The 111520-nt window shown below is 45.2% G+C and carries 132 protein-coding genes, 1 tRNA gene and 1 pseudogene (2 of these 134 only partly in view); 81 read left to right on the top strand and 53 right to left on the bottom strand.

Translation table 11 applies throughout. The features are described 5' to 3' along the window. Nucleotides 1–16, bottom strand: the beginning of a protein-coding gene (locus DWW77_RS01860; RefSeq protein ID WP_118607933.1) for a LacI family DNA-binding transcriptional regulator. 1049 nt of this gene lie to the left of the window's left edge; 16 of the gene's 1065 nt are visible here — the first part of the coding sequence; it begins with the start codon at nt 14–16; its stop codon lies beyond the left edge, outside the window. Nucleotides 17–260: 244 nt separating this feature from the next. Here DWW77_RS01860 and DWW77_RS01855 point away from each other — a divergent pair, with 244 nt between their 5' ends. The 6 genes from DWW77_RS01855 to nagB all read left to right on the top strand — a co-directional run bounded on the left by DWW77_RS01855 (nt 261) and on the right by nagB (nt 7110). Next, entirely contained in the window at nt 261–1625 is a 1365-nt protein-coding gene (locus tag DWW77_RS01855) for an alpha-L-fucosidase (RefSeq protein ID WP_227945571.1), read from the top strand. Between the two features lie 64 nt (nt 1626–1689). Beyond that, nucleotides 1690–3045, top strand: coding sequence for an ABC transporter substrate-binding protein (locus tag DWW77_RS01850; protein WP_059086268.1), 1356 nt, complete (start codon nt 1690–1692; stop codon nt 3043–3045). A gap of 90 nt (nt 3046–3135) precedes the next feature. Next, entirely contained in the window at nt 3136–4056 is a 921-nt protein-coding gene (locus DWW77_RS01845) for a carbohydrate ABC transporter permease (RefSeq protein ID WP_118607932.1), read from the top strand. Nucleotides 4057–4076: 20 nt separating this feature from the next. Beyond that, nucleotides 4077–4922, top strand: a complete 846-nt coding sequence (locus DWW77_RS01840) for a carbohydrate ABC transporter permease (protein WP_243004449.1) — start codon at nt 4077–4079, stop codon at nt 4920–4922. A 30-nt stretch (nt 4923–4952) separates the two neighbouring features. After that, on the top strand, nt 4953–6263 hold the full coding sequence (locus DWW77_RS01835) for an alpha-L-fucosidase (RefSeq protein WP_021653144.1): 1311 nt from the start codon (nt 4953–4955) through the stop codon (nt 6261–6263). Nucleotides 6264–6366: 103 nt separating this feature from the next. Further along, nucleotides 6367–7110 (top strand): glucosamine-6-phosphate deaminase, encoded by a 744-nt coding sequence (gene nagB, locus DWW77_RS01830; protein WP_015525385.1) that lies wholly within the window; start codon nt 6367–6369, stop codon nt 7108–7110. A gap of 237 nt (nt 7111–7347) precedes the next feature. On the opposite strand, the gene DWW77_RS01825 is transcribed toward nagB, so the two are convergent. From DWW77_RS01825 to DWW77_RS01780, 10 genes are all read right to left on the bottom strand, one after another. After that, the gene (locus tag DWW77_RS01825) at nt 7348–8679 is read right to left on the bottom strand and encodes an MATE family efflux transporter (protein WP_118607931.1); all 1332 of its coding nucleotides are present in this window, start codon (nt 8677–8679) and stop codon (nt 7348–7350) included. A gap of 830 nt (nt 8680–9509) precedes the next feature. After that, nucleotides 9510–10133, bottom strand: coding sequence for a V-type ATP synthase subunit D (locus DWW77_RS01820; protein WP_059086266.1), 624 nt, complete (start codon nt 10131–10133; stop codon nt 9510–9512). 12 nt (nt 10134–10145) lie between these two features. Then, nucleotides 10146–11528, bottom strand: coding sequence for a V-type ATP synthase subunit B (locus DWW77_RS01815; protein WP_015525388.1), 1383 nt, complete (start codon nt 11526–11528; stop codon nt 10146–10148). Between the two features lie 15 nt (nt 11529–11543). Then, nucleotides 11544–13313 (bottom strand): V-type ATP synthase subunit A, encoded by a 1770-nt coding sequence (locus tag DWW77_RS01810; protein ID WP_015525389.1) that lies wholly within the window; start codon nt 13311–13313, stop codon nt 11544–11546. Beyond that, nucleotides 13306–13893: a V-type ATP synthase subunit E gene (locus DWW77_RS01805; RefSeq protein WP_118607930.1), complete on the bottom strand. Its 588-nt coding sequence runs from the start codon at nt 13891–13893 to the stop codon at nt 13306–13308. The genes DWW77_RS01810 and DWW77_RS01805 overlap by 8 nt, the downstream gene beginning before the upstream one ends. A 12-nt stretch (nt 13894–13905) precedes the next feature. After that, nucleotides 13906–14214, bottom strand: a complete 309-nt coding sequence (locus DWW77_RS01800; RefSeq protein WP_021653137.1) for a V-type ATP synthase subunit F — start codon at nt 14212–14214, stop codon at nt 13906–13908. 1 nt (nt 14215) lies between these two features. Then, a complete protein-coding gene (locus tag DWW77_RS01795; RefSeq protein ID WP_118607929.1) occupies nt 14216–14647 on the bottom strand; it encodes an ATP synthase subunit C in 432 nt (143 codons plus the stop codon). Nucleotides 14648–14714: 67 nt separating this feature from the next. After that, entirely contained in the window at nt 14715–16655 is a 1941-nt protein-coding gene (locus tag DWW77_RS01790) for a V-type ATP synthase subunit I (protein WP_118607928.1), read from the bottom strand. 18 nt (nt 16656–16673) lie between these two features. Further along, nucleotides 16674–17717 (bottom strand): V0D/AC39 family V-type ATPase subunit, encoded by a 1044-nt coding sequence (locus DWW77_RS01785; RefSeq protein ID WP_021653135.1) that lies wholly within the window; start codon nt 17715–17717, stop codon nt 16674–16676. Between the two features lie 19 nt (nt 17718–17736). Further along, entirely contained in the window at nt 17737–18057 is a 321-nt protein-coding gene (locus DWW77_RS01780; RefSeq protein ID WP_021653134.1) for a hypothetical protein, read from the bottom strand. A gap of 695 nt (nt 18058–18752) precedes the next feature. Here DWW77_RS01780 and trmB point away from each other — a divergent pair. The 5 genes from trmB (at nt 18753) to guaA (ending at nt 24019) form a co-directional block, all read left to right on the top strand. Then, nucleotides 18753–19409, top strand: a complete 657-nt coding sequence (trmB, locus tag DWW77_RS01770) for a tRNA (guanosine(46)-N7)-methyltransferase TrmB (RefSeq protein ID WP_092072632.1) — start codon at nt 18753–18755, stop codon at nt 19407–19409. A 218-nt stretch (nt 19410–19627) separates the two neighbouring features. Continuing rightward, nucleotides 19628–19801 (top strand): hypothetical protein, encoded by a 174-nt coding sequence (locus DWW77_RS17895; RefSeq protein ID WP_173739392.1) that lies wholly within the window; start codon nt 19628–19630, stop codon nt 19799–19801. A gap of 94 nt (nt 19802–19895) precedes the next feature. Beyond that, nucleotides 19896–19968 (top strand) — tRNA-Lys (locus DWW77_RS01765). A gap of 811 nt (nt 19969–20779) precedes the next feature. Continuing rightward, a complete protein-coding gene (locus DWW77_RS01760) occupies nt 20780–22321 on the top strand; it encodes an alanine/glycine:cation symporter family protein (RefSeq protein WP_118607926.1) in 1542 nt (513 codons plus the stop codon). Nucleotides 22322–22441: 120 nt separating this feature from the next. Continuing rightward, complete coding sequence (gene guaA, locus DWW77_RS01755) at nt 22442–24019, top strand: glutamine-hydrolyzing GMP synthase (protein WP_118607925.1); 1578 nt, start codon at nt 22442–22444, stop codon at nt 24017–24019. Between the two features lie 77 nt (nt 24020–24096). On the opposite strand, the gene DWW77_RS01750 is transcribed toward guaA, so the two are convergent. From DWW77_RS01750 to DWW77_RS01740, 3 genes are all read right to left on the bottom strand, one after another. Beyond that, nucleotides 24097–25278, bottom strand: a complete 1182-nt coding sequence (locus DWW77_RS01750) for a site-specific integrase (RefSeq protein ID WP_005333347.1) — start codon at nt 25276–25278, stop codon at nt 24097–24099. 34 nt (nt 25279–25312) lie between these two features. Continuing rightward, nucleotides 25313–25507 carry a DUF3173 domain-containing protein gene (locus DWW77_RS01745; protein WP_005333349.1) on the bottom strand — a complete coding sequence of 65 codons (195 nt, stop codon included), beginning with the start codon at nt 25505–25507 and terminating at the stop codon, nt 25313–25315. Nucleotides 25508–25888: 381 nt separating this feature from the next. After that, nucleotides 25889–26206 (bottom strand): helix-turn-helix domain-containing protein, encoded by a 318-nt coding sequence (locus tag DWW77_RS01740; protein ID WP_005333350.1) that lies wholly within the window; start codon nt 26204–26206, stop codon nt 25889–25891. 191 nt (nt 26207–26397) lie between these two features. On the opposite strand from DWW77_RS01740, the gene DWW77_RS01735 reads away from it, so the two are divergent. The 8 genes from DWW77_RS01735 to DWW77_RS01700 all read left to right on the top strand — a co-directional run bounded on the left by DWW77_RS01735 (nt 26398) and on the right by DWW77_RS01700 (nt 34973). Next, nucleotides 26398–26586 carry a 2-ketoisovalerate ferredoxin oxidoreductase gene (locus tag DWW77_RS01735; protein ID WP_425458801.1) on the top strand — a complete coding sequence of 63 codons (189 nt, stop codon included), beginning with the start codon at nt 26398–26400 and terminating at the stop codon, nt 26584–26586. Between the two features lie 396 nt (nt 26587–26982). Beyond that, nucleotides 26983–28122 carry a transposase gene (locus DWW77_RS01730; RefSeq protein ID WP_117470437.1) on the top strand — a complete coding sequence of 380 codons (1140 nt, stop codon included), beginning with the start codon at nt 26983–26985 and terminating at the stop codon, nt 28120–28122. A gap of 11 nt (nt 28123–28133) precedes the next feature. Then, on the top strand, nt 28134–29174 hold the full coding sequence (locus DWW77_RS01725; RefSeq protein ID WP_330422490.1) for a YqaJ viral recombinase family nuclease: 1041 nt from the start codon (nt 28134–28136) through the stop codon (nt 29172–29174). A 51-nt stretch (nt 29175–29225) separates the two neighbouring features. Continuing rightward, complete coding sequence (recD2, locus tag DWW77_RS01720) at nt 29226–31463, top strand: SF1B family DNA helicase RecD2 (protein ID WP_117470435.1); 2238 nt, start codon at nt 29226–29228, stop codon at nt 31461–31463. An 83-nt stretch (nt 31464–31546) separates the two neighbouring features. Continuing rightward, nucleotides 31547–32494, top strand: coding sequence for a hypothetical protein (locus DWW77_RS01715; protein WP_117470434.1), 948 nt, complete (start codon nt 31547–31549; stop codon nt 32492–32494). A 54-nt stretch (nt 32495–32548) separates the two neighbouring features. Beyond that, complete coding sequence (locus DWW77_RS01710; protein WP_118367817.1) at nt 32549–33763, top strand: CHC2 zinc finger domain-containing protein; 1215 nt, start codon at nt 32549–32551, stop codon at nt 33761–33763. Nucleotides 33764–33765: 2 nt separating this feature from the next. Continuing rightward, the gene (srtB, locus tag DWW77_RS01705) at nt 33766–34548 is read left to right on the top strand and encodes a class B sortase (protein ID WP_117470432.1); all 783 of its coding nucleotides are present in this window, start codon (nt 33766–33768) and stop codon (nt 34546–34548) included. 62 nt (nt 34549–34610) lie between these two features. Then, nucleotides 34611–34973 (top strand): hypothetical protein, encoded by a 363-nt coding sequence (locus DWW77_RS01700; protein WP_243023830.1) that lies wholly within the window; start codon nt 34611–34613, stop codon nt 34971–34973. A 156-nt stretch (nt 34974–35129) separates the two neighbouring features. Here the strand turns inward: DWW77_RS01700 and DWW77_RS01695 are convergent, their stop codons facing one another. Together DWW77_RS01695 and DWW77_RS01690 are read right to left on the bottom strand one after the other, a co-directional pair. Beyond that, nucleotides 35130–35558, bottom strand: a complete 429-nt coding sequence (locus tag DWW77_RS01695; RefSeq protein WP_021865125.1) for a hypothetical protein — start codon at nt 35556–35558, stop codon at nt 35130–35132. Between the two features lie 63 nt (nt 35559–35621). Beyond that, nucleotides 35622–35966, bottom strand: a complete 345-nt coding sequence (locus tag DWW77_RS01690) for a MazG nucleotide pyrophosphohydrolase domain-containing protein (protein ID WP_008373991.1) — start codon at nt 35964–35966, stop codon at nt 35622–35624. A gap of 181 nt (nt 35967–36147) precedes the next feature. On the opposite strand from DWW77_RS01690, the gene DWW77_RS01685 reads away from it, so the two are divergent. Continuing rightward, nucleotides 36148–37086 carry a ParM/StbA family protein gene (locus DWW77_RS01685; RefSeq protein WP_173905322.1) on the top strand — a complete coding sequence of 313 codons (939 nt, stop codon included), beginning with the start codon at nt 36148–36150 and terminating at the stop codon, nt 37084–37086. A gap of 4 nt (nt 37087–37090) precedes the next feature. Further along, on the top strand, nt 37091–37462 hold the full coding sequence (locus tag DWW77_RS01680) for a hypothetical protein (protein ID WP_005333400.1): 372 nt from the start codon (nt 37091–37093) through the stop codon (nt 37460–37462). 150 nt (nt 37463–37612) lie between these two features. Here the strand turns inward: DWW77_RS01680 and DWW77_RS01675 are convergent, their stop codons facing one another. Continuing rightward, the gene (locus DWW77_RS01675; protein ID WP_117470429.1) at nt 37613–37942 is read right to left on the bottom strand and encodes a helix-turn-helix transcriptional regulator; all 330 of its coding nucleotides are present in this window, start codon (nt 37940–37942) and stop codon (nt 37613–37615) included. 413 nt (nt 37943–38355) lie between these two features. Between DWW77_RS01675 and DWW77_RS01670 the strand changes: the two genes are divergently transcribed. Together DWW77_RS01670 and DWW77_RS01665 are read left to right on the top strand one after the other, a co-directional pair. Beyond that, nucleotides 38356–38796, top strand: a complete 441-nt coding sequence (locus DWW77_RS01670; RefSeq protein ID WP_023921559.1) for a sigma factor-like helix-turn-helix DNA-binding protein — start codon at nt 38356–38358, stop codon at nt 38794–38796. Beyond that, complete coding sequence (locus DWW77_RS01665; protein WP_117470428.1) at nt 38796–38984, top strand: helix-turn-helix domain-containing protein; 189 nt, start codon at nt 38796–38798, stop codon at nt 38982–38984. The genes DWW77_RS01670 and DWW77_RS01665 overlap by 1 nt, the downstream gene beginning before the upstream one ends. Before the next feature lie 71 nt (nt 38985–39055). Here DWW77_RS01665 and DWW77_RS01660 read toward each other — a convergent pair whose 3' ends face one another. Continuing rightward, nucleotides 39056–39406, bottom strand: coding sequence for a winged helix-turn-helix transcriptional regulator (locus DWW77_RS01660; RefSeq protein WP_330414900.1), 351 nt, complete (start codon nt 39404–39406; stop codon nt 39056–39058). A 142-nt stretch (nt 39407–39548) separates the two neighbouring features. On the opposite strand from DWW77_RS01660, the gene DWW77_RS01655 reads away from it, so the two are divergent. The 6 genes from DWW77_RS01655 (at nt 39549) to DWW77_RS01630 (ending at nt 42206) form a co-directional block, all read left to right on the top strand. Next, complete coding sequence (locus tag DWW77_RS01655; RefSeq protein WP_117470426.1) at nt 39549–40067, top strand: nitroreductase family protein; 519 nt, start codon at nt 39549–39551, stop codon at nt 40065–40067. A 239-nt stretch (nt 40068–40306) separates the two neighbouring features. Beyond that, nucleotides 40307–40960 carry a recombinase family protein gene (locus DWW77_RS01650; RefSeq protein WP_117537011.1) on the top strand — a complete coding sequence of 218 codons (654 nt, stop codon included), beginning with the start codon at nt 40307–40309 and terminating at the stop codon, nt 40958–40960. Nucleotides 40961–41012: 52 nt separating this feature from the next. Next, entirely contained in the window at nt 41013–41234 is a 222-nt protein-coding gene (locus DWW77_RS01645; protein ID WP_117470424.1) for a DUF5348 domain-containing protein, read from the top strand. A gap of 9 nt (nt 41235–41243) precedes the next feature. Then, nucleotides 41244–41600 carry a hypothetical protein gene (locus DWW77_RS01640; protein ID WP_117470423.1) on the top strand — a complete coding sequence of 119 codons (357 nt, stop codon included), beginning with the start codon at nt 41244–41246 and terminating at the stop codon, nt 41598–41600. Between the two features lie 2 nt (nt 41601–41602). Continuing rightward, nucleotides 41603–41860: a type II toxin-antitoxin system HicA family toxin gene (locus tag DWW77_RS01635; protein WP_005333422.1), complete on the top strand. Its 258-nt coding sequence runs from the start codon at nt 41603–41605 to the stop codon at nt 41858–41860. Next, nucleotides 41844–42206, top strand: coding sequence for a type II toxin-antitoxin system HicB family antitoxin (locus DWW77_RS01630; RefSeq protein ID WP_005333424.1), 363 nt, complete (start codon nt 41844–41846; stop codon nt 42204–42206). The genes DWW77_RS01635 and DWW77_RS01630 overlap by 17 nt, the downstream gene beginning before the upstream one ends. Nucleotides 42207–42266: 60 nt before the next feature. Here the strand turns inward: DWW77_RS01630 and DWW77_RS01625 are convergent, their stop codons facing one another. The 4 genes from DWW77_RS01625 to ligA form a co-directional block, all read right to left on the bottom strand. Next, nucleotides 42267–43631, bottom strand: a complete 1365-nt coding sequence (locus tag DWW77_RS01625; RefSeq protein ID WP_117470422.1) for an ATP-binding protein — start codon at nt 43629–43631, stop codon at nt 42267–42269. A gap of 89 nt (nt 43632–43720) precedes the next feature. Continuing rightward, a complete protein-coding gene (locus DWW77_RS01620; protein ID WP_117874883.1) occupies nt 43721–44194 on the bottom strand; it encodes an LPD11 domain-containing protein in 474 nt (157 codons plus the stop codon). Nucleotides 44195–44215: 21 nt separating this feature from the next. Next, the gene (gene ybiA / locus DWW77_RS01615; RefSeq protein ID WP_023921566.1) at nt 44216–44719 is read right to left on the bottom strand and encodes a riboflavin biosynthesis intermediates N-glycosidase; all 504 of its coding nucleotides are present in this window, start codon (nt 44717–44719) and stop codon (nt 44216–44218) included. A gap of 77 nt (nt 44720–44796) precedes the next feature. Continuing rightward, nucleotides 44797–46791, bottom strand: a complete 1995-nt coding sequence (ligA, locus tag DWW77_RS01610) for an NAD-dependent DNA ligase LigA (RefSeq protein WP_040015507.1) — start codon at nt 46789–46791, stop codon at nt 44797–44799. Between the two features lie 277 nt (nt 46792–47068). Here ligA and DWW77_RS01605 point away from each other — a divergent pair, with 277 nt between their 5' ends. From DWW77_RS01605 to DWW77_RS01570, 8 genes are all read left to right on the top strand, one after another. Beyond that, nucleotides 47069–47323: a hypothetical protein gene (locus DWW77_RS01605; protein WP_005333435.1), complete on the top strand. Its 255-nt coding sequence runs from the start codon at nt 47069–47071 to the stop codon at nt 47321–47323. A gap of 73 nt (nt 47324–47396) precedes the next feature. Next, nucleotides 47397–47645 carry a winged helix-turn-helix domain-containing protein gene (locus DWW77_RS01600; protein WP_005333437.1) on the top strand — a complete coding sequence of 83 codons (249 nt, stop codon included), beginning with the start codon at nt 47397–47399 and terminating at the stop codon, nt 47643–47645. Between the two features lie 94 nt (nt 47646–47739). After that, entirely contained in the window at nt 47740–48414 is a 675-nt protein-coding gene (locus tag DWW77_RS01595; protein ID WP_023921570.1) for a response regulator transcription factor, read from the top strand. Then, nucleotides 48402–49604, top strand: a complete 1203-nt coding sequence (locus DWW77_RS01590) for a HAMP domain-containing sensor histidine kinase (protein ID WP_055155762.1) — start codon at nt 48402–48404, stop codon at nt 49602–49604. The genes DWW77_RS01595 and DWW77_RS01590 overlap by 13 nt, the downstream gene beginning before the upstream one ends. Nucleotides 49605–49674: 70 nt before the next feature. Continuing rightward, a complete protein-coding gene (locus DWW77_RS01585; RefSeq protein ID WP_005333443.1) occupies nt 49675–50739 on the top strand; it encodes an ABC transporter permease in 1065 nt (354 codons plus the stop codon). Beyond that, complete coding sequence (locus DWW77_RS01580) at nt 50736–51392, top strand: hypothetical protein (protein WP_022415113.1); 657 nt, start codon at nt 50736–50738, stop codon at nt 51390–51392. The genes DWW77_RS01585 and DWW77_RS01580 overlap by 4 nt, the downstream gene beginning before the upstream one ends. A gap of 4 nt (nt 51393–51396) precedes the next feature. Beyond that, the gene (locus DWW77_RS01575; protein ID WP_005333452.1) at nt 51397–52269 is read left to right on the top strand and encodes an ABC transporter ATP-binding protein; all 873 of its coding nucleotides are present in this window, start codon (nt 51397–51399) and stop codon (nt 52267–52269) included. A gap of 62 nt (nt 52270–52331) precedes the next feature. Continuing rightward, entirely contained in the window at nt 52332–52733 is a 402-nt protein-coding gene (locus tag DWW77_RS01570) for a winged helix-turn-helix domain-containing protein (protein WP_005333454.1), read from the top strand. 32 nt (nt 52734–52765) lie between these two features. Here the strand turns inward: DWW77_RS01570 and DWW77_RS01565 are convergent, their stop codons facing one another. The 12 genes from DWW77_RS01565 to DWW77_RS01510 form a co-directional block, all read right to left on the bottom strand. Continuing rightward, on the bottom strand, nt 52766–53050 hold the full coding sequence (locus DWW77_RS01565; RefSeq protein WP_005333456.1) for a hypothetical protein: 285 nt from the start codon (nt 53048–53050) through the stop codon (nt 52766–52768). Nucleotides 53051–53105: 55 nt separating this feature from the next. Further along, nucleotides 53106–53522, bottom strand: a complete 417-nt coding sequence (locus tag DWW77_RS01560) for a hypothetical protein (protein WP_243148935.1) — start codon at nt 53520–53522, stop codon at nt 53106–53108. A 191-nt stretch (nt 53523–53713) separates the two neighbouring features. Then, complete coding sequence (locus tag DWW77_RS01555; RefSeq protein ID WP_005333460.1) at nt 53714–54091, bottom strand: hypothetical protein; 378 nt, start codon at nt 54089–54091, stop codon at nt 53714–53716. Next, on the bottom strand, nt 54072–54659 hold the full coding sequence (locus DWW77_RS01550; protein WP_022415112.1) for a hypothetical protein: 588 nt from the start codon (nt 54657–54659) through the stop codon (nt 54072–54074). Before DWW77_RS01550 ends, DWW77_RS01555 begins: the two co-directional genes overlap by 20 nt. Further along, nucleotides 54656–54904, bottom strand: coding sequence for a hypothetical protein (locus tag DWW77_RS01545; RefSeq protein WP_005333464.1), 249 nt, complete (start codon nt 54902–54904; stop codon nt 54656–54658). Before DWW77_RS01545 ends, DWW77_RS01550 begins: the two co-directional genes overlap by 4 nt. Before the next feature lie 19 nt (nt 54905–54923). After that, complete coding sequence (locus tag DWW77_RS01540) at nt 54924–55442, bottom strand: AbrB/MazE/SpoVT family DNA-binding domain-containing protein (protein WP_005333466.1); 519 nt, start codon at nt 55440–55442, stop codon at nt 54924–54926. A gap of 62 nt (nt 55443–55504) precedes the next feature. Further along, a complete protein-coding gene (locus tag DWW77_RS01535; protein WP_005333468.1) occupies nt 55505–56191 on the bottom strand; it encodes a hypothetical protein in 687 nt (228 codons plus the stop codon). A 16-nt stretch (nt 56192–56207) separates the two neighbouring features. Beyond that, complete coding sequence (locus tag DWW77_RS01530; protein WP_005333469.1) at nt 56208–58325, bottom strand: vWA domain-containing protein; 2118 nt, start codon at nt 58323–58325, stop codon at nt 56208–56210. Beyond that, nucleotides 58322–58588, bottom strand: coding sequence for a helix-turn-helix domain-containing protein (locus DWW77_RS01525; protein WP_005333471.1), 267 nt, complete (start codon nt 58586–58588; stop codon nt 58322–58324). Before DWW77_RS01525 ends, DWW77_RS01530 begins: the two co-directional genes overlap by 4 nt. A gap of 9 nt (nt 58589–58597) precedes the next feature. After that, nucleotides 58598–60409 (bottom strand): AAA family ATPase, encoded by a 1812-nt coding sequence (locus tag DWW77_RS01520; protein WP_055155796.1) that lies wholly within the window; start codon nt 60407–60409, stop codon nt 58598–58600. Between the two features lie 16 nt (nt 60410–60425). After that, nucleotides 60426–61202, bottom strand: a complete 777-nt coding sequence (locus DWW77_RS01515; RefSeq protein WP_022415111.1) for a hypothetical protein — start codon at nt 61200–61202, stop codon at nt 60426–60428. A gap of 141 nt (nt 61203–61343) precedes the next feature. Beyond that, entirely contained in the window at nt 61344–62045 is a 702-nt protein-coding gene (locus DWW77_RS01510; protein WP_118607924.1) for a single-stranded DNA-binding protein, read from the bottom strand. A 334-nt stretch (nt 62046–62379) separates the two neighbouring features. Between DWW77_RS01510 and DWW77_RS01500 the strand changes: the two genes are divergently transcribed. The 10 genes from DWW77_RS01500 (at nt 62380) to DWW77_RS01455 (ending at nt 68716) form a co-directional block, all read left to right on the top strand. Beyond that, on the top strand, nt 62380–63069 hold the full coding sequence (locus tag DWW77_RS01500; protein ID WP_022415110.1) for a response regulator transcription factor: 690 nt from the start codon (nt 62380–62382) through the stop codon (nt 63067–63069). 86 nt (nt 63070–63155) lie between these two features. After that, a complete protein-coding gene (locus DWW77_RS01495; RefSeq protein WP_022415109.1) occupies nt 63156–64073 on the top strand; it encodes an ABC transporter ATP-binding protein in 918 nt (305 codons plus the stop codon). Then, on the top strand, nt 64066–64917 hold the full coding sequence (locus DWW77_RS01490) for a DUF2705 family protein (protein ID WP_005333484.1): 852 nt from the start codon (nt 64066–64068) through the stop codon (nt 64915–64917). The genes DWW77_RS01495 and DWW77_RS01490 overlap by 8 nt, the downstream gene beginning before the upstream one ends. Then, on the top strand, nt 64918–65814 hold the full coding sequence (locus DWW77_RS01485; protein WP_005333486.1) for a sensor histidine kinase: 897 nt from the start codon (nt 64918–64920) through the stop codon (nt 65812–65814). Nucleotides 65815–65935: 121 nt separating this feature from the next. After that, on the top strand, nt 65936–66226 hold the full coding sequence (locus DWW77_RS01480; protein WP_022415108.1) for a hypothetical protein: 291 nt from the start codon (nt 65936–65938) through the stop codon (nt 66224–66226). 3 nt (nt 66227–66229) lie between these two features. Beyond that, nucleotides 66230–66562, top strand: a complete 333-nt coding sequence (locus tag DWW77_RS01475) for a hypothetical protein (RefSeq protein WP_005333489.1) — start codon at nt 66230–66232, stop codon at nt 66560–66562. A 229-nt stretch (nt 66563–66791) separates the two neighbouring features. Further along, the gene (locus DWW77_RS01470; protein ID WP_005333491.1) at nt 66792–67226 is read left to right on the top strand and encodes a hypothetical protein; all 435 of its coding nucleotides are present in this window, start codon (nt 66792–66794) and stop codon (nt 67224–67226) included. Nucleotides 67227–67229: 3 nt separating this feature from the next. Continuing rightward, on the top strand, nt 67230–67589 hold the full coding sequence (locus tag DWW77_RS01465) for a YccF domain-containing protein (protein WP_005333494.1): 360 nt from the start codon (nt 67230–67232) through the stop codon (nt 67587–67589). 1 nt (nt 67590) lies between these two features. Beyond that, the gene (locus DWW77_RS01460) at nt 67591–68427 is read left to right on the top strand and encodes an EcsC family protein (protein ID WP_005333496.1); all 837 of its coding nucleotides are present in this window, start codon (nt 67591–67593) and stop codon (nt 68425–68427) included. Further along, nucleotides 68384–68716 (top strand): DUF5301 domain-containing protein, encoded by a 333-nt coding sequence (locus DWW77_RS01455; RefSeq protein ID WP_005333498.1) that lies wholly within the window; start codon nt 68384–68386, stop codon nt 68714–68716. The genes DWW77_RS01460 and DWW77_RS01455 overlap by 44 nt, the downstream gene beginning before the upstream one ends. A gap of 225 nt (nt 68717–68941) precedes the next feature. Here the strand turns inward: DWW77_RS01455 and tet(40) are convergent, their stop codons facing one another. Beyond that, entirely contained in the window at nt 68942–70162 is a 1221-nt protein-coding gene (gene tet(40), locus DWW77_RS01450; RefSeq protein WP_024407615.1) for a tetracycline efflux MFS transporter Tet(40), read from the bottom strand. Between the two features lie 286 nt (nt 70163–70448). Next, nucleotides 70449–72368 carry a tetracycline resistance ribosomal protection protein Tet(32) gene (gene tet(32), locus DWW77_RS01445; RefSeq protein ID WP_003505402.1) on the bottom strand — a complete coding sequence of 640 codons (1920 nt, stop codon included), beginning with the start codon at nt 72366–72368 and terminating at the stop codon, nt 70449–70451. A 508-nt stretch (nt 72369–72876) separates the two neighbouring features. Here tet(32) and DWW77_RS01435 point away from each other — a divergent pair. The 11 genes from DWW77_RS01435 to DWW77_RS01380 all read left to right on the top strand — a co-directional run bounded on the left by DWW77_RS01435 (nt 72877) and on the right by DWW77_RS01380 (nt 81669). Next, nucleotides 72877–73332 (top strand): XRE family transcriptional regulator, encoded by a 456-nt coding sequence (locus tag DWW77_RS01435; RefSeq protein WP_003505401.1) that lies wholly within the window; start codon nt 72877–72879, stop codon nt 73330–73332. 213 nt (nt 73333–73545) lie between these two features. Next, nucleotides 73546–74313 carry a class I SAM-dependent methyltransferase gene (locus tag DWW77_RS01430; RefSeq protein WP_003505400.1) on the top strand — a complete coding sequence of 256 codons (768 nt, stop codon included), beginning with the start codon at nt 73546–73548 and terminating at the stop codon, nt 74311–74313. Nucleotides 74314–74517: 204 nt separating this feature from the next. Then, entirely contained in the window at nt 74518–74964 is a 447-nt protein-coding gene (locus tag DWW77_RS01425) for an RNA polymerase sigma factor (protein ID WP_003505338.1), read from the top strand. Further along, nucleotides 74954–75157, top strand: a complete 204-nt coding sequence (locus DWW77_RS01420; RefSeq protein WP_003505336.1) for a helix-turn-helix domain-containing protein — start codon at nt 74954–74956, stop codon at nt 75155–75157. The genes DWW77_RS01425 and DWW77_RS01420 overlap by 11 nt, the downstream gene beginning before the upstream one ends. A 624-nt stretch (nt 75158–75781) precedes the next feature. Next, on the top strand, nt 75782–76180 hold the full coding sequence (locus tag DWW77_RS01415; protein WP_002569238.1) for a plasmid mobilization protein: 399 nt from the start codon (nt 75782–75784) through the stop codon (nt 76178–76180). After that, complete coding sequence (locus DWW77_RS01410; protein ID WP_002569237.1) at nt 76152–77774, top strand: relaxase/mobilization nuclease domain-containing protein; 1623 nt, start codon at nt 76152–76154, stop codon at nt 77772–77774. The genes DWW77_RS01415 and DWW77_RS01410 overlap by 29 nt, the downstream gene beginning before the upstream one ends. Before the next feature lie 185 nt (nt 77775–77959). After that, nucleotides 77960–78172, top strand: a complete 213-nt coding sequence (locus DWW77_RS01400; protein WP_002569236.1) for a hypothetical protein — start codon at nt 77960–77962, stop codon at nt 78170–78172. After that, entirely contained in the window at nt 78162–78911 is a 750-nt protein-coding gene (locus DWW77_RS01395; RefSeq protein WP_002569235.1) for a phage replisome organizer N-terminal domain-containing protein, read from the top strand. The genes DWW77_RS01400 and DWW77_RS01395 overlap by 11 nt, the downstream gene beginning before the upstream one ends. After that, the gene (locus DWW77_RS01390) at nt 78908–79762 is read left to right on the top strand and encodes an ATP-binding protein (protein WP_002569234.1); all 855 of its coding nucleotides are present in this window, start codon (nt 78908–78910) and stop codon (nt 79760–79762) included. The genes DWW77_RS01395 and DWW77_RS01390 overlap by 4 nt, the downstream gene beginning before the upstream one ends. After that, nucleotides 79759–79947 carry a transposon-encoded TnpW family protein gene (locus DWW77_RS01385; protein WP_002569233.1) on the top strand — a complete coding sequence of 63 codons (189 nt, stop codon included), beginning with the start codon at nt 79759–79761 and terminating at the stop codon, nt 79945–79947. The genes DWW77_RS01390 and DWW77_RS01385 overlap by 4 nt, the downstream gene beginning before the upstream one ends. Nucleotides 79948–80058: 111 nt before the next feature. Continuing rightward, on the top strand, nt 80059–81669 hold the full coding sequence (locus DWW77_RS01380) for a recombinase family protein (protein ID WP_002569232.1): 1611 nt from the start codon (nt 80059–80061) through the stop codon (nt 81667–81669). Nucleotides 81670–81882: 213 nt separating this feature from the next. Here DWW77_RS01380 and DWW77_RS01375 read toward each other — a convergent pair whose 3' ends face one another. The 14 genes from DWW77_RS01375 to DWW77_RS18600 all read right to left on the bottom strand — a co-directional run bounded on the left by DWW77_RS01375 (nt 81883) and on the right by DWW77_RS18600 (nt 96235). Beyond that, on the bottom strand, nt 81883–82329 hold the full coding sequence (locus tag DWW77_RS01375) for a hypothetical protein (protein ID WP_005333500.1): 447 nt from the start codon (nt 82327–82329) through the stop codon (nt 81883–81885). 13 nt (nt 82330–82342) lie between these two features. Continuing rightward, on the bottom strand, nt 82343–83029 hold the full coding sequence (locus DWW77_RS01370; RefSeq protein WP_005333502.1) for a hypothetical protein: 687 nt from the start codon (nt 83027–83029) through the stop codon (nt 82343–82345). 20 nt (nt 83030–83049) lie between these two features. After that, a complete protein-coding gene (locus DWW77_RS01365) occupies nt 83050–83637 on the bottom strand; it encodes a sigma-70 family RNA polymerase sigma factor (RefSeq protein ID WP_005333504.1) in 588 nt (195 codons plus the stop codon). 13 nt (nt 83638–83650) lie between these two features. Beyond that, entirely contained in the window at nt 83651–84070 is a 420-nt protein-coding gene (locus DWW77_RS01360) for a DUF3268 family zinc-finger domain-containing protein (protein WP_005333505.1), read from the bottom strand. 251 nt (nt 84071–84321) lie between these two features. Beyond that, nucleotides 84322–84579 carry a hypothetical protein gene (locus DWW77_RS01355; protein WP_005333506.1) on the bottom strand — a complete coding sequence of 86 codons (258 nt, stop codon included), beginning with the start codon at nt 84577–84579 and terminating at the stop codon, nt 84322–84324. After that, a complete protein-coding gene (locus tag DWW77_RS01350; protein WP_040015509.1) occupies nt 84569–84931 on the bottom strand; it encodes a hypothetical protein in 363 nt (120 codons plus the stop codon). The genes DWW77_RS01355 and DWW77_RS01350 overlap by 11 nt, the downstream gene beginning before the upstream one ends. 67 nt (nt 84932–84998) lie before the next feature. After that, nucleotides 84999–88631 carry a VaFE repeat-containing surface-anchored protein gene (locus DWW77_RS01345; RefSeq protein ID WP_226861981.1) on the bottom strand — a complete coding sequence of 1211 codons (3633 nt, stop codon included), beginning with the start codon at nt 88629–88631 and terminating at the stop codon, nt 84999–85001. Nucleotides 88632–88687: 56 nt separating this feature from the next. After that, a complete protein-coding gene (locus DWW77_RS01340; protein WP_118607923.1) occupies nt 88688–91885 on the bottom strand; it encodes a TraG/VirB4 family ATPase in 3198 nt (1065 codons plus the stop codon). Beyond that, complete coding sequence (locus tag DWW77_RS01335) at nt 91882–92502, bottom strand: DUF5038 domain-containing protein (protein ID WP_158576564.1); 621 nt, start codon at nt 92500–92502, stop codon at nt 91882–91884. The genes DWW77_RS01340 and DWW77_RS01335 overlap by 4 nt, the downstream gene beginning before the upstream one ends. A gap of 10 nt (nt 92503–92512) precedes the next feature. Then, complete coding sequence (locus DWW77_RS01330) at nt 92513–94204, bottom strand: lysozyme family protein (RefSeq protein ID WP_118316391.1); 1692 nt, start codon at nt 94202–94204, stop codon at nt 92513–92515. Between the two features lies 1 nt (nt 94205). Further along, nucleotides 94206–95114: a hypothetical protein gene (locus tag DWW77_RS01325; RefSeq protein ID WP_005333520.1), complete on the bottom strand. Its 909-nt coding sequence runs from the start codon at nt 95112–95114 to the stop codon at nt 94206–94208. 15 nt (nt 95115–95129) lie between these two features. Next, complete coding sequence (locus DWW77_RS01320) at nt 95130–95840, bottom strand: hypothetical protein (protein ID WP_117980463.1); 711 nt, start codon at nt 95838–95840, stop codon at nt 95130–95132. A gap of 18 nt (nt 95841–95858) precedes the next feature. Beyond that, on the bottom strand, nt 95859–96008 hold the full coding sequence (locus DWW77_RS18605) for a hypothetical protein (protein ID WP_502696220.1): 150 nt from the start codon (nt 96006–96008) through the stop codon (nt 95859–95861). 20 nt (nt 96009–96028) lie between these two features. Then, nucleotides 96029–96235 carry a hypothetical protein gene (locus DWW77_RS18600; RefSeq protein ID WP_502696219.1) on the bottom strand — a complete coding sequence of 69 codons (207 nt, stop codon included), beginning with the start codon at nt 96233–96235 and terminating at the stop codon, nt 96029–96031. Between the two features lie 448 nt (nt 96236–96683). Between DWW77_RS18600 and DWW77_RS01305 the strand changes: the two genes are divergently transcribed. From DWW77_RS01305 to DWW77_RS01270, 8 genes and pseudogenes are all read left to right on the top strand, one after another. After that, complete coding sequence (locus DWW77_RS01305; RefSeq protein ID WP_179960461.1) at nt 96684–96995, top strand: helix-turn-helix domain-containing protein; 312 nt, start codon at nt 96684–96686, stop codon at nt 96993–96995. A gap of 155 nt (nt 96996–97150) precedes the next feature. Further along, nucleotides 97151–97864 (top strand): hypothetical protein, encoded by a 714-nt coding sequence (locus DWW77_RS01300; RefSeq protein WP_005333529.1) that lies wholly within the window; start codon nt 97151–97153, stop codon nt 97862–97864. Between the two features lie 85 nt (nt 97865–97949). Further along, entirely contained in the window at nt 97950–98279 is a 330-nt protein-coding gene (locus DWW77_RS01295) for a DUF1648 domain-containing protein (RefSeq protein ID WP_022415592.1), read from the top strand. Nucleotides 98280–98340: 61 nt separating this feature from the next. After that, on the top strand, nt 98341–98574 hold the full coding sequence (locus tag DWW77_RS01290; protein WP_005333531.1) for an LPXTG cell wall anchor domain-containing protein: 234 nt from the start codon (nt 98341–98343) through the stop codon (nt 98572–98574). A gap of 64 nt (nt 98575–98638) precedes the next feature. Further along, nucleotides 98639–99013, top strand: a complete 375-nt coding sequence (locus DWW77_RS01285; protein ID WP_330383125.1) for a hypothetical protein — start codon at nt 98639–98641, stop codon at nt 99011–99013. 225 nt (nt 99014–99238) lie between these two features. Next, nucleotides 99239–99913: a response regulator transcription factor gene (locus DWW77_RS01280; RefSeq protein ID WP_005333533.1), complete on the top strand. Its 675-nt coding sequence runs from the start codon at nt 99239–99241 to the stop codon at nt 99911–99913. Beyond that, nucleotides 99886–101139 (top strand): sensor histidine kinase, encoded by a 1254-nt coding sequence (locus DWW77_RS01275; protein ID WP_118607922.1) that lies wholly within the window; start codon nt 99886–99888, stop codon nt 101137–101139. Before DWW77_RS01280 ends, DWW77_RS01275 begins: the two co-directional genes overlap by 28 nt. A gap of 95 nt (nt 101140–101234) precedes the next feature. Then, nucleotides 101235–101747, top strand: a pseudogene (locus tag DWW77_RS01270) (ABC transporter ATP-binding protein); the annotation flags it as partial. Between the two features lie 24 nt (nt 101748–101771). Here the strand turns inward: DWW77_RS01270 and DWW77_RS01265 are convergent. Together DWW77_RS01265 and DWW77_RS01260 are read right to left on the bottom strand one after the other, a co-directional pair. Continuing rightward, the gene (locus tag DWW77_RS01265; RefSeq protein WP_118594645.1) at nt 101772–103166 is read right to left on the bottom strand and encodes a recombinase family protein; all 1395 of its coding nucleotides are present in this window, start codon (nt 103164–103166) and stop codon (nt 101772–101774) included. A gap of 165 nt (nt 103167–103331) precedes the next feature. After that, nucleotides 103332–103742, bottom strand: a complete 411-nt coding sequence (locus DWW77_RS01260; protein ID WP_199669499.1) for an NINE protein — start codon at nt 103740–103742, stop codon at nt 103332–103334. Between the two features lie 83 nt (nt 103743–103825). Between DWW77_RS01260 and DWW77_RS01255 the strand changes: the two genes are divergently transcribed. Further along, nucleotides 103826–104023, top strand: a complete 198-nt coding sequence (locus DWW77_RS01255) for a helix-turn-helix domain-containing protein (protein ID WP_118594646.1) — start codon at nt 103826–103828, stop codon at nt 104021–104023. A 268-nt stretch (nt 104024–104291) separates the two neighbouring features. On the opposite strand, the gene DWW77_RS01250 is transcribed toward DWW77_RS01255, so the two are convergent. Next, on the bottom strand, nt 104292–104672 hold the full coding sequence (locus tag DWW77_RS01250) for a helix-turn-helix domain-containing protein (RefSeq protein WP_118594647.1): 381 nt from the start codon (nt 104670–104672) through the stop codon (nt 104292–104294). A gap of 174 nt (nt 104673–104846) precedes the next feature. Between DWW77_RS01250 and DWW77_RS01245 the strand changes: the two genes are divergently transcribed. The 14 genes from DWW77_RS01245 to DWW77_RS01190 form a co-directional block, all read left to right on the top strand. After that, nucleotides 104847–105083, top strand: coding sequence for a hypothetical protein (locus tag DWW77_RS01245; protein WP_004840176.1), 237 nt, complete (start codon nt 104847–104849; stop codon nt 105081–105083). Between the two features lie 17 nt (nt 105084–105100). Continuing rightward, nucleotides 105101–105268 carry a hypothetical protein gene (locus tag DWW77_RS17890; RefSeq protein ID WP_158578735.1) on the top strand — a complete coding sequence of 56 codons (168 nt, stop codon included), beginning with the start codon at nt 105101–105103 and terminating at the stop codon, nt 105266–105268. 48 nt (nt 105269–105316) lie between these two features. After that, entirely contained in the window at nt 105317–105634 is a 318-nt protein-coding gene (locus DWW77_RS01240; RefSeq protein WP_118594648.1) for a hypothetical protein, read from the top strand. Then, nucleotides 105627–105851: a hypothetical protein gene (locus tag DWW77_RS01235; RefSeq protein WP_118594649.1), complete on the top strand. Its 225-nt coding sequence runs from the start codon at nt 105627–105629 to the stop codon at nt 105849–105851. The genes DWW77_RS01240 and DWW77_RS01235 overlap by 8 nt, the downstream gene beginning before the upstream one ends. Before the next feature lie 11 nt (nt 105852–105862). Beyond that, nucleotides 105863–106411, top strand: coding sequence for a hypothetical protein (locus DWW77_RS01230; protein ID WP_118594650.1), 549 nt, complete (start codon nt 105863–105865; stop codon nt 106409–106411). After that, entirely contained in the window at nt 106408–106713 is a 306-nt protein-coding gene (locus DWW77_RS01225) for a DUF6874 family protein (RefSeq protein ID WP_118043588.1), read from the top strand. The genes DWW77_RS01230 and DWW77_RS01225 overlap by 4 nt, the downstream gene beginning before the upstream one ends. A 15-nt stretch (nt 106714–106728) precedes the next feature. Further along, nucleotides 106729–107079, top strand: a complete 351-nt coding sequence (locus tag DWW77_RS01220) for a hypothetical protein (protein WP_118594651.1) — start codon at nt 106729–106731, stop codon at nt 107077–107079. A 213-nt stretch (nt 107080–107292) separates the two neighbouring features. Next, on the top strand, nt 107293–108306 hold the full coding sequence (locus DWW77_RS01215; RefSeq protein WP_118594652.1) for a DNA cytosine methyltransferase: 1014 nt from the start codon (nt 107293–107295) through the stop codon (nt 108304–108306). Then, nucleotides 108303–109139 carry a hypothetical protein gene (locus DWW77_RS01210; RefSeq protein WP_118594653.1) on the top strand — a complete coding sequence of 279 codons (837 nt, stop codon included), beginning with the start codon at nt 108303–108305 and terminating at the stop codon, nt 109137–109139. The genes DWW77_RS01215 and DWW77_RS01210 overlap by 4 nt, the downstream gene beginning before the upstream one ends. Beyond that, a complete protein-coding gene (locus DWW77_RS18225) occupies nt 109121–109660 on the top strand; it encodes a hypothetical protein (RefSeq protein WP_243037940.1) in 540 nt (179 codons plus the stop codon). Before DWW77_RS01210 ends, DWW77_RS18225 begins: the two co-directional genes overlap by 19 nt. 10 nt (nt 109661–109670) lie before the next feature. Beyond that, nucleotides 109671–110111 carry a hypothetical protein gene (locus DWW77_RS01200; RefSeq protein WP_118043593.1) on the top strand — a complete coding sequence of 147 codons (441 nt, stop codon included), beginning with the start codon at nt 109671–109673 and terminating at the stop codon, nt 110109–110111. Next, a complete protein-coding gene (locus DWW77_RS17885) occupies nt 110102–110242 on the top strand; it encodes a hypothetical protein (RefSeq protein ID WP_158578737.1) in 141 nt (46 codons plus the stop codon). The genes DWW77_RS01200 and DWW77_RS17885 overlap by 10 nt, the downstream gene beginning before the upstream one ends. A gap of 196 nt (nt 110243–110438) precedes the next feature. Continuing rightward, the gene (locus DWW77_RS01195) at nt 110439–111437 is read left to right on the top strand and encodes a rolling circle replication-associated protein (RefSeq protein ID WP_118043594.1); all 999 of its coding nucleotides are present in this window, start codon (nt 110439–110441) and stop codon (nt 111435–111437) included. Next, nucleotides 111367–111520: the beginning of a lytic transglycosylase domain-containing protein gene (locus DWW77_RS01190; RefSeq protein WP_243037943.1), read on the top strand. It continues 638 nt past the right edge of the window; 154 of the gene's 792 nt are visible here — the first part of the coding sequence; its start codon is at nt 111367–111369; its stop codon lies beyond the right edge, outside the window. The genes DWW77_RS01195 and DWW77_RS01190 overlap by 71 nt, the downstream gene beginning before the upstream one ends.

Below are 111520 nucleotides of genomic sequence, written 5' to 3'. Positions count from 1 at the left end.
TGATCGTAACGTTCATGTAAAACCTCCGGTTCTGATGCATTTACAGATAATAGAGTATTTTCATATTATATCATGAAAAAGAAAACGCCTCAATACACATGACATTTTTTACACATAAAGTATCAGAAAAAAACGAGTGTATTGTACAGAAAATTGATAAAAATGAAACGTTTAACAAAACCTGATACGAAAAAATACACAAAAACAAGACGGAATAATTGTAAAAAATAGGAAAAATGATTTTTTCCCTATGATTTTACTTGAAAAGCTGCTTCGGATGCGGTAAGATAGTCTTAACAAAAAACGAAACGTTTTACGTAACAAGAAAATCAGCTATACGAAACAAGGAGAAGGTTATGGCAGACACAAAGCAGCAGTGGTATAAAGATGCCAAATACGGATTATTCATCCATTGGGGACTTTATTCCATCCTTGCAGGAGAGTGGAAAGATCCGAAGACCGGTGAGGTCACCAAGACAGACCGTATCGCAGAGTGGATCGAGAACAATCTCAACATTGACAAGGAAGATTACAGAAAGCTGAAAGATGAGTTCCATCCGGACAAATTTGACGCGGACATGTTTGTGAAAAGAGCGAAAGAGCAGTGGGGTGTTAAATATATCGTTCTTACTTCCAAGCATCACGAGGGATTCGCAATGTACGATTCCAAGGTCAGTGATTTTAATGTAGTGAAGGCTGCAGGAAGAGATATCTTAAGAGAGCTTTCCGATGCTTGTAAGAAATATGACATGACAATGGGTATCTATTATTCACAGGCTCAGGACTGGGATGATGACAATGCCTATAAGAAGGATTACGAAGACAAGAACGAATGGAAGCCGGAATTCCGTACATACTTCGATGAGAAATGCAAGCCGCAGTTAAAAGAGCTTCTTGAGAATTACGATAACATTTCCCTGATCTGGTTTGATACTCCGATGGGAATGACCGCAGACGAAGCTCAGGAATTAAGAGACTGGGTTAAGGGTATTAAGCCTGACTGCATCATCAGCGGACGTATCGGACACCAGAAGGGCGATTACATGACCACCGGTGATAACTTTATCCCACGTCTTCCATACGACGGTGACTGGGAAGTACCGGCAACTGTAAATGATACATGGGGTTATAATAAATACGATACAAACTGGAAGAATCCGGATGATATCCTGAACCTTCTTCTCAAGATCGTCGGCAGAGGCGGAAATTACCTGCTGAACGTAGGACCAATGGCAGACGGAACTGTTCCGGAAGCTTGTGTCGAGGTTATGAATGAGGTTGGTAAATACGTGACTGAGAATGCGGAAGCAATTTACGGAACCAAGAATGTTGGTATCTATCCGTATGAGATCCCGAGCATTGAATTTACAAAGAGACCACATAAGCTTTACGTACACGTCCTTGCACCGAGATATCGAGTTGAACTGCTGAACATCGGTAATCAGTTAAAGGGTGCATATGTGGTAAGCACAGGAGAAAAGCTTCCGTGCCGCGCATTAAAGTGCTGCGAAGGAAACTCGATGATAGAGGTAGAGCTTCCGGAGAAGCTTCAGGGGGCAAAGAACTACTGTGTATGCCTGGAGCTTGAGGAAGAAGAGCCGATCTTTGAGGCGATCATCGATTGATCAATTTATGAACATCAATGGGAAAACTATATAATAAAAAATCATATTAAGGGAGGATTTATTCATGAAGAAACGAATGAAAAAAGTTGCAACACTGTGTCTCGCCGGTGTAACAGCAATGTCAACAGTAGGCGTAACAGGAAGCGCCGTATTTGCAAAGGGTGACACAAACTACGATGTAGACAATATGGATTTTGAAAACGTTGAGCTTCGTGTAGCATTCAGATTTAACAACGGATCTGATACAGACGGACAGGCTAAATGGTATTACAAAGCACTTGAAGAGTTCAATAAAGAGAACGAAGGAAAGATCCATGTAACAGATGAGAGTATTTCTACAGAGTCTGATTACGAAGAGAAGCTTACAACAGATTTCGCTTCCGGTAATGTACCGAACGCATTCCTTCAGTATGGCGGAAGCCGTACAAGAGAGTATGTAGATGCAGGATATATACTGGATCTGACACCATACTTTGAACAGTATCCGGAATGGAAAGAGGGAGTTCAGGATTTTGCATGGGAGACAACACAGTTTGACGGCATTGAAGGAACCTATGGTATTCCGTGGTCCGCTTATCAGCTCTGTCTCTACTACAACAAAGATTACCTTGATCAGGTTGGCGTAGATGTTCCGGAGTCCTGGGATGATCTTGTTGATGCCTGCGCAAAATTAAAAGATGCAGGAATCCAGCCATTCAACTACTCTGACAAAGATAACTATCACTTCGAGCATCTGATGAGTGCTCTTGCTCTGAAAGCTTACGGAACAAGCATCGCAGATGATCTTGCAAGCGACAAAGAGGCTTACAACGGCGAGAAGATGGTTGCAATCTATCAGAAGATGAAAGATATGATCGATGCAGGATACTGGGGAGATGGAATCCTCAGCACAGACTTCAACACAGAGAGAAATATGTTCGAGGCAGGAAAAGCTGCATTCACAGTTGACGGAACATGGAACTGCGGTAACTTCCAGAATGACTCCGATACAACTCTCTTCGATGCTCAGAAGATCGGTGTTACAAGAATTCCTTATATCGACGAAGCAAACAAGACTGTAGAGATGGGCGGCGGTTCTGATACATACTACATCACTACATTAAACAAGAGCGATGAGGAAATCGCAGCAACTGTTAAATTCATCAAATACCTTACAAGTGTAGATTCCATCAACGAAATGTGCAAATCCAGCCCGACAACATATGCTGAGAAGGTTACGATCGATACAGGTAACTATCTGCTTGACGATGTAAATGCGATCATGGCTGAGAATACAGAGTCTAAACTTGAGATTCCTACATATGACAGCAACACAGCAGCTATGGATACAATCCGTAATTCTCTTCAGGCATTAGCGACAGGCGCAAGTGCACAGGAAGTTGGAGACGATATCGTTGACAAAATGTCTGCTTACGAATAAAGAGAATTTTGACTGAACGCATGATGTGTGGATAAGAGAAACAGGGGGAAGCATCATCTGCTTCCCCTTGTTTATTACGGAGGTATACATATGGCAGGTAAATCTGTACCAAAGGTAAAACAGAAGCTGGATAAAAAAGATCTTACGCTTTCTTTAGCGTTCCTTCTTCCGGCAATTTTAATAACTGTTATTTTTGTCATCTACCCTGTTTTTGATACCGTAGGCTTATCATTCCGTAAATGGAACGGTATGTTTGGTGCGGCAAAGCAATGGGTAGGACTTGAGAACTATCAGAAGATTTTTTCAGATAAGCTGTTCTGGAATGCAATGCTCAACAGTGTGTACTTTATGATCGGTGGTTTCGTTATCCTGATGCCGCTTTCATTTGGTCTCGCAATGCTGGTAACTGCAAAGATCAAGGGAACCGGATTCTTCAGAACCTGCTACTTCCTTCCGAATATGTTAGGAACAACAGCAGTAGCCCTGATGTGGACATTTATGTTAAATCCGAACTTTGGTATCTTTAATACCATTGAAAATATTTTCGGCCTTCATGGTACGATCCCTGATGTGCTGACGATAAAGACTGTAAACGTCTGGATCGTTGTTCTGGTAAACGAATGGATGTATGCCGGATATAACATGCTGATCTTTGCAGCTGGTCTGGTGGCGATCCCTGATGAGTTAAATGAGGCTGCAGCGCTGGATGGTGCTACAGGATGGCAGAGGATCCGCTATATCATCCTTCCTCTGATGAAAAACTCCTTCAAGGTATTCTCTATTTTGTGTATTACAGGATGTCTGAAAGTATTCGATATCATCTGGGCAATGACAAGAGGAGGCCCGAACGATATCAGCTCCACACCTTCAATCATGCTTTATACACAGGGATTCTCCTATAAGCTGTTCGGACGAAGCAGTGCATACGGCGTTATTCTGTTAGTGCTGGGTGTTGTGCTGAGTCTTATAACCAATCATTTGTTCCGTGAAGATAAAGATCTTGCAATGTAGGCGGAAGGAGAAGAGACGATATGGAAAAAACAGCTAATAAACAGAAAATGCATGGAGGAAAGATAGCGCTGTACGTTATTGCGATCCTGTGGACAGTTGTTACACTGTTTCCGGTAGTAGTGACCGTAATGGCTTCCTTCAAAACAAACTCAGAGATTTACCTGAACCTGTTAAGCTTCCCTAAGAAGATTATGTTCCAGAACTATATCAGCGCAAACAAAACAGCGGATGCATTGAATACCATCAAGAACTCCCTGGTTGTAGCAACTCTGACAACTGTATTTAATACTGTAGTCGGAATGATGGCAGCATACATCTTATCAAGAAAAGATTACAAATTCCTGAAATGGGTATATGTATTCTTCATGATTGGAGTAATGGTTCCGGTTCACTGTACACTGATCCCGATCAACAACATTGCAACAGCATTAAATGCAAAGAACAACCTGTTCTTCCTGATCCTGATCTATGTTGCGTTTGGTATGTCCCAGGCGATATTCCTTTATACAGGATTCATGGATGGAATCTCCAGGAACCTGGATGAGGCGGCGATCATTGATGGATGTAACAACTGGCAGCTGCTGTGGAAGATCCTTTTCCCTGTCTGCAAGCCGATCATCGCAACAGAGGCGATCTTCGTATTCATCTATGGATACAGTGAACTTGTATTCTCCATGATCCTGATGACAGATACCAAATATTTCACAGTTTCACGTGCGATGCTGAACTTCTCTTCTGCACATACACAGGAGATCGGAAGTCAGTTTGCATATGTAGTAATGTCCGTAATTCCGATGCTTATCATTTACATCGTGTTCCATAAACAGATTGAAAAAGGTATGCTTTCCGGAGCTATCAAAGGCTGATGCTTTTAATCTAAACAGGAGGAAAAAATCATGTATCAGTTTGACAGAAAAGAATATGAAAAACGTATGGAGTGGTACCAGGATGCCCGTTTTGGAATGTTTATCCACTGGGGATTATATTCTATCCCTGCAAGAGGCGAGTGGGTGCGAAGCGTAGAGGAAATACCTGAGGAAGAATATCTTCCATTTATGAAAGAGTTTGATGCAAGAGACTACAACCCGAAGCAGTGGGCAAAAGAGGCCAAGGCTGCAGGTATGAAATATGTAGTCCTGACAGCGAAGCATCACGACGGCTTCTGCTTATTTGACAGTAAATACACAGATTACAAGGTGACAAACACACCGGCAGGAAGAGACCTGATCAAGGAGTATGTAGAGGCACTTCGTGAGGAAGGCCTTAAGGTTGGAATCTATTTCACACTGCTTGACTGGCATCATCCGGATTATCCGCATTACGGAGATCGTATCCATCCGATGAGAAACCACAAAGAGTGCGGAAATGAGAACCGTGATTTCTCACGTTATACAGAATATCTGTATAATCAGGTAGAAGAGATCTGTACAAACTACGGACAGATCGATATCATCTGGTTTGATTTCTCCTACGACGATATGAGAGGGGAAAAATGGGGCGCAACCAAGCTGATCAACATGGTGCGCAGCTTACAGCCGCAGGTTATCATCGATAACCGTCTGGAAGCCAGCGGAGAGGGAAGAGGATCCCTGTATGAGTGTGATCCGACACCGTACCATGGCGATTTCGTAAGCCCTGAGCAGATCATCCCGCCGGAAGGAATCTGCGATAAGGAAGGCAACCCGATGGTCTGGGAAGCATGCTTCACCATGAACAACAACTGGGGATACTGTGCAAACGACCATTATTACAAACCGGCTTCCATGCTGATCAAGAAGTTGGTAGAGTGCGTTTCCAAGGGTGGAAATATGATCCTGAACGTAGGACCGGATGCCAAAGGTAAATTCCCGAAGGAATCATCTGCGATCCTGGCTGAGATCGGCCGCTGGATGGATAAGAATCATGACAGTATCTACGGCTGTGTACCGGCTGAAAACATTCCGAAGCCGGATTACGGACGTATCACCAGAAACGGAAACAAATACTATGTGCATATTTATGAGAATACACTGGGACCACTTCCGCTTCTGGGATTTGATAAGGATAAGATCGTGAAGGTGCGTGCACTGGATGACGGACATGAGGTGCCGATCTCCAACGCATGGATGCACAGCGATTACCCGGATATCGCATTCGTTGATCTGGGACCTGACCCGGTACTTCCGGACCCGGTAGACTATGTTCTCGAAGTAGAGATGGCTGAGTAAAAAAACGAATCAATAATAAAAAAGAACAACAGGAAAAGTAGGAGATATGTGAATCTCAGTTATCCGGTTGTTCTTTTTTACCATAAGGAGAAGGAAAAAGATTATGATCATTTATACAGGAAAAGATTACTATGACGTAAGCAGAAAAGCGGCAAACATCATGTCTGCACAGATCATCATGAAGCCAAATGCTGTTCTCGGACTTGCTACAGGCTCCACACCGGTGGGAATGTACAAGCAGCTGATCGAGTGGTACAAAAAAGGAGATCTGGACTTTTCGCAGATCACATCCGTAAATCTTGATGAATACAAAGGACTTTCCGGAGACAACGATCAGAGTTATCGTTATTTTATGAACACAAATCTGTTTGACCATGTAAATATCGATAAGGCAAGAACCTATGTGCCAAACGGACTGGAAGAGGACAGTGAGAAAGCCTGTGCGGATTACAATGAGATCATCCGCAGCGTGGGTGGTATCGATATGCAGCTGCTTGGAATCGGCGGAAACGGTCACATCGGATTCAACGAGCCGGGTGCAGCATTTGAGAAGGAGACTCACTGCGTAGACCTTACGGAGAGCACCATCAAGGCAAATGCAAGATTCTTTGAGACTATGGATGATGTGCCGAAGCAGGCATATACCATGGGTATCAAAAACATCATGACTGCAAAGAAAATCCTTCTGGTCGCTACCGGAGAGGCAAAGGCAGATGCTCTTTACAAATCTCTCTACGGACCGATCACGCCCAACGTGCCGGCATCTATCCTGCAGCTTCACCCGGATGTGACGGTAGTGGCCGATGAAGGCGCTTTAAAGCTGATCCGTGAGAAAGGACTGCTGTAAGAGATACAGAGGAAATTTCCGCGAATTAAATGAACGCAGATCACGGATATCCGTTTGAGTCAAGAGGATATCAGCGATCACTCATGGGATTTTCCTGGTTTGGTTAATAAAGAAAGCTTCGATCTAACTCTCATCGATGAGCGATGTGCTCAGAGAGTGGATCGAAGCTTTTTGTGCTTTCGGGACGTAAACCTGCAGGTGGCTGCAAACAGGCCGGTGGGCCGGACATTTGCATTCTCAGGCTTTTTTCAACGTTTTGTGATAAATCATGACAGAAACGATGGCTGTAAACACCTCTGTGATCCAGAATGCGTTCCACACGCCATCAGGACCCATAAAATGGGACAGAAGATATGCGGTGGGCATGATAACGACCACATAGCGGAAAAGGGAAATTACAAGGGACTGCGTACCTTTTCCAAGGCCTTCCATGGCACCGGAAGTGGTAACGGATACAGCAGAAACAAGAAAGCCGGCGCTGATGATCTTCAGTGCTCTGGAGCCAGCGGCAATGGTTTCCGGGGTAGTTGTGAAAAGTCCCATAAGCTGTCCGGATGCCAGGAGGCAGATAACGGTTCCAAAGAGCATGATCACACAGCTGGATTCCAGGGTGAGCCGGAAGATTTTTTTCACACGCTTCATCTCACGGGCACCGAAGTTATAACCGATCAGCGGGCGCATTCCCTGGATGATTCCGTTGGCCGGGAGATACAGGAAGGTCTGCAGTTTGTAATAAATGCCAAGGATCACCACATAGCTGTCCGAGTAAGCGGCTAGCACGGAGTTCAGAAAAGAGATCAGAAACGATGGCAGTGCAAGGTTCAGGATCGCGGGAACACCGATGGCATACAGGCTCAGATCCGTTACTTTGCTTGTTTTCAGGGCTTTGGGCGTTACACGTACAGGAATAGGCTTCAGGATATAAAAGACCATATAGACCGCAATGGTGAGCACCTGGCCGATGCCAGTAGCCAGAGCTGCGCCCCGGATACCCAGCTTCGGGAAAAAGCCGATTCCCCAGATCAGGAACGGGTCCAGGATGATGTTGCTGATACATCCCACAAGCAGGGCGAGCATGGATACTTTCATCCGTCCTACAGCCTGGAAAAGTTTTTCGAAGAAAAGGCTGATGGTAATTACTGTGGAAAACAGGAAAACGATGGTAGAATACTCCAGCCCCATCCGGATCACGGTTTCATCCTGGGTGTACATCTGAAGGAATACGGGCATAACAGCGATGCTGATCACAGTCATCAGGATCCCGTGGATCACAGACAGAAAAAATCCGTGGGTTGCAGCAGTGTCTGCCATTTTTTTGTCCCCTGCGCCAAGGTGATAGGAAACTCTGGCGTTGATTCCGATTCCGAAGCCAATGGCAACGGCGTTGATCATGTTCTGGATCGGATAGACAAGGGACAGGGCGGTCATGGCCTGCTCGCTGATCTGTGCCACGAAGAAGCTGTCCACAATGTTGTATAGTGAGTTTACAAGCATGGAAAAGACCATAGGCAGCGCCATGGATGCCAGCAGCGGGCCGACAGGCTTTTCCTTCATAAATGTGCTGTTCATGAAAAATCCCCCTTTATATCAGAATCGTAAGAATATCAGGTGCGGAAAATAGAGCGTGTTTTTTGTGCATAATAAAAGCCACACAATCTGTCTTCTCGAATCGGACAGATTGTGTGGCGAAAAAAGTTCAAAACTGAAAAATCCACACGTTGTTTTAGTGTTTTCACATTAACAAAAAACAGTGCTGATGTCAAGACCGCACGCAGGAGAAACACCATAAAAAGCTGCAAAAAGAAAGGCTTGATATAAAATCGGAGAGGATTGGCAACATTAGACAGGTGCGTGCGGATACGGGCAATATCAGCCCTGAAAAGGTCGTTCTGGCAATATGCACAAAACTTGTCGAACCATGGTGGATAAGTGAAAAACTTTCCAAAAAGTTTTCCACATGACAAAAATCCGCAAATCCGCCAATAATCAAGTTATGCACAAATTTATCCACATTATCCACAAGGATAACCATGTGGATGACCTGATTTACATAAATAAATTTAAACATATGTTTTGTGTAAAATGATAAAATTGTAAAAAATGGGAAAAAAGTTTTTAAAACTATTGACATTTTTAAATTCTAAATATCATAAAATTTATTGCAAAAAAGACATAATACAAAAGAATAAAAATAAATAATCAGATAATAATGAGTAAATTCTTGAAAAACTAATCTATTTAAAAGGGGGACTATCGGATGTATGGAAATGAGGATAAAAAAGAACAGTGCCCAGTTAAAACGATCACTGCAAGGTGTTGAAAAGTCATTTTCAGGTGTGGATAAATGTGGATAACCAAAAAATCCTCCGCAGAACCGGAAAGATCTGCGGAGGATTTTTTTAACTATTTTGTTTCATACGTTTGATCACCTTCAGACGTGTAAACTCTTCACGCTCTTTTTCTTCCAGAGCATTGGTGATATCTCGGGTGAGAGTTTCGTATCTGGGGATGGTGATGTTTTTCAGCGCATTGGCACGCTTCTGGGTTTTTTTGATGTTGGTGGCAAGACGGATGGCGGCGTTTTCGATCATGGAGAGCTGGATGGACAGCTCCTTTACACGCTCGAAGGCTGCCTTGGCCTCGTCCAGGGACAGCTTGGTGCTGTAGTAGGCGTAGGTCGGCGTGTTGCCTGCTTTTTTGTCATATTCCACAAGAGGGATCTCGGTTCCCATGACGCTCCTGGTTTTGATTCGGATGGAATCTTCCACAGGAACGGTATGAGAGATCTGGTCTACGAAAGCGATTCCAATTTCCATATTTGCCTTCTGAAGAGCCGCATAAGCGGTACGGAAGGTCTCATCGATCTGTGACTGGATATCCTTTGCCTGATCGATCAGCTCCATCATTTCACGGATCAGGATATTACGCTTTTTGTCCATAAGCTCATAGCCCTGTTTGGAAAGAGCCAGAGAGTTTTTTGCAAGTATGAGATTTCCCTTGGTGGGAAAGGTATTCGGATCCATAAAATCACCTCACTAACGGACGGTTTCTCTGTAATACTGATCCAGAACTTTGGTATCGATACGGTCGAGCTCTTCTCTTGGAAGAAGGCCAAGAAGCTCCCAGCCCTTATCCAGAGTTTCGATGATGCTTCGATTCTCTGTTTCTGACTGTCCTACAAACTCTGCCTCGAAGGCTTTTCCGAATACAAGGTACTGCTTATCCAGCGGAGAAAGCTCATCCTCACCGATAACGGATGCCAGAGCTCTTGCATCGCCTACCTTTGCGTAGCAGGAGAAGAGCTGGTTGGCAACATCCTGATGATCGGCACGTGTGAAGCCTTCACCGATACCGTCCTTCATCAGACGGGACAGGGATGGCAGAACATTGATCGGCGGATAGATCGCCTGACCGTGAAGCTGGCGGTCCAGTACGATCTGGCCTTCTGTGATATATCCGGTAAGGTCCGGGATCGGGTGTGTGATGTCGTCGTTTGGCATGGTCAGGATTGGGATCTGGGTTACAGACCCGGTGCCGCCACGGACGATTCCCGCACGCTCGTAAAGGGTTGCAAGCTCACTGTACAGATATCCGGGATAACCCTTTCGGGAAGGAATCTCACCCTTGGAGGAGGAAACCTCTCGCATGGCCTCACAGAAGGAGGTGATATCAGTCAGGATTACCAGGATATGCATGCCTTTTTCAAAAGCAAGATACTCAGCGGCAGTGAGGGCGATCTTCGGTGTCAGAAGACGCTCTACAACCGGATCGTTTGCAAGGTTCAAAAACATCACAACGTGGTCGGACGCACCGCTTTCTTCGAAGGTCCTGCGGAAGAATTCCGCTACGTCGTATTTCACACCCATTGCTGCAAAAACAATGGCGAATTTCTCATCGGAGTCTGCTCCCAGGGAAGCCTGCTGAACGATCTGTGCAGCCAGCTTATCATGTGGAAGACCGTTACCGGAAAAGATCGGCAGCTTCTGGCCGCGGATCAGTGTGGTCAGTCCGTCAATAGCGGAGATACCGGTGTTGATATAGTTTCGTGGATATTCACGGGTTACCGGATTCAGCGGAAGCCCGTTAATGTTCAGGCTGACCTCCGGTGTGATCTCGCCAAGCCCGTCAATGGGCTGGCCGATACCGTTAAAGGTACGTCCCAGGATCTCAGGAGAAAGCCCGATCTCCATAGGATGTCCGGTAAGACGTGTGTGTGTATTGCCGAGGGACATATTGTCAGTTCCCTCAAAAACCTGGATAACGGCCTTGTCCTCATAGATTTCCACGATACGGCCGATCTTTTGAGTGCCGTCCTCCATGTGGAATTCCACGATCTCCTCGTAAGATGCGTTTTTTACACCCTCAAGGACAACAAGAGGGCCGTTTATTTCACTCAGGCCAAGATATTCGATTGCCATAAACTGATCCCTCCTTTAACCGTTTCTTTCCAGTACATTGTCGTAGAAGCGGTCGATATCTTTATGATATTCATCAAAACGCTCCGGCTCTTTATTTGGAACCTCGTATTTGATGGCGATGATACGTTCAAAGATCTTATCCTCCTTCAGCACGGAAACCGGCATGCCACGGTTTACAAGGGCACGGCATTTTTCGTAGAGATAGAGGATGGTTTCCATCATCAGGAACTGCTTTTCCATAGGAACACTGGTGTCCTCCTGGTGAAAAGCGTTCTGCTGCAGGAAGCCCAGACGGATAACCCTGGCGATCTCCAGCGTCAGCTTCTGATCATCCGGAAGAACATCGCTTCCGATCAGCTTGACGATCTCCATAAGAGAGCTTTCCTGGTTGAGGATAGCCATGATCTGGTTTCTGTCATAAACGAATTTCGGGGAGACATGCTCTCTGTACCAGGGAGTCAGGTCCTCCAGATATTCGCTGTAGCTGGTCAGCCACTGGATGGCAGGGAAGTGACGGGCATAGGCAAGAGCCTTGTCCAGTCCCCAGAAACAGCGGACAAAACGTTTGGTATTCTGTGTGACCGGCTCGGAGAAATCACCACCCTGAGGGGAAACTGCACCGATAATGGATACGGAACCCTCTGTTCCGTTCAGGTTCTGCATCATTCCCGCGCGCTCATAGAAGGCGGAAAGCTTACTTGCCAGATATGCAGGGAAGCCTTCCTCTGCAGGCATCTCCTCCAGACGTCCGGAAAGCTCACGGAGAGCCTCGGCCCATCGGGATGTGGAGTCTGCCATGATCGCTACATCATAACCCATATCACGGTAATATTCCGCAAGTGTGACACCTGTATAGATAGAAGCCTCACGGGCTGCAACCGGCATGTTGGAGGTGTTGGCGATCAGTGTGGTACGGTCCATCATCAGGTTTCCGGATTTCGGGTCGATCAGCTTGCTGAAGTCCTCAAGAACCTGTGTCATCTCGTTTCCACGCTCGCCACAGCCGATGTAGATGATGATATCTGCGTCTGACCACTTGGCGATCTGGTGCTGTGTCATGGTTTTTCCTGTTCCGAATCCGCCGGGAACTGCGGCAGTGCCTCCCTTGGCAATAGGGAAAAGGGTATCCAGGATTCGCTGACCGGTAAGGAGCGGAACGCTGGCCGGGAAACGCTTGTAGGTCGGCCGTGGAACACGGATCGGCCATTTCTGGGCAAGTGCCAGTTCTTTTTCAGTTCCGTCATCAAGGCGGATGGTAACAATGGGCTCCAGAACGGTATAGGCACCGTCAGGAGCTGCATGGATAACGGTTCCGTGTGTGATCGTGGGCGGAACCATGGATTTGTGAAGGATGGAGGCGGTTTCCTGTGTCTCGGCAATAACCGTGCCTGCACCGATGACGTCACCTTCCTTTACGGTAATGTGGGTTTCCCATTTTTTTTCTGTGTCAAGAGAGTCAACGCTGACACCACGGGAAATATATTTTCCAGAGGCCTGGGCAATCTCTGCCAGAGGTCTCTGGATACCATCAAAAATATTGTGGATGATTCCCGGACCAAGGAGAACGGAAATAGCGTCTCCTGTTCCGATAACAGTTTCTCCGGGTTTCAGCCCTGTAGTTTCCTCAAAAACCTGTATGGTCGTCATATGTTTCTTAAGACCGATGACTTCTCCAACCAGTTTTTCGGGGCCTACATAGACCATCTCGGAGATCTTGAAGCCGGTGTCGCCCTTGAGGTAGATAACAGGACCGTTAACACCGTAGATAATACCTGTTTTACTCATGTGCTGGACCTCCGTCAAATTTGAATTCTCTGTAAGCTGCCTGATAGCCTTCCTCAAAGGAATTGTCGATGAGGATATTTTTTTCAGGGATTATCGCCTTGATCCCGCCGATAAAGGATTCATCGGAAACCTTCAGCGGGAAACCGGTCTTTACAGTGAGAGACTTCAGACGGGGTTCATCTTCTTTTGAAAGATAGATCTGGATCTCATCGTGTTCCGCGAAGTAGACAGCCTCCTCGATCTTTGTACAAAGATATTCTTCATAGCGGGGAGATTCCATGAATTTCAGGATCTGTACCCGGACATCTGCAAAAAGTTTTTCTTTTAAGCGGCTCTGTCTGGCAGTCCAGTTTCGCCGGATGTGAAGCTGCTCTGCGGAAAGTGCCTTGTTGATCTCACGCTTTGCGTTTGCGATCTCGGCTTTGCGGGAACTGGCAGCATTTCCCAGAGACATTTTTTTATGTTCCTCCAGTGCGGCATCCAGGGATTCCTTGTGTTCCCGGACATCTTTTTCCGCCTGACGGCGTGCTTCGTCCACGGAGGTGTCATAGAAGTGTTTAAGCTTCTCTTCAATTGTCATAATATCACCTGCCTATAATTTTAATCCGATGGCCTCATTTACATAAGATGTAATGAAATCAGGTCTGCGGCCGGTACCATGTCTGTCAGGAATTTCAATGATGAGAGGTGTTTTGTGATGAAGCTTGACATCATCAATGATCTCAGGAAACTCCCGGCCGAATTTTTCGGTCAGGAGTATGATTCCGATCTCTTTGTCTGCGATGGTGCGCTCCAGAGCTTCCTTCAGCTCGTCGTGCTCATGAACGATCACACCCTCTACACCGGCCAGTCTCATTCCTGTCAGAGTATCAATATTGTCACTGATCAGATACATTTTCATATCAAAGTTTACCCAGGATCATGAAGGAGATGATCAGTCCATAAAGAGCAACACCTTCGGCAAGACCTACGAAGATAAGAGATTTACCAAGGATGCTCTGATCCTCACTGATCGCTCCAAGTGCTGCGCTTGCCGCACTGGCAACGGCAATACCACCACCGATACAGGAAAGTCCGGTAACAAGTGCTGCTGCGATGTAACCCATACCTGTTGCAAGGTCTGCGTCAGCGCCTGTAGCAGCCTGTACGGAAGCTCCGCCTGCAAATGTTACTGCAATGGCAACAAGCATAATCCCGAAGAAGAAAAAGGCGTTGACACCAAGAGCTGTTTTATAGCGGCCGCGGCTTTTTTCGCCGAGAAGATAATAACCAAATGGAAGAATGATGCTGAGTACAAGTGCAACTGCGATTGTGATCTGTGTAATGACTGTCATGATGATGACCTCCTTAATATTCGTTTAATTGAATGCCCGGATCAGAATGCGTTCCGACTCTGGCATTTTATTTGTTTTTTGAGCAGAACGGCTCGAATTTCCGTCCGCTGCCCTTGTAAAAACGGCTGAACATTTCGTAATATTCCAGACGGAGTACCTGGATACCTACGATCAGGCCCTCCATAGCGCATACGAACAGGTTTCCGAGAATGATGACGATCCAGTTCGGACTGCCGTTCTCCGCGCCTGCAAGCATAAGTACAACCTCCATCATAGCTGCGTGGCTGACTGCAAAAGCACCGATACGCACGAAGGAGAGTGTATTGGAAAAGTAGCTCAGGATAACCTCGAACAGTTCAAAGATACCCTGTACGATAAACATGCCTTTTTCTTTTGGCATAACCTCGGCCTTTTTTTCTACCAGGTTTGTAAGAGGCTCCTTGAAGAAAATAAGAAGCAGCGGTAAACCAAACATAATGGCAAGGACTGCACCACCCGGAACTGCATGTCCGGATACAAAGAGTCCGATGCAGAGAACTGCGGAGCCATAAAATACAAGTCCTGCCACAGCGTTGGTGTCAAACCAGGTTTTTTCAACATCATGCGTCTTAAAGGAATTGATGATGTTGAAAACCATACACAGGAGGATGATTCCCATGCCGAAGCCGATGGCAACGATAAATACGGTATTCAGTTTTCCGATAAAAGGTATGGTCGTCATACTGTCCACAGGCCGCAGCCATAGAGCAGGTATGACATCCTCAAATCCAAAGATACTTCCGAACATCAGACCGAAAAATGTGGAAAAGACTCCGGCGCAGCTGATGATTCCGGCAAGATCGATATGCTTCAGCTTGTACAGGAGCAATCCTCCGATAAAGAGCAGGAGTCCCTGTCCTGCATCACCGAACATGGCTCCGAAAATAAAGGAGTAGGTGATGGCAACAAACCAGGTGGGGTCCATCTCGCCATAGGCGGGAAGTCCGTACATTTTTACATACATTTCAAAGGGTTTGAAAAGCTTCGGGTTTTTCAGCTTGGTCGGCGGCTGATGGTTCTGGTCGTGTTCCGGCGTATTGGTATCTTCTCCGTCTACCAGGCAGAAGATTTTTTCGTCGGATGAGATATCGGCTTGAAAAGCTCTGGTGTCGGCTTCTGTCATCCATCCGCAGAGAATATAGAAATTTTCATGCTTTCCGGTGCAGGCTGCCGCTTTCCGGACATCGAAATTTCTGGAAAACTGAAGAAGTGTGTTTCTGGCGGTAACGATGGTTTCTGCCTGATCTGCAAGAAATCTCTGGTATTTCTGTTTCTGTGTTTCCAGATGCTTCAGGGCATCCTCGTATTGTTTGCTTACGCTTGAAAATGCCTGCTGGGCAGTTCCGGTATAATTATCCGGCACAAAGATCTTTTCAAAGTGCATAGAAGAGTAGGCGGCATCAATTTTGTGCGCATCATGCTTCGGTACGAAGTAAACGCCCCAGACGTATTGGTCATCTTCATCGCATTTAAGGAAGATCGTGTTCAGATTGTCGTAAATATATTTCTTGAATTTCTCATAATACTGTTTCTCGATACGTCCGAAATGAAAATGGATATACTTCAGATGAAGTATGGATGAAATATCATAATCAATATTTCGGAAGGGACGTATGATCCGCAGTGATTCTTCCAGAGAGGAACATTTTTCTTCCAGTTCGGACTGTTCCTTCTGGAGCTGATCCGCCTGGGAGCGGATCTCCTTTACTGTGGAAAGTGCTGTTTCAATACCCGGGCTTCTGTTGGAAGTGGACGGAGGAGTTTTCAGCTCCTCATAAATGGTATTGATGGAATTTAAGGCATCTCTGTAGGGGTTGACATCCAGGAAAGGCGTCAGACTTTCTACTGTGGTCAGCTCTGAGAGAGCGTTTTCCAGATGGATCTCGTACTTGCACAGGTAGGTGTTTACAACCCGGTCGATATCTGCCTTGGGACCGGTGATGCTTAGAAAATTCATTTTTTCAATCACGTTGCTACCTCCTGGTTATTAACCGTTGCGTATATAACGCAGGGATTGTTCTGGGTCCACGCCATAGCGCACGCATTCAAGGGCAATGGTCAGACGGTTGACTTCATGTTCTTTGTGATATAAATAGGAATAGATGACTGCTACGGAATAGGGATCCTTGCGTGCTTCCTGTTCCAGTATGCTGCGAAGAATATAGTTATAAAATTCTTCCAGACTGGCAACGGTCAGCTGTTCGTATTTCTTACCATAATAAGTTCCATTGAAGATACGACGGAACTCTTCTGGTGTAGGGGCCTCCACAAGGGTGGTGATCTCCTCTTTGCGGAGCTTGTAGTTCATGGGGACCAGCAATGCGTAAATAGCAGCCGGTTCCATCTGAAAGCAGCGTTTGGAGCGCTGGATGAACTGCAGGTTCAGCATATCGAATTTTTCACCGTAAGCCTTGGTGATCTGTTTCAGATCGTTACCTTTGAAAAGCTTCTTCCGCACATTCCAAATCTGTGAAAAATACGAAAGGTCAAGTGCCATGCCGAAGTCAAAAAGCGTGGCATTTCCACGTTCGTTGACCTGAGACAGCGGAATAAAAAAATCATTTCCCTTCAGTGCCGCAATGAATTCATCCATATTGGTGCAGGCGGTAAGCCTGTCAATGTCCAGCTTGGAATGATGTCTGAAAAAATCGCGGTAGGGAGAAATATCCACGGGATCGGTGTCCCGGTGGTCAAAGAGATTCGTCATGATTTCTTTCAGAACGCGGATCTCATAACGCTTCGAGTAAAGCGACAGGAACGTTCGCTGTTCCTGATTTGCAAAGTGGTAAAGCCTTGAAAAATTCAGGAAGATGGATTTCTTCAGGAGTTTTTCTATCTGTCCGCGGTGAAGATCATTTTCATCGAGACCGGACCAGATATTCTGATATTCGGGAGTCCGTTTCAGGTAGGCTGTTACCTGGGGGACATTGGGAAGCTGAACGATTTCTTCCAGCTGCTCATCTGTCACAAGCCTGCTCTGCATGGCGCGGATCTTGGTGGAGAGTCCGCTGTATGAGAGGACAGAGCCCATTGAATCACTTCCTTTCCCTTCAGGTTTCGGTGATGCCTGTTATTTTCTGAAACAGCTCACTGCAAAGACTTTCGTGATGGGCTTCGTAATAGGCATCCAGCCTGGATAGCTGGTCTTCGGTTTCTGCACGAAGCTCATTGATCCGGGCGTCTTTCTCGCGGGCCAGATCTTCACGGATCTTCCGGATCTCGTCGCTGGTTTCTTTTTCAAGTGAAGCGTCGAATTCCTTCGTCTGTTTTTCTGCTTCTTCCGAGAGAGCCTGTTTCTGTCGCGCAGCGTCCTGCATGATGGCATTGGCTGTAGCTTCGATTTCCGAAAGCTTATTTAGGATTTGTTCCATAACGCCCTCCTTGTTTGTTTATTGTTTATAATTGATTTTTATATGATACACCTTTTTTATGGTAAAAACAACTAAAAATTTGTTAATTTTTCTGCAAACTTTTGAGGGAAATGTGGGTAAAAAGATATTTTTTGGGGTTTTTGTGGGAAAAGAGGAAAACCGCAAAGGGGCCATAAAGCCATGGCCCCTCTGCACACCCCTCGGGCTTTTTTTTAGGAGTTCTTGGTTGTGGTGGTGTGAGGTTGTTGACTTGTGTATGTATGCTGCTGTGTTGGATGTGTGAGGTTGAGCCGATGTGTGTGGATGCGGATGGTGCTGGATGTGGACGGCGAGGCGCGTTGCTGTCGCCTGTTTGAGGGGATGTGTATATGGATGCGGATGGTGTTGGGGGTGGACGGCGAGGCGCGTTGCTGTTGCTTGGTTGAGGATTTTTTTTATTTTTTGCTTGCGGCGGGGTGGGGGTTACATGTATAGTTGAATATTGGGATGCATTGTACAGGGTGTTTTATCGGATATTCTGGAAGAGGAATGATGATTTTTTTGGATTTGTGCAGGTATTCTGGTTTGTGTGGCTGGTGGCGGATGTATTATAGTGGTTTCATTGGTTTGGGGAATTGTTATAGACTGCTTTTGCTGGCTGTGCAAGATAGTTATTTGATTTGTATATTATAGGAAGATTAATTTGGAGGTTATTTATGAGATTACGTAATATTCCCGGGGCGAAGGATGCGATTTTGGAGTGTGACTGGGTGATTGATGAACCGGAGAAGTTTAAAGGGGAATGGGCGAGTGTTTTTGGGGAGAAGAGACCGCTTTTTCTTGAGGTTGGTATGGGAAAAGGGCGTTTTCTGATGGATATGGCGCGGCTGCATCCTGAGAGGAATTATGTTGGAATCGAGATGTATGACAGTGTGCTGCTTCGGGCACTTCAGAAGAGGGAGGAGCTTGAGGAGGCCGGGGAGAAGTTTTCAAATCTGGTGTTCATCCGTGTGGATGCAAGGCTTTTGCCGGAGATTTTTGAGAAGGATGAGGTTGACGGGATTTATCTGAATTTTTCCGATCCGTGGCCGAAGGCCCGTCATGCCAAGAGAAGATTGACTTCCAGGGAGTTTTTGAAGAGGTATGAGCAGGTCCTGAAAAAAGAGGGTACTGTGGAATTTAAGACAGATAACCGTGGATTGTTTGAATTTTCCCTGGAAGAGGTGAAGGAGTCTGACTGGAACCTGGAGGTTTGTACGTTTGATCTTCATCATGATGAGGAGCTGGTGAAGGGAAATGTGATGACGGAGTATGAGGAGAAGTTTTCTTCCATGGGCAATCCGATCTGTAAGATGGTGATCAGACAAAAATAGAAGAGGTAAGGTTAGGTGGTTTTCAGAAGGTATCTGATATCAAAGCTTATCTGGCGCATAGATATTCTGCATTAATATAGAAGGTTGTTTTATCGGGCTGATCTGTAAACAGATCGGCCTGTTTTCATATAATAAATAAGAGGGAGCGTCAGGCAGGAATATACGAATCTGCAGGAGAAGCTGCCTGATCTGTATAAAGAAAGAGGGGAAGATAAGGTTTGAAAAAAAGAAAATCCAACTCATTCCGTCGAAATCTCAACAGTGTAAAACGCGGCGTCAAAAGCCAGGCATTTCAGATCAGAAATTCGCTGTCAGAAATAGAAAAATCACTGAACAAAATTGCATCAAATGAAGATATAAAAAATAAAAAAGAAAAAAATAAAAAAAATTAAAAAAAGGTGTTGACTTTCTTCAAATCATAACGTATAATACAACATGTCTTGAGGAACGAACGAAACAAAAAACGAAAGACAAATAATTAAATAAGCGTTTTTAGCTCAGTTGGTAGAGCACCTGACTCTTAATCAGGGTGTCCAGGGTTCGAACCCCTGAAGACGCACTAAAGGCACTGTTTTTGCAGATATAGAGCTGCGGGGACGGTGTTTTTTTGTTGTGTTTATTCGGGTTTCAGGGGGGATAAGGATATCTGGGCGTGAAGTGATGCGGAGTAAATGGACCGAGATGAAAATGTCGATCATCAGATAGAATCAGAATGTCTAATATAGACACCATGATTATAGGTATAGATCCTTTTGAATAAAGAAAGGATGGTATACTATGGGAGTTTGTAAGAAGATAAAAAGGAGGGCCGGGTCTTGGAAGGGACCCGGCAGAGTATGAAAAGAAAAATAAGTAATGATCTATAAGATGAAAAAGCTTTGTGCTTTATTTGTTTACTAATATACCGTCAAAATGTGATGGAACTGTGAGAAGCATTTTAAAAATTTGTGAGGAAAGTCTAAATATCTTATAAAGTCTGATAAACTGTGAAGCAGTTATTTGGTGTAGAGCCGCGTAGCGAAGCGGATTGCGAATATCCGCTTGACTTGAATCAAGTAAGTCCCCTGCGGGGGGCGAAAAGCAATAGCAGTCGGTGGGGCTTGTAAGAATAGAAAATTCTGAAATTTGTACAAAAATAGTGAAAATAAATAAGACTTTTTTAAGCCGATACGGTATAATAAACCATAGCATAAAAATCCGGAGGGGAAATGAACGAGTATGGATGTGGTACACATGTTATATGAACAGGTGCGGAAATTTTTCTGAGGGGTATAAATGAATATATCTATATTTTATGTCCAGCGGAAAATGTGATATCCGGAAAGATGGTTCAATTCTGAGGTATTCAGATGAAAAGGGAGGAGATGGCTATGGAGAAAGTGTTTGAGGCGATCAATGGAGTGTTCAGCTTTATCGGTCCACTGTCTGATTTTCTGTGGGAGTTCCCCACGAATTTTGACTGGTACAGCAGTATCCCGATTCTGGGAAATATATCCTTTGCGATCATATTACTTCTTGGGTCCGGGATTTTTTTCAGTTTCAGGATCGGTTTTATGCAGGTGACTTACTTTAAAAAAGGAATCCGAACCATGACGGAGAAACGTGTTGTGGAAACAGGAATTTCGCCGCTTGCATCGTTTTTCCTGAGTTCAGCTATGCGTGTAGGACCGGGAAATATCCTGGGCGTAACAGGTGCTATTGCAGTGGGTGGACCGGGGGCCCTGTTCTGGATGTGGATATCTGCGTTTTTCGGGATGGCAGTTGCATACATGGAGGGTGTCCTTGCTCAGATTTTCAAGGAGAAGAAGGACGATGAGTTCGTAGGAGGTCTTCCTTTTTATGGGAGAAAGCTTCTTGGAAATAAGGTATGGATCGGTGTTTTTCTTTCGGTATTGTATATTCTGTATGCGCTTTGCTGTCTGCCGGCACAGGGCTTTAACGTTGTTTCATCAGTAGGACGCATGGCAGAGATCGTAACCGGAAAAACCATTCCAAGCGGATCAGCCTTCTATTATATAGTAGGTACGCTGATCGTAATCCTCACAGCAGCTATCGCATTTGGCGGAATCAAAAAAGTATCCAAATGGACAGATATGATGGTGCCGGTGATGGCAGTGCTCTATATGGTAGTAGTGTTACTTCTTATCATCTTGAATTTTACCCGTATTCCGTATTTCTTCGGAAGCGTGTTTGCAGGAGCCTTTAAGCCGGATGCATTTTTGGGAGGTGTTTTTGGAACGGTTCTTGCACAGGGCGTAAAACGAGGCCTGATGTCCAATGAGGCTGGTCAGGGAACGATCACCATGTCAGCGGCAGCAGCTGACGCAAAGCATCCATGTGAGCAGGGTGTGATCGCTTCTCTGGGAGTTTTTCTTGATACCATTGTGATCTGCACACTTACCGGATTTGTGGTAGTTATGGCACATTGCTGGACGGGAGCAGATGCGGAAAGCTGGCAGGCTCTTGATAAACTTCCAAAATATACGGAGTCCATTGCTGTGCTGACTCCGGGAACTGCAATGAACGGGATCGTTACATTTCTTGTAACCTTATGTTTCTGCCTGTTTGCATTTACCTGTCTGCTTGGAATGATCAGCTTTTCCGAGATCGCGGCAAACCGTATCCGCAAGGATAAGATATGTATTAATTTTGTACGCTGTATCGGTCTTTTTGTTGCCGCATTTGGTATCCTCTGTAATATCGCAGGACTGGAGCTTGGAAATCTCTGGGCATTTTCTGATCTTGGAAATATTCTGATCGTATTTTTCAACGTACCGATCGTTTATGTCGGTGCGAAATATGTTTTCCGGGCGACTAGACATTATAAGAAGAATGACGGTACTCCGTTTACATCGGAGGTAATTGGAAGAAATGACTGCGCTTACTGGGATGAGCAGGCAAAAAAGCAGTAAAAAATTTTTCCGGAAAATAAAAATTCCGGCGGGAGATAAAATTAGCATTGTAAAAGTGCATGTACTCATTTATAATGAGTAACAGATTCTAAAGATGTTATAAATAACAGGAGGAAAGCCTTGAAAAGAGAATTAGTTATTGTCATTGATTTTGGCGGTCAGTACAATCAGCTGGTTGCAAGACGTGTCAGAGAATGCAATGTATATTGCGAAATTTATTCTTACAAGACAGATCTTGAGAAGATTAAAGCGATGAATCCTAAGGGAATCATCCTTACCGGCGGACCAAACAGCTGCTATGAGGCAGATTCACCGACTTACCAGAAGGAATTATTTGAGCTTGGTATTCCGGTACTTGGACTTTGCTATGGAGCACAGCTTATGATGCATGTCCTTGGCGGAAAAGTTGAGAAGGCAGATGTCAGCGAATACGGTAAGACAGAGCTTCTCATCGATAAGAAAGATTCCAGGATCTTCAAAAATGTATCCGACAAAACAATCTGCTGGATGAGCCATACAGACTATATTTCCCAGACTGCACCGGGATTTGAGATCGCTGCACATACTGCAGACTGTCCGGTAGCAACTGCACAGAATGAAGAGAAGAAACTGTATGCGATCCAGTTCCATCCGGAAGTACTGCACACAGTAGAAGGAAAGACAATGCTGTCCAACTTCGTACTTGGTGTCTGCGAATGTGCCGGAGACTGGAAGATGGATGCCTTTGTTGAACATACGATCAAAGAGATCCGCGAGAAAGTCGGTGATGGAAAAGTTCTCCTTGCCCTGTCAGGTGGTGTAGATTCCTCCGTGGCAGCAGGACTTCTTTCCAGAGCGATCGGCAAGCAGCTTACCTGCGTATTTGTAGATCATGGCCTTCTTCGTAAGGATGAAGGTGATGAGGTTGAAGGTGTATTCGGACCGAATGGTCAGTTTGACCTGAACTTTATCCGCGTGAACGCACAGCAGAGATATTACGACAAGCTCGCCGGTGTTACAGAGCCTGAAGCGAAGCGTAAGATCATCGGTGAGGAATTTATCCGTATCTTCGAGGAGGAAGCCAAGAAGATCTGTGCTGTAGATTTCCTTGCACAGGGAACCATTTATCCGGACGTTGTAGAGAGCGGTCTCGGTGGAGAATCCGCAGTGATCAAATCCCATCACAACGTAGGAGGTCTTCCGGATTTCGTTGATTTCAAAGAAATCATTGAGCCGCTTCGTGATCTGTTCAAAGATGAGGTCCGTAAAGCTGGCCTTGAACTTGGAATTCCGGAAAGACTGGTATTCCGTCAGCCATTCCCGGGCCCGGGACTTGGAATCCGTATCATCGGTGAAGTCACCGAGGAAAAAGTACGCATCGTACAGGATGCAGACTACATCTACCGTGAAGAAGTCGACAATGCAGCCGCCGACTACAAAAAAGAACACGGAGAAGATCCGTCCTGGATGCCGAACCAGTACTTTGCAGCCCTTACAAATATGCGAAGCGTAGGTGTAATGGGAGACTTTAGAACATACGATTATGCAGTGGCGCTCCGCGCCGTTAAGACTATTGACTTCATGACTGCGGAGTCTGCTGAGATTCCTTATGCAGTACTTAATAAGGTGATGAACCGTATTATTAATGAAGTTAAGGGCGTAAACCGCGTATTCTATGATCTTACTAGTAAGCCGCCTGGAACGATTGAGTTCGAATAGTTCACGCTGGGCTACAAAGCCCGTAACCACGGGGCTTTGCGGCTTTGGGTGTTTGAAATTGCATTATCATTGCATTTTTATATTTCTTTGTGATACATTGCAGTATGCTGATTACTGGTATAATTAGCAATACTTTGAGAAGCTGACTGGTAGCTGAGAACCCCGGTCAGCTTCTTTGCAATCTCAATATTGGTGTTTGGATACAGATGACCATAAGTTCCTAGTGTCGTCTGTATTTTTTCATGTCCAAGACGCTCTTTAATCAGCAGTGGATTTTCGCCCATGCTGATAAGCAGGGAAGCATGCGAATGTCTCAGGGCATGAATTTTGATTCTGTGAACACCAGCTAAATTTGCCAATTTCTCCAATGCTCTTGGAAGTGTTGTTTTGCTGGTGGGTGTACTGTTATAACTCAGGACGAATCCACAATTTGGTAAAACCTTTGCCTGAACCGCCTTCCATTCTTGTAATTCCTTGATGGTATCAGCATCAATATAAATGGTACGGTTGCTTGCCTGCGTCTTAGGTTCAACGAATTTGTAGTCATTCATTGTTTTATAGTACAGTGTTTTACTAATAATCAGCATACCTGTTTCAAAATCAATATCATCCCACTGTAAGGCGGCAGCCTCTCCAATACGCATTCCAGTCATAAATAAAAGCCAGAACGAGATGAAGAGATAGTGCTCGTAGTAGTCACCTTTGTACAGCAGGGATATTACCTTCTGAAACTCCTCCAAAGTCCAGAAGTCGATCTTTACTTTTTTAGATTTGATATTGCCGATCATGCGGGCAGGATTCTTCTTTGCAAGTCCGAGGATAATCGCCCGGTCAAAAGCTAAACATAACATTCCCTGAACAATGCGTACATAGTTTGGACTGAATTGTTTTGCCAACTTGAGCTGCCAGGTCTGTACATTTATCGCTTCTATTTCGGACACTTTCTTCTTGTAGAAATAGGCAAAGTGTTTTTGAATGGTCGAGTAACGATTCTTGTAGGTACTTTCTTTCACCTGAGTTTTGTACCACGGAAGATAGATTTCTTCAATAAACTTTTTGAAGGTAATGTCTTCCTTCTTATCAGCTAATTCTTCCGTTGATGCAAGAATCAATTTGGAATACTCGGCACGGGCTTCTTTTTTTGTTGAGAATCCGCTGCGGTATTTTTGAATCTGTTTTCCGGTTACAGGATGATATCCGAGATTGGCTCGAAAATAATAAGTGCCGTTTTCTGCTTTTTTAATTGGATCTTTTGCCATGATTTCACTCCTTACTAAAATGCAAAAAGCACGATCATTCTTGCTTATCGGGCAAAGTAATCCCTAATAATTCTTCAACGGCTTCTTTTGGAACCCTGTCTAATTTTCTGGATTGATAATAGGTATGCCCCTTTTCTACCATAAGTTCCTTTGCTTTTTTTATAATATCAGCAGCAAAGGAAGGACCGTAGCCTAATTCAATCAAATCCCTTTTTGTTACAGTTATCATGAATCTCCTTTCCACAGACAGGGAATCAACTTGATACCTGTCTATTATTATATCAAATTTTGAGTAAAAGTTCTCTAATAAAAGCGCTATAAGCTAAAATCCCAAAAGTCTATGTTATTCTTTCAGAAGCCAGTTCCTATGCCCGTTCCGGCCACGTAAAACGGTGTTACTTTGTAACTATTAAGCTGCAGGCGTGCGAAGATGCAAACTATCTGCAGTCACCTATATCAATCTCCCGAAAGATTTCTTTTGTTTTCAAGGTACGGCGAATGGATATATTACCCATTCAATTAAGGAATAGGGGACTTTTCTTTAAGATTGAAAAATTTTGAGAAAAAATGATAAAAATAAAAGCTGCCTTGATTTGGCAGCTACGGAAATCTATTTGCGTTTTAGAGCCAGACGATTCAGCATGGAAATGAGCGCAAGCATATCCTCGTCATCGAGTTGTTTCATCAGATCAGTTGCTTTGTCAATCAGAGGAAGATTGTGCAGCTCTGAATCGAAGAACTGTTGAGGAGTGACTTCCAGATAGTCACAGATATCCAGAAAGCTCTGCATGGTAGGCAGAGAACGTCCGGAAGTGAGGGACTGGATGTAGCTTTTATTTTTGCCAAGATCCAGACTCATCTGATATTCAGATACATTTTTCTTTAAACGCAGTTCGCTGATGCGTTCTCCAATAAAGTTTTTATCCATACATTTACACCTCTCTTCCACATTTTAAACTATTTACTTACAGCAAATTACGGAATAGAATAGAGATATATTTGAAATATAGTGATTATTCCGTAATATAACCGTAATTTACTAAAATGATACAAAAAAGAAATTATGGATGATAGAAAATGGATTTTGGGGTATGATGATAGCAAAGGAAGTGGATGTCTGTGCGGATTATAGGAAATGAGCAGGAAATTGAATGGGCGAAGGAAGCACTGCGGAATCAATGTAACGATTGTCCCTACTTGGACTGCTGTAATGAAAAGGCGAAAGAGGAGTCAAAGCAGTGTGGAACGGTTCGGTTTGGCTGCCGGGAGTATCTGAAAGAGAAGATTGAATTCGTAGTAGAAAAATAGATGTAGTATTTTGAACAAATATAAACACCATATATAGTATAAGCCTGAATTGACATGAGGAATATCTTGTGCTAGTATACTGATATAGTTTATTTTATGCACACCCTTTTGGGGAGTTTCGGGATTCATAAGAATCTCCAAACTTACAGGAAACAGCAGGAGCTGATTCCTGGCATAAGTAGTTTATGTTTGTAGTGAGTGTCACGGTATGCCTTTTTTGGCTACGTGGCACTTTTGTTTTTTCAGGAAGAAACCAGACTTTTAAGAATGAACAGAGAAAAGACTCTCTTTTCATTCTTTTTTTGTGCTTACATTTAGGTTTCGGCATAGTTGCATGCCACAACCAGCTTTAGCTGTTGATGGATAAATATTATTTTAAGAAAGGTGGATAAGAACATGAATGAAGCAAGAGTGTATGCAGATGGATTTGAGAGATCCTTTGCAGAAGTAAAAGATCTGCTGGAGTTTCTGGCAGAGAGAGGAAGAAATGCCAAATGGATCAGAAAGCCAACAAATACGTTACGGCTGGCACCACTGGAAAAGGAGGCTCAAAATCTGGATGCGGCAGATGCATCCATGGAAGAAATTTTGGAGGATACAGAGAAGAATACGCAGCTTGTACTGAAAATGAGAGGAGAATCCTATCCGGTACGTGACTGTGCCATCCGCACCATTTTAAGCCGCGCAGGTGTCAATGGAGACGGGCTTCGCAAGCTGGATAAGGCAACATATGCGAAGGTAGTCAATTACTGCCTGCGGGTTGCAAAAGGGGATGCCCTGATTAAGATTGCGGACGGAAAGGTTTCCGCAGTACATGGCGGGGATAAACATGATTATTGCATCCTTGATATGAAAGCCATGTTTGAGACAACCTGCGAATATCTGAATCTGAATTTCAAAGGCAGTGTTTACATGGAGGGCTCTGGTATCTATGACCATTCCATTGTATCTGCCATGTGGAAGCTCGGAGGAAGTCAGGAACTTCTGGATACTTACCGAAAAGCACTGGATGCACACGGAATGGATGAGAAGATCCTGTCACCGGCACTTCGTTTTACCACATCTGACGTGGCAGCGAGCGGTGCAAATCTGTATCCGATGCTTTTGACAGACGGACCAAACGGCGTTATCAGTCTGGGAAGTCCAATCAAGCTGGCTCACGATAAAGGGGCAACGATTCTGGACTTCCGGAAAAATCTGGAGCAGGTATGCGCCCGCTATGTGGATGCGATGAAGAATCTTACTCAGCTTATGGACATTGAGATTCGTAATCCGGTGAACTGCCTGAAGCTGCTGATGAAGGAACTTGGCATTAAACAGAAGATCCGGAATGAGGTGGTGGAGCTATTTGTATCCCAGAACGGGGAAGGTGTCTGTACGGCACATGATCTTTATTATGCCATGAATGAAGCGTCCTTTTTTGCAGCCTGTGAAGGAATGTCCGGACAGGGCATCCTGAAGCTGGAGGAGGATATTACGAAGGCGCTTATAAAAGACTGGAAAAAATATGACGTTTATGGAGCAGTCAAATGTTAGGAGGAATTGGAATGAATAACAAAGCAGAGTATACACCGGAAAAGGTTGTGGATATCAGTAACCTGTCAAGAGAAGACTGGTTGGAATACCGCAAAAAAGGAATCGGCGGCAGTGATGTAGCGGCAATCATGGGGATCTCTCCATTTGCCACTATCCGGGATCTGTTTTACAACAAAACAGGTGTGCAGCCGGTCATTCAGGAGGAAGAGGAAAGCAACTGGGTTGCCAAGGAAGTTGGACACCGGCTGGAAGATCTGGTGGCAGAAATCTTTTCCAAAAAGACCGGGCTGGAAGTATTCCCGGTACGTATCATGTTCCGGCATCCGTTATATCCGTTCATGCTTGCAGACGTGGACTACTTTGTTCGTATGCCGGATGGGAAATTTGCGATTCTGGAATGTAAAACCTGCAATTATAATGCGAAAGATAAGTGGGCTGATGATGGTATTCCAGCTCATTATGTGCTGCAGGTAAGGCATTATCTGTCTGTGATGAATATGCAGAAAGCCTTTATCGCATGCCTGTATGGAAATAACGAGAATGAGTTTGTGTATCGCACCATTGAGCGTGATCTGATTGAGGAAGAAGACATCATTGATCAGGAAACGTATTTCTGGCAGGAACATGTATTGAAAAATGTAGTACCGCCGCATAACGGGAAGTCCGATCTGGTTCTGGCAAATATCCGTAATTATGGTGGTTTTGCAGACAAATCTATTCCGGAAATTGTGCTTTCCGGTCTGGAATCAAAAAATCTTGAGAAGTATCTTACCCTTTCGGAGGAAAAGTCACAGTTGGAAAAACGGAAAAAGGAAATCGAAGCAGAACAGCGGGCAATCAGTGTTCCTTTTGTGGAACAGCTGGGGCAGGGCTGCAAGGCAGTGCTGGAGGACGGTACGAACCGTTACCGTATTACCTATAATCCGACCAGACGTACTTCGGTTGGGAAAGACCAGATGGAGAAGCTGAAAAACCAGCATCCGGATATCTATGAGGAATATACAAAAACAACGGAGAGCCGTACTTTCCGAATTAAGAAGGAGGCGGCGTAATGAGAAAACCAAATGAACCGATGCGGATAAAAAGCTGGAGGGATATAAACAATGAGGTGCAGATTTAAACATAAGATTTTCCAGAATGAGGAGAATGGGTATACGATTGCCATATTCACCACACAGGATACGTCTGTCCCCCTGTCAGCCAGAGACAAATATCTGGCATCCCGGAATATCATCGGCTTCTCAGCGATTGGATTCGGTCTTCCGCTTACAGACGAGATTGAGCTTGAGATGGAAGGCAGATGGGAGAGCGGAGAGCATGGAACTCAGTATCAGGTGGAAAATTTCATGGAGGTTGTACCACGGACAAAGGAGGGTATCTTAGGATACCTTTCTTCCGGTGCAGTCAAAGGTATCGGTCTCAAGATGGCAGATACTATTTTCCGGAAGTTTGGACTTCAGACACTGGAAATCATGGAAAACAACCCGCAGGAACTCTTGAAGATCCGTGGAATTTCCGAGAAGAAGCTGGCTGCTATTGTGGAGTCCTATGGAAAAAACCAGGTGTTCCGGGAACTGATGACGTTTCTGGCGCCTTTTAAGGTAACACCCAAAAAAGTGAATATGATTCTGAAGAAATTCGGAAATGAATCGGTGGATATTATCCGGCACCGCCCTTACATGCTGAGTGCAGTCAAAGGCTTCGGGTTTCTGACTGTGGATGCGATCGGAAGACAGTGCTGCTGTGCACTCAATGATCCCATGCGGATATCCGGGTGCATCGGACATATCATGAATCAGGCAATGAAAGAAGGACATCTATTTAAACAGCGTCAGGAGGTTATCAGGGAAGCACTGGAAATGCTGAACCGGGATCTGCAGGTCATGGCAGTATCGGAGCAGGATGTCAGTCAGGTGCTTTACCGGCTGGTGCTGCAAAAAAGCATTGTTGTGGAGGAAGAACGGATCTATTCTATCCGGCAGTATGAAGAAGAAACACAGACCGCTTCCATGATAGCCAGACGGCTTTTGGAGAAGCCGGTTTTGCTGTCCATTGAACCGAAGCTGGAAAAGGCACAGAAGACACTGGGGATCACGCTGTCAGAAACACAGAAACAGGCAGTGCGGATGGTGTTTGCACATCCCATCAGTATTATTACCGGAGGTCCCGGAACCGGAAAGACAACGGTTCTCAAGGTGATTCTCTATATCCATCAGGCGTTATGCAAGTCAGAGGTACAGCTTATGGCTCCGACCGGACGTGCGGCAAGACGTATGGTGGAGAGTACCGGATGTGAAAATGCATCCACGATGCATCTGGCCCTGGGGCTTTTGGGAGATGATACGGATTTTGAACCGGATTTTGAGTACCTGTCTGCCGGATTTCTAAATGTAGATGAGGTGTCCATGGTGGACATGCATCTTGCCTATGAATTTTTCCGGCGGGTTAGCAGACATGCCAGAGTCCTTTTAGTCGGGGATAAGAACCAGCTCCCATCCGTAGGAGCCGGGGATGTATTCCGGCAACTGATTGCCTGCGGGCTGATTCCGGTCACGGTACTGGATCTGGTTTACCGGCAGGGGGCTTTGAGCAGAATCCCTTATAATGCAAAACTGATGCAGGAGAATAAGACTAATCTGAGCTTTGGAGAGGATTTTCAGTTCATTGCCTGCAAAGGAGCAGATGAGGCGGCAGAGATTGTCCGGAGGATTTATCTGGACGAGATTGCAAAAAACGGTATGGATCAGGTACAGATCCTGACTCCTTACCGGAAACGCAGTGCTGCCGGAGTGGATGAATTGAACAAATCTCTGGAGGATTTTGTAAATCCGCCAATCGCAGGGAAGAAGGAACTGCATATCGGCAGTCAGGTGTTCCGGGTTGGCGATAAGATTTTACAGAATAAAAATACCGAGATGGCGAGTAACGGCGATCTGGGCAGGATACTGGACTGTATCACGGATGAGGATGGAAATGCCAGGGCAGTGATCGGATTCCCGGATGGGCGGCAAGTGCAATATGAAGCTGACCAGATGGAAATGATCGAACATGCCAACGCAACAACCATCCATAAGGCACAGGGTTCTGAATGTCCGGTTGTCATCATCCCTTGGGTAAAAGCCTTTTATATGATGCTGAAGCGCAATATTCTCTATACCGGGGTGACCAGAGCGAAAAGCAAGGTTTATCTGGTAGGGGAATGGGCTGCAGTCTGTCAGGCAATCCATACGGATGACAGCGGGACAAGGAACACCATTCTGAGTGAGCGGATCGTACAGTATTACGATCAGTATCAGAGTGAACAGAAACTGGAAATGGAGCAGTTAAAACTTGTTGTTTAAAAATATTTTTCAACTTTTGAAATAAGCGGACTATTACTCTTATATAGGGGAACGTCTGCTTTTCTAAATGAAAGGAGCAGAGAATGAAAGAATTATTGTATAAGAAATCAGAGGCAGTTGCCGCTTTAAACCGTGTGGATGGCTTCCATCCGATGGAACTGGCAAGAAAGATTGGAGAAGAAGGGCAGGAGGAGCAGCTTTATCTGGATGTGAAATACCGGAAGCTCTGGTTTCGTCTGGTCAATCCGGCAGGAAAGATTATCAGCCGGATTATCACTTTCACAGAGAACATGGCAGTTGTGGAAGCACGTATCTATTTGGATAAATGTGATCAGGAAGACAATTATGTAGCCAATTCCTTTTCGCAGAAATTCCGGAGCGATGATCCGAAGTTTGGAGACAAATTTTTGGAAATGGCGGAAACAGCAGCTGTAGGAAGGGCATTATCGGATGCCGGATATGGTGTGCAGTTTGCGGATGTGGGAGAGGAAAATGATCCTGCACAGGTAGATGCCGGAATTCCATATCAGAACCCACAGATGCCAGATACAGGTGTTATGGAAAATGCTGCCATGCCGGATTCGGGTGTCATGCCAAATGCCCCTATGCCAACTTATGGAGAGATGCCAGGCCAGTCGGAATATGCAGGCCAGCAGATGATGAATCAGTTCTATCAGCAGGCACAGGCGGCTGGAAGCACCATTTACCATGGCAGTGGACAAATGCCTGGTTACGATTCTGCTCCGGCTGCCCCTACGCCGCCAAAGACCGGACAGATGTTGCAGGGAGCATTACAGAATCTGGATACGTCCCTTCCGGTAGAAGAACTGATGAAACGCATGAACTATGAAATGGCAGTCGGGACTGTGATTCCGGGAAAGGGAAAATACGGCGGAAAGACCATGGGACAGGTGGCAGTTGAAAGCCCGTCAACGATCCAGTGGTTTGCCGAGCAATATTCCGGACCGAACAATCTGGTTCCGGCGGCAGCAAAGGTAATTTTACAAAAAGCAATGCCGATGGCTGGTTAAGGAAGAACCCCGCAGAGAGCTTTTTTCTGCGGGGGAAAGGAGGAAGAGACCGGGATGTATTATGATATGTCTGGGTTTGATTATGGAATACTGGATGTGGTGCAGGTGCTGCATCTCAGAAAGCGTCGGGGAAATTATTATGACTGCCCGTTTTGTGGAGAGACGCATGGAAAACTCAATATCAATGTGGAAAAGAATGTATTCCGGTGCAACCGCTGTGATGCGTCCGGGGGGATGCTGAAGCTTTATGCGGATTTGCACAATGTTACACTCTCCGAAGCAAATCAGCAGATCCGGGAAGCATTAGGAAAAGGAGAATACCGGACGGATTATATCAAAGCAATGCCGGTACAGGAAGAAAAGGCAACGGCAGAGATTGCACCGATAGAGGAAAGCCACAGGACGTATCAGAGAATGCTGTCCATGCTCACGCTTAACAGGAAGCATCAGGAGGATCTGCAAAGACGGGGATTAAAACCGGAACAGATCGAAGCACAGCGTTACCGGAGTGTCCCGCTGTTTGGAATGAAGAAGCTGGTCAAAAGGCTGGCAGAAGAAGGATATATGGTGAAAGGCGTGCCGGGATTCTACCGGGATACAGACGGAAACTGGACGATAAATTTCAAAGCAGAAAACTCAGGAATCCTGATTCCCATAGTTTCTTTGGACGGGTTCATCCAGGGCTTTCAGATCCGGGTAGATCATGTGACCGACATGAAAAAGTATATCTGGCTGTCCAGTGTCAATTATGACCAGGGAGTTTCCTCCGGAAGTCCGGTACATGTGATCGGTGATCTTGCTGCAGAACGTGTCTATCTGACCGAAGGAGCCTTAAAAGGGACCATAGCCCATTATCTGTCCGGCGCTACCTTTGTGTGCGTTGCCGGAGTTAACCAGTACCGGAATTTAAAACCAGTGCTGGAGCGGATGAAAGGATATGGGATGAAACAGCTTTTGGAGACGTATGACATGGATAAGAAGATGAAAGTAGCCTGTAATCACCATGACAGTAAGTGTGCGGTCTGTTTTGAGCGTTCTCCTGTTATCTGCCAGCATAAGGCGGAGAAACGGAGGATTATCCAGAACGGCTGCAATAAGGTCTATGAAATCTGCCGGGAGCTTTCCCTGCCGATGAACCGAATGGTCTGGGATATGGACGAGAACGGGGAGTGGAACGGGAAACTTAAGGGGATAGATGACTATTTAGTTGCCATCAAACAGAAGGAAGGAGCCGGAGCGCAGACTTCGGCTCTTCCGAAAGGAGAATAATCATGAGAAAAAAAGGAAATACGGTGCTTGCAGGACTCATTATCTGCCTGTTGTTTGTTTTTCTCGCAGCGGCAGGAAAACTCTTTAGTGTTTATCTGAAGTATCAGAAAGGGGAGGCAAGTTACGAGAAACTGCAGGAATATGTTCAGGAACCAGAGGAAGAAGAATCACCGGAACCCGAGAAAGAGAAGGAGGAACCTCAGAGCAGGTATCTGGAAATTGACTTTGCAGGTTTAAAAGCGGTTAATCCGGATGTCATAGCGTGGATTCAGATTCCGGCACTGGACATTAGTTATCCGGTGGTACAGGGGAAAGATAATGCATATTATCTTCATCACCTTTTTTCAGGAGAATCCAATATCAATGGGAGCATCTTTGTGGACTGCCATAATCAGCCGGACTTTACGGATCAGAATACGATCGTGTACGGGCATAATATGAAAAACGGGAGCATGTTCGGAACTCTGGATAAGTACCAAGACCAAACGTTATTTGAACAGCATCCGGAGTTTTATATTTACCTGCCGGGAAAGATTCTCAAGTATCGTATCTTTTCCTGCTATGCGGGAAGAACCGGAAGTGAGGGATATAGGTATCATTTCCCGGAAGCGGAAGATTTTCAGATATTTCTGGATACGGTGTCTTCTTATGGGGATTATGATACCGGCACCGAGCTGTCGGCAACGGATCGGATAGTTACGCTGTCTACCTGTGTCAATTCCAGACGGAATTACCGCTATCTGGTACATGGAAAATTAAGCAGTGAGATCATCACTGAGGAATAAAAGAATCATGCTGGTGTGAGAAGAAATTTCTTATACCAGCTTTTATTATGGGAGAAAATGTAATGGGAACAGCATTGGTTATGGAACACGCAAACGCACTGGCGCAGATGATAGTCAGTGAAAAGGACAAGTTATTCGATGAAAGAGTAGAGGCGCTTGTAAAACTCTATGGAAGGGCGGAATTTTATCTGAAGCAGGGATTTCTGGAGAGCATCGTCTGCGAGTTCCACCGGAAGAAAGTGGAAATGATTATGCAGGCGAAAACGAAAGGAGAGATTACGGAAATACTGAAATTATCAAAACCGCATTTTGATGGGAACAAGTTTGTCTATACCTCTCCGTATGCTGTGGAAGAGGAAGAGCTGCTCCTTTGGTCTCTGACGTCACTGCAAGGTCCACTCCGGGATGAAGGGTATCAAAGATAGCGGGAATTATTTGAGAAGTGCCTGCCGGAATTGGTGGAAAAGCTTTCAGCATAGGACAATGACAGAACAAAAGAAAAAAGATACTAAGCATTTTTGAGAATGGTTGGTATCTTTTTTTCTTAGACAAACTGTTATTTGTTACTTAGGAACCGACCGTTAATATCCCCAAGTCATTAATTTCCACGTTCCGCCTTCGCTACGCGCCAACCACCATGACCATGTGTATTCTTCATTAGCGTTCCACGCTCCACCTCCATTTTTAGGTGACCTGAAACTACTATCAAACGAAATACATTGTGTGAAACTCTCTTTATTGTCATTTGCTTCCTCCAATTCATTCATCCAGGCAATATTATCCTCATTATTGCACGCATCATCAGATGTATAAGATAGGCTGTGCAATTCACACCCCTCAAAAGAACTAAATTGTTTCTTTATAACATCAATAGCTTCATCCATGTCATCTTTTGTGTATATAGATGATGTCCCATAATCAATAACTAAATTTTTTGTATTTCCTTTTCCACAACCAGCTAAAGATATAACAAATAAAAGACAAAGAACCATTGCTATCAATCTTTTCATAATCACTACCTCTTCAAATTCATATTTTTTTGCTCTGTCATTCATCCTGAACAACTGGAACTGTTAGTCGTTATCTTTCGTTCTGCGTTCCATTACAAACTGCTCTAAATTTATTCTGTGATTATACTTTATGGATGCATCCTTATCCTTAGAGAGTATAATATCATTCATATCAATTCCATTTAATGCAGCAATCGCAATAGTGTAGTGTACCACATCGGCTAATTCGTTACCTAATTGGGTTTGTAAATCCTCTTGACCAACAGATTTTCTACCTGCCTTTTTATTTAGTACTTCTGCCACTTCACCTATTTCTTCTACGAGTTTCATAAACAGGCTTTGGTCAATCCCACCATTTTTATAATGGTCGAATAAGTATTCTTGCAGTTCCTCTATTGTAATTTTCACAGTATCTTTTCCTCCGCAAATTCATATTTGATAATATGTTCATTATACTGTGTTTTACCAATGATATCAACGATATGGAAGTATACAGGAAGAAAAATTATGGAAATAGTTTTTAAAAAGTTGCACTTTAAGTATCTTCTACGTACAGAATAAGTATCAAGTACAAAGGAGTGAATGTAGCATGATAAAAAAATTAAGAGTAGCCGTGGATCACGGGAACCGGAACATGAAAACCTGTAATTTTGTATTTACCACTGGACTGACAGAACAGGACAAAAAGCCTGCCAGGGGAGAGAAGTATCTGAAATATCAGGGAAAGTATTATACCCTTAGTGAGAAGCGGATTCCGTACCAGAGAGACAAGACGCAGGACAGCAGGAACCGATTCTGGATTCTGACGTTATTTGCGATTGCAATGGAGCTGGAGCAGAAAGCGCAGATTCAGCCGGAGAATGTCATTCAGGTGGAACTTCCGATTGGGCTTCCACCGAAGCATTTTGCAGAGCTTTGTGAGAGATATGAACGCTATTTCAAATGGGACGGGAAGGTGCAGGAACTGTGCTTCAACGATAAAGTCTATCACCTCTGTATTCAGAATGTAATGGCGTTTCCGCAGGATTATGCAGCCATGATGACGAGAATGACGGAAATCCGTGAGATTCCGAAAGTCGTAGGGATTGATATTGGCGGATTTACTTCTGATTATCTTCTGATGAGAAGTGGCAGACCGGATATGGATTATTGTGATTCTCTGGAAAAAGGTGTGATTACCATGTATAACGATATCATTTCCAGTATTAACAGTGAATATGACATGCTTCTGGAGGAGGCAGATATCGACAGTATCATCAAGGGAAAAACGCAGTATTATGAGGAAGCTGTTGTACAGGCAGTAGAAACCATGGTTCAGAATTTTGTTACCGATCTTCTGAACAGCATCCGAGAGCGGGGCATTGATACAAAATCTACTTATACGGTGTTTATCGGCGGCGGAGCAGTGCTTCTGGAACGATTTCTGGAGCAGGCAGACCGGTTGGGAAAACATACCTTTATCCGGGATATGAAAGCAAATGCCGATGGATATGATCTTTTGTATCGCATGACACAGGCTGGAGTGTGATTTTATGGGAAAGAAAAATCCGTTTGTATTCACTATTGGTTTTGATAAGTCGGACCCAGATCATGTGTATGTGACAGAACTTCTGAATACGACAGAGAAAAAAGCAAAACTGATCGTTGCGGCAATTCTGGCATATACGGGAAGAACGGATGAGACAGGTAATGGCAGTATAAGCATGGAACCGGATATGCTCCGACCAATGATGCAGCAAATCATCCGGGAAGAAGTAAGAAAGGTATTGGAAGGGCAGGACGTTTCTAAGATAAATAGAGAAATGCCCACAGAAGTTGATTTGATGGAAGAGGAACCGCTGCGGATGGATCAGACTATGAGACAGAATGTAGTGGATGCTATCAGTGCATTTCGCAGGGCATAAAAAAGCAGGAGAGATACACATGCTTATGGCAGTGTACTCTCCTGTTCTTTGTATCAGAATGGGAATAGACAGAAAACTCACAGACTATTCGCAGATTACTCACAGATTGTCTTTGTATAATGTGTAGATGATGAAGGATACGGGAGAGCCTTAACTTAGGTTCTTGAATCCATCCAGAAGTCCACGCAGTGTAGAAAGGGCAAGCTGTTTCTGCTCCTCCGGGCAGGAATTTAGTTCTACCATGATTTGCTGCATGGTAGAATCCGGGTTCGTTTTCTGGTTAGAAAATATAGCATCTATGGAAATATGTAAGTAAGTTGCCAGGGCATAAAGTGTTTCCAACTGTGGATTGCCAATATAGTTTTCAATATCAGAGACAGTCCGTAAAGAAATCTTTGCCTGTTCCGCAAGGCTGTTTTGCGAAAGATTGCGGCGGAGACGTTCTTCCCTGACTGCATCTCCCAATAATTTTTTCACCATCTATATCACCTCACTTAATGCATATATTTTATCGTAGATTAACACTATACGAAATGCGTTAAAGTGCGTTATGATAAGCAGGATAACACATGCACAAATAGAGAAACATGGAAGTAAGTACGACAGATATGAATGGACAGCATAAGATAAAAGCCAAAGAGGAACTGAATCTGTTAAAAAAATCTTATCCATACAATGTGTCGGAGAGAAGTTAGAATATGCAGTATATGAGATACTATCATCGCATATCCTACATAATTACATAGAAAGAGAAGTATCGGCTGGACTACGAATAGAGTGGTCCAGCCTTTCTTTTTTTCGAAAAAATGAAGGCAGTGTCACGTTTTGTTGCCGCTCACCGCCATCCTCGGAATTTTTTGGAACGTGATAAAAAATTTCGGAGGATAAAACAAATGAACAAAAAAACATATACAGGATCAAAGATACAAAATCACTTTACAGCATATCTGATACAGTTTGTCCGTGGAAAACGACATGATTATCTGGAGAAGAAAATCCAGATGGCTGATGCAGAAGAACTGTTGGAGGATATTGGACAGATGGAGGCAAGAATTGTAATCGAAGAATTGCTGGAGAACCAAACGAGGGAGCAGCTTTTATTGCAGGAGGCACAGGGGAAATATCCAGAATGGAATAAGATGTCAGATGAAAGACTGATGAAAGCGCTTCATACGCTGCGGGATGAAGAACGGAAGCTGATTTACCAGCATGTGTTTGAAGAACGTACTTTTGAGGAAATGAGCAGGCTAAACGGGTTATCAGAGGAGCGATGCAAGGGTATTTATTATTATGCAATCCGGAAGATCCGCAAGGTGATGGGAGGAGAAAACTAATGAATTTTGAACGATTACTTTTACAGGCAAAAGAAGGAAATGCAGATGCGGTACTGGAGATTTTAGAGATATATAAGCCGCTTTTAATTAAGAATGCGATTGTGAATGGCAGATTTGATGAAGATCTGTATCAGGAACTGGTAAGTACATTGCTTCAGTGTATCCAGAGATTCCAAATATTGGAATAGAATGGATAAGCCCGGCGGGAAACTGCCGGGCGGATAATATATTGAAACCGTGAGAAAAGAAGGGTGATTCTTTAGTTGCCTGAACAACAAGGAGTCTGTACGTCCAGTCCATCCAGATAACCCTTTCCCCAATCACACATCGACTCCAAAACAGGAATAATACTTTCGCCAAAAGCAGTTAAGGAGTAAAGAGTTCTCGGTGGCTTTTCTGGAATGACCTCTCTGCGAAGCATCCCAGAGTTTTCCAGATCCCGAAGCTGCTGAGAAAGCATTTTCGGGGTTGCACTGGGAATCAGCCGCTGTAATTCCATATAATGCAGTGGGTGGTTAATGAGATGCCAGAGAATTAAAGGCTTGTATTTTCCGCCAATCAGGGAAAGCGTTGCTTCCACAGGGCAGTTAAAGGATGTGGTCTGTTTCATGATCATGTCTCCCTTCAGGTAGTATCATTTTGGAAAGTATCTTTCCGGAAAGTGCAGTCTTGCAGGACAATCCAATCGTGATACAATCAAATTGTTGATCGATATATCGTAATCATAAAAGAAAAAGGAAGGATTGACAACCATGGATTTTATTGAAATTGCAAAAAAGAGATATTCTGTCCGGAGCTATATGGAACAGAAAGTAGAACCAGAGAAATTAGAGAAAATTATTGAGGCGGCACATGTGGCACCAACAGCAGCAAATCAGCAGCCGGTTCATTTGCTTGTAGTGCAGAGTGAGGAAGGTCTTGCAAAAATCGGAGAAGGAGCGAATATTTACGGAGCACCATTGGCAATTATCGTTTGTGCCGATCATAACAGGGCATGGACAAGACCATTCGATAAAAAGCAGACAGGAGATATTGATGCTGCTATACTGACAGATCACATGATGCTTCAGGCAACAGAACTGGGATTAGGTAGTGTTTGGGTTTGCTATTTTAAACCGGATGTAATCAAAAAGAAATTTCATCTGCCGGAAAATTTGGAACCAATCAATATTTTGGTAATCGGATATTCGGATGAGACTGGAGCTGATCCGGAAAGACACGGCCAGAGTCGGATTTCAGTGGAAGAACTGGTTTCCATGGAAACATTGTAAAGATATATTTTATACATCACTCTCAGGGGAGTAACATCCTCTGGGAGTTTTTTGTCATATTTGTTGCACTTTTCGGCTCTGGTACGTACAGAAATAGAAAAGAAACATATCCCAAAATGTACACATTTTAGAAGTACGTTCCGGAAAGGGGGATTATATCTCAAAAAGGTTACACACACAGTTTTGAGATATGCCAACAAAAGTGTGGATATTTTGGGACAGGGAAAGGAGAAATGTGGATGCAGATATATGGATATCACCGCACCAGTACAAAGGAGCAGCATCTTGATCGTGGCATACAGGAAATTGAGCGGTACTGTAACGAGCATGAGATGGCACTTACGAATATTTTTACGGATCAGGAGACAGGGAAGAATTTTAATCGTCCGAGATATACCGTTTTAGTGGAGGATGTCCTGCGGCCGGGAGATATTTTGATTATCACAGAATTAGACAGGCTGGGAAGAAATAAGCGGGATACGATGCAACAGATTCAACGGTTAAAAGAAATGGGAGTGCGGCTCATGGTTTTGGAACTTCCGACTACGCTCATGGATTTATCTGTGATGGACAACGCTATGGCAAGGATGATGCTGGAAACAATCAATAACATGATGTTGGAACTTTATGCTTCTATGGCGCAGGCAGAGCTGGAGAAAAAGGAGAAGCGACAGCGGGAAGGGATAGAAGCGAAGAAATTGCGGGGCGAATGGGATGATTATGGAAGACCATGCGTGATGAAGCAGGAAACCTTTGACGAGAACTTCCAGAGCGTTATTTCCGGAAAAATGACACCGACACAGCTTCGGAAGAGTCTGGGAATGACACACTCTACCTTTTACCGGTATCGTAAAACTTTTTATGAAAAATATCCGGAACTTTCCAATACCTAGAATGAAAGCCATATTACTTATATAGAACAAAGAATTTCAGGAGGAAAGCAATATGAGTGAAAAAAGAATAGGTACTTTGATTTATGATCCGTCTATGGGAAGATATGATATCCGGTTTGGTATTGAATCCTATTATGGGGGACTGCATTGTGGAGAATGCTTTGATGTGGAGGTAAGGGATGTATGGATTCCGGTTCGGATTGAAATGGACGAGGACTGGTATCTTGTGGGACTTCCGAAGACACGCCTCGGCGGGCTGACTGTTCGGATGTAGAGGAGATAGATGATGGAAGCCAAAAAGAAATATGTAAAGCCCGCCTTCCGATTTGTGACAGATCTGAGGAGTATTCTGGAATGTCTGTATGAAGTATATGGAACGGATGGGGAGCTGCTGCTTAAAGGAGAAAAGCTGTCAGATACAGTAATCTGCCCGTTTATCCGCATGGTTCAAAAGAAATGCAGTGTGGTGGATGCGGAAATCCTGCATTTGATGCTCTGGAAGATATATATGGTAAGTGCGAGGAAAGAAGCATTTGTAGCGGATGCTAAGAAAGAGCTGCAGCCTTATTTGACCAAGAAAGATGAAAAACAGATTGACACCATATATGACACCACATATACTATAGATAGGAGGCATTAAAGATGTCGAAATGGGATAAACTATTGACAAGAATTTGCTCATTATCGAAAGACCTTCGTTTTGATGAATTAAGAAAAGTATTAGAAAGTTATGGATATGAGATAAATGCTCCGAGAAGTGGGAGCAGCCATTATACATTCCGTAAAGCGGGATGCCAGCCGATAACAATACCGAAACACGAACCAATCAAGAAAATTTATGTTGAAATGGTAAAGCAGATTGTAGAAAGTGAGGCGAAAAACGATGAAGACACTGAATGATTATTTGGCAATGTCCTATCGCATGGAAATTGTGGAAGATAAGGATGAAGGTGGATTTGTGGTTTCTTATCCGGAACTGCCGGGATGCATCACCTGTGGAGAGACGATAGAAAGGGCAGTTGAAAATGCAGCGGATGCAAAAAAAGCATGGTTAGAAGCTGCACTGGAAGAAGGGATTGAGATTCACGAACCGGGAAGCCTGGAAGAGTATTCGGGACAGTTTAAAATAAGGATGCCACGCAGCTTACACCGGGATCTGGCGGAACACTCAAAAAAAGAAGGCATCAGTATGAATCAATACTGTATATATCTTCTTTCAAAGAATGATGCGCTGTTAGTAAAATAAATATACAAGAATATAGATGAAAAGAGCCGTCCGGATGGGCGGCTCGAAGTCTTTTATAGATTAAAAATGATATTGCTCCAGCAGGTATAGGGGAAGTGTTTGTACATTCCCAGCGGTTCCGCCTTTGGTATCACCTTTTAAATACAATAGTTTGTGGGCCTTCCCCTGTTCCAATGCCTTCAAGGCAGTAGATGCAGTTCCCTTACCGGCTTTAACTTCAATCAGATAGCGGATGTGAGTTTTCAATGTCTGAGCTACAAAATCAATTTCACCACCTTTATAAGTAGCAAAAGCCGGTGTCTCAAAGATAATTTCTTCCGGGAATTCCTGGCGTTTGGACAAGTTAATGTAAACATAGTTTTCGTTCAATGAGCCATCCATAGTTGATACAGTAGCACCAGTTCTGGAGAGATAATAATATGCAACTCCAAGATCCATGAAGAAGCAGCGGCTTCCCGGTTTGAAATTCAGGATGTCCAGTTCTGTGATTTTGCCACAGAAACCGATGATTCCAGAATGATAAAGCCAGTTGATAGCACGATAGCAGGTTGCTTTAGAAAGATTACTGGAGTAATTCTTTGTAACGAGCTTTTGCAGTTCTTCACTTATACTGTCCTCATCTAATCCTTTCTTTTCACGAAGCAGAATACGGCAGATGCTTAAAAAGATGTTGGTAAAAACACTAATATCTGTGATGTCATCAAAGTACCGCATAGATTCGTTTAAGAAAATGCGGATGATTCTAACAAGCTCTTTTTGAGCTGCTTCCACGTCTTTTGTGTTAAGGTATGTTTCCACAACCTTTGGATAGCCGCCAATCTGTCTATAGATGTCGTAAACATTCTTTAATTCGTCATATAGTTCCGGTACGGTGTCATCTGCATGATCCAGTGGAAGTGATAGATATTTCTGAAAAAGCTGGTCATCCAATGCTTCCAAAAACTCTTTAAAGGAAAGGGTATAAATACGGATACTGGTAATATCTCCACTGGAGAATTTGAATTCCGGTTCCAGTACACGTCCCAGATAACTTCCAGTTACAATGAAATGCGCTTGAAAATAGCGGGTAAATTCTCGGATACGGTTGAATATCTCTGAGGATTCCTGAATTTCATCAATAATGATGACTGTATCGTTGGTATCTTCAAAATCCGGATCGAAGAGTTTAAAAGCATCGTGAAGCGGCTGCTCCGGTCGTTTTGTACCGGGAGTCCAGTCTGTGGCTTTTTTGTAACATTCCATAAATTGTTTGCCGGACAAATCAAACAGGTTAATGTAGATCTTGTGCCTGAAGTTCTCATCCGCAAATTTATTGATAATATATGTTTTTCCGACCTGTCTGGCACCATTCACTTCCAAGGTGCTGTGGACGGTATCGTTTTTCCAATCCAGAAGCTGATCGTAAACTTTTCTTTTCAGATACATGGGAAATGCTCCTTTCTTTCAACTGTTCCTATTATATCAAAATATGAATGGATAATATAGAGGGTAATTTCTGATAAATGATGAATTGTCTAGTCTGAGCAGTTCTTCACGGGTATTCCGGTTTCTGTCATTACTTTTTCGTACTGAAGAAGCTGTTCCCAGGTCAGCCATTCCGGTTTCTGATCTGTGGGAAAACCATTCCATAATTCTTTCATACGGGCAATATGGTTTTGAACGCTATGATTGCATAGGATAGACGGACTGCAATTTCCGTAGCCCAGATAGTATTCACAGTCAGACTGTAATTTACTTAACATCCGGTACTCGAATTCATAGGAACTTCTTTGATACGGAGCCGGATGAAATGTGTACTCCTGCTGTATGGGATGGGAAGGTTCTCCATCAATATGGTTAAAAGATAAAGAATAAAGATTCGGTTCAGGCTCTTTGCCAAGGTCAATATCCTTCCACAACTTTCCGAATTGGTCCTTATATACCGGACAGGAAAAATCATCCATGCCAGTATACTCAAGCACTAATTTTGTTTTTGCATTTTCATTCATTCTATTAGACCATCCTTTCCTTTATTGCAGACATTGAGGTATATTATTGGGCGCTGTTTCTGCATTCCACTGCAGCTTCGCACGTACATCCATCAGGATGATTCCTAACTGGTTTTCTCCGCAGTTATTGACTTTGCCCCAGAAATAGTCACCCCAGTTGTTTCCTTCAATAAGTGTGGACTCTCCGGTTGCAAGAAGTTTATCCCGGAGTTCCGGGTTCTGCATGAATTTGCACATGCAGATTTCATACATGAGCCGGACTTTCACTTTTTCCCAGTCCGGGCGTAATGTAAGATCTCTGCCGAGTTTCTTTGCATCAGAAGGATTATGCATCCGAAAAATACAGAATTTGCGTTGCTCTCTCGCAGAGAGTGTTTTCTGCGCTTGAAAAGCAGCTTCATTATTTGCATAGGTTTGTCCCATGTAAGAGACCGGTGCCGGATAGAAATTGCTTAGAAAAGCATAATCTCCCCGAAATTCATTGATCTGTGTAGGTATGCGCTTGCTTGTATTTGTTTGATTCATTATAAATTCCTCCTTTGTAAAAGAGGTGCGGCCTTTCAGCCACACCTCAAAATAATTCTCATCTATTGCAGAGATGGTTATGCAATCATCTCCAAAAATTCAGCTTCTGTAAGAATTGGAATACCAAGGCTCTGGGCTTTTGCCAGTTTGCTGCCGGCTTTTTCCCCGCAGATCAGGTAATCGGTTTTCTTTGTTACAGAGCTGCCAGGTTTGGCACCAAGCTCCAGAATCTTATCGTTGATACCGTCTCTGGTAAAATGCTCCAGTTTCCCTGTTGCTACGATGGTACATCCTGTAAATTTGTTTTCTTTTGTCATAATGGTCTCTTCCTTTCTTTGTTCAAATGTGAATTCGTTCTGTAAGTTTTTCCATAAATCAAGATTTGCTTCATCTGCAAACCAGGAATGGATGTTGTGATTTAAGATTTCGCCAAAATCCTCTAACTGAGTGAAGTCGTAATCTCCGACAGCCGCCTGTTCAAATGCAGTTAAATTTCCGGAAAATACGGTGTCCAGAATCCGGCTTTTGGTTCTGCCGATCATAGGAATATCCATGGAAACCAGATAGCGGACAAAGCTGGTCCTCCGGCTGGCGTTGATGGATTCCCACAAGCGGTCGAAAGATTTCTCACCATATCCGTCCAGTGCCACAATATCTTCCCGGTGTTCCTCCAGATGATAGATGTCCTGAAAAGAGTGCAGATAGCCCAGATTCAGGAATTTTTCTAAAGTGGCTTCTGACAGTCCTTCGATGTTCATTGCCTTCTTGCTGGCAAAATGGACAAACCTTCTTGTGATCTGGCTGTCGCACTGCGGATTATCACAATGCAGAGTTTCTACGGTGCGACCGTCGCTGGTCTTACGGCTGTAGGTTCTGGTTTTGGAACCACAGCAAGGGCAGACCGGAGGCGTGATGTCGGTATACCTTCCACGATCCAGATTATCCTCTATATGTGGGATGATCATGTTTCGTTTGGAAACAAGAATCCGGCATCCGGGTACAAGCTCCAGATTTTTGATAAAGGTCAGATTATGAAGGGAAGCTCTGGAAACATCACAGCCGTCAATCTCCACGGTATCGAAGATGCCGACCGGAGCAATCTCTCCGAATCTGGTCGGTGTCCATTCAATTTCACGCAAGAAAGTTTCGTAGGTATCATCCTCAAACTTATAGGCGAGGCCGTCCTTATAGTGGTGTCCGGTTTTTCCGCAGCTTTTGGAGTAGCTGAGACTGTCAAAAATCATGACAATGCCATCGATAGGAAGATGTAAATTTGCTGCTGTGGATACCAATTCCTGAATGAATTTCTCCGCATATTCTTTTGAAAGTCCGGTTCCTGAAATTGAGAAAAACGGGCAGTAACCAAAGCCCAGGTGTGTTAAACCTTCTAATTTGCAGGCTCTGCTGTCCGGGAAGGGAACATCCTCCATTCCTTCTAATACATTGAACGGAAGAAAGCGAACACAACGTCCGATACAGTTCTTCGGATCAAGACTTCGTACTGATCCGGAAGCAAAATTACGTCCGTTTTTATAAGGTTTTCCATTTCCATCACGCAGAGTATCTTTCAGACGTTCAAAATCATTGGTTGGTATAAAAGACTCACCGGTAATGACCAGACGTTCTTTGTGTGGAATGGTAAGCGGTACATTTAAAAATGCCGGGATATTGTGTGTAATATCTTCCCCCACTTCACCATCTCCACGGGTAGAAGCCTGAATCAGTCTGCCATCTTCGTAAATGAGTTTGGTAGTCAAACCGTCCAGTTTCAGCATAAAGAGAACTTCCTGTCCTTTCATGAAATCTAAAAGCTCTGAAATCAGTTTTGTTTTCTCAAGCGAGAGCAGTGGAATCGGATGGGTGACTTTGGCAAGTTCACTGACCGGATAATATCCAACCGTCTGTGTCGGAGAATTTGACAGGATGAAACCAGTCTGTTCCTCCAGTTCCTTCAGTTCGTCAAAGAGTCGGTCATACTCGGCATCAGATACCAGAGGGGCATCCTGATTGTAGTAGGCATGACGGTATTCATTGAGTTGTTTTACAAGATTCTTAATTCTTTTGACTGACATAGAGTCTCCTTTCTTTTGTGGCGTGCCAGTTCCGGAATCATTTGTTTCCGTAATCCTCCTTTCCCTGCGTTCAGGCATAAAAAAAGAGAATGACGCTTATGTTCATTCTCAAAATAGATGCAGTTTCCTGCAAAATAAAAAAAGCCAGAAGTCCCTGCTGCTTGTTGGGCATAGGAAAACTCCTGACTACGTTTCAAACCTAAACTGCGTGTGATAAATCCTTTCCGGATTGACACAAATAATTGATATAAGAACAGTATAACACTAGATGTAGTATATGTCAAATGAAATAGATTCCTCAATGAAGCTTTTGCCTTATGTTGATGACAAATTTGTCGGCTACAGGAATAAAAGCGTTCAGGATTTCAGATTTGCCCTAAGCGAAGGAATTCGTAGCCAGGTATTTTTTGCCACTTTCGTGGAGAAAGTCGAAAACCAGATAAAATCAATCTCTGTCATAAATGCCTCTAAACTGTTTTTACATCGTAGTGGTTATGCAAGTTCTAAATTTAAAAATAATTTTCACGAATAACTAACTTTTCTATATGCTGAATTGTCATAAAATATAGATTATTAAATTTGAAAGCAGATTGAAGGTGATAAACATGAGAAGTTATAAACGGTATACCAGGCGAAAGAGACTTTTGAAGCAAATCGCTGTGGTTGCTTTATCTCCTAATCGGGTATTCACGAAAGAACAGATCTATCAGCATATCTATGAGGAAGCGGAGTCAGAAGTGAATAACCGAATTTACGGTCTGATTAAGAACTTGAGAAAGAAAATAGAAGAAAATCCGGAAACACCGCACTACATAGAAACGATACGTGGTGTTGGTTATCGCTTTCGGGCATAAAAGGAGCCGTCCGGCAATGGGCGGCTCGAAGTGTTTCTCTTGTTGTTTATTTATTGTTTTTTTCGTTGTATACTGATAAAACGAGGTGATAAAAGTGGCATATAGAATTTTGATCGTGGATGATGACATCGAATTATTAAAGATGTTAAAGAACTATTTTGAAATCAAACGATATGATGTAATGATGGCAGAAGATGGCACAGATGCTTTGGAAAAAATCCATAAGAAACCGGATATTATCTTGCTGGACATCAATATGCCTAAAATAGACGGATTAGAAGTATGCAGACGTATCCGGGGCAAAGTAACTTGTCCCATTATCTTCCTGACGGCAAAAGTGGAGGAGCAGGACAGGGTAAACGGGCTTTTATCCGGTGGGGATGACTATATACTGAAGCCGTTTAGTCTGAAAGAACTGGATGCTCGTATTATTGCACATTTGAAGCGTGAGGAGCGTCATAAAGGGAAGTCTGAATACAGATTCCACGGAGACCTCAGTATTGATTATGGAGCAAAGAGGGTTCAGATCGGTGAAAATGATTTGGAGCTTACGAAGCTGGAATATGCAATCATTGAGTTTTTGTCCATGAATCCAGGACAGGTTTTTGACAGGGAGCGGATATACGAAAAGGTGTGTGGTTATGATGCGGAAGGTGACAGCCGTGTTGTTACGGAACTGATCCGGAGAGTGAGAAAGAAACTGGCGGAATATACGCAGACAGAATACATTGAGACAGTATGGGGGATGGGGTATCGATGGAAAAGATAAGAAATTTATCCTTGAAAAAGACAATGGTTTTATATACGATACTCAGCTTGATTGTCACTTTTTTTCTTTCTGTGTCAATTATTGAGATTGCCGGGCAGATACAGGAGGAGGTCTGGTGGAAGTACGTGGATCAGGACGAGTATTATCAGGCAATGAATGACCGCAATGAAAATTTTGAGGTAGTGGTACCGAGACCGAATCAGAGTAAAATGAGCAGAATGGACTGGCATATTTCAGAAACCTGTGATTTCCTTCAGACGTACGGAGTATTGCTTTTTTCTTTTGCCGGATGTGGAATTGCGGTCAGCCTGTTTTACAAAAATAAATTAAAGAGACCGATTCAGGAACTGAAGATGGCATCACAGATGATTGCGGAGGAAGATCTGGATTTTCATATGGCTTATGAGAACGAGGACGAGATGGGGATGCTGTGCAGGGAATTTGAAAGGATGCGTGGGCAGTTGGAAGAAAATAACCGTAGACTTTGGCAGATGATCGAAGATGAGCGGGTACTGCGTGCAGCGATTGCCCATGATATCCGCTCGCCGCTTGCAATCATGCGGGGATATCAGGAAATGCTTTTGGAATTTGTTCCGGAAGATATGCTTGATCAAGAGAAAATGATGGAGATGTTAAGGGGCGGTATGCTTCAGATTGAACGGATGAACCATTTTATTGATAGTATGAGGAAGATGACGAAATTGGAAGAACGGGAATTAAACTGTTCCGTGGTAGATATCCGGCAGTTGATAAACCAGATAGAAGCTCTGGCAGAAGTCGTGGTGGAAAAATCAGAAAAGAATTTTACAGTGACGACAGTGAGAGAATCTGAAATACTGACTGCGGATGAGGAAATCATCATGGAAGTAGCGGATAATCTGTTGGCTAACGCATTCCGCTATGCCAATCAGGAAGTTAGGCTGAAGCTGACAGTGACACCCCAATATCTGAAAATGAGTATCAGGGATGACGGAATTGGATTTCAGGAAAATATCGACAGGGTGACACAGGCGTTTTATCATGAGAATCCACAGGATGACTTAAAGCATTTTGGAATGGGTATGTATATCAGCCGTATCTACTGCGAACGGCATGGTGGGAAACTGCTGATAAAAAATGTAGCAGATGGCGGTGCGGAAGTTGAGGCAGTGTTTAAAAATTATGTATTAGAAGAACAACAGCAGAAATAAATGGCTGTTGTTTTTTTGTTGTGATTTGTAGGCTATGCTGTTTGTAGAAAAAAGAAAGGCGGGATGACTTATGAAAGCAATCATAAAAAGGAATCTGAAAAATTATCTTAAAAATCCGATATTCTGGATCGGTTTGATTGTTGTTTTAATCAGTATGTACCAGACACTTGCACCCTATCTGTCCATTCATTACGTGAAGTCGGATGAAACCTTCAGGAAGGTAAAAATGGCCTCCGATGGGGATGTTATGGAGGGATGTATTCCGGCAACACCGGATAAGGAGAGAGAACTGTGGGAGAAAGAGATTGTAAAGATACTTCAGGACACAGAGAATGGGTTTGGCATGTCGGAAGTAGAGGCGGAGGCAGTGATATCTGAGATGAAACAGATGAAGATTACGGAGGCGTGTCAGTATCTGAAAACGGAATACCACTTTAATGGTGCCAATTATGTGTATGAGGACGTTTCATGGTATCAGGGAAGCCCGGAGGAAGTCAACCGGTATATCAGAGAAAATCTTGAGAAACATCCATTCTCCTATTATTTCGGAAGAAAATTTACAGATTTTGCAAGCCTGCATATGGCATTCTTTGCAACGGTTCTGCTGGCGTTTTTATTTTTCCAGGATATGAGGAAAAATACTTATGAATTGCTGCACACCAAACCGATGACGGCTTTTCAATATATTGCCGGGAAAATAAGCAGTGGATTTCTCATTATGACGGCGGCACTGGTCATTATGAATATCGTATTTATCATTTTGTGTTACGCCACGGCAGTAAAATCAGGATTTGCTATGAACATACTGGATTTTGTTCAGAATTCGATCCTGTATGTCCTGCCGAACATCCTGATGATCTGCTGTGTGTATGCGGTTACAGCGCTGCTGTTTAAGAATCCGCTTCCAGCGGTTCCGGCGCTGGTTCTTTATATCATTTATTCTAATATGCTGACATGGGATAGCAAAGGACAGTGTCATGCAAGACCATTCTCTATTATGGTTCGATTTCCGGGGAATTTTTTTGAAACGGAATTGCCACATCAGGTATATCTCAATCAACTGCTTCTTGTGGCAGCATCCATACTGCTCATGTTTATAGCGGTGTGGATGTGGAAAAGGAGGAGAGTATATTGAAGAAAGAAGTAAAAATATGTATGCCATATTATAAAATTGCATATTCAATCGCTTTTGTTGTGATATTGAGTGCAATCCAGCCTGTTGTATATGCGAATGAAATCGGGCAGGCAGTAGAAAGAGCTGTTTCGCTTCTGGCAGTCGTTTTCTGTGCAGATACTTATCTGGTGGAAGTGCAGAGCAAACGCTCGGAAGTATTCTGCCTTTATAATCTAAAAAAGCAGGCAGGGGTAGTTTATAAAAGACTATTTGTGCAGGTAGCTTATCTGATTGGAATCAGTTTGTTGGCATATGGACTCTTTTATTGGCAGAAACCGGTGAATCTGACAGAAGAATTAGATGGCGGTGCCTTGTTTGGAATTTATTGTATTGCGATTCCCGGAACTGTTTTGTTTTGGAGTGTGCTTTCCGTAACTGTCAGCAATCTGGTTCGAAACAGATGGATTGGTATGGGTGTCGTGCTGCTTTTCTGGTTTTTCTCTATTTCCGGAAAGGCAACTCAGTTTTTGAAAAACTGGGGACCATTTTCCTACGGAACTTGTGATTTCGGTAAGCTGACAGAGTGGAGATGGCTTGGCGGGAAGGTGCTGTGCGTGGTATTTGCGGGGATGATGCTTGCATTTGTTCCTAAGATATTAAAGAAGAGAGGGTAAGATTATGAGTATAAGAATAGACGATTTAACAGTAACATTTAAAAATGGAGTGACAGCGGTAGATCATGTGGATCTGGAAATCCCACATGGGATATTTGGTCTGTTAGGTGAAAATGGTGCAGGAAAAACAACGTTGATGCGGGTGCTTACAACGGTGCTTGCACCCACAAGTGGAAAAGTTCTGTTAGATGGTACGCTATATTGCGAAGCAAATTACGAAAAGATACAGAAAAAGATTGGGTATCTGCCACAGGAAATTGATCTGTATCCGTCTTTGACTGTTCGAGAATGTCTGGAGTATATGGGAGATCTGGCTGGAATTGAGAAAAGAGAAAGCAAGAAAAGGATTGATTACTATCTGGAGAAGACCAGTCTTGCAGACCATCAGAAAAAGAAAATGCGGCAGCTTTCAGGTGGAATGAAGCGAAGAGTTGGATTAGTGCAGGCATTACTCCATGAGCCGGATTTTTTAATTGTGGATGAACCAACAACAGGGCTCGATCCGGAGGAACGCATCCGTATCCGTAATTTACTGGTAGATTTTGCAGAAGAACGCACCGTATTATTTTCAACGCATGTGGTGGAGGATCTGATGGCAACCTGTAATCAGCTTGCGGTTATGAAAAAAGGTAGATTCCTTTATACAGGAACAATGAGGGAATTATTGAATAAGGCAAGAGGGCATGTATGGGAATGCTGTACAGAGGACGAAAGCCTTGCAAGAGAATTAGAAAGAAAATATCATATTTCCAGTAAGCAGTATACGGAGGAAGGAATTAGATTAAGACTGTTAGGGGAGAATATGCCGTCAGAAAGTGGATGTATAGCTTGTGACGTAACTTTGGAAGATGCATATATCTATGTAACCAATCGATAAACATTGTTAATGAGGAGTGAAAGCTAAATGCTAAGAAAAGCAGGTGATGTTATGGGAAAGTGATGATTCTTACCATTTCTGATTCCGAAGAGGGAATCCTGAATAAAATTAAATCAGTTCTAGCCTGCGAAAGTACGTTAGAAGTTATGGAGATTACAAATTCTGAAAAGTTGACATTCCAAGGTTTGGAAATAGACCAGCTTCAGCGGAGCGTAATCAAAGATGGTAAGGTTGTGGAACTTACCAGACATGAATATGACCTGCTTTTTTATCTGGCCTTATCCCCCAATCGGGTATTTACAAAAGAACAGATTTACCAGCATATTTATGAGGATGTGGAGTCAGAAGTGGATAACCGTGTCTATGGGTTAGTCAAGAATCTGAGAAAGAAAATAGAAGAAAATCCGGAAGAACCGCACTACATAGAAACGATACGTGGTGTAGGCTACCGTTTTCGGGCATAAAAAGAGCCGTCCGATTGGGCGGCTCGAAGTATTTAAACAGCAGTTTTCTTCACTGCCTGTTTATAGTTACCGGTAGCATCGTAATCTCCAGAGAGGAGCAGATTCTGGCGAAATTGCTCCAGTTTGATCTTGAAGCGTTTCCCATCCTCAACAGTCGTAAGCATGGTAAGAGCTTCTAGCATTCCCTGAATATATCCGGTTAGCAGGTAATATCTGCAGGGTTCTTCCGATGGTGAGATATTGGACAGGGTTTCTTCCAGATGTTCCTGACGTTCCCTGAGCCATGCATCCCAGACATCCAGTTCCAAATCAGTCATGGTGTTCCTCCTTTAAATCTGATGATAATCGTCTTTGGTGTGGAGGGGAGAAGTTTCATGCACAAGCATTTTTCTGCTCCAGATCCAAATATGGATTTGTAAATTCAAAAATAATAAGTTCATCCGCATCGAACATGAGCTCCAACTCTTTTAGTGTAGCTGCTGGATATCCGCAATCTCTGAATCGTTCTAATACGTCTGTTTCCGTTTCAAATGGTTCACCGTCTTCCAGCTTTTCTCCGATTATTAAGCCACATGGAGTCAATAGGCTTTCTTCATATAAGCGGACACAATATCGGTCAGGGAAAAATAGGTGTGCTTCATCCGTGTTATAATAAATTCGTTCTCCAGGTTCTATGCTTTGCATCACAAAGGGAACATGATATGCAGCGGCTATCGCCTGATATGCTTCATAAAGTGGAGTCCATGCTGTCTCTAAAGAAAGTAGAATATACGTATCATTCCATTCCATGTAGCTGACATTTCCACGAAGAGATATTCCGGTGGAATCTATTTTCTTGTGGGAAAATAAATTGCCAATCCAGCATAAATCAGGATTCTGGTTCAGAATGATGTAGGTTTCCAGGTCCTCCCACAAGTCATATAGTCCTTCCGGATTTCCTTCTGTATAAAAGATCACATCATCACAGCAGATATTTGCCATTACACATCCACCTCCGTTCCAAAAGTTTCACCCATATTCTGGTTGGAAACCGTAAGGTTTACAGGGGATAAGGTGCCAGAGGCAAGCCATTGTTCGATTGCATCAATTACCTGCTCCAGCGTGTCGTTATAAGCCACATTGCAGTCTTCCAGTCGGAGAAACTGCAGGTATGCTTCATGAAGAAGGCTTGGATCATCACGCAGCGTTTCATATGGAAGGTTGCAGAGTCCGATTCTTTCCTCCAGACGTTCCATGGAGCGGCGGATGAAGTCGCAGGAAATAAATTGTTCCCGGTAGATGTTATAAGCAGCTTCAAGCTGGTCATAGGTCAAAATAAATGAGACTTTCTCGCAAGGATTAGATGGTTGTTCTTTCATGGTAAATTCCTCCATTCATACTATGATTGGCTGGTGGTACGGATTCTCTTTGTTCGGGAGTAAGATGTACCAGTAGTTTCCAGCGCAGGTCGATTTCTCGGTGAATCCAGGTATCATTTTCATAAACTTCATGTGTCAAAAAATTGTAAATTGTCGGTTCTTTTTCTATATCATCCAGATCTGCGACCAGACAAGTTGCCTGATTCACATAGGGCCAGAGTGCCTGTTCGACCATATGGCGTAGTTCCAGTATCAGAGGATATATCTGTCCTACATCATAGGTTTTGGACATGCAGGAGCTGATTTTCTTCAGCATCCCGGAAGTTTGTATCATCTGGTTGATGACGGTACATTGTTCCTCCACATCTGCATCCGGATTCAGGACCAGCCGGTGGAGCAGCACAGATTTTGCATAGGCAGAAGCGGTCAGGTTGATGTTTCTGACCAGTTCTTCATACGGCTGCTTATACTGTGTCTTCAGCACTTCCAGAGGCACATGTTCCCGGTTCTTCTTTAAGGTGGAGAGGAGCCCCGAAAGGCAGCTCTCCAGTTCTTCCATTCTTGTCAAGCACACATCGCCTCCAGCTCCATCGGAACACGGGTGTAGCTGAGACGGTAAATACTGTTGCAGGTCTCAAATACCACACCGTTTTCGGATACTTCCAGAATACTCTGCACCGGACTGGTAGCAAAGGTCTGGTTATAACTATAGATCCACGCCCGTTCTCCCAGATGGAGGGGCAGGGACAGGATTCCGGTGAGGACATATTCTTTCTTTTGGGTGGTGTGTAAGGTTATATTTGTATTCTTCATTGATTTCACGCTCCTTTCCTTACTTAATTTTGTTTGCAATTACGGCAGCGACCAGTTTAGCGCATCCCAATTCCATCTCGGATAAATGCTGTCCGGTTCTGGAACAGAGAAGAAGTGCCAGCGGCTCTCTGTCTTCCCTTAAAATCGGGAAAAAAGCACAAACCGGTTGACGGGTGTTGGATACCGGGTAGACAGGGCAGTTCTCAGCAGAGATCAGTTCCTGGCCGTCCGCAACCAATTCGGCGAGTTCTTCTGTAACGGGAGTGCCTTCCGGAAGATAGATGCCCGCAGATACGAGTATGTGAGCCTCACTGCAAATTGCGATACCACAGTGGATGACACTGTAGAGGACGGAAAGATAGGAAGCCATTTCCTCTTTTCCGTTTAAGTGGGTAGGGCATTTGCGTAAAAGCAGCTCCATTCCCACATTTTCCAGTTCCAGTGCATCTCCGTCTGAGAGCTTCATTTGTTTCCGGATTTCTGCAGGGATGACGATACGCCCCTGAGAGTCCATGGTCCGGATGAGTGCAATATTCATAACTAAAGTCTCCTTTCTTAAAAAGAGGAGAAGCAGTAAAGTACCGCTTCTCTTCTGAAAATTTAGGCAGCGTAAGGCGGAGCCTGTGCTGTCTGTTGCATTTGACTGTTCTGCTGGTCTGCCAGCATCCGTTTTCCGTTATTGATCAGTGATGCAGCAATCACCGTTTCCCAGTTGGAAATATAGGAATCCGTCCGCTTCAGAAGCGTGAACAGATCCATGTCGGTAAGCTGGATGGCTGTCGTCTTTTCGGACTGGAAGCTGCGTGGCTGCATGTAGGAACCACCGTTCTTATTCTGTGCTTTGATGCCTTTCCCATTTACAATCTGGATTTTCCATGGGCTTTTCATAGGCTGCCCTTTGGAATCATAGGGATGTCTGGAGATATAAAACATCTGGGCTGTGGAATAACCGTTCTGATCGGGATTGCCGTAGATCTTGCTCTGGCTCCATTCAAATTCCTGAAAACCGGAAGTGATCCGGGTTAAGAGGAACTGGATCTGTTCCGGTGCCAGGTTGAAACGGGTGATGATATTCCGGTCTCCGGTACCGTTGGAATAATCCTGAATGGTGATGCAGATTAAAGAATGTACTTTATGCCCGTTTTCCTGATATTCCCCTTTGGCATGTAGCTGTGCATAGTTGCCGAGTGGTGCGTAGCGGAGCCGGTCATAAAAGGCAATGAGTGCCCGGTCATTCTGGATCTTGCAGATCTGGTCGGTAATCCGGTTTTGATAAGTTTCATTCATGAGTATTCACCTTCCTTTATTTGAGATGCTGTTTGACAAGCTGTGCCATATTCTTTGGAAGCTCTTCCAGTTTCGTGATATCCAGGAATCCGTCCTTGTAAATCCTGCGGATATTTTCCTTATCGTCACCAATGGCAGCCGCAAACAGGATGACATCCCGTTTTTCGTATTCTTTCTTGATGCCCCGCAGATCTGCCTCTGCTTCCGTTCCGCTGTAGCCGTAATCGGCTGGCTGACCGTCAGAAATCAGGATCAGCAGCTTCTGAAGCTCCGGGCGTGTGCACAAATGCTCTGCTACGAAGCGGAGAGCTGCGCCGTCTCGGTTCCCGTTGCGGTCGCACATATCCATCAGCCGGTAACAGTCCTCATTGTCCACAGAATCAAATTCTGCATAGGAGTAAAGAGCAACGCCGCCTGCATCCGTGGAATGCCCGTAAATGGTGATAGGGATACCGAGGCTTTTACAGAAATCATAAAGGACAATGGCAGTCTTTCTTGCATGTGTCATCCGGTCACCCCAACCCATCGAACCACTCTCGTCAATCAGGAGGGCAACAGCCAGACGTTTTTCCTCTCCTGGAAGTCTGGTTCTGGTAAAGATGGTTCCGTCTGTCTTATAGAGAGCATGGGAGTCCAGACGTTTTCCAAACAGGAGATTCTTCTGCTTTCCGCCTTGCTGTTCTTCTTTCAAAAGCGGCAGGATGGTGCTTTGCAGCTTTTTGGAAGCCCGCAGGAGCGGGGGAGCAACTGTCTGGTATTCATTCTTCAGGTAATCGGAAACACTGGTCAGGCGATGGATGGTAACATGGATGCCTGCATGGGCATTGCCGTAATGAATATCATTGGCTGTTTTCTGCAGTTCCTCGGTCAGTTCCGTCTGACAGTCTTCCTGCACCTTTTCTGCAGCCACATCGTTCAAGATCCGGAACAGATCCTCTGCAGCATGCTCATAGCCGCTGCCCTGATACTGACTGACATAAGTGACGCCGGGGTTGTTTTCATCCAGAATGGTATTGGTCTTTGTAAGAGCGATGCGCCCGCCTTCTTCCGAAAGCACCTGTTTGGCTTCCTCTATAGCATCCTCTTTGGTACGTGGACCGGAAGGAGCATTGCCCTCATCATTCCCGCTTCCTTTTGGGGAAGCTGGTTTGATATTCTTTGGAATGGCACCGCTTTTTCCGGTCGGAAGAGGAGCGCCGCTGCTGACTTCATCCCCTAGAAGATCTTCCAGAGCATCGGCAGCGGAATCCTCGCCATGCATTTCCAATTCCTCCCGTGTTTTTTCGATGAGCGGCTGGATATAGTTCCAGGTCAGGGCTAAGAGCGCATTGGAAACCAGCATCCGGTCAGTGCCTTTTTCCGATTCCATTGCCGTATCCAGAAGATCGGTACAATCGGAAATGGTATCCAGATAATCCCCCTGATAGCCGGTGGGATTGTTGATGTTTCCGGTCCGGCAATAGGAAAGGATCAGGTTGGCAATGATGGAAAATGGCTGGTATTCTTTGTCAATTTGTTCCTGTATGGAAGGAATCTGTTCGGACATACGCAGGTTATTGAGTTCAATCCCCTGTCGGAAGGTGCCGTGGAATTCCTCACACATACGGTCTTCAATATGGATGTCTTCCAGAATGTTTTGAAAAGTTGCGGCGCATCGTGCCAGTGTCAGGCATCCGGCTTTGTCCTTTTCTTCTAACACTTCTTTGATCTCCTCCAGTGCTGTCTGATAAGCTGGAAGGGATAGCTCCGGCTCCTTCGGATAGAAGGAACCGTTTTCCAGACTCCTCAGATGAACAGCGTGGGCTGTGAAATCAGAATAGAGTAAGTGCCCCACTTCATGCCCGGTGAGCCCTGTCAGGCTCTGGGAACGTAAGAAACGGGTGGGGAAAGACTGGGTGATCGGGTTCGCTGCGTTGAGATGTACCTTATAATTGTCGGTATATGCAACGCCTGCCTGTTCGGAAATGTCCCAGTCCAGCAGTACCTGCAGTCCATACCGGTAACGTCCGGTAACGGCTCTGGCAAGGGAGGTCTGGTACTTCTGATAGGCAGCGGAGAGGAATAACTCCTCATCCGCAATGGAATCCTCTTTTGCCCGGATTAGTTTCTTTAAATTTCTTTGGCTGTGATTCACGTGATATTCTTCCTTTCTTTTCTTAGATTTTTTGTCAGCAGTTCCTCCATCGTGCAGCCGTAATACACAGCAAGGCGAAGGACGGCATAAGCCATCGGGGAGGAGTTTGCATTTTCATAATTCATAATGGTTTTCGGGGGAAGATTTAAGATTCTGGCAACTGCCTTTTGTGATAACTTCGGTGTTTTGGCTTGCCGGAGATAAGACAGATTATCTGCCAGATGCTTTCGGATCTGGGCTTCTGTGAGTGCTGCTTTTCTCATAGGCGTGTCCTACGCAGCAAGCACAGTATCCAGACAGCTTTCTTCCACTTCCGTACGGTTCTCAGCATCGGCAGAGGCAGAGGCAAGCACCGTGTAACGGGCCGATTCCCGGATATCCCCGCAGACCATGTAGGACTGCACCCAGGAAATCAGCTCCCTCATGCCACAGCAGCCATCTGTAATGAGATTTTCCCGGCAGTAGACAGCCATGGATTTGACAATGCGTGTCATCAGACGTACCGTTTTTGCATCCTTGCATCCGGTAACAGCCATGGCACGTTCTACCTGTGTATCCTCATCCGGTTCATCCAGATCAATCACAAGGTTCATTCGGGAAATGACAGACTGGTTCATCTGTTTACAGCCTGCATAGTCATTGTTTGTGGTGATTACGATGGTCGTATCCGGATGACGGTGGATGGTTTCTCCGTTTGGAAGATATACGCTGTTACAGCGGTCTAAAAGGGAGTTAAGTCCAACCAGTACACCGGGATTAGCAATGACCGTAGGCTCCTGTATCTCAAGAATATACCCATAGCGGATGGCTTCGACTAGAGGCGTATCCACATACTGGAAGTTCTGTCCGGAGGTGTGTTCCTTATAATAGCTGTGCATTTCATCAAAAATTGTATCGATCAGCTTCTGGTAGGTGTCCTCGGCAGAAATTTCTTCATCATAGTTTCCGGTCAGCTTCTGATAGGCACCGGAGGGATCTAACTGGATTTCCTGAAAAGACGGGTACTGCCGCTGAAGCCGGGTGCGTTTTCCGTCCACATCCGGAAGAATCTGACCTAAAAGGTCGAATACCTCTGTATTTGCGGAACAGGTAATGCAGCGGTAAGGAAGGTGAAGTGCGGAAGCAATGGCTTTGGCTCCTTCGGTCTTTCCGGTACCTGCCGGTCCCCGTAAAAGAAAATTCCGCATCGGCTGTGTGGTATCCGTTGTCAGTTTTGCGTGTTCGCAGATCCGTTTGATTTCCGGAGGGATGATGTACCACTCTGCCAATGTCGGAACAGATACCTCCTCTTCCGGAGACAGCCTTCGGGATGCGGTCAGGATAAATTTCCCAACAAAATCATCTCTGGAAATGGCTGCCTGTGCTTTCTTAAATCCACTTCCTGGACGTAACACCTGAAAGTCTCCATGGAGCACTTCGGTTGGTGCATAGACCCCCTTCTGGATATTTAACGGTTTGATCAGCGACAATACGCCGTTTGCCGGAAGGTCAATCTTAACACCACCGGTCGGGAGACCTGATGCATAGCGGGTTCTCCGGTAAATGTTGTCGCAGAGAACGGCTGCTGTTTCCGCAGCGGCGTCCAGATCGGGATAACCGTTGTCCCGGTGCGCTTTTAATTCCTGATACTTTTCATTACACTCTTCATCTGCCAGAAAAACCGGCATCAGTGCGAACAGCAGAGCCGCACCGGACTGTTTGGAGTCTTTAAATTCGTATTTTTCCGGTGTGCTTTCCACATCCGGCGGAGGAGTATAGCAGCCTCCGTAAAACTTTCCGTTTAGCTGGTTGTAGACAACCACCTGAAGATCACCGGTTTTGCTCGGATATTCCGCCACAACAAAATTGTTGGATTGGGTACCGACCGCCCCAAGCTTTTCCGGCGGGGTACTGCCAACCGGGTTTTCCAGCTCCAGATAAGCAAGGACTGCCCGCAGGGTAGCTGCATGAAGCGTGGATTTTTTCCGTGGCTGAGTACAGTATTTGGATGCAATGTCATCAAAGATTGCATGGTCCGTATAATCCTCAAATGGTTCCGGGAGTTTGCGTTTGAACCCCCAGGTTGCTACGATGTTATTTGCCATGATTCGTTCCTCCTTCTTATGAGATCCAGGACAGTTCCAGTGCCTGCTCGGTCTCTTCTGTGGTCAATTCATCTTCAGTAAAAATCTCCGTCAATTCGCCCCAGTAATCTTTGGGCGGGAAATGTTCCAGCTTTCCCCGGACTTCCGGTTCAGTGCCGTTCAGAATATAGACATCTCCCTGCTCGTTGATAAACAGCTTTTCATAGCCCCTTGCCTGTAAGTCACCGACCAATTCCATCAGTAGCGGTTTCCCAATCAGGGAATACCATGATTTGGGATTAACGGCTGGTCTGGAATCCGGATTTCCTTCTGACGGTTCCTTTTTATGTAAGGATTCAATGGTCATCATCTGAAGCGTCAGACTGCCACGGGCATCCATGAGAATTTCCGCAAAATTATAACTTCCGGTATTCCGTGTGCGAATCCGTAATGGTTCCCCATCCAGTATCTGGGAGAGCGGTGGTTCTTTCACAAAATCCCATGTGGCATCCGGGAAGGCTTCCTTGAGCTTTCCGGTAATCTGGAATTTGATCTGTCTCCAGAGAATGGTTTCCAGATCAGGTGTTCCTTCCAGATGACGAGTTCTTTCTGGGCGTTTTCGTAGCTTATGCTCCCTGTTTTTCAGGCGTTCCGTGAAAAGCGGGAGAAGATAACTGAACAGCGTGACTCCGATACCGATCAGGGCAATGCCTGCAATCAGAAGCCGGTTGGCATCCTGTGGTACGAAAAGTGCTGCAAGAAACAGTACAAGCACGACAAACTGTAAGAATTTTTTTCGATTTGATTTTTTCATGAGCTGATTCCTTTCTGATTCATGATTCTTAGACAAGCCCGGAAGCTGGATGGGAAATCGCCGCTTCCGGACATGAAAAAGAGGAACTGCATCATCACAAAGATGATAAATGCAATTCCTCAACATAGGGTTCCTTGAGAGTTAATAGGGCAACTGGGATGCCATCTGTTCCGGCACATTTTGAAAGCCGTCAGTTGGCTGACTGCCCGGCATACCTCCGTAATTTGGCATTCCGGTATAACTGCCCTGCGGCGGGTAGCTGCTCTGTGGCTGCCCGGTTCCGTTTGGCGGAGCCTGATACTGTCCGCCATTTGAAGGAGGCGTGTAGGCACCGTTAGCAGGAGCCATTCCCTGCTGTGGATAGCCGCCAGGCATTGCCTGATTCTGGTAGCTGCCATTGGGATTTCCCTGCATTGGGTAGCTGCCATTGCCGGCTGCACCGGGCGTTGCCGCACCACCATTCGGCTGGCTGTTCTGGTTTGCACCCGGATGTCCGGTATTGCTGTCAGAACGGTTGGATGGTACAAAGTGCCAGTCCTTGACATTGATCCTCGGACCGGCATTTGCCTGCCCCGCATTCTTTCCTTTCTGATAAATGAACGGATGAAGCTCCAGATCACCATAGATCATCAGCCCGGTTCCTTTCTTTACGCCTGCTTTTGCTAAGCGTTCTGCAAGGAACTTGTTAAAATAGCACTGATAGTAAATGGTTTCTTCCTTTCCATCCTGGCCTCGCTGTGAAACTGCAATGTCCAGAGAAACATATTCCGTACCGGAATTTTTTCCTTGCTGCATCTCAGGATCTCTTGTGGCCCTCCCTAAAATTGTTAAAATTGCTGACATAAAAATTCTCCTTTCTGCCTCTTTGGGCGTTAAAATAGATTAAAATAAAAAAAGTGCCATTATAGCACCGTATAAAACGGCAGTATAATGACACGATTTTCCAAACTTAAACTGCATATGCTTCTGGATGAATGGTCCAGACTCCCATGACGGGACAGCACAAAAACTTAAATACAAGATTATATTAACACAAGATATAGCATATGTCAAAAGAATTAGAACTATATATAGCATATGTAGACGAGGTGGAAGGATAATATCAAAAGAATTTTGGACATAGTTATAAAAGTGCAATATAATATTGTTTAAATCGGAAAATGGAAGGATGAGAAAAATGGAGCAGAAAAACAGAATTCTGATTGTAGAAGACGATACGGATATCAATAATCTTTTATATACGGCATTACAGAAAGCAGGGTATGAGACGGTACAGGCTTTTTCCGGGACGGAAGCGAGGATGCTGTTCCAGATGGATAAGGCGGGCTTTTCTTTGATTCTATTGGATCTGATGCTTCCGGGAATTTCAGGAGAAGAGGTGCTTGCCCAGATTCGGAAACAGGGCAATACGCCGGTTATTGTCCTGACAGCCAAAGACGGATTGGATGAAAAAATCGGGCTTCTTACCAGTGGGGCAGATGATTACATTACAAAACCGTTTGAGATACAGGAGGTGCTTGCCCGGATTCAGGTTCAGCTCCGCCATATGCAGCAGGAGCCGGAACATAAAAGCGTGTCATATAAAAACCTGGAACTGGACCGTGAGCGCTTTGAAGTCCGGATTGCCGGAGTGCTGCTTCCCAAAATTACAAAGCAGGAATTTGCAATTCTGGAGCTTTTACTGGAGCATCCGAAACAGGTCTTCAGCAAAGAAGAGATTTTTGAATATGCGTGGGATGAACACTATATGGGAGAGACAAAGACACTGGATGTACATATCAGCAATATCCGGAAAAAGATAAAAGCAGTAACGCAGGAGGAATATATTGATACCGTATGGGGAATCGGCTACCGTCTGCATTCTTAATCTTTACTCTTTTTTTACTATTTATTTGCGTTTGATTAGGATTTATCCGATATGATAACAGCAGATAAGAAAAGGAGATGAAAGCATTGAGTGAATTGTTATTAAGTACAAATGGATTGACGAAGCAGTATGGTCATCATAAGGCAGTGGATAAAGTAAACCTTCACATAAAAAAGGGTGCTATCTATGGATTTATCGGACGGAACGGTGCGGGAAAGACGACTTGCCTGAAGATGATCAGTGGACTTGCAAGACCGACAGCCGGAGAGATTGAGATGTTCGGGTGTAAAGGAAAAGAACTGGAGAGGATTCGTTCTCGTGTGGGGTGTCTGATTGAAGCACCGGGGCTGTATGGCAACATGAATGCATATACAAACCTGAAAATAAAATGTGAATTGTTTGGTATTCGGAAAAAGGGATACATCGAAGATATCTTAGAGACGGTCGGACTGGAAGGTGTCGGAAAGAAAAAAACGAAACATTTTTCCCTTGGAATGAAGCAGCGTCTCGGAATCGGGCTGGCACTGGTCGGGGAGCCGGATCTCCTGGTCCTTGATGAACCGATCAATGGGCTTGATCCCCAGGGAATTGCAGAGGTGCGTGATACCATACAGAGACTGCGAGATGAACGGAATATGACGATTTTGATATCCAGTCATATTTTAGAGGAATTATCTAAGATTGCAACGGATTATGGAATTATCCATAATGGAAGTCTTCTGCAGGAGCTGACAAGCGAAGAACTGATGAAACGCTGCAGTGAACGGATTGAAATAGAGTTAATCCATCCGGAGCAGGCAGTCCCGATTCTGGACAGAATGGGATTTACCAACTATCAGGTTACAGATAAGAGCCATATCCATATATTTGAACGATTGAATGAAAGCGCCAATGTCAATATGGAACTGGCAAAAGCAGGAATTTTGGTCAATGGAATTTCCATTACCAGTGAAGAACTGGAAACCTATTTCTTGAATCTGACAGGAGGGAATCAAAATGCTTAATATGATAAAAATGGATCTGTACCGGATGGTCCGGACAAAAAGTATGTATGTGGTATGGATTGTGATGGCGGCAGCTATATTCTTCTCCACATCCATGTCGAAACTGGATATTGATACGATGAACAAGGAAGCGGAACAACAGCAGACAGAAAACATTGCAGAAACAGTGAAACCAGAAACCATCAATATGGGAATGTCCGTATTCCTGCCGACACAGCCGGGAGAAAAAGTAACGGTCTTTGATCAGGTATATGCAAACCTGCAGGCGAAGTTTGTGGCGTTGTTTCTGGTGATTTTTACAGTGCTGTTTTCCAGTGCAGATATAGGAAGCGGTTATATTAAAAATATCGGCGGGCAGGTAAGGAGCCGGAGAAACCTGATCTTTTCCAAAGCTTCCGTGTTGTTTGTGTATACGACTGTTACCATGCTGCTTTATTTCATCATTCAGATTATTGCACAGCAGATGTACTTCGGATATCTGGAGTGGGGGAATGGAAGCGAGTTGCTGAGATACTTTGGTATTCAGATTTTGCTTCATTATGCACTGGTACTAATCAGTATGGCGATTGCGGTGGTTTTGAACAGCAACGTGTTCAGCATGACGATTGTTATCTGCCTGTGCATGAATACCATGATTGTCTTATACGGAGTGATCAATCATTTGATCCAGAAGGCAGGTGTGGAGAATTTCCAGATTTTGAAATATACAGTGACAGGAAAGATTGCACTTTTATCCATGTCACCGACCAATAAGGAATGCCTGACGGCAGTTGTGATTGCGGCGGCGTTCGGAATCGTGGTTACATTACTGACAGCATGGGTATTCAGAAAGAGAGATATCTAAATGATAAAACTAGGGTTCGTGCTATTGATAGCAGTGATACTGGTACAAGGAATGTTATTTTGGAAATACCAGCGGCAGGTGAAAGACATCTGCCGCCAGTTGTCGTTTCTGATGAAGCACGACAGCAACATGCTGATTACCAGAGAAATGGATTTTGGAGGCATTGGTGAGTTGGCAGATGTTTTAAACGAATGGCTGGAACTGAAGCGAAGGGAAAAGAAGGAATACTTGAAGAAAGAGGAGATGATTTCGGATACATATACAAATCTCTCACATGATATCCGTACTCCTTTGACATCCCTTGACGGATATTTTCAGTTAATGGAAACCTGTGAAGACCAGGAAGAGCAGAGACGGTATATGAAGATCATACAGGAGAGAATCGGCAGCCTGAAAGAAATGCTGGAAGAATTATTTACTTTTACAAAACTTAAAAACGATTCTTTTCATCTGGAAATGTCATCCTGCTGTATCAACAAGATTTTGAAAGATACCATATTTTCCTACTACGATGAATGGACGGGCAGAGGAATTGAACCGGAGATACAGATTACAGATAAACTGCTGTTTATGAACGGAAATGAACAGGGAATCCAGAGAATTTTTCAGAATATCATAAAAAACGGACTGGATCACGGGGAGAAGAAAATCAGTATTTCACTGGAAGAAGTTGAAAACAACATCCGGATACAGATAAAAAATCAAGTATGTCATGTGGAAAAAATAAATGTAGATCAGGTGTTTGAACGGTTTTATAAAGCGGATGAAGCACGCAGTAAGACTTCCAGCGGTCTCGGCTTATCAATTGCGAAAGAGCTGGTACTTCGTATGGATGGGAAAATCAGCGCCCGGATAGAAGGGAATGAGTTCTGTGTGGAGATTGTGTTTCCAAAATAAAAGGAAAAATTTATATTAAAGCAAGTGAAAATGGGGAATGACTTTATATAGGTTTCATGGTAGAATTACAGTAGAAAGAGAAGAGTCACTCAGTCATTTGTTGTATGAAAGGATGAGTATAATGTATAAAGTAGAACTTAAATTTGATACAAGCAAGCTCGCTCCGGAAACGGTAAATCAGATGTGTGAACAGGCAGATCAGATTTTTGAGCAGGAGGATTTAAGCTGTGCAGTCAAAGCCCTTGGAAGCAGGATTTATCTTGACCGGGGACGCAAGCAGGACTATGGAAGATTCTGGGCAGCAATCTTTCAGTTGAAAAACTCCGTAGGAATTGCAGAGAATTTGTTAGAGTGTTTCTGGTATAACGGAACAGAAAAGGAGAACCTGATTACAGACTTTATAAGGAACTAACAGATGGACAGCTTACAGAGGAAAGGCATCAATTTTGACCTGAATACACAAGCACTAAAGGAATATTATCCGAAAGGTGACTGGCATAATGCATATGCGGATGTAAGGGACTTTTTTGAAGCAAACGGATTTGAGCATATTCAGGGATCGGGATATCATTCGGTGGAAGCAATGTCAGAAGCAAAAGCCATGGCAGTTATTTATCAGATGACAAAAGAATTTCCATGGCTCAATTATTGTGTGAATGTGTGTACCATATCAGATGTACCGGAACTGTTTGATATCTCGCATGTATTTGCCAGAGAAGCGGAACGGTTGGAAAAGAAAAATGCATGATTTGACAAATTATTTCCAATATGTTATATTCATCTCAAGCAAAAAAGGGAGTAGCTGAACGCCTTGAAAGAGGTGGTTTTGTAACCGACAACCGGTATCGAGAGATACCCGTAGCAAATGAGATAGCAAGACTTTTATTGTGGCAGAGGTCATGATAGGAGTCTTTTTTTATTATGAAATATAGAAAATCTGCCGCAATAGTCTGCTAAAAAGAAAGAGAGGATAAACGATGAGTAACGAAATGATGAAACGGGAAATGCAGGAAGCAGTACAGGCAGGGGAGCGGGCGCTTCAGAGCCTTTACGCAGCAAGGGATAAGTTGGGAAGTGCGAGAAACTGGGGCATTTTTGATATGCTTGGAGGAGGCTTTATCAGTGACTTTGTGAAGCATTCTAAAATGAATGACGCAGCTGCGTTGATGGAACAGGCGAAAAGCGATATTCAGCGTTTTCAGAGAGAATTAAGAGATGTGCAGGTTTCCTTGGATCTGCGCATGGAAATCGGCAGCTTCCTTTCCTTTGCGGATTTCTTTCTGGACGGGCTGGTGGCAGATTATATGGTGCAGAGCAAGATTGCAGATGCAAGAGAACAGGTGGATGATGCCATCAACCGGATAGAAAAGATACTTGCTGATGTGAAAAATCGGATGAATGGGGAGGTGTAGCATATGGGATGCCTGGGAAATGTGTTGTGGTTTGTGTTTGGCGGCGCAGTCAGTGGGCTGAGCTGGTGTCTGGCAGGTTGTCTCTGGTGTATTACCGTTGTGGGGATTCCGGTGGGGATGCAGTGTTTTAAATTTGCGGCGCTTAGTTTTTTCCCCTTTGGAAAAGAGGTGCAGTATGGTGGCGGAGCTGGTTCGTTCCTTTTGAATATCATCTGGCTGATTGTATCCGGTCTGCCTCTTGCACTGGAGCATCTGGCGTTGGGTACAGCTTTATGTGTGACGATTATCGGAATCCCGTTTGGTTTACAGCAGTTTAAACTGGCGAAACTGGCATTGATGCCGTTTGGTGCGGAGGTGTATTAAGATGCGATTATTTGATAAAAGGACACCGCTTCAGAAGGAGTGGGAAAAGCTGGAAGTACAGGAGCAGAGATTCCTTCAGAAGCGTTCAGAGAAAAGGGAGAGCATTCTGAATCAGAAACTGGAGGAAAAGATACCGCCGAAACTTCAGAAAACATTGGATACCGCTTTTGCGAAGGCATTTGCTCTGATTTTCGAGAAAGGAACCGGGGTTATTGAAAAGACGTATCAGCGGACAAAACTGGAGCAGGATTATCAGGTGCGGCAGTATATGGCGGATGTAAAGCAGAATTCCAAATCCCTCCGCTCTTTTTCTAAAAAGGCAAGAGATACGGGAACAAAGAATTTACTGCTATCCGGTGTGTCTGGAATCGGGATGGGCGTATTGGGAATCGGTCTGCCGGATATTCCGGTATTTACAGGGATGATTTTAAAGAATATTTATGAGACTGCTCTGCAGTATGGATACAGCTATGAAAGCAGGGAAGAAAAATATTTTATCTTATTATTGATCCGGGGAGCAGTATCCTATGGGGATACACTTTGTGAGATTGACGGGAAAGTAAATGAATTTATCAGAAACGGAATACTGCCGGAAGAGTATCAGGATAAGGAGCAGATCGAACAAACGGCGGGAGCTTTGTCAAAAGAGCTTCTGTATATGAAGTTCTTACAGGGAATTCCGGTGGTTGGTGCTGTAGGCGGAGCTTATGATGCAGTCTACATGAAACGGATCACAGAGTATGCAGAGCTGAAATACCGGCACAGGTATCTGGCGGGGCGGAAAAAGGCAGAGAATGGACAATTATGTAAAAGGTGTAAAAGTTATAGAGATATATGATGCCGCAAATAAGGAATTGCTGGTAAAGTATGATGATAAGCATAATATAGACAAGGTTATTTCTGCTTTAAATATAAAATCATGGAAAGAGACAGAAAAAAGCATAGGTATGAACCCTAAATATACCATAAAATTTTATTGCGATACTACGAACCAAGATGAAGAAAAAGATATAAAAGAAATTACCCTTTATGAAAATGGGGAATATGCTACGATTTTTATTACTTCTCCTGGCGGAGTAAAACAAAACTATAAAACGAGCATTGATATTTCTGAATTGGTTATCTAATAATATTTGTGTAATGAGAATGAAAATCTAATTCTTTCAAGTTTAACTAAGACATTCCCGGAGCAAATGCTCATGTACGGTAAAGTATCACAAGAAAATTATGTCGAATTGACAGCCGCCTCCGCTATACCGAATAAGGAAATAAAGAGTCCTCAAATTTTGCGCTACTAAATGAAGACGAGCGGAAGTAATCTCCCGCTCGTCAGTAAACTTAACTATGCCATATCAATCCCGCTTCTTTCCCGCCACCGGCACTAAGAACAGCGCGGGCAACAGCAGGAAAGCGGTACAGACCAGCCCCCAGGGTATGGACACCTGCTGGGCTACCAGCCCCACAATAGGCCCGCCGATGATCTGCCCGAAAGAGTCCAGCTGTCCGCTGGTGGAAAAGACTGTGGCGCGCATTTTCTCATCCACATGGTCGTTCATCCAGGCGGCCAGCACAGGCTCCTTGATGGTGCGCATAAGCCCCGCCAGCAGGAACACCAACAACATGAACCAAAAGCTCCGCCCCACCGCGAAGAGAACCAGGCACAGGATATACCCGGCGCTGGTGGACATGACCACACTGGTTCGGCTGACAGTCCCTTTTTTCTCCATGCGGGCGATGAGCAACTGAGAAGCCAGAATACCTAAGCCGTTGCCGATAAGACTGATAACACCGAACCAAGTGACGCTGTTCAGCGGCCCGATAACGGGTATTACCGTGTCATCCAGAAAATGAGCGGTGGAGAGCCGGTCAAAGCCTTCACTGGCAAGTCCCCCGCATAGTGTGATTGCTAAGAGCGCCAGCAACACAGGTGCGCCTTTCACAAAGCCCAGGTTGAGCTTGAACAGGCAGACAAAGTCTTTAAGCAAGCCCTGCCGTTCCTCAATAGCAGGGGAGAAGTTGGTTTCTGGCATGATGCGAACCATCACCAGCCCCAACAACAAGCACAAACTGCCCCCCAAGATGACAGGCATTTGCAGGTTTATGTTTCCCAGCAGTGTGCCCAGCACCACGCCCAGAACGCCGCCGATTTGCCCCATTTGACTGCCCCGCAGGAACACCTTGTCTATGGGTTTGTCCTCTTCCTCCGAGGCAATCCACGCCTCCAGAGCGCCGGTGATGAAGGTATCACCGCAACCCCAGACAACCTGGGCCAGCAGAACCGGCGCGAACCACGGTAGCGCACCCTCCATCAGAAAGCCCAGGCCGTAGAGGAACATTCCAATCAGCACCGAGCGCCGACGGCTATACAAATCCGCCACCACACCGGTGGGTATCTCGAACAGAAAGCAGGAGGTCTCCAGAACCGTCCCTACCAGGACAAGCTGGAAAGCATCCAGCTGCACCACCTCCAGGTGGTACACGATGGAAAGCACTGTGGACATAGAAACCGCCAGGGAACAGACAAATCGGAACAGCAGGTAGACAGAATATGCCTTTGAATTTTTAGCAAACATGAAGTTACATTCTCCTAGTATAATAATGGTGTAGTCAAGAACGACTACTGGTTAATAGTTACAAAGTCCAATCTAATAAATCTATATAGATATAACGGAAGGAGGAGTTCCCCCTCCATCAGAAGTTATAGGACATATTTACCGTGTCTGAGGTTTCCTTAATGCACCAGACAAAATATAGAGGTATAATCACTGAAGGCAGGATCATTGACGTTTCCTCCTTGGGAGCCGGCCTTCTGGGATATTTCGCAATAGCCAGCAATGAACGCTTGCATTGCGCAAGACGTTACATTATCTTCTGAAACATATGCCGGATCTTGTCTAAACGGCTGTTCGGGCGGCGTGGCTGAAATACAGGCTCGCCGGAAGTTTCCTGATACCCTTTTAATTCTGTAATGCAGACACTTCTTCCATTTGTATAAAAATTCAGATCATTCCTATATTCACCGATACAACGGGCAGGGATTTCACCCTTAAAAATAACTTCATCTTTTTCAAGTCTGGTTGATTCAATGATTGCGCAATACTTTGGTGCATCATTATAAGCCCGTGAAAGATATTCCTGCGGTGCAAAAAGGGTAAAGGAAAGGTATGGTTCCAACAGTTGTGTCCCTGCTTTTTTCAATGCCTGCTCCAACACGACAGGCGCAAGAAAACGAAAATCAGCGGGGGTGCTGACCGGGCTGTAATAAACTCCATAATCAAAACAAATTTGGCAGTCTGTCACTCCCCAGCCATATAAGCCCTGCTCCATTCCATAACGCACACCCTCCATGACGGCATTTTGAAAACTTTGGTTTAAATAGCCGAGAGATACCTCGCTTTTATATTGTGTTCCGCTTCCAACAGGAAGCGGTGTTACAGTCAAACCAATAGATGCCCAAAACGGATTCGGCGGCACTTCAATATGAATCGTGCAGCTCGCTTTTTTTTGCGGTCTTTCCAGATAAATAACCGAAGGCTCTTTCATAGCCACGCCCACATGATATTTTTCTTCTAATAGCGAACAAATAACTTCTAACTGTACTTTTCCCAAAAAAGATAACATAATCTCATGGGTAACAGTATCAATGTCAAAATGCAAAAGAGGGTCTGTATCAGCAATCTCTGCGAGGGCATTTAACAGGGCTTCCCTTTGCTCCGGCTTTTGCGGCTCTACCGTTGTCCGAAGTAATGGCATGGGATTATCAATCCGTGTTTTGTGAGGCAGGAGTTTTTCATTTCCCAGGATATCGTTCAGTTTCAAAGTATCATCAGCTAAAATAACAATTTCTCCCGGACAGGCATGGTCAGCCGGGACGATTTCACCATTTGACGGAATACACATTTCTGTAATCTTTATTTTTTCCTTTTTTGACAGCAGCAGGGTATCCCGTAAATGGAGCGTCCCATGATACAGGCGTAAATAAGAAAGCCGTTTTTTCCGCTCTGTATACTCAACCTTAAAAACATATCCACATAATTCAGACTGAATATCGTCCGTTTCTGTAATGAAAGTTTCTATAATCGCTTCAATCAGTTTTTCTGTTCCTAAATTGTCTTTTGCACTCCCATGATAAACAGGAAACAAAGAGCAGCATCTGGTTCTTTTGCACTTTTCATATTGTAATTCCTGTATATCCAAAGAATCCTCTGCAACATATCGTTCTAATAGTTCATCGCTTCCGGAAATAATCATATCCCATTTGTCTAAATCAGAAATATCGGTCATGGTTATCTTTGGCGACAGGGAAACCTCCTGCATGACAATCATATCACTGGTAAGTTTATCTTTAATGCTTTGGTAAACACACTGCAGGTCGATCCCATTTTGGTCTATCTTATTTATAAAGATAATTGTCGGAATGTCCATTTTCTGAAGCGCATGGAATAATATACGGGTTTGTGCCTGTACGCCGTCTTTTGCTGAAATGACTAAAACAGCTCCGTCAAGGACAGATAAAGAGCGGTATGCTTCGGTTAAAAAATCCATATGACCGGGAGTGTCCACGATATTGATTTTATAATCATTCCAATAAAAAGAAGTAACCGCTGTCTGAATGGTAATTCCCCGTTGCCGTTCCAAAATCATAGTGTCTGTTCTTGTGGTCCCTTTATCCACGTTTCCCTGTTCCGCAATCGCTCCACTGGTGTATAGCAGACTTTCTGTCAATGTAGTTTTTCCTGCGTCTACATGGGCCAGAATGCCGATATTGATTATTTTCATGTGATTGTCCTCCCTTTACAGCCCCAAAGGGCATAAAAATCCCCAGCAGTAAAATACTTTTACCACTGGGGATTCTAATTTGCGGACATACACATATACAGCATACACCTATTTGTGATTGCTGTTTTTTGAATATGTCAAAATTGATAAGGCAAAAGTATTCTTAAATTGGGTACAAAAAACCAAGCCCCCACAAAAGGAGCTATCATAATTCTTTGTTCCCACTATTTGATTATAGTTTTATTTAAGAATACCTTGCCGCATATTTTTTACTCCTTTTCTGGAATGAAGCTATTATATCACATCAGTTTTAGGAAAGCAAGTACTTAAAAGAAATTTTTCTTCCCCTTATATGTAACAATCATACCGGCTTCCTGGTGTTCAGAATGGTTTCTGCTGTCTGCTGTGGTGTTTGATTGGAATTGTCCAGCCAAAAGCCGATCCGTGGTGTTGTCTGCATAAATGTATCGTATATTGATAAAATCAGCATCAGAGAGGAGGAACCATTTTGAACCAGAAACAGACGGATATTACAACAGGAAAGCAAATACGTCATCTGCGAACACAATCGGGAATGACACAGGAAGAACTGGCTGGGGAATTGAATGTTACCCGGCAGGCGCTATCGAATTGGGAGAGAGATGTTAATGAACCCGATTTAAATACGTTGAAAAAAATTTGTTTTCTTTTTGGAGTCCACATGGACGATTTTGCGAAGGAGGTAATAACAAAAATGGAAACATGTGAAAAAAAAGAGAAACGACAATTTAATAAGTATGATATGGCAATTGGACTTTTTTATGGTGTCGGGATATTTCTTGGCATTGGTATTTTCTTTGTTGGCGGTTTTATGACAATGTCGGGTGCAGGGTGGGGAGCATCACTATTTGGCGGTGGCTGTTTTTCTCTTGTATTTGGCTTGATATGCCATGCAGTTATTACATTGAGAAGAAATGACAAATGATGACATATCCTGCTTTCTAGACTTTTCGGTCATATCGCGTAAAAAAGCCGCTGCTTTTGGCTTTCCAATAGCGGCGGCAAAGGGAAATATCCTTTGAATACCTTACAGAAGAAAAGTTTTGCAGCATTATAAAAATAAAAGCCTATACCATTTTGGAAAGAAAAGATACATAATAGTCAAGACGGCAACAATCAGAAGTTATGGAGGGTAACAATGGAATATAGTAAGGAAGATTTAATGGAAGCAAAAAGGCAAATTTTGGGAGTGGGAGAGAACATGGGAACAGAGGAAAGTAAAAAAATCTGGGAGAAAAACGCACAATTTTGGGATAATGCAATGGGTGACAAATCTAATGAATTTCACAGAGAGGTAGTGCGTCCCAAAGTAACGGAACTTCTATCTCCTAATCCTGCGGATTACATTTTGGATATTGCGTGTGGCAATGGAAATTATTCTTCGTATCTTGCACAAAGAGGCGCTTCGATTGTCGCTTTTGATTACAGCAAAAAAATGATAGAATTGGCTAAAAGACGGCAATCACAATATGCAAAACAAATTGAATTTTGTGTAGCGGATGCGACCAATAGAGAAAGTATATTAGAATTAAAAAGAAATCGAGCCTTTACGAAAGCAGTTTCTAATATGGCAATTATGGATATTACGGATATTGAACCACTTCTTATGGCTGTTTATGAACTGTTGGAGGAAAGCGGAATTTTTGTCTTTGCAACGCAACACCCTTGTTTTATCACGTTGACTGAAAAATATATGACACCGCACAGTTACTATGGTATAGCGATTGAAGGGCAACCGGAGGAGCAGATTTATTATCATCGTTCCATACAAGATATTTTTAACCTTTGTTTTAGAGCTGGATTTGTCATTGATGGATTTTATGAAGAATGTTTCAAAAACAACAAAGAAATTCCTATGGTAATGATAGTAAGGCTTAAAAAGGTAAAACGTGATAGCTTAAAATAAATTCAAGTTTGCCGGATAAATAGCAAACCTGGCCGAGCCAGTCAACGGTCAAGATGAACGGGCTTCGCCCGCCGTTGACAGCCCCGCCCGGTTTTGCAGTTAGGCAGTCAAGGAGCGACAGCCTAAAGTGCTGCCGCCCCTTACTATCATAAAAAGCAACTACTAACCAGCCACAGCCCTTTTGGGAGGAAAGGGGGATTTTCCATGACCTGTACAGAAGAATATCGGGAACATATCGAGTACACTTTCCATGCCTTTTGCAAAGTCGTTATCCGAAATGCAACGATCAACGCAGCGAGGACACGGAGCAGGAAGCACAAAAGAGAAATATCCCTTGAATACCTCACAGACGAAAAGCACTACCCTTTAGGCACGACAGATGAATATTTCCAAGCCCCGGAGCCGGACGAGGAATACATACTTACCCTTTGCGGCGATACGGTCATTTTCAGCAGCGGCTTACTTGCGGAAGCCCTGTCACGGCTGGACGAACGGGAGCGGGAAATGATTTACCTGTCCTTTTTCAAGCGTATTCCACAGCACGAAATTGGCAGACAGTACGGGCGCAGCCGCAGCACAGCGGGCTACCATATCCGAAAAGTCCTACGGCAGCTCCAAGCGGAAATGGAGGGAATGGCATATGAGAAATAATAGGCTTCTCCCCTATGAAACAATCGTCCAAGCCACCAGCGGGGAGCCGGAAGCGGTGGGAACTGTATTGCAGTATTACCGCCGCCGCATACAATGTGCCGCCCGTGTGAATGGACGGGTAGACCAAGATACAGAGGACTACATCACCCAGACGCTTCTCACAGCTATTTTCAAGTTCCGCTTTGGGAGATAGCCCTACCGCCTACAACTGAATAACCGCCGCTTCGCCGGCAACCAGAAAGCAGTAAATCTATTCAACAGATTTGCTGCTTTTTTTCGTTCCTGTTTGGCATTTTTGAAAATCCCCAGTATGAAAAAACAAAAGGGAAAATTGCCGCCGCAGTTGGCAAAATCCCTTACTTATCCGTGGAGGGTATCAAAGAAAAAAATACTGCCATTGTCCGCCTTTTTCGGCTTGCGTGGTGTTGTAGGGAATAAGGGGAAATTCTAAAAATCTCCGTCCATTTTGCTTTGCGTGGTGTTGTAGGTAGTGAAAGGAAAATTTTCAAGATATGCCGGAATAGCGGGTAGCAAAGCCCTTTTGAAACGTCTTGTTAGCGGAAAGTACGGAAGCCGGGGAACGCCGGAGTTTTTCAGAGCAAGATTCTACCGCAGTACCAAAATTCGCTTATCGCTCATTTTGCCCCTGCGGGAATCTTGTTGGGGAGTGCCTTCCCCAAACCCTGCTTATGCGGCTTACGCCGCTGGAAAATCCCTCAAAATAATTTTTCGGATTTTTCAAAAACAGTTCCGCTTTACACCCTGTTTTTCTCCTATTAGTGAGAGGACACCACGCACAGCCGAAGGAGGTTTTACCATGCGAAAACGATATAACACGCCGCACCGCAGCCGGGTAGTCAAGACACGCATGACCGAGGAAGAATACGCCGAGTTTGCGGAAAGGCTTTCTGCTTACAACATGAGCCAAGCCGAGTTTATCCGGCAAGCCATAACCGGGGCAGCCATACGCCCCATCATAACCGTTTCCCCCGTCAATGACGAGTTGCTTGCCGCTGTCGGGAAGCTGACCGCCGAATACGGCAGGATCGGCGGCAACTTAAACCAGATAGCCCGGACGCTGAACGAGTGGCACAGCCCCTACCCGCAGCTTGCCGGGGAGGTACGGGCGGCGGTTTCCGACCTTGCTGCCCTAAAGTTTGAAGTCTTGCAGAAAGTGGGTGACGCTGTTGGCAACATTCAAACATATCAGCTCTAAAAATGCGGACTATGGCGCAGCGGAAGCCTATCTCACATTTGAGCATGACGAGTTTACCATGAAGCCCACCCTTGATGAAAACGGGCGGCTGATACCGAGGGAGGATTACCGCATTTCTTCCCTCAACTGTGGGGGCGAGGATTTCGCTGTTGCCTGTATGCGGGCTAATCTCCGCTATGAGAAAAACCAAAAACGGGAAGATGTGAAAAGCCACCACTATATCATCAGCTTTGACCCACGGGACGGGACAGACAACGGCTTGACCGTAGACCGGGCGCAGGAGCTGGGCGAGCAGTTCTGTAAAGAGCATTTCCCCGGACACCAAGCCTTAGTCTGCACCCACCCGGACGGGCATAACCACAGCGGCAATATCCATGTGCATATCGTCATCAACTCCCTGCGGATTTATGAAGTCCCGCTTCTGCCCTACATGGACAGACCAGCCGACACACGGGAGGGCTGCAAGCACCGCTGCACCAACGCCGCTATGGAATATTTCAAGAGTGAAGTCATGGAGATGTGCCACCGGGAGGGGCTTTACCAAATCGACCTCCTAAGCGGCAGCAAGGAACGGATAACCGAACGGGAATACTGGGCGGCAAAGAAAGGACAGCTTGCCCTTGATAAAGAGAACGCTGTCAGAGAAGCCGCAGGACAGCCGACCAAGCCCACCAAGTTTGAAACGGACAAGGCGAAGCTGCGCCGGACGATACGGCAGGCACTTTCCCAAGCTGGCAGCTTTGACGAATTTTCTTCCCTTTTGCTGCGGGAGGGTGTGACCGTCAAGGAGAGCCGGGGGCGGCTTTCCTACCTCACGCCGGACAGGACAAAGCCTATCACAGCCCGGAAGCTGGGGGACGATTTTGACAAGGCTGCTGTCCTTGTCCTGCTTACGCAGAACGCCCACAGAGCCGCCGAACAGAGCAAAGCCATACTCGAATACCCTGCCGCGGTTAAAAAGCTGTCACAAGGGGAAAAAACCACAAAAACCACCCCGGCAGACAACACCTTGCAGCGCATGGTTGACCGGGAAGCCAAGCGAGCCGAGGGCAAGGGCGTGGGCTATGACCGCTGGGCGGCAAAGCACAACCTAAAGCAAATGGCAGCTACCGTTACCGCCTATCAGCAGTACGGCTTTTCTTCCCCGGAGGAACTGGACGAAGCCTGTTCTGCCGCCTATACCGCCATGCGGGAAAGCCTTACAGAGCTGAAGCAGATGGAAAAGACGCTGAACGGGAAAAAGGAGCTGCAACGGCAGGTGCTTGCCTATTCCAAGACCCGCCCTGTCCGGGACGGGCTGAAACAGCAGAAAAACGCCAAAGCAAAAGCAGCCTACCGTCAGAAGTACGAAAGCGACTTTATCATAGCAGACGCAGCCGCCCGCTATTTCAGGGAAAACGGCATTTCCAAGCTGCCGAGCTATAAAGCCCTGCAAGCAGAGATTGAAACCCTTATCCAAGAGAAAAACAGCGGCTACAACGATTACCGGGCAAAACGGGAGGAATACCGCCGCTTACAGACTGTCAAGGGCAATATCGACCAGATTTTACACCGGGAGCGCAAGCCTGTGAAAAGGCAGGAACAGGAACGATAAAAACCGCCCCAAAATGTACCCGAACCTATACAGAACAAGGGGGCTGCCCCGTACCCTATCCGCAAATACCAAAGGATTTTTTAACGGGCTTATAGGGCAGAAAAAACCCGAAAATGATACCGAGATGATACAGAATTACCGCCGATACCGCCACACCAGCGGAAACGGCAGAAAGGAGCGCACCCATGCCAAGAATGAGCAAGAAACGGCGGCTGGAATGGTCTTTTTTCCTGCGGCAAGTGAAAGTCGGGAATTCCACCTGCGATCGTATCACATACAATGACCTCTGCCGGGGCTGTACCCATAGCTGCAAGCAGAGCTTCCGGGCGGTTATCATACTCTGCCCCCACTACTACTCCAAACGCCGGAAAAAGGAGGACAGGGACAATGGCAGATAACCGCAAGTATTACTACCTCAAGCTGAAAGAGAACTTTTTTGACAGCGACTCCATTGTGCTGCTGGAAGATATGAAAGACGGGATTTTATACTCCAATATCCTCTTGAAGCTGTACTTAAAATCGCTGAAAAACGGCGGGAAATTGCAGCTTGACGAGCATATCCCCTACACAGCGCAGATGATAGCGACACTGACCCGCCACCAGATAGGGACGGTTGAGAGGGCTTTAGAGATTTTCCGGCAGTTGGGGCTTGTGGAGCAGCTTGACAGCGGGGCTTTCTATATGACCGACATTGAGCTGATGATAGGACAGTCCTCTACCGAAGCCGAGCGGAAACGGGCTGCAAGACTGGAAAACAAGGCACTTTTACCGCCCCGGACAAAAGGCGGACATTTGTCCGACATTCGTCCACCAGAGATAGAGATAGAGTTAGAGAAAGAGATAGAGATAGAAAAAGAGAGAGAGGGAGAAACGGGACACCCCGCCCCCGCCGCTTATGGCAGATACAACAATGTGATACTGACCGATACAGAGCTTTCCGGGCTAAAAACAGAGTTGCCCGACAAGTGGGAGTATTATATTGACCGGCTTTCCTGCCATATCGCTTCCACCGGGAAACAGTACCACAGCCATGCAGCCACCATTTACAAGTGGGCGCAGGAGGACGCTGCCAAAGGCAAGGCTGCCCCGAAACAGGGCATACCCGATTATTCATGCAAGGAGGGCGAGAGCTTATGAAAAACGGAATTGAAGCTATGATTACGGACATTACAGCCACTACCGCCGAAGCGGAGGACTACACAGGCGAGGACGGGCTTTTATACTGCGGTAAGTGCCATACGCCCAAAGAAGCCTATTTTGCAGAGGGAAAGACTTGTTTCGGGCGTGACCGCCACCCGGCAGAGTGCGACTGCCAGCGGGCAGCCCGTGAAAAGCAGCAAGCCGCCGAAAGCCGACAGAAGCACCTTGAAAAAGTGGAGGACTTGAAACGCCGGGGCTTTACCGACCCTGCTATGCGGAACTGGACATTTGAGCATGACAACGGCAGAAACCCGCAGACCGAAACCGCCCGCTTTTATGTGGAGAGCTGGGAAACCATGCAGGCTGAAAATATCGGCTACCTGTTTTGGGGCGGCGTGGGGACGGGAAAAAGCTACCTTGCCGCCTGTATCGCCAACGCCCTTATGGAAAAAGAGGTTGCCGTCTGCATGACAAACTTTGCAACGATACTGGGTGACCTTGCCGCCAGCTTTGAGGGCAGGAACGAATATATTTCCCGCCTTTGCAGCTACCCTCTGCTGATACTTGATGATTTCGGTATGGAGCGAGGAACAGAATACGGGCTGGAACAGGTTTACAGCGTGATTGACAGCCGTTACCGAAGCGGCAAGCCGCTGATCGCCACGACCAACCTCACGCTGGAGGAATTGCAGCACCCGCAGGACACGCCCCACGCCCGTATCTATGACAGGCTGACTTCCATGTGCGCCCCCGTCCGCTTCACGGGCAGCAACTTCCGAAAGGAAACCGCACAGGAAAAGCTGGAACGCTTAAAGCAACTGATGAAGCAGCGAAAGGAGAGCCTATGACAGAAACGAAACAGACAAGCACCACCAAAACAGACCGCCGCCCGGACTGTGTGACGGAAATCCGCATGGGCAACTCCGTCCTTACCGTTTCCGGCTTCTTCAAGCAGGGCGCAACCGACACCGCAGCCGACAAGATGATGAAAGTGCTGGAAGCGGAAGCTGCTACACAAAAAACGGCGATTTGACCGACCATAAAGAAGCAGATTTGACGCTTTTGCCGCTATACAGACAGCCGCCCCATGTGGTACAATCAAGGTACGGAATAGTGGGGCTGGCTGTCGGAAACGGAGGATTTTATGTTAAGACAGACCAACCAACAACCAATTACCGCCCTTTACCCAAGACTATCCCATGAGGACGAGCTGCAAGGCGAAAGCAATTCCATTTCCAATCAGAAGCGTATCCTTGAAACCTATGCAAAGCAGAACGGCTTTTCCAATCTGCGCTGGTACACGGACGACGGTTATTCTGGTGCGAACTTTCAAAGACCCGGTTTTCAAGCCATGCTTGCGGACATTGAAGCCGGAAAAGTCGGGACAGTTATCGTAAAGGATATGTCGAGGTTAGGGCGAAACTACCTGCAAGTGGGAATGTACACGGAAATGATTTTCCCACAGAAAGGTGTCCGCTTCATCGCTATCAATGACGGAGTGGACAGCGCACAGGGCGACAATGACTTTGCCCCGCTGCGGAATATCTTTAACGAATGGCTGGTGAGAGATACGAGCAAGAAAATCAAAGCAGTAAAACGCTCAAAAGGCATGAATGGCAAGCCCATCACAAGCAAGCCTGTGTATGGCTACCTCATGGACGAGGATGAAAATTTCATTATTGACGAGGAAGCTGCACCCGTAGTCAAGCAGATATACAACCTCTGTCTTGCCGGGAATGGTCCGACCAAGATAGCCCGTATGCTCACAGAGCAGCAAATCCCCACGCCGGGAACGCTTGAATACCGCAGGACGGGCAGCACCCGCCGCTACCACCCCGGCTATGAGTGCAAGTGGGCGACCAATACCGTAGTGCATATCCTTGAAAACCGGGAATACACAGGCTGTCTGGTAAATTTCAAGACAGAAAAACTTTCTTACAAAGTCAAGCACAGTGTAGAAAATCCCCCGGAAAAGCAAGTGATTTTCGAGAACCACCACGAGCCTATCATAGACACCCAAACATGGGAACGGGTGCAGGAGCTTCGCAAACAGCGCAAACGCCCAAACCGCTATGATGAAGTGGGTTTGTTCTCCGGCATACTGTTCTGTGCGGACTGCGGCAGCGTGATGTATCAGCAGCGATACCAGACGGACAAGCGCAAGCAGGACTGTTATATCTGCGGCAACTACAAGAAACGCACCCATGACTGTACGGCGCACTTTATCCGCACCGACCTCTTGACCGCTGGTGTACTCTCCAATCTGCGGAAAGTGACCAGCTATGCGGCAAAGCATGAAGCCCGGTTTATGAAACTCTTGATTGAGCAGAACGAGGACGGGGGCAAACGCAGGAACGCCGCCAAGAAAAAGGAACTGGAAGCCTCCGAGAAACGCATAGCCGAGTTATCCGCTATCTTCAAGCGGCTGTATGAGGACAGCGTGACCGGGCGCATATCAGACGAGCGTTTCACAGAGCTGTCGGCAGACTATGAAGCAGAGCAACGGGAGCTGAAAGAAAGAGCCGCTGCTATTCAAGCGGAGCTTTCCAAAGCACAGGAAGCCACCGTGAACGCAGAAAAGTTTATGAATGTTGTCCGGCGGCATACCAGCTTTGAAGAACTTACCCCTACTCTGCTGCGGGAGTTTGTAGAGAAAATCGTTGTGCATGAGTGCAGCTATGACGAGAACAAGACCCGCAGACAGGACATTGAGATTTATTATTCTTTTGTTGGCAAGGTGGACTTGCCCGAATAACCGCCCGACCTATCCGACACAATGCGCAAGTGCCGGATAGGAACGGCAAAATTTTTTACACTTCTATTACTTCTTTATCGCACATCAGTAAATGCTCATGGCATTGAAGCGGATACAAACACTATTGTTTGATAGAAATAAGAGAGGTTATTTATAATAAAATGAGCCGCCAGAACTGTAGGGGTGATGCAGTACGGGCGGCTCATTTTCTATCTAAACGGATGTATCCGGAAGTTCCGGCAGTTGATCGGTGAGTTCTTCATATCCGAGAATATCTCCGGCACATGGCATCGATTGCCCTGTTCCCTGCTGTGGTTTCCGGAAGTACAGCCGATACCGATGTCCCTCTAGGAGTTTGATATTCTTTTCCAGTGAGAAGGCGTATTCCTTTCCGTTATCACTGGCAAACCAATATTGCTGGTTTTTCCCGAAGAGTGTCTGTTCCCGTTTCGTGCAGCTTACGTCCAGTGACAGATAAGCATGTGTATGGATCAGGTGGTAGAAACTGAGTGCACGCAAGATGCTGCAGATTCCGATGAGGAGGCTCATGAGGATAAAGAGCCGGTCATGGGTGGCGATCCCGAAGATGCACCCAAAAAGTACACAGAAAAAGCCGATTGCACTGATGGCAACCAGCTTTGTGAAAAATGGTTTTGGCATAAGGTTCCTTCCTTTAACATGTATGAAATGTGATTTGTTTATTCAGGTACAAATTAGCAATAGCCTGCAGCACTGGATACTGGGTATGGTGAATCTGGACATCATCCACAAGTGTTTGGTAAGTTGTCTCCGGTTCTGTGTATAACTCATCCATAATATCCGATTCGTTGTGGATTACTTTTTCCTGCTCCATACTTGTGACAAGCTCAGCGGTCGTGAGGGATACCTTATCAGCCAGCTTCAGAATGGTATCTTCCATCGGTGAAGAGGGTTTCTTCTTTAAATATCTGCCAAACTCTTTTGCACCAATAGTTCCTTCCAGATAAAGCTGAACGCAGCCAAAGAGCCGGATGGGAAAGGTATCCTTCAAGGGAATAATGGTCAGACTGCCGAGAAGGCGATATAAGGCATCCACCCCTGTCAGTCCAATTCCGCTTACAACCAGACCGCGTAAGGAAAGTCGGTTCAGATAGTGTTGGAAGGATAAGCCTTTCGGACCTTCTTTCTGTATCTGGCGCAGGGTATAGGCATCCTGGAGTTCATGGAGCGTCAGAATCTGGAAGGCAAGACAGCTCCAGAGCAGCAGCTCGTCATCCGATAGTCCATATTCTTGTCCATCGTTGATTACAAGAGGAATGGATTTTCCGCCTGTCGTTTTTTGAAATTTTAAGGTTCCGACAGCAGTATAAAGTGTCAGCATAAAAGTTCCCTCCTTCAAGGTTAAGTCAGAAGTGCATAGAGTGCATCATCCTGCTGTAATAGTTTCCGTGCTTTGCTCTGCCATGCCCGTACACGATTGGCTGGTACTTGGTAGTGTTTTGCCAAGTCAAAGCTGGTATATCCCTGCTGTTGCAGATAGAGGGCTACAATTCCCTTCTGAATAGTTGAGGACTGTCCGGTGCCAAGCTGGGTTAAATGCTCAAGAAGCAAGGTCTGGTTTGTGTCCTTTTCCGGGTGAGTTGTTTGTGTATCCTCGTAGGAAAACAAATCACGATAATGGAGATGTTCATCTTCAGATGATGCTTCGTCCAGAGAACAGAGCATGGAGCGGTCACGGGCAATTTTCCGCCAGTAGTCAAAGATGGCATGACGGATGATAGTTTTGGCATAAGGCTGGAATGATCTTCCTTCCTCAAATCCGACAGCCGACCGGCACAAAGCCAGATATCCAATCTGACATAATTCCTGTTGTTCTTCCTCAGTTACATAGGCAGCGGTGCGGGTCATGGAACGAATCATGATCGGAACCAGATCCATGGATTTTTCCACCAGTTGTTTTTGCTTTTTATTTAGTGGTAAGGTCATCATCAATCACCGCCTTTCAGCTGGCTGCCCGGAGGCGGAAGGGAATATGGTTGTTCTTTAAAACATCTGCGGATTCCCGAATGAGCTGGTCGCACATATAGTTGCTGAACTGTCCGATGTGAGCCTGCTTATCTGTCAGACAGAACTTATCTGCCACCCAGCGATATGCTTCCGGTTTGGAAAGGATGCCCTGTTGCCAGATCTGATCGAAAATTCGATGTGCCTGAATCCGCTTTTGACGAAGCTCCCGGTTGGCGAGCGTTCCTTTTGGTATCTTGGTTCCCGGATGTACCCCGACATAGGAATTGCAGGATGGATAGTGGGAGCAGACATAAACCTGTCCGCCATGAGAATGCGTTCCATATACAAAGGATGCATCTCTTAATATTGCTGTTCCGCCGCAGTAAGGGCAGCGGATGATTTTTGGTTTCTTCATCTGTTTTCACCTCGCTTGTACATACACGATACGTAACGTGTACGTGAATAACCAGTACGTACTGTATACTTATATTGTAAGTAAGCAGGTGATGAATTCCCATAGGACGCAAGCGGATACTGATCCCAGATTCGGACTAAATGGCACGAATCCCCATTTTTCAGATGCCGGGATAGAAAATTGCTCGGATGAGCGGGAATAAGCCGCTGTCTGTGAAACGTGGATAATTAACCGGTGTAAAGATGAACTTCTCACAGAAAATCCGTAGCAGGAATAAGCTGATCAGTACCAGACAGAGCAGGTAAGTGTTCCTGCGCCTTCTGGTCCATGGCTTTTTCGGACGGAATTTCACATACAGGACAAAAATCATGGGAATAAATATCAGGTTCGTAAAGACCTGATCGATACATTGGATGATTGAAATTACGTTTAACATAGGCAGTGCCTCCTTTCTTTACATATCCTGTACGTATAAGAGCCTGAAAGTGCAACTTTTTGTTACCAGTCATATTGCTGGTTCTCCTGAAGCCGGAGCAGTGCCGGAATGGGACATGGCTTTAAAGGCAGCTTCTGAGCGGCCAGATAGGGCAGATAAAGCTCTGTAAAAGCAGCAATGCTCATGCTTCCGGTACATTCGGTTGGCTCCGGTATCCGGGGAAACAAAAGCGCTGCATCTGAAAGAGGGAGGATGCAGGGGCTTCCCGTTTCATCCGGATGGAATAAAAAGCCAGAGTTCTCACAGCTTTCCTGTGCGTTACAAGTGCGGCACCAGACGTAGATACAGGAGTGCCAGTTCCCTTCACAGAGGTTCAGAAAATGACGGATGTGCTTGGCATCTGTCTTGCAGTGGGGGTGTTTCATATTCATCACCTACTAAAGAAGCAGGCAGTTCCATGTGGGAGCTGCCTGCAGGAGTCTTCGTTATGAGTTACTGATGTTTCTTTTTGCGTTTGAAGTAAACGATGCCCAGGACACTTGCACCTGCAAGTGCAGCTATGGCGATTCCGGCATACAGGAGAAGCGGCGTCTCATCGCCGGTCTTTACAGGCGGAGCTACCGGAGGCGTCTCCGGTTCTTTCGAAAGCTCCGTCATGTGTACGGTCTGACCTTCATCCTTCAGATCCTCATGGGAAGCAATCTCATGCTCGGTTTTTCCGTCTGTATAGTAGAGCTTTTCAAAGACAACCACATCCTGTCCGGCAAGAGCAGAAGCGTCGAAGGTAAAGGTAACTTCCACAGAGCCGCCAGCTTTTTCTGCTTTAAATTCTGCCTGAGCGGTAACTGGTTTTCCGTCTTTTAACAAAGCCTCTCCGGTTTCCTTATTCATCAGGGTTCCGATGACTTTGTACTCAGATCCAGGCATCAGACCATGATAAGTGACCGTATCTACGATAGTCGCTTCCTTGGAAGCAGAGACATCCTGATCCCCGTCACTGCCGTCTTTGGCTGTGGTTTTGATTTCCGGGAAGTAGATGGTCTGGTTGGCATCTTTGATGTCCGCATGTACCGCTACTTCGTGATCTTCAAAAGTCATTGTTTCAAATGCCACGAGCGTTTTTCCGGAAAGTGCAGAGGCATCAAAGGTAAAGGAAAGCTCTACGCTGCCGTTAGCTTCTTCCGGAGTGAAACTTGTTTCTGCAGTCACAGCTTTGCCATCCACATCGAAAGGTTTTTCGGTTTCCGCATCCATGAGTGTTCCTGTCAGCTTGTACTCTTTGCCTGGGATCAGGTTTTTGTATTCCACAAGGTCTGTAAGCGTCAGTTCTTTTTCCGGTTTTGCATAGTGTGTGCCGGAAGCAGCATCTGTTGCAGTGGTTTTGATTTCCGGGAAGTAAATAGTCTGTCCTTCATCCGCAATGTCTGTGTGTACGGCAACTTCCTTGTCTTTGTAAGCCAGGGATTCAAAGACAACTACTGTTTTCCCTTTTAAGGAGCTGGCATCAAAGGTAAAGGTAACATCTACCGTACCAGCGGATTCTTTTGGCTTGAAGGATGCTTTTGCTGTCACCGGTTTTCCGTCTGCTTCGACTGGTTTCTTTGTTTCTTTATCTATCAGAGTTCCAGTCACTTCATATTTCTGGTTAGGAACCAGCCCCTTAAAGGAAACCGTATCCACCAGCGTGATTTCTTCCTTTGCACAGGAAATATTGGAGTTCGTGTCCGCATCTTTCGCAGTAGTCTTGATTTCCGGGAAATAGATGGTCTGGTCTTCATCGTTGATGTCGGTATGGACTGCAAGCTGCATCTCATCCTGATATAATTCCTCGAAGACAACGGTTGTTTTTCCCTTTAAGGAAGTTGCATCAAAGGTAAAGGTTACTTTGACGGAGCCGGAGGATTTCTTTGCAGTAAATTCAGTTTCAGAAATCACCGGTTTTTCATCCACAAGGATTGGTTCCCCGGTTTTTTTATCCATTAAGGTTCCAGTCAGTTTGTATTTCTGGCCCTTTTTCAGTCCTTCGTATTCCACAACGTCTTCAATGGTCACTTCTTTTGCCGGCTGGCTCATGTGTGTACCGGTCTCGGCATCCAGAGCAGTCGTGCCGATCTCAATGGCATCATCGGTCAGAGTTCCAACCTGTATCAGAACAGAATCCTTATAAACCTTGACTTCAAAGGTTAAAAGATCCATGCCTTTGTTGGAATCACAACGCTGTTCCGCCAGAGTGTAAGTATCGTAAATGAGAGCGCCTTTGGAATCATCCGGTTTGGAGGTGCCGAACCAGATGCCGTCTTCCGAAGACTCACCCCGGTTGGTATTTGCGGTATGTTTGTTCCATTTGGAGGAAGTGCTGGCATAACCGTTGGCATCTGTCACAATCACATGGCTTTCGCCTGTTGTTTTGGAAGTGATCTTAAATGGCACATTTGCCAGACGGTTCTGGCTGCCGTCAGCAATCTTGACAAATTCCAGATCCCCGCGGATGACCTGATTGGAGATGGAATTGTCTTTTGCAGTCAGTTCCACGATTTTTCCCTGTTCTGTGATGTCAAATTCTACAGAGATCTTTCCGCTGTTCAGATAACCGGAAGGTGCAGTTGTTTCATCCACACGGTAATGTCCGAATGGGAGAGCATCTTTTGCAGTTGCAGCAGAACCGGATTTATCGGCAGTAAGTGTAAGGACAACCTGATCTTTCGTGTAGGATGTTCCGTCTACTAATACCGGATTTTCATTTAACGTAGTGATCGCAAAGACAGTACCTTCCAAAGTGGCAGAACCCTGCGGTTTTGCTTCTCCGGTCTCGCTGTCACGTTTCTGGATCTTCACTCCGCCACGGATGACAGATTCTTCTATGGTAGAAGACTGGTATACCGAAACCATTTCCTGCTTACCGTCACCTGTAATTTTCTGTACGAAGACAGTTGGATTGAGCTGGTATCCGGCAGGGGCTTTGCTTTCCTGTACCGTTATGGTACCGAGCGGAAGACAGACGGTCTTGCCATCACTGGTATAGTAAAAGGCATCGCCGCTTACAAAGGAATCTTTGGTAAAATGCATCTTTCCGGAAACATCTGTTTTTAATACCCAGGTACGTGCCGGTTTCTTTCCAGCTTCCGCAGGATCACTGTCAGACTGCTCGGTATAGAACTTGACTGTAAATTCTGCGTTTGCAAGGGAAGCTGCTCCCTGTGGGGAGGCTTTCTTTGTTTCGGCATCCAGCTTTTCAAGCACCAGATTCATGGGATTATTCTGCGGAATATCTGTTACGTTTGCAGCAGAAGTCTGTTCTGCTTTTACGGTGACTTTGTGAGCTTTGGTGTCTACAATGTAGCCTTTGGAAGCAGAGAGCTCTTTTATGGTATAATCGCCTTCCTCCAGTTCGCCGGATCTGGCATACCCGTTTTCATCAGTGGTCAGTTTCTGGATGAGCTTCTCACCCTGATAGATCCCATACACAGCACCCTTTAAGCTGTAATTCGGATTCCCGTCCGATACGCTTCCGTTGGCAGAAGATTTTTTCAGTTCGATCCAGCCGTTTGGAACCTGATACCAGCTTCCGGCAATGGTCTGGCTGCCCTGTCCCGGAACGATGAATGCCCGGAAGCCTTCCGGCGGGTTCGGAAGTCCCTGAATGGCACTGGCTACTTCCAGTGCTTTATCAATATAGGACTGCGGGGCGCCATGGAAAGCTCCGGTGTCAGCGGAATTACCGGCATAGATGTAAGCGACAACCAGATGTCCGATGACATAGCTGTTATCATCACTCCAGCCACTGAAATATTTATCCTTGACGACTTTATCGTAGCCGTAACCGCCGTTTAAGTAGTAGAGCGCTTTTCTGAGCGGGGAGTTCTGGCTTAAAAGGTCATAGGAATAGGAACCAGAGGAAGGTGTTTTCTTCAGTGGTTCCACGCAGTAGGCAGTATTGCTCCCGTCAAAGCTCATGCGGGAGGTAAAATAGCTGCCGTAAGGGATATTGGCACCTGCCTTATAGCTGATGGTGCCGTCGGCTGCATGAACCGGAAAACTGCCGGAAAACAATGCGCCGACTGCGACAAGGACTGCCAGCAGCATAGCCAGCGTCCGTCTGGTATAGGATTTGTATGTCTGTAACATAAGTCTCCTCCTTCTTGAAGTTCAAATGAAAAGGGCAGCGTCAGTGCTGCCAAAAGTTACACAGCCTGTTTCTTCTGTTTCGCAAGGATTTCCAGAAGCTCCTGCCGATCTGTGGTAATCAGCTCCTTTTCCAGATTGGAAGCCTTAAATTCCACAGTGATGTTATTGTTGTTGGTTGAGATCAGACCGTTGCCCCGCTGGAAATGGGTGATGTTCATTACTTCTGTTTCCGATAGATGCAGGATAGTCTTCACCCGCTGTGCCTCTTCATCCTCCATGTTCAGGATAATCTTGGTCTTGCAGTTATTGATGATACCCTTGCCGTACTTCCCGTCATCCAGAGCAAAGAAGTCGTTTAAATCCTGTGTGGCAAAGATGCCGGCTCCGGAGTAAGCACGGATGATCTTGGCAATCTCCAGTACGAATTCCGCTGCAAGCCGGTTGCTGGATGCACCGATGAGCTGCCAGACCTCATCGACAAAGATGGCTTTCTCTTCGGTACGGTTTTCCTTCGCTTTATCCCAGACATAATCCAGGGCAACGAACATGCCGACCGTTAAAAGATCGCTGGAACCGGTCAGTTCGGAGATATCCAGTACCGTATATTTATTGGTCAGGTCCACATTGGTCTGCTGGTTAAAGGAAGAAGCAGAACCGTGAACCAGGCGGTTCAGGATATGAGCCAGACGTTTGGTATCCTCGCTTTCCAGCAGGACATTGTAGACATCCTCCAGAATGGGCATCTTTTTGTACTGCTCCGGATGCTGCGGATCTGTCAGGGATTCATTTTTATGTGTAATCCCTTTTCTGGCATAGGTTTTGATTAGGGCTTCATCCAGAAGCTGCTTCTCCTCATGGGACATATCCGGGATCAGCAGACTGAAGAAGATGTGAAGCCTTTGGATCTTGCCTGCCAGTGCGGAGGCATCCAGTGTCGGTCCGTCCAGCAGTTCATTTACAGAATTGTCTACCTTCCGGATTTCCATGATGTTGATACAGTTCTTACTGGCAGGAGAGATCTGGATAAATTCTCCGCCGACATTCCTTGCAGCCCGGTAAAATTCGTGTCCCTTTAGCGGAGCGATGATGAACACCTGGATGCCTTTTCTTCGCATCCTTAGTGCCATGGTCTGCATGGTGAAGGTCTTTCCTGCTCCCGAACAGCCTAAGATACAGATGTTGCTGTTCTTGTACTGCCTGGAATCAAAGATATCCGCAATGACCAGGGAATTGTTATGCTTGTTTACCCCAAAGAGGATTCCGTTATCATCGCAGATACTGTAGCTGACGAAGGGATAGCAGCTTGCCGCCCCGGAAGTCAGTACGTTCCGCTTGGACAGCTTAAAAAGCTTCTTGTCCAGATTTGCCAGCGGCAGAGAGGATAAAAATCCCTGCTCCTGTAAAAAGTAGCAGGAGTGTAAGTTCATATCCTGCGAGATCAGGAGCTTTTTCATTTCCTGAATCCGCCACTGCAGTTCTTCCAACGTGGAAGCAGTAATGGTGATGAGAAGATTCATGTAATAGAAATCTTCGTTGTTGGCAAGTCCCTGCTTCAGAAAATATCCGGAGCGGATGGCAGAATCCAGATCGTCATAATCAGTGTTGGTATCGGACGCATCCTTTAATTTGGAACGGTTGATACGGATCTGCTGACCGAGACGCTGCTGAATCTTGTCCTTTGGCTGTTTCTGGAGAAAGAAATCAATATCAATCCCTTCCCCGGCATTGACAAGGAGTGACAGCCATCCGGGAGTTACCCGGTTTTTGTAGCCGTCAGACGGCACAAGCAGGTAGGAATGGTAAAGCCCATTGATCTGCACATAATGGGAGTGCTTGAAATCCACACTTTCCGGTGCGAGAAACTCGTTGATCCGGATGTGATCCAGTTCCTCCATGCGATTTTCCTTTGTATAGGCGGACAGTACAGTGCTGATCCGGTCCGGAAGCGGAACCTCCGTACAAAGGGTACGGTTTAACAGTGTGTACAGGACATCTGTGGTAAATTCATCCTCATTGTCATGGGTGACCACTTCATTCCCGCACTGGTACAGAAAGGTTTTGGCAGTCTGGGATGCCGTCTCAAGGGCGGCAAGGATTTCCCGTTCCTCCTCCTTCCGGTTGGCGTTGAAGGGTTCATACTCAAAAATCAGAAAGAACCGTCTGGATACTGCTTCTCTGGAACTTAAGTTCTGGACAAACTGGATGTAGTCACGCTGCAGTTCCTGACAATGAGGATCGGTTTCCCGCTCCAGCTCCAGCCGGGACTGCTCCAAATGCTTATTGATGTCTGCTTTTTTGGAGATCATCTTGATCTGGAGTTTGACCGGGCTGATCTTTAAGTAGCTGATAAAGCTGTAAATGATGCCCTGCTGTTCTCTGGCACTTCGAAGCAGGAAGTTGATTGGTTCAATCTCCAGGATCTTCACGTACCGTCCGTCTGTGGTATAGACGATCCCGTTTTCGATTTTTTCCACCGGAAGATAATCCTCCAAGGTCTGGTCTTTCTTTCGCTTTTTCCGGGAAACGGGGTTTGCCGTGGCAGATGAGGCGTCCTTCTTGGAAACCACCTTCTTTTTCTGCTCTTTTTTTGCCGCCCGCTTTTCGGAAACTGCCCGTTTTTCTTCCTCCTTTCGTCTCCGGGCTTCCGTTTTTTTCTGGATTTTTATCTGTTTCGCCGCCTCTTTTTTCTGTCGGCTGGCTTCTTTCTGCTCCCACTTCAGATAACGGATATCTTCCTTTGCCTGTTTTTTGATGCCCCGCTTGGTGGAGGTATCAAACTGCCGGTGTTCTTTTTTTTTACTTTTTGGCGGGGCTGGTGCGTCCGGTTCAGACTGCGGGGGAGCCGATGCCATTACTTTGGAAGGCTCTGCCATTTTTTCTGCTTTCCGGTGTTTCTTTGTCTTTGGCTCTTTGAAACGTGGTTTCCTGCGTGGCTTTCCTTCCGGAAGACTGTCGGACCTCCAGATTACCCTGCGGTTCACTACAAAACGCAGGGCATTCATCAAAAAGGCAGTGATGCTCTCCCCGCCGATTCCAATCAGGGCTACCATTGCCGCTGGAAGTGCGGTCATGCAGAGAATGATGATGCGGGCAGTCAGGGACAGCGGCAGGTGGAAAACAGGGATACCGATTGCCAGGGAAAGAACAATGCTTTCTATGGCATTGCGGATGTCAAAAGTTCCGTTTAGGATCTTGCCTTTCTCAATGAAGTTGGAAGGGATAAAGGAAACCGGTGTTTCTTCTGGCTGTGTCATGGCTGCACCTCCTTTTTCGTATCTTTCGCATCTTCCGAAGGTGTGGAGGCACTGCCGGATTCTGTGTCCGGAGCTTCCGGGCTGTCAGAAGTATCCGGATACCCGCCTTCCTGCAAGTGTTTGATGTCCTGCGAAGTCAGTGATGGCAGGGAATCATCGGTCTGCTTTTCGTAAACAGTCGTATCTGCAGAGACCTGTACCCCGTTTTCTCCAAATAAAAACACACCTGTCGGGGTGTGGTAGGTAACCGGAAGCGTATCCTGATCGGAAAGTGAAAACATCAGGCAGACGGTTGTTTCGGTAGGGTAGCTGGTTTTTCCCGGCAGGAAGGTGATGCTTGTCTGTTCTTTTTTGACATATTCTTTTAGGTAGACAGGAAACTGCTCTTTGAGAGAAGCAATCTGGCTGTCGGAGAAAAATGCTTTTAAAGCATCAAAATCCAGATATTCCGGCATGGGGGTATCGGAATTTGTTTCTGCTGTTTCTTTTGCCGGTTCCCTGCCTTTGTTTCCGGAAACTTCTTTTTTCTGGCTTTTCCAGAAACTGGGGAGAACCAGTCCGGCAAGCAGCAGAAACAGCATCAGAAAAATGGAAAGAATCACTTTTGTTCTGTTCATAATGGCTCCTTTATTTTTTGTCGAAGATCCAGTAGGCATTTGCCGTGGCATGGATTTCCGACATCATATCAAATTCACGGTTAATATAGTTCTTTGCGTCACTGTCATTGGGATCATTGACCAGTACCTTGCCGTTTGCCGTAACACCCCGGAGCACGATGAAGTGCCCGCCGCTGGTGAAAAGTCCTGCCCGCTGAGAGGAGATGACCGGACGGCCTTCGGAGAGTGCCTGAAGTACCGTATTGGCATTGCTGGTCTGTGTGACGCTGCCACAGCCGAAATGACTGGCTGCAGCCTGAAAGTAGCTCCAGTAGGTTCCAACTCCCGGCTTATAATAGGAATTCCCGCACCATGCCACTGCATCCGGAGGGGTAATAGTGTTCCCGGTCAGGTAGCTGGCGATCATGGCAAAGCTGGTAGGTCCACATCCGGAAGAGGCGATGGAGCCGCCGCCATAAGGGATGTTCCCGTAATCGGTCTGGAGATAGTGGGGAATCTGCATTCCGTTTGCCGGATAGCTTCCGCCGGTATTGGTAATCTGATAATACCGGAGAACATGCTCCACATATTCCTTGTCCCCATACCGGTCATAATGCCAGTTCGGACGGGCACACATCATATCCGAATAAGCAATGGCGTTTTCTTTGGTATAGCCGCCGTCACGTTCCATTGCCCAGTCGATATAGCCGGAGCCGTAATTGTAACCCTGAAGCGCCAGCTTGATGCGGTCCAGGTCGGTAGGTCCGGTACATCCTGCTTTATCCAGTGCATACTTTAATTCCTGAATCCCACATTCGATGGAATAAGCAGGATCGGTGATGCCGTTGGGGACATGGGGGTATTTCTTATTAAAGCCGCCTTCTGCCGCCTGCATGGGATCGCTTCCACGCCCGCCGCTTTCCTGCATCATGACTGCCATGAGGAGTTCCACATAAGCTTCCATGCCGTATTTCTGTGCGACCTGCTGGATGGTAGCCCGGTAAGCCAGCACCTCATCGCTGACACCTACCGCCATGGCAAGACCGGAAGCGGAGCCGCCAAAGAACATGGTCAGGTTTTCCACATAACTGTCTGCCGTTTTTTTCTGCTTATCGGTCAGATGAAAGACGTGATCTGCAAAGTAGGCATCTCCGGCATAGCTGACCGTGTAGGTATGGCGGGTAAAAGTAACCTTTCTGGGTGGTGCATTTTCCTCTTCCGCCGGAACTTCCACCGTGGCCGTTTCTGAAGTAACGTCATAAGAAAAAAGCCCGTCCTCGTTTTCCCGGATCAGGCTTTTGAGTTTGCTGATATTTATATTTTTATAGTCATCCTGGCTGGCACAAAACTGTGCGATGAGCTGGTTCGCATTTACGATGATACTGGAAGCGTAAGGATCGCTGATAGAGGCAGTATCTCCTTCCGGGAGTCTGGCAATTTCCGCATTGATCTTAGCAAGCAGTGCATCATGGCTTTCCTGAAGCACCTCCACGATTGCCTGATTGGAAGCCCGGATATTTTCACTGATTACCGTGTTGCTGGTCAGTGCTCCGGTATTTTCAGAGAGGTCTCCGAAGACGAGTCCCGGAAGCATGACAAGGAACAGAATGGGAAGCATCAGTACACCGCCGACGGCTGCTCCAGTTTTCGCAAGGGTGCGCCTGTGCCGGAATACTGTACCGATGACAGCAAGAGGACTGCCCATCAAGGCTGTTTTTGGCATGTTACATACGCTCCTTTCGCTGTGGGGCTGGCGGCAGTTTCTGGACAATGGATTCATTGTAGGCTACTTTGCCGCTGCCGGAAGTATATGGTGTTTTTTCGACCGTATCCTGTGCATACTGCTTGTACCAGGTGGAACCATCCACGGACTGTACCGTAGAGTAGGAGCCCTGAGTAGGAGCTGCATACTGGTCGGCATGGTACAGGGCAAAATCCCGGTTTCCGGAGCTTCCGGTTTCGGTACCGGTGATCCTTCCGCCACCGATTTCTACATTATCATAGGAAGAACCGCCGCCCGGATTGATGCCCATATAGGAAGTAAAGGCTTTCTGTGCGTCTGCTCCCTTGATGGAACCTACCTGACCGTAATTTCCCTGTGCAATGTTGCTGATGACCTGATTGGCAAAGTCTCCGCCTTTGTTCAGGGATGACTGGTAGAGCATGTTTCCGATACTGCTGTGTTCGGTATAACCGGTTGCGGAATTGACCGCTTCTCTTTGTACCTGTCTTCCCACTGCCCCGGCAAGCCCGCCGGATAGGAAGCTTCCTGCGACAGCCGCACTTCCGGGAGAAGAGGCTTTGTGGTAGCCGCCACCACCATGGGAACGCATGGAACCGGTCAGGCTCCGTCCTGCAATCAGAAGTTCAGCCATCATGTTTCCTCCGGTATTGCCGACATTGATGCCAAGCGATGCCAGAAAAGAATCAATTTTCTGGGATACCTTTAAAAAGGCAATGGCACACAGGAACCAGACGAAGACATTTCCGGTTACCGCTTCCTTTCCCTGACTGGCAACTGCCGCTTCCACGTCTGCTTCCGTAAGCTCCGCTGCAAAGACCGGCATGGAGCAAAACAGTACCAGACAGGCAGTTAGTACCAGGAATGGTATGAGTTTCTTTCTAAGTTTCATTTTGGTCCTCCTTTCTTATAGGGATAACGGATTGGCAAGGAAGGTGCCGACCATAGAAGTAAACAGCCGCAGGCACCACGCATTCATCAGAAGCAAAAAGAACTGGCCGCCAAGCATCCGGCACCAGCTTTTGAAGATATTTCCGGTTGACTGGCTGGCACCCATGGAAAAAGCTGCCGGGGCTGTGTAGACCAGTACCCCCAGAAGAATATAGCGTTCTGCCGCTTCAAAGAGCAGTTTGATGTAGTTCCACGCCAGAATCAGTACCAGAATCAGTGCAATGATGGCTACCGCCCCATTTGCACAGACTCCCAGGATGACTGTGACTACGGAGTTAAAATCCGCAAATTTTAAAGGCGGCAGGTCTTCCGTCAGAATCCAGTTGTACGGTGTTCCTGAAATCTTCAGGAGCAGATCCACAATATCTTTCGCATAGAAGGTGAGAAAGATAAAGAGGAAGGAACGGATGGACAGCTTAATGGGATCTTCCGCTTCGATACCGGCTCCCATAAAGTAATTTTTAAAGAGCTGCCATACCCAGTTTAAGAGGATCAGCCCGATGCCCAGTGCCAGAAAGACCTGATACATGGCCTCAGCTGCAGGAAAGTAGCGAAGAAACGTATCCATGGAACAGCCCAGAGCACCGAGGACTGAAGTGGTGATCAGATCCAGAATGTTCATGACCTGTTCGGCAATCCATTCCACGATTCCGTCAAGTATTCCCATAGTGGCATCTCCTTTCGTCTATCCGTTCCATTTTCCGCCTGCAAAGAACGGGGTGATGTAAGCCATGATAAAGCCAAGCCCGTTTAAGATCGCCCAGGTAATGACGATACGCTTGAGCCATGCACGTGATTCGTCCACGGTTTTTCCGCTTTTGGAAAAATTCATCATCAGAAGGGCAACCGATGCCGTTACGACTGCAGCAATGGTGAAATGAGGATAATCTGGTTATAGACATCCTTCATGATCTCATTGGCTTTGGTCCAGATGGTAGCGGCAAAAACCGGCTGTGTGTATCCGCAGAGGACTGTGACAGCCAGAAATGCAGCATACAGGCATTTGCCATAATTGACATGCCGTTTTGTGTCCGGCGGAGCGTTTTTCAGTTTGTGTTTCACGTAAAGGTACCTCCTTTTTATAAGAGCGGCAGGAGAAGTATCTCCCCTGCCTTTGCTTATGGTTTTCCTGCCTCAAGAAAAGACGCAGCCCGGTCAATGCAGGCTGCGTCCTAAATCAAAGTATGAAATTGTAAAGATCCTCCTATCTTACAGAAAAAACGCAGCTTATTTGCCGCAGGAGAGGCTTCCCATACGGCAGTGCTGCGTTTCCTTCTGCATATAATTTTGACAATATCAATTTTAACATGGGTAAATTACCGCTACAATCGCAGGACTGTGCCAGTTACAGACGATGGAGTGCCAAAAATGTGACCAACGCTAAAAGCGTTATAAATGCAATCCTTATGGATACTGTAAGCGTGATTTGCAACCAATTATACTGGATTTACATGACTAATGCTTTAAGCGTTAGTGAATACTGGAAGGAGGAGGTGTGCGTGTGAAAGGAATGGGAAAGGCAATCCGCAGGTACAGGGAAGAGGCAGGAATTACGCAGGAGAGACTGGCTGAACTGGTGGATATCAGTACCAACCATCTGGGTGCGATTGAGCGGGAAGTGAAAACACCTACGATGGAAACATTTGTAAAGCTGTTGAATGTATTAGGTGCGGAACCGAATGAAGTGCTGAAGGAAGTGATTCCTCTTACCAGAATGGAACATACTTCTGTAGTGGAAGGAAAGCTGGAAAGGCTCACACCGAAGAAGCAGGAAAGCGTGCTTCGGATGCTGGATGTGATAATTGAAGAGATGATGAAATAGAAGCTGTCTGCGAAATTGCCGCAGGCAGTTTTTTTGAAAGCTGTATATGCAATAAAACACATAAAAATATGCGATTTATGATGAAAGTGATTGCAAGATTTGATATAGTAATCCTAAAAGCATTATAAAACTAATTCTTAAAGGATGACTATAATATGAAAAAGGGATATGTGGGATTATTGGCATGTGCGTCAGGAATTCTGATCGGACTGGGAATCAGCCGGCTGGATCTGACAGGTTATCTTGAAAAAACACAGGAGCAGGAATATCACCCGGTAGAAAGAAAGGTGCCTGAATCAGTAGAAAGCAAGCTGAAAGATCCAAAACAGTGCTGGCTGTGTGGAAGCGATGAACGGAGTATGATGGATTATTTCCGGAAGTTTGACGATCTGGGAGTGATCTGTACCAATCACTGGTATGTGATGGATATGCATATCCGGAATCATGATGAGGACGGGAATCTTACCGGCCCGCAGGGAAACGGGCATATGGGTTATACCGGGACAGGAGAAGGCGGCTGCTTTTTCCATACGGAGCAGATGTCGGATTACGGGATTTCCGAAGTATCGGTGGATTACGGGGAAGATAGTATCTTCGATGTGAAAAAAGTACAGAACCATCTGTGTCAGGAATGCCTGGATAAGCTGGTGGAAAGCATGGAGGTATTCTGTGAGGAAACGCAAAAACCCAAGCCCCGTGATCTGGTACTGGTGGATTTTCAGACATTGGAGCTGTACGCCATTCAGGAGCATAATGCGGGATACTTTATCCGGGATTATTATGTGGAAATTGAGTCGGAGGAAGATGGGGTGGAAGTAAAGGCATTTTACTGCCCGAAGCTTAATAACGGGAAAAAGGATGGAGAATAAATTGAGGTTTGCATTGGTGAGGAGTATAATGTAAGTACGTGTTATGTATTGGAAAAACTTGAATTTAGCAGAAAGAAGGATTGTTATGAAATTTATCAATACTAGAAAATTCACATGGATAATTTGTATAATAGGATTTTTGCTTGCTCTTGTAAGTATATTTTTCTTACCGAGTATTATTCCAGTACATTTTGCAAATGGGATTGCGGATGATTATGGAAGAAAAATACAAATATTTTTATTTCCTATATTACAAGTGCTTATCACTTTTTTGACTGGACGAGAAAAAGTAAAATATTGCCTGACACATTCAAAAACTTTCTTAACGGACATTCAGTTTAATTGGATGATAGATGGTGTACTTTTATTGGTAATGTTTGCAGAAATATGGGTTATCTATGCTTCATTTGCATAGAAATACTTGCATAACAATTTACATTTGATTGAGCAGATAAAAATGATTTGAGGTGGTAGCAATGAAAAAGCGATTGGGAATCATAGCCGGAATTTTAGGAATTGTATTGGCAGTCATTGGCATTGTACTGAAGCAGAAAGAAAACACAGCCGTTTCTGTTATTGGTGGTGCGGATGGCCCGACTTCTATTTTCATAGCAGGGAAGTTAAATGGTGATAATTTTATTTTTATGATTGTAGTTGGAATTATTTTATTGATTTTGGCAGGAGTTATTTTTTACAAACGTAAGCATTAAGTTACAGTTTTTTAGACTGTGTATGGCGGAAGAACCGGGAAAGTGTAGATATATCATGGGGATTTTGGAAAAAAATAAAAAAAGTAAGGGTACAGCGTTTGTCTATGATGAGAATAATGATTACTATAAGATGGAAATAAACGGGATTGAATTTGTCTGTGACAGTATACATTCCGATTATGAGAAGCATGCAGTTGAACTGGCACAGGCGTATGAGAAAAGGCTGCCGGATATCGTGGATTATCTTATGCCGGATATAAAGGAGATGTTTGGAATTACAAATCCAGATGTAATAGCAAACTCACTAGGAAAGCCGAGTATAGATTTGGATAGAGGAACACTGACTTATCTGGAGCACACAATGGACAGCCTACATATTATTGAAATGGAATTTGACGGTATCTTCACGGCATTCTATAACTCCTGTATTGATGGATAGGACTTTAGTAACATAGAGCTGCAGTTGTCTACAGCTTTTATCCAGACTTCGGATGTTACAGAGAAGCAATCAGAAATGGATTGATCGATTTCTGAAGCAGTATCCGGTGAAATCCTTGAACATATGAAGGAAAAGTATGTATGTTAATTTTATTTTTATTGTAGACAAAAGATAGGACTGATATGATAAAAGAACAGGTTATTACAAATAGAGGTGGAGTATTTGATGCAGAAAATATTATTACTGGAGGATGACTTGAATCTAAATCGGGGAATTGCCCTGTTACTTTCACGGGAAGGGTATGAGGTTCGTCAGGTTTATACAATAAAGGAAGCAAAAGAAGCATTTCAAAAAGGAGATTATGCTCTTGTTATCAGCGATATTACATTGCCGGATGGTACAGGACTGGATTTTGGAAGGATGGTACGTGCAGGTGGAGATACATATCTTATCTATCTTACGGCTTTGGATCAGGAAATAGATATTGTAAATGGTTATGATACAGGGGCAGATGATTATATTACCAAACCATTTTCACTGATGGCTTTGGTGTCGAAGGTGAACGCATTGATGAGACGGCTTTCTAAGGTACAGGCACAGATTATGTCTTCCGGAGAGATTACGGTGCATATGAAAACGATGCAGGTGTATAAAGGGGATGAACCAGTTACTTTAAGTAAGAAAGAATTCTCTCTGTTGCTGTATCTCTGGGAGAATGCAGGACAGATTGTTTCAAAAGAAAGTATCCTGGAGCATGTATGGGATATAGACGGTCAATTTGTCGATGATAATACGGTTACTGTCAATATAAGCAGACTGAAGAATAAACTTGGAACAGAAGAGATAGCGAATGTGAGAGGACTGGGATATATATGGACCGGAAAGGTAAACAAAAATTAAAACGGTATTTTATCGTATATGTAATCTTTGCAGTATTTTTTACAGTAGGAATGTATCTGATAACAAAGTATGAGGAAAATGCGAAAGCAACGCAGATAGCACTGCTCCTTGCAGAACATCCTGAACTGGAAGGGGAAATAGTTGCAATCTGGGAAAAGTCAGGAACAGTAGATTTTATAAGAGACCGGGACGATCAGAAGATAGAAAGAGTCGTACAGATGCTGGAAGAAACTTATGGTTATCACTCAGAGAGTGGATCTTCAGATGTGGTTATAAGGATTATCTGGGGAATTGGATTACTAGTGGGAGTCATAGTATGTGGCCTGTTCTTGTACCTGGACCGAAGAAAAAACTGGAGCAGATACGGTGATGAGGAACAATTACAGCAATTATATGAATGTCTGCAGGAATTCAGAAAAGGAAAATTCCAAACATATCCTGAAGAAACATCAGAATCGGAACAATGGTTAAAGGTGTGGGAATCTGTAAAGGAGCTGGGGCAATATTTCGAAGATTTGAAGGAACGTCTGGAGCAGGAAGAAAATGGTACGAAGAGTCTGATTACAGATATTTCCCATCAGTTGAAGACTCCGCTTGCATCACTCCGGATGAGTCATGAGCTGGTGGCAGAAAATCGGGTTACAGGAGAAGAACAGAGGGAGTTTCTGGAGCAGGAATCACAGGAACTTACCAAACTGGAACAGCTCTTGAATGAACTGGTAAATCTTTCAAGGCTGGAAACACATATGATCCAGATACATTCGCTTCATGAAAGCCTGAAGAAAACGCTAACAGAGGCTGTCAGTCAGATTTATATGAAGGCAAGAGGAAAAGATATTTCCATTCAGGTGGAGATGGATGATGATATAGTTGTGAACCATGATTCAAAATGGACGGTAGAAGCATTAACGAATATCCTTGAGAATGCAGTCAAATATTCACCGGAGCACACAACGATTACAGTGAGGACGCAGGAGCTAGCAAGCAATGTGCTTATTGAAGTAGAAGATGAAGGAATGGGCATTCCTGCGGAGGAACTGCATAAGATCTATCAGAGATTTTACCGGGGAAGGAAAGCAAAGGAACAGGTAAAAGACGGAGCGGGTGTCGGTCTGTATCTTGCCAGAAAGATCATAGAAGAACAGGGGGGGACAATAGCAGCCAAAAGAAAGGCTGAGAAAGGTATGATATTTAAAGTGACACTGCCGCTCATAATAGGAGAATAGTCGGAACCCTTACAAAACTGTTATGGTTGTTGTAAGGGTTTTGTAATGCAGGAATGTTATAGTAGGGGTATGAAATGGAAAGGGGACTTGAAGATATGAGTAGTATTTTAAAAGTAGAAGATCTAGTAAAGTATTATGGAGAAGGCGAGAATCAGGTGAGAGCCGTGGATCATACAAGTTTACAGATAGAGAGAGGCAAGTTTACAGCTATCGTAGGACGTTCCGGCTCCGGAAAATCTACACTTCTGCATCTGATTGGAGGGCTTGACAGACCGGATTCCGGCAAAGTATGGATTGATGGAACCGATATCTATTCTCGAAAAGATGATAAACTGGCACAGTTTCGAAGAAAGAAGATAGGATTTATCTTTCAGGATTTTAATCTGATTCCATCGCTGAATGTGTGGGAGAATATCGTTCTTCCGCTGGGACTTGATAATCGCAAGGTAAAGCCGCGGGAAGTGGAAGATATTCTCAAAAAAATCGGACTGCAGGATAAGAAAGATGCGATGCCGTCTGCTTTGTCTGGTGGACAGAAACAGAGAACTGCGATAGCCAGGGCATTGGTGACAAGACCGGCGATAATTTTGGCGGATGAGCCGACAGGAGGTGCGTGGTTAGTAGAAACAAGATCATAAAAAAACAATATCCATTTCTCCGTCCTCGTGAACAGTGATTGACTGCACGAAGGACTTCCAAAACACATTCTTCTCCTGATCGCTGAAAGTATGATACACAGTTTCCCAATCATCAGAAAGCATCTTCTTTATGCTGTCAAGGTTACGAACCGGAGCAGCAGGACAACTTCTCAATTTGTCAATCTGCGACTGAAACTTCTCATATTCGTTTCTGTATGAAGCCTTGTCAATCAGATCATCCATGAAAAGGTCATACAGTTTCTTCATCTTACGTTCCACTTTCGCAATTTCAATGGCAGGGTCCTTTTTTGCAGCAGCGGCAGCAGTGACTTCAAAATCTGCAACATAAGAGGAAAGAGCAGGGCGGATATGCTGAAGCATATATTCTTCGACATACTCTTCGCGGTAATGCTTGGAACGGTCACAAAGTTTTGACTGCGCTTTAAAATTGCATCTGTAAGATTTATATGTCTTTTCTTTTCCATCTGCAAGCGTTCTATATGTGACAGTTCCGGTCATGTAATGATTACACGAAGAACAGATCAGAAGACCGGAAAAAATATAAAACTGTTGAGTGTGACGGATGCGGACATTCCTGATCGCAAGATTCTGTATATGTTCAAACCGCTCACGACTGATCGTCTTCTCACAAAATTCAGGGTCATCACGATACTGACCCATGAAAAGAGGGTTCCGAAGATAACGAACGACGGTATCATAACAAACACGGATGCCGTATTTCTCCTGAAGGAATAACTGCGTCCCTCTCTTGCTGCAAGTGGATTCAAAATGGTCGAACATATCAAGGGCGAACTGATGCCATTCAGGGTCAATGACAACGTGCTTCTCTGCATCCAACTTCAGGCCACGAGGGAGAGAACCGGAAAGATATGTTTTGTTCTTCAGTTTGTATGAAAACACATCTTTGATTCGATCACTGTCACGGTCGCACTCGTCCTGCGCTACGGACAGACGGATGTTGATGTGAAGACGGCCGTTCGTTGTTGTGGTGTCATAGGATTCAGTGATCGCCTTCCACTGAACTCCGTTCGCTTCAAGTATTTCCTGAATCTTGTGATAATCTCCGATGTTACGGAACCAGCGGTCGAGTTTGGTGAAAAGAATCATGTCAAAGTTGTGAGCACGGACACCATCGAGCAGACGGACGAACTCTTTCCTTCGTGTGAATTTCTTCCGGGCAGTCAGAGCCTCATCGACGAAAGTATCAACAAGAATCATGTGATTGACTTTGATGAACTCATCGAGGAGAGCGTCCTGCGCTTCCAGAGTGTCACCATGAAGGACCTGACCGTCATGGGAACAACGTATATATTTAACAACACGCAGGCCGAAGAGTTCCGGTTGCGGTCTGAAGTATGTACTGTTCATAAAAAACCTTCTTTCTACTGTAAAAAAGCGTAAAAAAATAAAGCTATGCAGCAGCACAACTTCGTGGTAGAATAAAGGTTGCGAATCAGTATTCTATGAAGTAATGCGCTGCATAGGAAACGATGGGGAAAGGCAGTTCTTGTCAGGGACTGTCTTTTTCTATGTTTAGATTTCAATATTGCATTTTATGGCAAGATAATACATATGCTTACAAGGAACTTTTCTTTTCTGGAAGTCAGGGCAGGTACAGCCGGATAAAGTGGTGCGATACTGTCCACCATCGGAACCTGCGAAAGTTCCTGTTTTTGCCTTCGGGTTAATATGTACAGGAGTGAGTTCACCATTCAGCGCACGACGTTTCCGCGCTTCAGCAGCTTCGCCGCATACGTCAGACCATTGACTCCACTCATTATTAGACCGGGAAGAAAAAGAGATGCACACATCTCGAATCCATCCGATACAGAATCCGCCGCAGGTGCAAGTGTACAACAGACCCATTCCGATCTCACCGGAAAGATACCGATGAAGACCAAACCATCCGCCGAACAAGGCGGCCCATTTATTATATTTTCTCATAGCAAACCCCACATAAAATTTTTCCTTGCCATCCTTCAAACCTCTTGGATGAATACATAATAGTTCACCACAAGGAGGAAATGATGGAAATACTAACATGGCAGGCAAGGACTGAAAAAAATGTAACACTGAAGCAGTTGGAAAAGATGACCGGAATCAGCAAAACGGCACTAAATACGATTGAGAACGGTCTGACATCTCCGACGCTCCGGCAACTGGAAGCCATAGCGATTGCACTTGACACGAAGATCAGTGCTCTCTATGACTCCGAATATAAATAAGTATATCACAGGAGCTGCGATGATACGCAGATCACAGAACGATTTCCGTAATTACGGAAACAGGAGCCGAACCCATTCACGAAGCCTGAAAAAAATGGTAATATTTTCAAAAGGAGGCGATGAAAATGGATATTCGGCAGAAAATAATCGGACTGCTGAACAAGATAGACTCTGAAACTCTCCTGAAGAGAATATATGAGTTTATCAAGTACATATACATATATCAGTAGCCGACACGAAGAGAAGGGAATCCAGATGGGTTCCCTTTTTATTTTTCCTCTTCTGAAGTATTCCTTTTCTGAATAAGGTCCTTCGCCCTCGCTTTTATGCCATCCCTCACATCCTTCGGAAGTCCGACATATAACTCGACGATGAATCGGTCGAGGTCATCCAGTTCGTACTGCGAGCAGAGTTCATCAAGAACTGTCTGCGGCAGATCGGAAAACATATCACCTTCTCCATCCATTAACCAGTCATAATTCACATTGTATTCTCGACAGATCAGTTTGACCATCTGGTCGGATAAGTTGACTTTATCTTTTTCTATTTTAGAAATCGCAGACTTCTGAACTCCCAACTTTTCCCCGAATTTATCCATTGTCAAACCTAATGCTTTTCGTATTTCAAGGACACGCTCGCCTTGCGTCATGTTGCTCACCTCTCTTTCTGTATTTCTTCTATAACAATACCACGCAAAAAATAAAAGGTCAATAACAAAAGTTGAATTAAGACACAAAAATATGTTGACAAAGTGGAGTTAAGACACTATAATATGTCTTGAAGACACAGAGAAACACACATCATCATAAAGGAGGCAACAACAGTGACAACGATTCAGGTATACAGAAATCGAAGGAACTCAAACAAATACATAGAAGTGCATAATGATGGACACTATCACAATTCATTAAAACAGTATCTGTACTGGGAAAGAAACGTCATTACAGGCGAACCGCTCCCGGAACCAGTGAAGAACATCACCGGAGACAGACGGCTCCATCGTTGGAGAAAAGCGAACCTGAAGGAACTGCTCGAAGATTACGAGCCAGTGACAGCATAAAGAAAGGAGGAACACACATGGCAGCAGCAACTCTTGAAATGGATAACAAGGAACTGAAGAAACAAACCGAAGACATTGAGGAAATGATTTCACTGCTGAAGCAGCTGACCAGCGGCGAGAAGCGTGAAGTCAAAGGAATCATGATCGGATTGCAGATGGCAAAGCAGGCAGGACTGACTGCATAGAACAGGCCCCGGCGGAAATGCCGGGGAGTACATATAAGGAGAACAGACATGAAACTGAATAAAGAGAAATTCATGAAGACAGAAATGGGCGGCGAATTAGAAGAAACTATTCGCACATGGGACAAGGCCCTTGACGAAAGAAGAAAAGCAACACCGGGAATCGGAAATCCAGATCAGGGACTCGGCTTCAAATACTGGGACAACACTTGCAGAAGCTGTCAGGACAGATGGGAAGTGTTCAAACTGGCAATCAAGCAGTTTTATGGAATTGAATTTTTCTTCACAAGAACAGATGAATACTTCGGAGTGTGCAGCGAGGATGAGAGCATCTGGCTCATGAAAGAAGGGAGAGAAGAGAATGAATAAGATCAGAAGGAAACAGCTTCAGGAGGCATCTGAACTGATTGCGAAGGCACAGGGAATCATTGAGAGCGTGAAGGATGATGAGCAGGAGGCTCACGACAACCTCCCGGAAAGTATTCAGTACGGAGAAAAGGGACAGCAGATGGAGGAATACATTGATATGCTCGACGAAGCATACAGACAGTGCGATGATTTGATGTCAATTATTGATGAGATATAGGAGGAGCAGGCATGACAACGAAAGATCAGGAAAGACAGGCAATCGAAAAGATCAGAAAGATCGTGGAAGGACTCGGAGAAAACAGTTACGTCGGATTCGCGATGGAGGGAGTTCTGGAACTGGCAGAGGACAACATTCGAGAAGATACTGCGTGTAGCATGAAGAAAAGCGCAGAGATCGCGTGGGAGAGAGCAGACAAAGCAGAGACAGAGAACAAAGACCTGAAGAAAGAGGTTGAAGACCTGAAGAAGACCGTCGAGAAGAGAGGAGCAACCATTTCAGAACTGAATACGGAACTTTGCAATACGAGAGCAGAGGCAAAGGCAAACGAGATTCCTGAAGAACTGGTTCAGGAGATGTATTGCATGGCCTATGATAAGGAAGCAGAGTCAATCGGAAAGATGGAGAGGGCAGCAGATCAGATGACAGAAGCCACTATCGCCGGAGAAGATGCACATGGATTCGCAGAGGAGTACAAGAAGCAGAAAGAGAACCGGAACAGATACAGAAAAGTGATGGAGATGCTGGACCAGAGAGAAAGACGGAGGGCCGGAAGATGAAAAAGATAGATTTCAGACAGAGAGCAGCGAAAACAGAAGAAAGAAAACGTAAAAGCAAGTATGCGGATGTGATGGTCAGAGCGACGGTGATGGGCCTGATGAAACCGGATGAAGATGTGGACAGAATGATGGACATTGAAAGTGCAGATAAGAAGTTCAATATGCGTCTGGACGAGTGGCTAAATGCTGATGACTTCAATTTCGCCCATGATTTCTATGGAATCGTGAACAACATCAACAGAGAGAAAGGATTCCCGGCAACGGACTTCGGATTCTTCGTTCCGAGATTCGCCGGAAGATAAAGAAAGGAGAATAGAATGTTCATTTTATCACAGGACAAAACAAGGATTTTCAATATGCAAGGTCACATTGAGGGAATCGGATATGAGGAAGAGAACTTTAAGAAGGGGAAGAAAGAAGAGATCAGACACACGATTCAGGTGTTTGACGGATGCGCCGAAGAAATTGCCGAGTACGAATGCAAAGAAGATTGCCTGATCGTGCTGTATGCGATTTTCAAAGCGATAGAGCAGGGAAGTAAAACGGCAGAGCTTCCGGCACGGGAGGAAATGAAAGAACAGAGAGAAGCATTGAAACAGTATCTGGAATCAGGAAAGAAACTGACAGAGTGGACAGCAGAACTCCTGAAAGAATTGCTTGATATGTAATAAAAGCCGAAACAGGGCATCCGCCCTGTCTGAACACGACGGCAACGTGTTCACTGATGATGGCAAGCCGAAAGACATTATCGGAGCATCGTGAAAACATGGCGGCGCGTACAGTCTGCCAGAACACTGTATGGATGGATAACAGGTTTTAGCACTTTTTAAGGCGAAAAGGCAGACACGGTGAGAACGCTTGCCAGAAAGAAGGTGATACAGATGTTTAATGAACAGCGGCCAGTGCAAATTCTGGAACTGTTCGGAGGAATAGGGAGTCCGCGATGCGCGCTCCGCAACCTCGGCATCCCGACAAAGGCGATTGACTATGTGGAGATAGATGAGAAAGCCGTGAGGTCATACAATTCGATGTTCGCAGAGGAATTGCCGTACAAGACGCAGAGCGTTGTCGGGTGGAATCTGAAGCCAGACATCCTGATTCACGGAAGTCCATGTCAGGACATGAGCATTGCAGGACATCAGGGAAAAGCAAAGGCAGAGGACGGAAGAGTCAACAGAGGCAAAGGAGCCGATCAGGGAAGCGGAACACGGTCGAGCCTGATGTGGGAGACAATACATATCATCGAGCAGATGGGAAAGTGGAAACCAAAATACGTGATATGGGAGAATGTGCGAAATGTAACGAGCCGACACATGATCGCAAACTTCATCCGGTATCAGAAAGAGATGGAGCGCATGGGGTACACGAATAACTATGAGGTACTGGATGCCAGAGAGTTCGGACTGCCGCAGGCCAGAGAAAGAGTGTTCACAATATCCGTCCTCGGAGGAGAGAAGTTTCAGTTCGACGAACTGATTCGGACACCGATGCGGAGCATTGATGAGTTTCTGGAAAAGAACGAAGAAGTGCCGGAAGTGTACGATGTGACACAGCCATCCGTGAGAGAGGTGATCGGAGTGACTGGGAGCGTAAGAAGAGCAACGGTCATCGAAGACTATGCCTTCACGATCACGACTCGGCAGGATAGAACACCAGCGCAGGTGATTGACTGCGGAAAGGGAAGATACAGATACCTGACGGAGTTGGAGTGCTGGCGGTTGCAAGGCTACACGGACGAGGACTTCGAGAGAGCAAAGAAAGCACAGCAGAAGAAAGGGAGATACTACACGGCATTATATAAGCAGGCAGGGAACAGCATTGCAGTTCCAATCTTTGAAAGCATCTTCCGAAAAATAATCCTGAATGAAGTCAGAGAAAAGGAGAAACAAAGGTGAGCAACGGACCAATAGTGAGAAGAATTTCATTCGATATTCACGGAGAGTTCATCACGCAGCTTGCGAGAGAATGGTTTTATACCGGAGAAAAGAGCCATGAGAAAGTCATTGAGATTCTGATGGATAGCATGACCGGAACAGACACACCGGAGGCGCAGATCAGAAGATATGCAGAGGACATTCTGATCGGTCGCGCCGCCCTGAAGGGGAGCACGGCAGCAGGTACATATCATCTTGAAACATATGAACCGGGAGAAGAAGAGCAGATGCCGCAGAGCATGAACATCTGGAAAGAAGTCGAAAGACGGAAGAAAGCAGAGAAGGACCTGCGGAGGATGATTGAACGGTGGGACGTAGCAATGGCCCACATATCGGAAAGTACACAGAGAGAAATCAGAAAGGAACTCGGAGAAGAGACTGCGGAGGATAGACAGCAGGATTCACTCGACAGTTTCACGAAACGAATGATGGATGAAGAAAATCACACCACAGAGGATTATGGATGGTTAGAGCCGGACGGAACTTTTCATGGAGTGGAATGGGGAGCGCATCAGGAATGGGCGCAGAATTACATGAGCGAAAAATTCCCGGAGGAAGCAATGAACGGAGACATTGACTTGCAGACAAAATGCAATGTCGGCCTGATCGGAGCAGGAGACTGGCTCGTCGAAAGAGGGTGGGTTCTCTTACACAATCCGAGTCGAGGAATTGCTTTTCCGACAAAGAATCCGGTCAAAGAGTACACAAAGGCACAGAAAGAGTTCCTGTATGACTATTACATGGAAAGAGATTGCAAAAAGGAGGCGAACGCAATATGGCAAGAAGACGAGTGAGAAGCTTCATCACTCCGAAGTATGACTCCGATGCAGCACAGAGTCATCCGGTTCAGACACCGGGCAAGAGCACTTCGACAGTGGCTCATGAGGTCATCGCAGGTCAGTGGGGAAATGGAGATGCAAGAAAGAACGCTCTGAAGGCGGCAGGATATGACCCGGCAGTCATTCAGGCAGAGATCAACAAGATTCTGAACGGCTCCGCAGCAACTACAACCAAACCACAGCCAAAAGACCAGCCGATCACAAAGACCGTGAAGTCAACTTGCGAAGAGGAAAGAAGAATCAGAGCGGATGAAAGACTGCGAGAAGAACTGTCGAGAGGATGTGAGTATTCTGGAACGCAGGAGATCGTTCAGGAAACCTTCGAGGAAATGCGAGAACAGATCGGAATGGAGGGAGACTGGGACGAGATAGGTGTGACAGACACAGACAACAGAGAATTTGTTCTTCAGGATGTGATTGAACAGTTCTATGACCTGATGATCGAGAAAGTCCTGAATTATATCGGCGTGGAATGAGGAATAGTACATGAGAGCAATGAACATTAAAGACAGAGTGAACACAATCATTGAGCACCAGAGAGAAGTTCTTCGAGGAGAGATAGAAGAGTTCGAGGAGAAATTGAGAGGCACAATGGAATACTGGGGATGCGGAGGGCCGTACAACAGACAGGAAGAAGCCATCGAAAGACGGAAGAAACAACTGGACGAACTCGATGACTTTGCAATGCAGTTGAACAGAGCAAAGAAGCACGAAACAGTGAGAATGTGGATATTCGGATGCAGAAGCTGTGGAAGTATAACGATGGTGAACAGACAGCCTTTTGACGATTGGCATGAATGCCCTGTATGCAGGCAGATGGTCCATCTGAACAGCCTGCCGAGTAAAGAGTTTGAAATCGTGGATACAGGAGAAACATGGCAGGAACAGATCAAGAGAGCAGCAGAGGAGGGAAACTCATGGCAGTAAGAACACAACCGGATGCGCTGAAGGTATTCGCTGCGATCGCAATGATCGTCAACAGCAGGGAAGATTCAGCAAAAGTGAAATTGACAAGTGTAACCAGAAAGACAGAGAAAGAAGAAAAAAGAAGTGCATGAAATGAAAAAGCCTTCGGAATTGCTTGCGGGCTTCCGAAGGCGATTCGTTGACGTTCAGGTCAACACACATCTCGGTATTATTGTACTGCGAACGGCCTGAAAAGTCAATCAAAACAAGCGTCCCGAAGCGGTTCGGCGGACTTGTAATGGATAGTAACACTTCAACGATAAAGAGAAGTGACAGAGGTGATTCAGGATGGAGCAGAGCAGGAGACGGAGAAAGAAGAATGTCTATGTAGAGTATGACTATGAAGAGGCATATCAGAAACAGATTGAGAATCTGGAAGAGGACATCATCAAGAGGATGATGGATGGAAAGAAGATCAAGTATGTGTATGCCACAAAGGAAATCAAAGCAGGGGAGCAGTTGGAAGTCGAGATATATCCAGAGTTCACCAGAAAGAGAGTCGAAGAGATTCCAGAGGAGGGCAGAAGGAAGAAGGATAGACAGGCACAGAGGAACCTAAATGAGAAGAACAGCAGGAAGCAGTGTGAGAGGGTCATCAATGAGAACTTTGGTGACAGAGACATATGGGCCACGTTCACCTATTCAGCAGAGTACACACCTGCAAGCATGAAAGTGGCGAAGAGCCATATGCAGAACTACATCCGCCGCCTGAACTACCAGAGAAAGAAGAGAGGTCTTCCGAACGCTCGGTATGTGTATGTTACGGAGCAAGGAGACAAAGGCAGATGGCATCATCACATCGTACTCGACGGAGACATGGACATGGACACAGTGGAAAGTCTCTGGACATACGGAAAGAGGAATCAGGTTCGCCGCCTTCAGAAAGACGAAAACGGCCTCGTGGGGATGGCGAAATATGTGTCAAAGCCGAAGGGCAAGGGGAAGGACTCCGAAGAAGGAAAATATCAAAAAATTTGGACTCCATCGAAGAACCTGAAGAAACCGGATGAACACAAGAATCATTACAAAACAAAGCAGAGCCATGTGGACAAGATGGTCAACGGTATACTTCCAGTGCAGGAGCATCTGAACAAGTGGTACGCATCAGAGGGTTATGAGTACACGGAATCAGTGATCAAGTACAACAAGTGGAACGGCCAGTATTACATATATGCTCGAATGAGAAAACAGCAGGAGGAGAAAGGAGGGAAGAAGAGTGAGAAGACGAAGAAGAGCAAGGCGAAGAAAGGCGGTCAGAATCGCAAGAGCACTCGCAAGAGGGATTAACTGGAAGAGAGTGGCAGCAGTCGTGCTCTTGACCGGAGTTGCGGTGAGCATCGCAAGGTGCGGAAGAGAGAAAGAGATCAATG

Source organism: Ruminococcus sp. AF17-12 (assembly GCF_003479245.1).
Taxonomy (GTDB): Bacteria; Bacillota; Clostridia; order Lachnospirales; family Lachnospiraceae; genus Blautia_A; species Blautia_A fusiformis.
The sequence above is the reverse complement of the archived record's forward strand: the minus strand, read 5'-3'. Positions and strand labels throughout refer to the sequence as shown.

Excerpts from the sequence above, each read along its gene's own strand:
- DWW77_RS01850 (WP_059086268.1), top strand. The coding sequence starts at position 1,690 with ATGAAGAAACGAATGAAAAAAGTTGCAACACTGTGTCTCGCCGGTGTA.
- DWW77_RS01845 (WP_118607932.1), top strand. The coding sequence starts at position 3,136 with ATGGCAGGTAAATCTGTACCAAAGGTAAAACAGAAGCTGGATAAAAAA.
- DWW77_RS01840 (WP_243004449.1), top strand. The coding sequence starts at position 4,077 with ATGGAAAAAACAGCTAATAAACAGAAAATGCATGGAGGAAAGATAGCG.
- DWW77_RS01835 (WP_021653144.1), top strand. The coding sequence starts at position 4,953 with ATGTATCAGTTTGACAGAAAAGAATATGAAAAACGTATGGAGTGGTAC.
- nagB (WP_015525385.1), top strand. The coding sequence starts at position 6,367 with ATGATCATTTATACAGGAAAAGATTACTATGACGTAAGCAGAAAAGCG.
- DWW77_RS01825 (WP_118607931.1), bottom strand. The coding sequence starts at position 8,679 with ATGAACAGCACATTTATGAAGGAAAAGCCTGTCGGCCCGCTGCTGGCA.
- DWW77_RS01820 (WP_059086266.1), bottom strand. The coding sequence starts at position 10,133 with ATGGATCCGAATACCTTTCCCACCAAGGGAAATCTCATACTTGCAAAA.
- DWW77_RS01815 (WP_015525388.1), bottom strand. The coding sequence starts at position 11,528 with ATGGCAATCGAATATCTTGGCCTGAGTGAAATAAACGGCCCTCTTGTT.
- DWW77_RS01810 (WP_015525389.1), bottom strand. The coding sequence starts at position 13,313 with ATGAGTAAAACAGGTATTATCTACGGTGTTAACGGTCCTGTTATCTAC.
- DWW77_RS01805 (WP_118607930.1), bottom strand. The coding sequence starts at position 13,893 with ATGACAATTGAAGAGAAGCTTAAACACTTCTATGACACCTCCGTGGAC.
- DWW77_RS01800 (WP_021653137.1), bottom strand. The coding sequence starts at position 14,214 with ATGAAAATGTATCTGATCAGTGACAATATTGATACTCTGACAGGAATG.
- DWW77_RS01795 (WP_118607929.1), bottom strand. The coding sequence starts at position 14,647 with ATGACAGTCATTACACAGATCACAATCGCAGTTGCACTTGTACTCAGC.
- DWW77_RS01785 (WP_021653135.1), bottom strand. The coding sequence starts at position 17,717 with ATGGGCTCTGTCCTCTCATACAGCGGACTCTCCACCAAGATCCGCGCC.
- DWW77_RS01780 (WP_021653134.1), bottom strand. The coding sequence starts at position 18,057 with ATGGAACAAATCCTAAATAAGCTTTCGGAAATCGAAGCTACAGCCAAT.
- trmB (WP_092072632.1), top strand. The coding sequence starts at position 18,753 with ATGAGATTACGTAATATTCCCGGGGCGAAGGATGCGATTTTGGAGTGT.
- DWW77_RS01760 (WP_118607926.1), top strand. The coding sequence starts at position 20,780 with ATGGAGAAAGTGTTTGAGGCGATCAATGGAGTGTTCAGCTTTATCGGT.
- DWW77_RS01750 (WP_005333347.1), bottom strand. The coding sequence starts at position 25,278 with ATGGCAAAAGATCCAATTAAAAAAGCAGAAAACGGCACTTATTATTTT.
- DWW77_RS01745 (WP_005333349.1), bottom strand. The coding sequence starts at position 25,507 with ATGATAACTGTAACAAAAAGGGATTTGATTGAATTAGGCTACGGTCCT.
- DWW77_RS01740 (WP_005333350.1), bottom strand. The coding sequence starts at position 26,206 with ATGGATAAAAACTTTATTGGAGAACGCATCAGCGAACTGCGTTTAAAG.
- DWW77_RS01730 (WP_117470437.1), top strand. The coding sequence starts at position 26,983 with ATGAATGAAGCAAGAGTGTATGCAGATGGATTTGAGAGATCCTTTGCA.
- DWW77_RS01725 (WP_330422490.1), top strand. The coding sequence starts at position 28,134 with ATGAATAACAAAGCAGAGTATACACCGGAAAAGGTTGTGGATATCAGT.
- recD2 (WP_117470435.1), top strand. The coding sequence starts at position 29,226 with ATGAGGTGCAGATTTAAACATAAGATTTTCCAGAATGAGGAGAATGGG.
- DWW77_RS01715 (WP_117470434.1), top strand. The coding sequence starts at position 31,547 with ATGAAAGAATTATTGTATAAGAAATCAGAGGCAGTTGCCGCTTTAAAC.
- DWW77_RS01710 (WP_118367817.1), top strand. The coding sequence starts at position 32,549 with ATGTATTATGATATGTCTGGGTTTGATTATGGAATACTGGATGTGGTG.
- srtB (WP_117470432.1), top strand. The coding sequence starts at position 33,766 with ATGAGAAAAAAAGGAAATACGGTGCTTGCAGGACTCATTATCTGCCTG.
- DWW77_RS01700 (WP_243023830.1), top strand. The coding sequence starts at position 34,611 with ATGGGAACAGCATTGGTTATGGAACACGCAAACGCACTGGCGCAGATG.
- DWW77_RS01695 (WP_021865125.1), bottom strand. The coding sequence starts at position 35,558 with ATGAAAAGATTGATAGCAATGGTTCTTTGTCTTTTATTTGTTATATCT.
- DWW77_RS01685 (WP_173905322.1), top strand. The coding sequence starts at position 36,148 with ATGATAAAAAAATTAAGAGTAGCCGTGGATCACGGGAACCGGAACATG.
- DWW77_RS01680 (WP_005333400.1), top strand. The coding sequence starts at position 37,091 with ATGGGAAAGAAAAATCCGTTTGTATTCACTATTGGTTTTGATAAGTCG.
- DWW77_RS01675 (WP_117470429.1), bottom strand. The coding sequence starts at position 37,942 with ATGGTGAAAAAATTATTGGGAGATGCAGTCAGGGAAGAACGTCTCCGC.
- DWW77_RS01670 (WP_023921559.1), top strand. The coding sequence starts at position 38,356 with ATGAACAAAAAAACATATACAGGATCAAAGATACAAAATCACTTTACA.
- DWW77_RS01665 (WP_117470428.1), top strand. The coding sequence starts at position 38,796 with ATGAATTTTGAACGATTACTTTTACAGGCAAAAGAAGGAAATGCAGAT.
- DWW77_RS01660 (WP_330414900.1), bottom strand. The coding sequence starts at position 39,406 with ATGAAACAGACCACATCCTTTAACTGCCCTGTGGAAGCAACGCTTTCC.
- DWW77_RS01655 (WP_117470426.1), top strand. The coding sequence starts at position 39,549 with ATGGATTTTATTGAAATTGCAAAAAAGAGATATTCTGTCCGGAGCTAT.
- DWW77_RS01650 (WP_117537011.1), top strand. The coding sequence starts at position 40,307 with ATGCAGATATATGGATATCACCGCACCAGTACAAAGGAGCAGCATCTT.
- DWW77_RS01645 (WP_117470424.1), top strand. The coding sequence starts at position 41,013 with ATGAGTGAAAAAAGAATAGGTACTTTGATTTATGATCCGTCTATGGGA.
- DWW77_RS01640 (WP_117470423.1), top strand. The coding sequence starts at position 41,244 with ATGATGGAAGCCAAAAAGAAATATGTAAAGCCCGCCTTCCGATTTGTG.
- DWW77_RS01635 (WP_005333422.1), top strand. The coding sequence starts at position 41,603 with ATGTCGAAATGGGATAAACTATTGACAAGAATTTGCTCATTATCGAAA.
- DWW77_RS01630 (WP_005333424.1), top strand. The coding sequence starts at position 41,844 with ATGAAGACACTGAATGATTATTTGGCAATGTCCTATCGCATGGAAATT.
- DWW77_RS01625 (WP_117470422.1), bottom strand. The coding sequence starts at position 43,631 with ATGTATCTGAAAAGAAAAGTTTACGATCAGCTTCTGGATTGGAAAAAC.
- DWW77_RS01620 (WP_117874883.1), bottom strand. The coding sequence starts at position 44,194 with ATGAATGAAAATGCAAAAACAAAATTAGTGCTTGAGTATACTGGCATG.
- ybiA (WP_023921566.1), bottom strand. The coding sequence starts at position 44,719 with ATGAATCAAACAAATACAAGCAAGCGCATACCTACACAGATCAATGAA.
- ligA (WP_040015507.1), bottom strand. The coding sequence starts at position 46,791 with ATGTCAGTCAAAAGAATTAAGAATCTTGTAAAACAACTCAATGAATAC.
- DWW77_RS01605 (WP_005333435.1), top strand. The coding sequence starts at position 47,069 with ATGTCAAATGAAATAGATTCCTCAATGAAGCTTTTGCCTTATGTTGAT.
- DWW77_RS01600 (WP_005333437.1), top strand. The coding sequence starts at position 47,397 with ATGAGAAGTTATAAACGGTATACCAGGCGAAAGAGACTTTTGAAGCAA.
- DWW77_RS01590 (WP_055155762.1), top strand. The coding sequence starts at position 48,402 with ATGGAAAAGATAAGAAATTTATCCTTGAAAAAGACAATGGTTTTATAT.
- DWW77_RS01585 (WP_005333443.1), top strand. The coding sequence starts at position 49,675 with ATGAAAGCAATCATAAAAAGGAATCTGAAAAATTATCTTAAAAATCCG.
- DWW77_RS01575 (WP_005333452.1), top strand. The coding sequence starts at position 51,397 with ATGAGTATAAGAATAGACGATTTAACAGTAACATTTAAAAATGGAGTG.
- DWW77_RS01570 (WP_005333454.1), top strand. The coding sequence starts at position 52,332 with ATGATTCTTACCATTTCTGATTCCGAAGAGGGAATCCTGAATAAAATT.
- DWW77_RS01565 (WP_005333456.1), bottom strand. The coding sequence starts at position 53,050 with ATGACTGATTTGGAACTGGATGTCTGGGATGCATGGCTCAGGGAACGT.
- DWW77_RS01560 (WP_243148935.1), bottom strand. The coding sequence starts at position 53,522 with ATGGAATGGAATGATACGTATATTCTACTTTCTTTAGAGACAGCATGG.
- DWW77_RS01555 (WP_005333460.1), bottom strand. The coding sequence starts at position 54,091 with ATGAAAGAACAACCATCTAATCCTTGCGAGAAAGTCTCATTTATTTTG.
- DWW77_RS01545 (WP_005333464.1), bottom strand. The coding sequence starts at position 54,904 with ATGAAGAATACAAATATAACCTTACACACCACCCAAAAGAAAGAATAT.
- DWW77_RS01540 (WP_005333466.1), bottom strand. The coding sequence starts at position 55,442 with ATGAATATTGCACTCATCCGGACCATGGACTCTCAGGGGCGTATCGTC.
- DWW77_RS01535 (WP_005333468.1), bottom strand. The coding sequence starts at position 56,191 with ATGAATGAAACTTATCAAAACCGGATTACCGACCAGATCTGCAAGATC.
- DWW77_RS01525 (WP_005333471.1), bottom strand. The coding sequence starts at position 58,588 with ATGAGAAAAGCAGCACTCACAGAAGCCCAGATCCGAAAGCATCTGGCA.
- DWW77_RS01520 (WP_055155796.1), bottom strand. The coding sequence starts at position 60,409 with ATGGCAAATAACATCGTAGCAACCTGGGGGTTCAAACGCAAACTCCCG.
- DWW77_RS01515 (WP_022415111.1), bottom strand. The coding sequence starts at position 61,202 with ATGAAAAAATCAAATCGAAAAAAATTCTTACAGTTTGTCGTGCTTGTA.
- DWW77_RS01510 (WP_118607924.1), bottom strand. The coding sequence starts at position 62,045 with ATGTCAGCAATTTTAACAATTTTAGGGAGGGCCACAAGAGATCCTGAG.
- DWW77_RS01500 (WP_022415110.1), top strand. The coding sequence starts at position 62,380 with ATGGAGCAGAAAAACAGAATTCTGATTGTAGAAGACGATACGGATATC.
- DWW77_RS01490 (WP_005333484.1), top strand. The coding sequence starts at position 64,066 with ATGCTTAATATGATAAAAATGGATCTGTACCGGATGGTCCGGACAAAA.
- DWW77_RS01485 (WP_005333486.1), top strand. The coding sequence starts at position 64,918 with ATGATAAAACTAGGGTTCGTGCTATTGATAGCAGTGATACTGGTACAA.
- DWW77_RS01480 (WP_022415108.1), top strand. The coding sequence starts at position 65,936 with ATGTATAAAGTAGAACTTAAATTTGATACAAGCAAGCTCGCTCCGGAA.
- DWW77_RS01475 (WP_005333489.1), top strand. The coding sequence starts at position 66,230 with ATGGACAGCTTACAGAGGAAAGGCATCAATTTTGACCTGAATACACAA.
- DWW77_RS01470 (WP_005333491.1), top strand. The coding sequence starts at position 66,792 with ATGAGTAACGAAATGATGAAACGGGAAATGCAGGAAGCAGTACAGGCA.
- DWW77_RS01465 (WP_005333494.1), top strand. The coding sequence starts at position 67,230 with ATGGGATGCCTGGGAAATGTGTTGTGGTTTGTGTTTGGCGGCGCAGTC.
- DWW77_RS01460 (WP_005333496.1), top strand. The coding sequence starts at position 67,591 with ATGCGATTATTTGATAAAAGGACACCGCTTCAGAAGGAGTGGGAAAAG.
- DWW77_RS01455 (WP_005333498.1), top strand. The coding sequence starts at position 68,384 with ATGGACAATTATGTAAAAGGTGTAAAAGTTATAGAGATATATGATGCC.
- DWW77_RS01430 (WP_003505400.1), top strand. The coding sequence starts at position 73,546 with ATGGAATATAGTAAGGAAGATTTAATGGAAGCAAAAAGGCAAATTTTG.
- DWW77_RS01425 (WP_003505338.1), top strand. The coding sequence starts at position 74,518 with ATGACCTGTACAGAAGAATATCGGGAACATATCGAGTACACTTTCCAT.
- DWW77_RS01420 (WP_003505336.1), top strand. The coding sequence starts at position 74,954 with ATGAGAAATAATAGGCTTCTCCCCTATGAAACAATCGTCCAAGCCACC.
- DWW77_RS01415 (WP_002569238.1), top strand. The coding sequence starts at position 75,782 with ATGCGAAAACGATATAACACGCCGCACCGCAGCCGGGTAGTCAAGACA.
- DWW77_RS01400 (WP_002569236.1), top strand. The coding sequence starts at position 77,960 with ATGCCAAGAATGAGCAAGAAACGGCGGCTGGAATGGTCTTTTTTCCTG.
- DWW77_RS01395 (WP_002569235.1), top strand. The coding sequence starts at position 78,162 with ATGGCAGATAACCGCAAGTATTACTACCTCAAGCTGAAAGAGAACTTT.
- DWW77_RS01390 (WP_002569234.1), top strand. The coding sequence starts at position 78,908 with ATGAAAAACGGAATTGAAGCTATGATTACGGACATTACAGCCACTACC.
- DWW77_RS01385 (WP_002569233.1), top strand. The coding sequence starts at position 79,759 with ATGACAGAAACGAAACAGACAAGCACCACCAAAACAGACCGCCGCCCG.
- DWW77_RS01380 (WP_002569232.1), top strand. The coding sequence starts at position 80,059 with ATGTTAAGACAGACCAACCAACAACCAATTACCGCCCTTTACCCAAGA.
- DWW77_RS01375 (WP_005333500.1), bottom strand. The coding sequence starts at position 82,329 with ATGCCAAAACCATTTTTCACAAAGCTGGTTGCCATCAGTGCAATCGGC.
- DWW77_RS01370 (WP_005333502.1), bottom strand. The coding sequence starts at position 83,029 with ATGCTGACACTTTATACTGCTGTCGGAACCTTAAAATTTCAAAAAACG.
- DWW77_RS01365 (WP_005333504.1), bottom strand. The coding sequence starts at position 83,637 with ATGATGACCTTACCACTAAATAAAAAGCAAAAACAACTGGTGGAAAAA.
- DWW77_RS01360 (WP_005333505.1), bottom strand. The coding sequence starts at position 84,070 with ATGAAGAAACCAAAAATCATCCGCTGCCCTTACTGCGGCGGAACAGCA.
- DWW77_RS01355 (WP_005333506.1), bottom strand. The coding sequence starts at position 84,579 with ATGACTGGTAACAAAAAGTTGCACTTTCAGGCTCTTATACGTACAGGA.
- DWW77_RS01350 (WP_040015509.1), bottom strand. The coding sequence starts at position 84,931 with ATGAAACACCCCCACTGCAAGACAGATGCCAAGCACATCCGTCATTTT.
- DWW77_RS01345 (WP_226861981.1), bottom strand. The coding sequence starts at position 88,631 with ATGTTACAGACATACAAATCCTATACCAGACGGACGCTGGCTATGCTG.
- DWW77_RS01340 (WP_118607923.1), bottom strand. The coding sequence starts at position 91,885 with ATGACACAGCCAGAAGAAACACCGGTTTCCTTTATCCCTTCCAACTTC.
- DWW77_RS01335 (WP_158576564.1), bottom strand. The coding sequence starts at position 92,502 with ATGAACAGAACAAAAGTGATTCTTTCCATTTTTCTGATGCTGTTTCTG.
- DWW77_RS01330 (WP_118316391.1), bottom strand. The coding sequence starts at position 94,204 with ATGCCAAAAACAGCCTTGATGGGCAGTCCTCTTGCTGTCATCGGTACA.
- DWW77_RS01325 (WP_005333520.1), bottom strand. The coding sequence starts at position 95,114 with ATGAAACTTAGAAAGAAACTCATACCATTCCTGGTACTAACTGCCTGT.
- DWW77_RS01320 (WP_117980463.1), bottom strand. The coding sequence starts at position 95,840 with ATGGGAATACTTGACGGAATCGTGGAATGGATTGCCGAACAGGTCATG.
- DWW77_RS18605 (WP_502696220.1), bottom strand. The coding sequence starts at position 96,008 with ATGATGAATTTTTCCAAAAGCGGAAAAACCGTGGACGAATCACGTGCA.
- DWW77_RS01305 (WP_179960461.1), top strand. The coding sequence starts at position 96,684 with ATGGGAAAGGCAATCCGCAGGTACAGGGAAGAGGCAGGAATTACGCAG.
- DWW77_RS01300 (WP_005333529.1), top strand. The coding sequence starts at position 97,151 with ATGAAAAAGGGATATGTGGGATTATTGGCATGTGCGTCAGGAATTCTG.
- DWW77_RS01295 (WP_022415592.1), top strand. The coding sequence starts at position 97,950 with ATGAAATTTATCAATACTAGAAAATTCACATGGATAATTTGTATAATA.
- DWW77_RS01290 (WP_005333531.1), top strand. The coding sequence starts at position 98,341 with ATGAAAAAGCGATTGGGAATCATAGCCGGAATTTTAGGAATTGTATTG.
- DWW77_RS01280 (WP_005333533.1), top strand. The coding sequence starts at position 99,239 with ATGCAGAAAATATTATTACTGGAGGATGACTTGAATCTAAATCGGGGA.
- DWW77_RS01275 (WP_118607922.1), top strand. The coding sequence starts at position 99,886 with ATGGACCGGAAAGGTAAACAAAAATTAAAACGGTATTTTATCGTATAT.
- DWW77_RS01265 (WP_118594645.1), bottom strand. The coding sequence starts at position 103,166 with ATGAACAGTACATACTTCAGACCGCAACCGGAACTCTTCGGCCTGCGT.
- DWW77_RS01260 (WP_199669499.1), bottom strand. The coding sequence starts at position 103,742 with ATGAGAAAATATAATAAATGGGCCGCCTTGTTCGGCGGATGGTTTGGT.
- DWW77_RS01255 (WP_118594646.1), top strand. The coding sequence starts at position 103,826 with ATGGAAATACTAACATGGCAGGCAAGGACTGAAAAAAATGTAACACTG.
- DWW77_RS01250 (WP_118594647.1), bottom strand. The coding sequence starts at position 104,672 with ATGACGCAAGGCGAGCGTGTCCTTGAAATACGAAAAGCATTAGGTTTG.
- DWW77_RS17890 (WP_158578735.1), top strand. The coding sequence starts at position 105,101 with ATGGCAGCAGCAACTCTTGAAATGGATAACAAGGAACTGAAGAAACAA.
- DWW77_RS01240 (WP_118594648.1), top strand. The coding sequence starts at position 105,317 with ATGAAACTGAATAAAGAGAAATTCATGAAGACAGAAATGGGCGGCGAA.
- DWW77_RS01235 (WP_118594649.1), top strand. The coding sequence starts at position 105,627 with ATGAATAAGATCAGAAGGAAACAGCTTCAGGAGGCATCTGAACTGATT.
- DWW77_RS01230 (WP_118594650.1), top strand. The coding sequence starts at position 105,863 with ATGACAACGAAAGATCAGGAAAGACAGGCAATCGAAAAGATCAGAAAG.
- DWW77_RS01225 (WP_118043588.1), top strand. The coding sequence starts at position 106,408 with ATGAAAAAGATAGATTTCAGACAGAGAGCAGCGAAAACAGAAGAAAGA.
- DWW77_RS01220 (WP_118594651.1), top strand. The coding sequence starts at position 106,729 with ATGTTCATTTTATCACAGGACAAAACAAGGATTTTCAATATGCAAGGT.
- DWW77_RS01215 (WP_118594652.1), top strand. The coding sequence starts at position 107,293 with ATGTTTAATGAACAGCGGCCAGTGCAAATTCTGGAACTGTTCGGAGGA.
- DWW77_RS18225 (WP_243037940.1), top strand. The coding sequence starts at position 109,121 with ATGGCAAGAAGACGAGTGAGAAGCTTCATCACTCCGAAGTATGACTCC.
- DWW77_RS01200 (WP_118043593.1), top strand. The coding sequence starts at position 109,671 with ATGAGAGCAATGAACATTAAAGACAGAGTGAACACAATCATTGAGCAC.
- DWW77_RS17885 (WP_158578737.1), top strand. The coding sequence starts at position 110,102 with ATGGCAGTAAGAACACAACCGGATGCGCTGAAGGTATTCGCTGCGATC.
- DWW77_RS01195 (WP_118043594.1), top strand. The coding sequence starts at position 110,439 with ATGGAGCAGAGCAGGAGACGGAGAAAGAAGAATGTCTATGTAGAGTAT.